Source organism: Sphingomonas sp. PWP1-2 (assembly GCF_049898305.1).
Lineage (GTDB): Bacteria > Pseudomonadota > Alphaproteobacteria > Sphingomonadales > Sphingomonadaceae > Sphingomonas > Sphingomonas glacialis.
In genome coordinates this window covers 1-112,395 of record NZ_JAFCXM010000005.1, presented here as the reverse complement: position 1 = coordinate 112,395, position 112,395 = coordinate 1, and the positions used below count along the sequence as shown (strand labels likewise).

Annotated in this window: 103 protein-coding genes, 3 tRNA genes and 1 pseudogene (1 of these 107 only partly in view); 52 read left to right on the top strand and 55 right to left on the bottom strand. The window is 67.0% G+C overall.

Annotated features, from left to right (window positions below; all coding sequences use genetic code 11):
* The 3 genes from ACP7C5_RS13825 to ACP7C5_RS13815 form a co-directional block, all read right to left on the bottom strand.
* Nucleotides 1–767: the 5' portion of a hypothetical protein gene (locus tag ACP7C5_RS13825; protein ID WP_426264700.1), read on the bottom strand. 196 nt of this gene lie to the left of the window's left edge; 767 of the gene's 963 nt are visible here — the first part of the coding sequence; its start codon is at nt 765–767; its stop codon lies off the left edge, out of view.
* 93 nt (nt 768–860) lie between these two features.
* Nucleotides 861–935: transfer RNA gene (locus ACP7C5_RS13820), tRNA-Gln, on the bottom strand.
* Between the two features lie 59 nt (nt 936–994).
* Nucleotides 995–2,128 (bottom strand): branched-chain amino acid aminotransferase, encoded by a 1,134-nt coding sequence (locus ACP7C5_RS13815; RefSeq protein WP_426264699.1) that lies wholly within the window; start codon nt 2,126–2,128, stop codon nt 995–997.
* A 68-nt stretch (nt 2,129–2,196) separates the two neighbouring features.
* Between ACP7C5_RS13815 and ACP7C5_RS13810 the strand changes: the two genes are divergently transcribed.
* Nucleotides 2,197–2,685 carry a MarR family winged helix-turn-helix transcriptional regulator gene (locus ACP7C5_RS13810; RefSeq protein ID WP_426264698.1) on the top strand — a complete coding sequence of 163 codons (489 nt, stop codon included), beginning with the start codon at nt 2,197–2,199 and terminating at the stop codon, nt 2,683–2,685.
* A 21-nt stretch (nt 2,686–2,706) separates the two neighbouring features.
* On the opposite strand, the gene proC is transcribed toward ACP7C5_RS13810, so the two are convergent.
* The 6 genes from proC to ACP7C5_RS13780 all read right to left on the bottom strand — a co-directional run bounded on the left by proC (nt 2,707) and on the right by ACP7C5_RS13780 (nt 6,767).
* A complete protein-coding gene (gene proC / locus ACP7C5_RS13805; RefSeq protein WP_426264843.1) occupies nt 2,707–3,486 on the bottom strand; it encodes a pyrroline-5-carboxylate reductase in 780 nt (259 codons plus the stop codon).
* A gap of 17 nt (nt 3,487–3,503) precedes the next feature.
* Nucleotides 3,504–4,004 (bottom strand): YbjN domain-containing protein, encoded by a 501-nt coding sequence (locus ACP7C5_RS13800; protein WP_133191897.1) that lies wholly within the window; start codon nt 4,002–4,004, stop codon nt 3,504–3,506.
* A 105-nt stretch (nt 4,005–4,109) separates the two neighbouring features.
* Nucleotides 4,110–4,376: an accessory factor UbiK family protein gene (locus ACP7C5_RS13795; protein ID WP_133187119.1), complete on the bottom strand. Its 267-nt coding sequence runs from the start codon at nt 4,374–4,376 to the stop codon at nt 4,110–4,112.
* A 20-nt stretch (nt 4,377–4,396) separates the two neighbouring features.
* Nucleotides 4,397–4,954 carry a TspO/MBR family protein gene (locus tag ACP7C5_RS13790; protein ID WP_189676771.1) on the bottom strand — a complete coding sequence of 186 codons (558 nt, stop codon included), beginning with the start codon at nt 4,952–4,954 and terminating at the stop codon, nt 4,397–4,399.
* Nucleotides 4,955–5,051: 97 nt separating this feature from the next.
* The gene (locus ACP7C5_RS13785; RefSeq protein ID WP_426264697.1) at nt 5,052–5,804 is read right to left on the bottom strand and encodes a TlyA family RNA methyltransferase; all 753 of its coding nucleotides are present in this window, start codon (nt 5,802–5,804) and stop codon (nt 5,052–5,054) included.
* A gap of 255 nt (nt 5,805–6,059) precedes the next feature.
* Nucleotides 6,060–6,767 carry a Crp/Fnr family transcriptional regulator gene (locus ACP7C5_RS13780; RefSeq protein WP_426264696.1) on the bottom strand — a complete coding sequence of 236 codons (708 nt, stop codon included), beginning with the start codon at nt 6,765–6,767 and terminating at the stop codon, nt 6,060–6,062.
* Between the two features lie 66 nt (nt 6,768–6,833).
* On the opposite strand from ACP7C5_RS13780, the gene ACP7C5_RS13775 reads away from it, so the two are divergent.
* Together ACP7C5_RS13775 and ACP7C5_RS13770 are read left to right on the top strand one after the other, a co-directional pair.
* Nucleotides 6,834–7,013, top strand: coding sequence for a hypothetical protein (locus ACP7C5_RS13775; RefSeq protein ID WP_426264695.1), 180 nt, complete (start codon nt 6,834–6,836; stop codon nt 7,011–7,013).
* A gap of 53 nt (nt 7,014–7,066) precedes the next feature.
* Nucleotides 7,067–7,273: a hypothetical protein gene (locus ACP7C5_RS13770; protein ID WP_133187109.1), complete on the top strand. Its 207-nt coding sequence runs from the start codon at nt 7,067–7,069 to the stop codon at nt 7,271–7,273.
* A gap of 23 nt (nt 7,274–7,296) precedes the next feature.
* Here ACP7C5_RS13770 and ACP7C5_RS13765 read toward each other — a convergent pair whose 3' ends face one another.
* The 3 genes from ACP7C5_RS13765 to ACP7C5_RS13755 all read right to left on the bottom strand — a co-directional run bounded on the left by ACP7C5_RS13765 (nt 7,297) and on the right by ACP7C5_RS13755 (nt 9,814).
* The gene (locus ACP7C5_RS13765) at nt 7,297–7,968 is read right to left on the bottom strand and encodes a hypothetical protein (RefSeq protein WP_426264694.1); all 672 of its coding nucleotides are present in this window, start codon (nt 7,966–7,968) and stop codon (nt 7,297–7,299) included.
* A 180-nt stretch (nt 7,969–8,148) separates the two neighbouring features.
* Nucleotides 8,149–8,490, bottom strand: a complete 342-nt coding sequence (locus tag ACP7C5_RS13760; protein ID WP_426264693.1) for a DNA primase — start codon at nt 8,488–8,490, stop codon at nt 8,149–8,151.
* Nucleotides 8,491–8,584: 94 nt separating this feature from the next.
* Nucleotides 8,585–9,814, bottom strand: coding sequence for a multidrug effflux MFS transporter (locus ACP7C5_RS13755; protein WP_426264692.1), 1,230 nt, complete (start codon nt 9,812–9,814; stop codon nt 8,585–8,587).
* Between the two features lie 135 nt (nt 9,815–9,949).
* On the opposite strand from ACP7C5_RS13755, the gene ACP7C5_RS13750 reads away from it, so the two are divergent.
* The 4 genes from ACP7C5_RS13750 to ACP7C5_RS13735 all read left to right on the top strand — a co-directional run bounded on the left by ACP7C5_RS13750 (nt 9,950) and on the right by ACP7C5_RS13735 (nt 13,331).
* A complete protein-coding gene (locus tag ACP7C5_RS13750) occupies nt 9,950–10,327 on the top strand; it encodes a DUF3597 domain-containing protein (protein ID WP_426264691.1) in 378 nt (125 codons plus the stop codon).
* A gap of 265 nt (nt 10,328–10,592) precedes the next feature.
* Nucleotides 10,593–10,865, top strand: coding sequence for an excalibur calcium-binding domain-containing protein (locus ACP7C5_RS13745; protein WP_354288810.1), 273 nt, complete (start codon nt 10,593–10,595; stop codon nt 10,863–10,865).
* Between the two features lie 111 nt (nt 10,866–10,976).
* Nucleotides 10,977–11,930, top strand: coding sequence for an isopenicillin N synthase family dioxygenase (locus tag ACP7C5_RS13740; protein WP_426264690.1), 954 nt, complete (start codon nt 10,977–10,979; stop codon nt 11,928–11,930).
* 114 nt (nt 11,931–12,044) lie between these two features.
* Nucleotides 12,045–13,331 (top strand): homoserine dehydrogenase, encoded by a 1,287-nt coding sequence (locus tag ACP7C5_RS13735; RefSeq protein ID WP_426264689.1) that lies wholly within the window; start codon nt 12,045–12,047, stop codon nt 13,329–13,331.
* Between the two features lie 145 nt (nt 13,332–13,476).
* Here ACP7C5_RS13735 and ACP7C5_RS13730 read toward each other — a convergent pair whose 3' ends face one another.
* Genes ACP7C5_RS13730 through ACP7C5_RS13720 form a run of 3 tightly spaced genes read right to left on the bottom strand, consistent with a single transcriptional unit; the run spans nt 13,477 to nt 15,449 of the window.
* Nucleotides 13,477–14,001, bottom strand: coding sequence for a hypothetical protein (locus tag ACP7C5_RS13730; RefSeq protein WP_189676763.1), 525 nt, complete (start codon nt 13,999–14,001; stop codon nt 13,477–13,479).
* A 33-nt stretch (nt 14,002–14,034) separates the two neighbouring features.
* The gene (locus tag ACP7C5_RS13725) at nt 14,035–14,463 is read right to left on the bottom strand and encodes a CoA-binding protein (protein ID WP_426264688.1); all 429 of its coding nucleotides are present in this window, start codon (nt 14,461–14,463) and stop codon (nt 14,035–14,037) included.
* Nucleotides 14,463–15,449: an Mrp/NBP35 family ATP-binding protein gene (locus tag ACP7C5_RS13720; protein WP_426264687.1), complete on the bottom strand. Its 987-nt coding sequence runs from the start codon at nt 15,447–15,449 to the stop codon at nt 14,463–14,465. The genes ACP7C5_RS13725 and ACP7C5_RS13720 overlap by 1 nt, the downstream gene beginning before the upstream one ends.
* A gap of 70 nt (nt 15,450–15,519) precedes the next feature.
* On the opposite strand from ACP7C5_RS13720, the gene hflK reads away from it, so the two are divergent.
* From hflK to ACP7C5_RS13700, 4 genes are all read left to right on the top strand, one after another.
* Nucleotides 15,520–16,659, top strand: coding sequence for a protease modulator HflK (gene hflK / locus ACP7C5_RS13715; RefSeq protein WP_133187087.1), 1,140 nt, complete (start codon nt 15,520–15,522; stop codon nt 16,657–16,659).
* A complete protein-coding gene (hflC, locus tag ACP7C5_RS13710; RefSeq protein ID WP_133187085.1) occupies nt 16,656–17,519 on the top strand; it encodes a protease modulator HflC in 864 nt (287 codons plus the stop codon). The genes hflK and hflC overlap by 4 nt, the downstream gene beginning before the upstream one ends.
* Nucleotides 17,520–17,631: 112 nt before the next feature.
* Nucleotides 17,632–19,170: a Do family serine endopeptidase gene (locus ACP7C5_RS13705; RefSeq protein ID WP_133187083.1), complete on the top strand. Its 1,539-nt coding sequence runs from the start codon at nt 17,632–17,634 to the stop codon at nt 19,168–19,170.
* 100 nt (nt 19,171–19,270) lie between these two features.
* The gene (locus ACP7C5_RS13700; RefSeq protein WP_426264686.1) at nt 19,271–20,938 is read left to right on the top strand and encodes a helicase HerA-like domain-containing protein; all 1,668 of its coding nucleotides are present in this window, start codon (nt 19,271–19,273) and stop codon (nt 20,936–20,938) included.
* A gap of 138 nt (nt 20,939–21,076) precedes the next feature.
* On the opposite strand, the gene ACP7C5_RS13695 is transcribed toward ACP7C5_RS13700, so the two are convergent.
* The 4 genes from ACP7C5_RS13695 to ACP7C5_RS13680 all read right to left on the bottom strand — a co-directional run bounded on the left by ACP7C5_RS13695 (nt 21,077) and on the right by ACP7C5_RS13680 (nt 26,393).
* Nucleotides 21,077–22,288: a CaiB/BaiF CoA transferase family protein gene (locus tag ACP7C5_RS13695; protein WP_426264685.1), complete on the bottom strand. Its 1,212-nt coding sequence runs from the start codon at nt 22,286–22,288 to the stop codon at nt 21,077–21,079.
* The gene (locus ACP7C5_RS13690; RefSeq protein WP_426264684.1) at nt 22,281–24,140 is read right to left on the bottom strand and encodes an acetyl/propionyl/methylcrotonyl-CoA carboxylase subunit alpha; all 1,860 of its coding nucleotides are present in this window, start codon (nt 24,138–24,140) and stop codon (nt 22,281–22,283) included. The genes ACP7C5_RS13695 and ACP7C5_RS13690 overlap by 8 nt, the downstream gene beginning before the upstream one ends.
* A 106-nt stretch (nt 24,141–24,246) precedes the next feature.
* On the bottom strand, nt 24,247–24,738 hold the full coding sequence (locus ACP7C5_RS13685) for a nuclear transport factor 2 family protein (protein ID WP_133187075.1): 492 nt from the start codon (nt 24,736–24,738) through the stop codon (nt 24,247–24,249).
* 53 nt (nt 24,739–24,791) lie between these two features.
* Nucleotides 24,792–26,393, bottom strand: coding sequence for a carboxyl transferase domain-containing protein (locus ACP7C5_RS13680; protein WP_426264683.1), 1,602 nt, complete (start codon nt 26,391–26,393; stop codon nt 24,792–24,794).
* A gap of 138 nt (nt 26,394–26,531) precedes the next feature.
* On the opposite strand from ACP7C5_RS13680, the gene ACP7C5_RS13675 reads away from it, so the two are divergent.
* Entirely contained in the window at nt 26,532–28,595 is a 2,064-nt protein-coding gene (locus tag ACP7C5_RS13675) for a M13 family metallopeptidase (protein WP_426264682.1), read from the top strand.
* Nucleotides 28,596–28,732: 137 nt separating this feature from the next.
* On the opposite strand, the gene ACP7C5_RS13670 is transcribed toward ACP7C5_RS13675, so the two are convergent.
* On the bottom strand, nt 28,733–29,896 hold the full coding sequence (locus ACP7C5_RS13670; protein WP_426264681.1) for an isovaleryl-CoA dehydrogenase: 1,164 nt from the start codon (nt 29,894–29,896) through the stop codon (nt 28,733–28,735).
* Between the two features lie 182 nt (nt 29,897–30,078).
* Between ACP7C5_RS13670 and ACP7C5_RS13665 the strand changes: the two genes are divergently transcribed.
* Nucleotides 30,079–30,960 (top strand): MBL fold metallo-hydrolase, encoded by an 882-nt coding sequence (locus ACP7C5_RS13665; protein ID WP_426264680.1) that lies wholly within the window; start codon nt 30,079–30,081, stop codon nt 30,958–30,960.
* Between the two features lie 308 nt (nt 30,961–31,268).
* On the opposite strand, the gene fghA is transcribed toward ACP7C5_RS13665, so the two are convergent.
* The 4 genes from fghA to ACP7C5_RS13645 form a co-directional block, all read right to left on the bottom strand.
* Complete coding sequence (fghA, locus tag ACP7C5_RS13660) at nt 31,269–32,114, bottom strand: S-formylglutathione hydrolase (protein WP_426264679.1); 846 nt, start codon at nt 32,112–32,114, stop codon at nt 31,269–31,271.
* A 117-nt stretch (nt 32,115–32,231) separates the two neighbouring features.
* A tRNA-Gly gene (locus tag ACP7C5_RS13655) sits at nt 32,232–32,305 on the bottom strand.
* 278 nt (nt 32,306–32,583) lie between these two features.
* Nucleotides 32,584–33,696 carry a glycoside hydrolase family 68 protein gene (locus ACP7C5_RS13650; RefSeq protein ID WP_426264678.1) on the bottom strand — a complete coding sequence of 371 codons (1,113 nt, stop codon included), beginning with the start codon at nt 33,694–33,696 and terminating at the stop codon, nt 32,584–32,586.
* Nucleotides 33,697–33,763: 67 nt separating this feature from the next.
* Nucleotides 33,764–36,232: a TonB-dependent receptor domain-containing protein gene (locus tag ACP7C5_RS13645; protein ID WP_426264677.1), complete on the bottom strand. Its 2,469-nt coding sequence runs from the start codon at nt 36,230–36,232 to the stop codon at nt 33,764–33,766.
* 152 nt (nt 36,233–36,384) lie between these two features.
* Between ACP7C5_RS13645 and ACP7C5_RS13640 the strand changes: the two genes are divergently transcribed.
* Complete coding sequence (locus ACP7C5_RS13640) at nt 36,385–37,710, top strand: MFS transporter (RefSeq protein ID WP_426264676.1); 1,326 nt, start codon at nt 36,385–36,387, stop codon at nt 37,708–37,710.
* Here the strand turns inward: ACP7C5_RS13640 and ACP7C5_RS13635 are convergent, their stop codons facing one another.
* On the bottom strand, nt 37,711–38,718 hold the full coding sequence (locus ACP7C5_RS13635) for a LacI family DNA-binding transcriptional regulator (RefSeq protein ID WP_426264675.1): 1,008 nt from the start codon (nt 38,716–38,718) through the stop codon (nt 37,711–37,713).
* A 244-nt stretch (nt 38,719–38,962) separates the two neighbouring features.
* Here ACP7C5_RS13635 and ACP7C5_RS13630 point away from each other — a divergent pair, with 244 nt between their 5' ends.
* Together ACP7C5_RS13630 and ACP7C5_RS13625 are read left to right on the top strand one after the other, a co-directional pair.
* Nucleotides 38,963–39,232: a hypothetical protein gene (locus ACP7C5_RS13630; RefSeq protein ID WP_133187055.1), complete on the top strand. Its 270-nt coding sequence runs from the start codon at nt 38,963–38,965 to the stop codon at nt 39,230–39,232.
* Nucleotides 39,233–39,491: 259 nt separating this feature from the next.
* Nucleotides 39,492–40,319, top strand: a complete 828-nt coding sequence (locus ACP7C5_RS13625) for a ferredoxin--NADP reductase (protein ID WP_426264674.1) — start codon at nt 39,492–39,494, stop codon at nt 40,317–40,319.
* Nucleotides 40,320–40,574: 255 nt separating this feature from the next.
* Here the strand turns inward: ACP7C5_RS13625 and ACP7C5_RS13620 are convergent, their stop codons facing one another.
* From ACP7C5_RS13620 to ACP7C5_RS13605, 4 genes are all read right to left on the bottom strand, one after another.
* Nucleotides 40,575–41,216, bottom strand: coding sequence for a hypothetical protein (locus tag ACP7C5_RS13620; protein WP_426264673.1), 642 nt, complete (start codon nt 41,214–41,216; stop codon nt 40,575–40,577).
* A 127-nt stretch (nt 41,217–41,343) separates the two neighbouring features.
* A complete protein-coding gene (locus tag ACP7C5_RS13615) occupies nt 41,344–42,846 on the bottom strand; it encodes an MFS transporter (protein WP_426264672.1) in 1,503 nt (500 codons plus the stop codon).
* Between the two features lie 516 nt (nt 42,847–43,362).
* Nucleotides 43,363–43,704, bottom strand: coding sequence for a hypothetical protein (locus tag ACP7C5_RS13610; protein WP_426264671.1), 342 nt, complete (start codon nt 43,702–43,704; stop codon nt 43,363–43,365).
* Between the two features lie 17 nt (nt 43,705–43,721).
* Nucleotides 43,722–44,477: a competence/damage-inducible protein A gene (locus ACP7C5_RS13605; RefSeq protein WP_426264670.1), complete on the bottom strand. Its 756-nt coding sequence runs from the start codon at nt 44,475–44,477 to the stop codon at nt 43,722–43,724.
* Nucleotides 44,478–44,543: 66 nt separating this feature from the next.
* On the opposite strand from ACP7C5_RS13605, the gene map reads away from it, so the two are divergent.
* Nucleotides 44,544–45,368, top strand: coding sequence for a type I methionyl aminopeptidase (map, locus tag ACP7C5_RS13600; protein ID WP_426264669.1), 825 nt, complete (start codon nt 44,544–44,546; stop codon nt 45,366–45,368).
* A gap of 11 nt (nt 45,369–45,379) precedes the next feature.
* Here the strand turns inward: map and ACP7C5_RS13595 are convergent, their stop codons facing one another.
* Both ACP7C5_RS13595 and ACP7C5_RS13590 read right to left on the bottom strand, forming a co-directional pair.
* Entirely contained in the window at nt 45,380–45,817 is a 438-nt protein-coding gene (locus ACP7C5_RS13595) for a TA system VapC family ribonuclease toxin (RefSeq protein WP_354289291.1), read from the bottom strand.
* Nucleotides 45,814–46,053 carry a hypothetical protein gene (locus ACP7C5_RS13590; protein WP_426264668.1) on the bottom strand — a complete coding sequence of 80 codons (240 nt, stop codon included), beginning with the start codon at nt 46,051–46,053 and terminating at the stop codon, nt 45,814–45,816. The genes ACP7C5_RS13595 and ACP7C5_RS13590 overlap by 4 nt, the downstream gene beginning before the upstream one ends.
* Nucleotides 46,054–46,249: 196 nt before the next feature.
* Here ACP7C5_RS13590 and ACP7C5_RS13585 point away from each other — a divergent pair, with 196 nt between their 5' ends.
* The 4 genes from ACP7C5_RS13585 to ACP7C5_RS13570 all read left to right on the top strand — a co-directional run bounded on the left by ACP7C5_RS13585 (nt 46,250) and on the right by ACP7C5_RS13570 (nt 50,817).
* Nucleotides 46,250–46,588 carry a P-II family nitrogen regulator gene (locus ACP7C5_RS13585; protein WP_010183375.1) on the top strand — a complete coding sequence of 113 codons (339 nt, stop codon included), beginning with the start codon at nt 46,250–46,252 and terminating at the stop codon, nt 46,586–46,588.
* 96 nt (nt 46,589–46,684) lie between these two features.
* The gene (gene glnA / locus ACP7C5_RS13580) at nt 46,685–48,106 is read left to right on the top strand and encodes a type I glutamate--ammonia ligase (RefSeq protein WP_133187035.1); all 1,422 of its coding nucleotides are present in this window, start codon (nt 46,685–46,687) and stop codon (nt 48,104–48,106) included.
* Nucleotides 48,107–48,417: 311 nt separating this feature from the next.
* Nucleotides 48,418–50,109, top strand: coding sequence for a DUF5597 domain-containing protein (locus ACP7C5_RS13575; RefSeq protein ID WP_426264667.1), 1,692 nt, complete (start codon nt 48,418–48,420; stop codon nt 50,107–50,109).
* 360 nt (nt 50,110–50,469) lie between these two features.
* Nucleotides 50,470–50,817, top strand: a complete 348-nt coding sequence (locus tag ACP7C5_RS13570) for a flavodoxin family protein (protein WP_426264666.1) — start codon at nt 50,470–50,472, stop codon at nt 50,815–50,817.
* A 24-nt stretch (nt 50,818–50,841) separates the two neighbouring features.
* Here ACP7C5_RS13570 and ACP7C5_RS13565 read toward each other — a convergent pair whose 3' ends face one another.
* On the bottom strand, nt 50,842–51,489 hold the full coding sequence (locus ACP7C5_RS13565) for a pseudouridine synthase (protein ID WP_426264665.1): 648 nt from the start codon (nt 51,487–51,489) through the stop codon (nt 50,842–50,844).
* 9 nt (nt 51,490–51,498) lie between these two features.
* On the opposite strand from ACP7C5_RS13565, the gene ACP7C5_RS13560 reads away from it, so the two are divergent.
* Complete coding sequence (locus ACP7C5_RS13560; protein ID WP_426264664.1) at nt 51,499–51,948, top strand: hypothetical protein; 450 nt, start codon at nt 51,499–51,501, stop codon at nt 51,946–51,948.
* Here the strand turns inward: ACP7C5_RS13560 and ACP7C5_RS13555 are convergent, their stop codons facing one another.
* The gene (locus ACP7C5_RS13555) at nt 51,949–52,923 is read right to left on the bottom strand and encodes a quinone oxidoreductase family protein (protein WP_426264663.1); all 975 of its coding nucleotides are present in this window, start codon (nt 52,921–52,923) and stop codon (nt 51,949–51,951) included.
* A 114-nt stretch (nt 52,924–53,037) separates the two neighbouring features.
* Here ACP7C5_RS13555 and ACP7C5_RS13550 point away from each other — a divergent pair, with 114 nt between their 5' ends.
* Together ACP7C5_RS13550 and ACP7C5_RS13545 are read left to right on the top strand one after the other, a co-directional pair.
* Nucleotides 53,038–54,462, top strand: a complete 1,425-nt coding sequence (locus tag ACP7C5_RS13550; protein WP_189676742.1) for an aldehyde dehydrogenase family protein — start codon at nt 53,038–53,040, stop codon at nt 54,460–54,462.
* 5 nt (nt 54,463–54,467) lie between these two features.
* Entirely contained in the window at nt 54,468–55,319 is an 852-nt protein-coding gene (locus ACP7C5_RS13545; protein ID WP_426264662.1) for an ATP-grasp domain-containing protein, read from the top strand.
* Here the strand turns inward: ACP7C5_RS13545 and ACP7C5_RS13540 are convergent.
* The 3 genes from ACP7C5_RS13540 to ACP7C5_RS13530 all read right to left on the bottom strand — a co-directional run bounded on the left by ACP7C5_RS13540 (nt 55,313) and on the right by ACP7C5_RS13530 (nt 61,751).
* Nucleotides 55,313–59,497 carry a translocation/assembly module TamB domain-containing protein gene (locus ACP7C5_RS13540; protein WP_426264661.1) on the bottom strand — a complete coding sequence of 1,395 codons (4,185 nt, stop codon included), beginning with the start codon at nt 59,495–59,497 and terminating at the stop codon, nt 55,313–55,315. The genes ACP7C5_RS13545 and ACP7C5_RS13540 overlap by 7 nt on opposite strands.
* Nucleotides 59,494–61,479, bottom strand: coding sequence for an autotransporter assembly complex protein TamA (locus ACP7C5_RS13535; protein WP_426264660.1), 1,986 nt, complete (start codon nt 61,477–61,479; stop codon nt 59,494–59,496). Before ACP7C5_RS13535 ends, ACP7C5_RS13540 begins: the two co-directional genes overlap by 4 nt.
* A 62-nt stretch (nt 61,480–61,541) precedes the next feature.
* The gene (locus tag ACP7C5_RS13530) at nt 61,542–61,751 is read right to left on the bottom strand and encodes a hypothetical protein (protein ID WP_133187019.1); all 210 of its coding nucleotides are present in this window, start codon (nt 61,749–61,751) and stop codon (nt 61,542–61,544) included.
* A 138-nt stretch (nt 61,752–61,889) separates the two neighbouring features.
* On the opposite strand from ACP7C5_RS13530, the gene ACP7C5_RS13525 reads away from it, so the two are divergent.
* Nucleotides 61,890–62,117 (top strand): hypothetical protein, encoded by a 228-nt coding sequence (locus tag ACP7C5_RS13525; protein WP_426264659.1) that lies wholly within the window; start codon nt 61,890–61,892, stop codon nt 62,115–62,117.
* Here the strand turns inward: ACP7C5_RS13525 and ACP7C5_RS13520 are convergent.
* On the bottom strand, nt 62,114–62,749 hold the full coding sequence (locus ACP7C5_RS13520; protein WP_426264658.1) for a S24 family peptidase: 636 nt from the start codon (nt 62,747–62,749) through the stop codon (nt 62,114–62,116). The two genes, ACP7C5_RS13525 and ACP7C5_RS13520, sit on opposite strands and share 4 nt — an antisense overlap.
* 84 nt (nt 62,750–62,833) lie before the next feature.
* Here ACP7C5_RS13520 and ACP7C5_RS13515 point away from each other — a divergent pair, with 84 nt between their 5' ends.
* Nucleotides 62,834–63,016 (top strand): hypothetical protein, encoded by a 183-nt coding sequence (locus ACP7C5_RS13515; protein ID WP_133187017.1) that lies wholly within the window; start codon nt 62,834–62,836, stop codon nt 63,014–63,016.
* A complete protein-coding gene (locus ACP7C5_RS13510) occupies nt 63,013–63,324 on the top strand; it encodes a hypothetical protein (protein WP_426264657.1) in 312 nt (103 codons plus the stop codon). The genes ACP7C5_RS13515 and ACP7C5_RS13510 overlap by 4 nt, the downstream gene beginning before the upstream one ends.
* Before the next feature lie 32 nt (nt 63,325–63,356).
* Here the strand turns inward: ACP7C5_RS13510 and ACP7C5_RS13505 are convergent, their stop codons facing one another.
* Entirely contained in the window at nt 63,357–64,220 is an 864-nt protein-coding gene (locus ACP7C5_RS13505; RefSeq protein WP_426264656.1) for a hypothetical protein, read from the bottom strand.
* Entirely contained in the window at nt 64,190–65,431 is a 1,242-nt protein-coding gene (locus ACP7C5_RS13500; protein ID WP_426264655.1) for a TIGR04063 family PEP-CTERM/XrtA system glycosyltransferase, read from the bottom strand. Before ACP7C5_RS13500 ends, ACP7C5_RS13505 begins: the two co-directional genes overlap by 31 nt.
* 122 nt (nt 65,432–65,553) lie before the next feature.
* On the opposite strand from ACP7C5_RS13500, the gene ACP7C5_RS13495 reads away from it, so the two are divergent.
* Genes ACP7C5_RS13495 through ACP7C5_RS13485 form a run of 3 tightly spaced genes read left to right on the top strand, consistent with a single transcriptional unit; the run spans nt 65,554 to nt 68,172 of the window.
* Nucleotides 65,554–65,697 carry a hypothetical protein gene (locus ACP7C5_RS13495; RefSeq protein ID WP_165954436.1) on the top strand — a complete coding sequence of 48 codons (144 nt, stop codon included), beginning with the start codon at nt 65,554–65,556 and terminating at the stop codon, nt 65,695–65,697.
* Complete coding sequence (locus tag ACP7C5_RS13490; RefSeq protein WP_426264654.1) at nt 65,690–67,051, top strand: putative O-glycosylation ligase, exosortase A system-associated; 1,362 nt, start codon at nt 65,690–65,692, stop codon at nt 67,049–67,051. Before ACP7C5_RS13495 ends, ACP7C5_RS13490 begins: the two co-directional genes overlap by 8 nt.
* Nucleotides 67,051–68,172, top strand: a complete 1,122-nt coding sequence (locus ACP7C5_RS13485; RefSeq protein ID WP_426264653.1) for an acyltransferase family protein — start codon at nt 67,051–67,053, stop codon at nt 68,170–68,172. Before ACP7C5_RS13490 ends, ACP7C5_RS13485 begins: the two co-directional genes overlap by 1 nt.
* On the opposite strand, the gene ACP7C5_RS13480 is transcribed toward ACP7C5_RS13485, so the two are convergent.
* Nucleotides 68,148–68,699, bottom strand: coding sequence for a type 1 glutamine amidotransferase domain-containing protein (locus ACP7C5_RS13480; RefSeq protein ID WP_189676735.1), 552 nt, complete (start codon nt 68,697–68,699; stop codon nt 68,148–68,150). The genes ACP7C5_RS13485 and ACP7C5_RS13480 overlap by 25 nt on opposite strands.
* A 93-nt stretch (nt 68,700–68,792) precedes the next feature.
* Here ACP7C5_RS13480 and ACP7C5_RS13475 point away from each other — a divergent pair.
* A pseudogene (locus tag ACP7C5_RS13475) lies at nt 68,793–69,797 on the top strand (DNA topoisomerase IB).
* Nucleotides 69,798–69,807: 10 nt separating this feature from the next.
* Entirely contained in the window at nt 69,808–71,070 is a 1,263-nt protein-coding gene (locus ACP7C5_RS13470; protein ID WP_426264652.1) for a mechanosensitive ion channel family protein, read from the top strand.
* 41 nt (nt 71,071–71,111) lie between these two features.
* Here ACP7C5_RS13470 and putA read toward each other — a convergent pair whose 3' ends face one another.
* The gene (gene putA, locus ACP7C5_RS13465; RefSeq protein WP_426264842.1) at nt 71,112–74,102 is read right to left on the bottom strand and encodes a bifunctional proline dehydrogenase/L-glutamate gamma-semialdehyde dehydrogenase PutA; all 2,991 of its coding nucleotides are present in this window, start codon (nt 74,100–74,102) and stop codon (nt 71,112–71,114) included.
* Nucleotides 74,103–74,264: 162 nt separating this feature from the next.
* Between putA and ACP7C5_RS13460 the strand changes: the two genes are divergently transcribed.
* The 3 genes from ACP7C5_RS13460 to ACP7C5_RS13450 all read left to right on the top strand — a co-directional run bounded on the left by ACP7C5_RS13460 (nt 74,265) and on the right by ACP7C5_RS13450 (nt 77,017).
* Nucleotides 74,265–74,699, top strand: a complete 435-nt coding sequence (locus ACP7C5_RS13460) for a MaoC family dehydratase (RefSeq protein ID WP_165954571.1) — start codon at nt 74,265–74,267, stop codon at nt 74,697–74,699.
* Between the two features lie 189 nt (nt 74,700–74,888).
* On the top strand, nt 74,889–76,067 hold the full coding sequence (locus tag ACP7C5_RS13455) for an acetyl-CoA C-acyltransferase (protein ID WP_189676732.1): 1,179 nt from the start codon (nt 74,889–74,891) through the stop codon (nt 76,065–76,067).
* Between the two features lie 470 nt (nt 76,068–76,537).
* A complete protein-coding gene (locus ACP7C5_RS13450) occupies nt 76,538–77,017 on the top strand; it encodes a pyridoxamine 5'-phosphate oxidase family protein (protein WP_426264651.1) in 480 nt (159 codons plus the stop codon).
* Nucleotides 77,018–77,086: 69 nt separating this feature from the next.
* Here ACP7C5_RS13450 and ACP7C5_RS13445 read toward each other — a convergent pair whose 3' ends face one another.
* Entirely contained in the window at nt 77,087–78,319 is a 1,233-nt protein-coding gene (locus tag ACP7C5_RS13445; RefSeq protein ID WP_426264650.1) for a polyhydroxyalkanoate depolymerase, read from the bottom strand.
* A gap of 132 nt (nt 78,320–78,451) precedes the next feature.
* Between ACP7C5_RS13445 and ACP7C5_RS13440 the strand changes: the two genes are divergently transcribed.
* Nucleotides 78,452–80,266, top strand: coding sequence for an ABC transporter transmembrane domain-containing protein (locus ACP7C5_RS13440; protein ID WP_426264649.1), 1,815 nt, complete (start codon nt 78,452–78,454; stop codon nt 80,264–80,266).
* A 117-nt stretch (nt 80,267–80,383) separates the two neighbouring features.
* A complete protein-coding gene (locus ACP7C5_RS13435) occupies nt 80,384–81,541 on the top strand; it encodes a saccharopine dehydrogenase family protein (protein WP_426264648.1) in 1,158 nt (385 codons plus the stop codon).
* A gap of 115 nt (nt 81,542–81,656) precedes the next feature.
* Here the strand turns inward: ACP7C5_RS13435 and ACP7C5_RS13430 are convergent, their stop codons facing one another.
* The 4 genes from ACP7C5_RS13430 to ACP7C5_RS13415 all read right to left on the bottom strand — a co-directional run bounded on the left by ACP7C5_RS13430 (nt 81,657) and on the right by ACP7C5_RS13415 (nt 89,851).
* Nucleotides 81,657–84,008: a ribonuclease R family protein gene (locus ACP7C5_RS13430; protein ID WP_426264647.1), complete on the bottom strand. Its 2,352-nt coding sequence runs from the start codon at nt 84,006–84,008 to the stop codon at nt 81,657–81,659.
* 81 nt (nt 84,009–84,089) lie between these two features.
* A complete protein-coding gene (locus ACP7C5_RS13425) occupies nt 84,090–87,131 on the bottom strand; it encodes a TonB-dependent receptor plug domain-containing protein (RefSeq protein WP_426264646.1) in 3,042 nt (1,013 codons plus the stop codon).
* Between the two features lie 325 nt (nt 87,132–87,456).
* On the bottom strand, nt 87,457–88,524 hold the full coding sequence (locus ACP7C5_RS13420; RefSeq protein WP_354289261.1) for an acyl-CoA dehydrogenase family protein: 1,068 nt from the start codon (nt 88,522–88,524) through the stop codon (nt 87,457–87,459).
* A 109-nt stretch (nt 88,525–88,633) separates the two neighbouring features.
* Entirely contained in the window at nt 88,634–89,851 is a 1,218-nt protein-coding gene (locus tag ACP7C5_RS13415) for an acyl-CoA dehydrogenase family protein (protein ID WP_426264645.1), read from the bottom strand.
* A gap of 339 nt (nt 89,852–90,190) precedes the next feature.
* Between ACP7C5_RS13415 and ACP7C5_RS13410 the strand changes: the two genes are divergently transcribed.
* Nucleotides 90,191–91,417: an MFS transporter gene (locus ACP7C5_RS13410; RefSeq protein ID WP_426264644.1), complete on the top strand. Its 1,227-nt coding sequence runs from the start codon at nt 90,191–90,193 to the stop codon at nt 91,415–91,417.
* Nucleotides 91,418–91,458: 41 nt separating this feature from the next.
* On the top strand, nt 91,459–92,154 hold the full coding sequence (locus tag ACP7C5_RS13405) for a glutathione binding-like protein (RefSeq protein WP_426264643.1): 696 nt from the start codon (nt 91,459–91,461) through the stop codon (nt 92,152–92,154).
* 40 nt (nt 92,155–92,194) lie between these two features.
* On the opposite strand, the gene ACP7C5_RS13400 is transcribed toward ACP7C5_RS13405, so the two are convergent.
* Nucleotides 92,195–92,809, bottom strand: coding sequence for a glutathione S-transferase family protein (locus ACP7C5_RS13400; RefSeq protein ID WP_426264642.1), 615 nt, complete (start codon nt 92,807–92,809; stop codon nt 92,195–92,197).
* A gap of 99 nt (nt 92,810–92,908) precedes the next feature.
* Here ACP7C5_RS13400 and ACP7C5_RS13395 point away from each other — a divergent pair, with 99 nt between their 5' ends.
* From ACP7C5_RS13395 to ACP7C5_RS13370, 6 genes are all read left to right on the top strand, one after another.
* Nucleotides 92,909–94,435, top strand: coding sequence for a class I adenylate-forming enzyme family protein (locus ACP7C5_RS13395; protein ID WP_426264641.1), 1,527 nt, complete (start codon nt 92,909–92,911; stop codon nt 94,433–94,435).
* Complete coding sequence (locus tag ACP7C5_RS13390; protein WP_426264640.1) at nt 94,432–95,208, top strand: thioesterase family protein; 777 nt, start codon at nt 94,432–94,434, stop codon at nt 95,206–95,208. The genes ACP7C5_RS13395 and ACP7C5_RS13390 overlap by 4 nt, the downstream gene beginning before the upstream one ends.
* Nucleotides 95,209–95,515: 307 nt before the next feature.
* Nucleotides 95,516–95,992 carry an EF-hand domain-containing protein gene (locus ACP7C5_RS13385; RefSeq protein ID WP_426264639.1) on the top strand — a complete coding sequence of 159 codons (477 nt, stop codon included), beginning with the start codon at nt 95,516–95,518 and terminating at the stop codon, nt 95,990–95,992.
* A gap of 99 nt (nt 95,993–96,091) precedes the next feature.
* Nucleotides 96,092–96,811, top strand: a complete 720-nt coding sequence (locus ACP7C5_RS13380) for a response regulator (protein ID WP_133186967.1) — start codon at nt 96,092–96,094, stop codon at nt 96,809–96,811.
* A gap of 44 nt (nt 96,812–96,855) precedes the next feature.
* Complete coding sequence (locus tag ACP7C5_RS13375) at nt 96,856–98,166, top strand: HAMP domain-containing sensor histidine kinase (protein ID WP_426264841.1); 1,311 nt, start codon at nt 96,856–96,858, stop codon at nt 98,164–98,166.
* A gap of 143 nt (nt 98,167–98,309) precedes the next feature.
* Nucleotides 98,310–99,572 (top strand): class I SAM-dependent methyltransferase, encoded by a 1,263-nt coding sequence (locus ACP7C5_RS13370; RefSeq protein WP_426264638.1) that lies wholly within the window; start codon nt 98,310–98,312, stop codon nt 99,570–99,572.
* Between the two features lie 155 nt (nt 99,573–99,727).
* Here ACP7C5_RS13370 and ACP7C5_RS13365 read toward each other — a convergent pair whose 3' ends face one another.
* The gene (locus ACP7C5_RS13365; RefSeq protein WP_426264637.1) at nt 99,728–100,195 is read right to left on the bottom strand and encodes a GreA/GreB family elongation factor; all 468 of its coding nucleotides are present in this window, start codon (nt 100,193–100,195) and stop codon (nt 99,728–99,730) included.
* A gap of 79 nt (nt 100,196–100,274) precedes the next feature.
* Between ACP7C5_RS13365 and ACP7C5_RS13360 the strand changes: the two genes are divergently transcribed.
* Together ACP7C5_RS13360 and ACP7C5_RS13355 are read left to right on the top strand one after the other, a co-directional pair.
* Nucleotides 100,275–102,134 carry an ABC-F family ATP-binding cassette domain-containing protein gene (locus tag ACP7C5_RS13360; RefSeq protein WP_426264636.1) on the top strand — a complete coding sequence of 620 codons (1,860 nt, stop codon included), beginning with the start codon at nt 100,275–100,277 and terminating at the stop codon, nt 102,132–102,134.
* A 116-nt stretch (nt 102,135–102,250) separates the two neighbouring features.
* Nucleotides 102,251–102,631, top strand: a complete 381-nt coding sequence (locus tag ACP7C5_RS13355) for a hypothetical protein (protein ID WP_189676717.1) — start codon at nt 102,251–102,253, stop codon at nt 102,629–102,631.
* Here the strand turns inward: ACP7C5_RS13355 and ACP7C5_RS13350 are convergent.
* Nucleotides 102,632–102,718, bottom strand: a tRNA-Leu gene (locus tag ACP7C5_RS13350).
* A gap of 187 nt (nt 102,719–102,905) precedes the next feature.
* Between ACP7C5_RS13350 and ACP7C5_RS13345 the strand changes: the two genes are divergently transcribed.
* A complete protein-coding gene (locus tag ACP7C5_RS13345) occupies nt 102,906–103,508 on the top strand; it encodes a DUF4337 family protein (protein WP_426264635.1) in 603 nt (200 codons plus the stop codon).
* On the opposite strand, the gene ACP7C5_RS13340 is transcribed toward ACP7C5_RS13345, so the two are convergent.
* Complete coding sequence (locus ACP7C5_RS13340; RefSeq protein WP_426264634.1) at nt 103,486–103,686, bottom strand: hypothetical protein; 201 nt, start codon at nt 103,684–103,686, stop codon at nt 103,486–103,488. The genes ACP7C5_RS13345 and ACP7C5_RS13340 overlap by 23 nt on opposite strands.
* Nucleotides 103,687–103,707: 21 nt before the next feature.
* Here ACP7C5_RS13340 and cobO point away from each other — a divergent pair, with 21 nt between their 5' ends.
* Complete coding sequence (cobO, locus tag ACP7C5_RS13335) at nt 103,708–104,316, top strand: cob(I)yrinic acid a,c-diamide adenosyltransferase (protein WP_133186949.1); 609 nt, start codon at nt 103,708–103,710, stop codon at nt 104,314–104,316.
* A 124-nt stretch (nt 104,317–104,440) separates the two neighbouring features.
* On the opposite strand, the gene ACP7C5_RS13330 is transcribed toward cobO, so the two are convergent.
* Nucleotides 104,441–105,292 (bottom strand): ABC transporter substrate-binding protein, encoded by an 852-nt coding sequence (locus tag ACP7C5_RS13330; RefSeq protein ID WP_426264633.1) that lies wholly within the window; start codon nt 105,290–105,292, stop codon nt 104,441–104,443.
* Nucleotides 105,293–105,391: 99 nt separating this feature from the next.
* Between ACP7C5_RS13330 and ACP7C5_RS13325 the strand changes: the two genes are divergently transcribed.
* Both ACP7C5_RS13325 and ACP7C5_RS13320 read left to right on the top strand, forming a co-directional pair.
* Nucleotides 105,392–106,399, top strand: coding sequence for a FecCD family ABC transporter permease (locus ACP7C5_RS13325; protein ID WP_426264632.1), 1,008 nt, complete (start codon nt 105,392–105,394; stop codon nt 106,397–106,399).
* Complete coding sequence (locus tag ACP7C5_RS13320; protein WP_426264631.1) at nt 106,393–107,187, top strand: ABC transporter ATP-binding protein; 795 nt, start codon at nt 106,393–106,395, stop codon at nt 107,185–107,187. The genes ACP7C5_RS13325 and ACP7C5_RS13320 overlap by 7 nt, the downstream gene beginning before the upstream one ends.
* 108 nt (nt 107,188–107,295) lie before the next feature.
* Here ACP7C5_RS13320 and ACP7C5_RS13315 read toward each other — a convergent pair whose 3' ends face one another.
* Entirely contained in the window at nt 107,296–108,303 is a 1,008-nt protein-coding gene (locus ACP7C5_RS13315) for a fumarylacetoacetate hydrolase family protein (protein ID WP_426264630.1), read from the bottom strand.
* A gap of 161 nt (nt 108,304–108,464) precedes the next feature.
* Here ACP7C5_RS13315 and ACP7C5_RS13310 point away from each other — a divergent pair, with 161 nt between their 5' ends.
* Nucleotides 108,465–109,622: an acyl-CoA dehydrogenase family protein gene (locus tag ACP7C5_RS13310; protein WP_133186941.1), complete on the top strand. Its 1,158-nt coding sequence runs from the start codon at nt 108,465–108,467 to the stop codon at nt 109,620–109,622.
* A 12-nt stretch (nt 109,623–109,634) separates the two neighbouring features.
* Here ACP7C5_RS13310 and ACP7C5_RS13305 read toward each other — a convergent pair whose 3' ends face one another.
* From ACP7C5_RS13305 to ACP7C5_RS13295, 3 genes are read right to left on the bottom strand one after another with little or no spacing between them, the layout of a single operon-like run.
* Complete coding sequence (locus ACP7C5_RS13305; protein ID WP_426264629.1) at nt 109,635–110,078, bottom strand: c-type cytochrome; 444 nt, start codon at nt 110,076–110,078, stop codon at nt 109,635–109,637.
* The gene (locus ACP7C5_RS13300) at nt 110,075–110,854 is read right to left on the bottom strand and encodes a 3'(2'),5'-bisphosphate nucleotidase CysQ (RefSeq protein WP_426264628.1); all 780 of its coding nucleotides are present in this window, start codon (nt 110,852–110,854) and stop codon (nt 110,075–110,077) included. Before ACP7C5_RS13300 ends, ACP7C5_RS13305 begins: the two co-directional genes overlap by 4 nt.
* Nucleotides 110,847–112,205 carry a TldD/PmbA family protein gene (locus tag ACP7C5_RS13295; RefSeq protein WP_426264627.1) on the bottom strand — a complete coding sequence of 453 codons (1,359 nt, stop codon included), beginning with the start codon at nt 112,203–112,205 and terminating at the stop codon, nt 110,847–110,849. Before ACP7C5_RS13295 ends, ACP7C5_RS13300 begins: the two co-directional genes overlap by 8 nt.
* Nucleotides 112,206–112,395 lie beyond the last annotated feature (190 nt).

The following is a 112,395-nucleotide window of genomic DNA, read 5'->3' as shown; positions in this document are numbered from 1 at the left end:
ATTTTCGGGCTGTCGGCGATGAAACGGGCCGCGGCCTGCGTCGGCGTCATCGATGCCCAGGGCTCAACGATCTCGACTGCCGCGGGGCCAGAGACGGTAGCCGCCCCTGTCGCGATCGGCGACACCTGCGACCACATCGCCATCGGATCGCGCATCCGACGCCGGAACTCCATCGCGGCCGCGAGCTTGCCTTCGAGCATGACCTTGCGGGCGATCGCCACCGTGTCGGGATCCTGTGCGACGCCGATCCGGTTGAGCGCCTCGACCGCGGCCTCGTCGTTCTCCTCGCGAAATTGGGGCCTCAGCTCGAACAGGCCCATGATCCCGTCCCGCTGGTCCTCGGAGAGGTCGGAAAAGCGCTCGTCGACATGGGCCCGCGTTCCCGCGTGCGGCGGGATGCCGTGCACGACGAAGTCGCGCAGCATCGCCTCGTAGATGTCGACCAGCCCCTCGATCATGAATGTGGCGTCATCGCGATCGGTGCGCTGAAACTGGACGTGGCTGCGGTCGAGCCCGTCCCGCATAGACGCCATCGCCTTGCGGAACATCTCCCCCTTTTGCTCGATCGTCAGGCCACCGCCCTGGCTCATCGTCATCCTCAGCGTCTCGCTCTTTGTCGTCATGGCGCAGGCCATGCGTCGCGCAACGGCCTGATCGGTCGTGCGCAGGCTGATTCTTAAGACGAGAGGCTTACTATCCTGAAAACGCATGGTTCGGCGCCAATAGTAAACCGCGCCACGGCGTTCGACGTTCTGGATGGACGGCATGCCAAGCTCCACATGGAGTCGTCACACCTACCGGCCCAATCCGATAGGCGAAACCTGAGATGCCGTTCCTTTGCAATAGCTTAGCCGGATTACTGGCTGGGGCGGCAGGGTTCGAACCTGCGAATGGCGGCATCAAAAGCCGCTGCCTTACCACTTGGCGACGCCCCAATCCGGGAGGGCGGTGCTTTAGGCGGTGAATCCGAGCTTGGAAAGCCCGGATTCGCACGTCACAGCACGCGCTCGAGCCAATTGTGCGGATCGGGCGCGGTGCCGCGCTGCAGATCGATCAGCGCCTGACGCAAACGCACCGTGGTTTGGCCCGGGCCACCGCTGCCGATCTGGAAATCGCCGTCGCGCATTTTCATCGTGCCGATCGGCGTAACGACCGCCGCGGTACCGCAAGCAAACGCCTCGACCAGCCGTCCACTCTCGGCATCCGCGCGGCACTGCTCGATCGCATACGGCGCCTCGCGCACTTCCAGCCCCATATCGCGCGCAAGGATCATCAGCGAATCGCGCGTGATGCCGGGCAGGATCGTACCGGTCAGCGGCGGCGTCGCGATGCTGCCGTCGTCGAACACGAAGAAGATGTTCATCCCCCCCAGTTCCTCGATCCAGCGCCGCTCGATCGCGTCGAGGAACAGCACTTGGTCGCAGCCGTGCCGCGTCGCCTCGGCCTGCGCGATCAGGCTGGAGGCATAGTTGCCGCCGCACTTCGCCGCGCCAGTTCCGCCGGGTGCAGCGCGCGTATAGTCCTGCGTCACCCACAGCGTGACCGCCGGCGCGCCGCCCTTGAAATAGGCACCGACCGACGAGGCGATCACGGCGTAGAGATATTCGGTCGATGGCTTCACGCCGAGGAACACCTCGCTCGCGATCATGAACGGCCGCAGGTACAGCGCGCCGCCGTCGATCTCGGGGATCCAGCCAGCTTCCTGGCGGACCAGCGCGCGGACCGATTCGACGAACAGCGCCTCGGGCAACGGGATCATCGCCATCCGCTCGGCCGAGCGGCGAAAGCGCGCGGCGTTCTCGAACGGGCGGAACAGCGCTGCACCACCGTCAGGCAAGCGATACGCCTTCATCCCCTCGAAAATCTCCTGCGCATAGTGCAGCACCGCCGATGCGCTATCCATCTGGAACGGCGCGCGCGCGACGATCTTGGCATCGTGCCAGCCGTCGCGCTCATTGTAGCGGATGGTGACCATGTGATCGGTAAAGACACGGCCGAAGCCGGGATCGACCAACATCGCACTGCGCTCGTCGAGCGGGATCGGCGTTGCATGCGGTTCGATCGCGAAGACGGGGGCCGAGGTTGCGTCCGAAGGAAGGCTGTGCGCGTCGAGACGATTTTGCTGCATGGAATGCGACATTCTGTTACAATTTGGGGATTGAAGGCGTGTACGGGGTGCGCCAAAGGCGGTCAACAATGGCCACCGCAATCGCCTCCGCCTCACCGCTATTCCTGCGCGAACCCGAAATCCGGCGCGGGATCGAGCTGATGTATTTCGCACAGAGCACGCTTGCGCGCACGACCGAAACCCGCCTTGCGGCGATCGGCCTCGGGCGGGCGCATCATCGCGCGATCTATTTCATCGCACGGCATCCCGATCTCACCGTCAGTGCGCTGCTCGGGCTGCTCGGGATCACCAAGCAATCGCTCGGCCGCGTGCTCAACGAACTGGTCGACCGCGCGATGGTCGAGACGCGCGTCGGCGAACGTGACCGCCGCCAACGGCTGTTGCGGCTCACCCCCGAAGGCGCCGCACTCGAGACCGAACTGTTCGAGACGGTACGCCAACATTGGGCCTCGGCCTATGCGCGCGCCGGGCAGCAATCGGTGACGGGGTTCTGGTCGGTGCTCGAGGGCATGATCGGCGAGGACGACCTGTCGCGCCTCTCCGGACTGCGCGGCTAAGCACCCCCAACGCGCCGTCGCTTATCCGCGCGCCGCGGCCGCCATTTCGGCGTTACGTCGCGTCGATGCCGCGATCGTTTCCGTAAGCAATACCTTCAGCGCGTCCCGATCATCGAGCACGTCGAGCCCACGACGAGTCGAGCCGCCCGGACTTGCGACTTGCTCGGCAAGCGCTCCCGGCGCGATCTCGGCCGCTGCGGCGAGCAGCGCCGACCCCTCGACGGTCGCGAGCGCGAGGCGCTCGGCCTGCGCCGCAGGCAAACCATTGGCGACGCCAGCCGCCGCAAGCGCATCGATGAAGCGGTAGAGAAACGCCGGCCCGCTGCCGGCAAGCGCCGTCACCGCGTCGAACTGCGCCGAATCGACCCATTCGACCAGCCCGAGCGGCGCCATCAGCGCGACCACGTCTGCTCGTACGGCATCGTCGCGGCTCGACGACTCGAGCGCGACCACGCCCTTGCCGATCGCGACGGGCAGATTGGGCATCGCGCGGACGATGGTCTGAGCCTTGAACCGCGCCGCCAGCGCCGATTCCTCGACCCCCGCTAGGATCGACACGAGCACCGGCACGCCAGCAAGACGCTCCGCGTAAAGGCTCACAACATCATCGATCTGCTGCGGCTTCATCGCGAGAATGACAGCGTCGGGCAATTCGCCTGAGGGAAGATTGCGCGATTGCCGCACGCCATCGGGCAAAGCGCGGTCAGCACGGTTGACGACATCGACCTGGTCGCCGGCGAGCACGCCGCTCGCAATCCAGCGGCGCAGCATCGCGCCGCCCATATTGCCGCACCCGATCATCCAAACGCGACCGAGCGTCACGCTTCGCCTTGCGTCTCGGTCATTGCCGCGGCGAGCGCTTCCTTGGGGGTCTTGCCGCCCCACAGGACGAACTGGAACACCGGATAGAAGCGTTCGCACTCGTCGATCGCGCTTTCGACCAGCAACTCGGCGGCGCCGAGCGACATCGTGCCGCCCTCGCCCTCGATCATCGCAGCGTGGCGATAGAGCAGGATCCCGCTCGACGACCACAATTCGAAATGCCCGACCCAGAGCTGTTCGTTGATCAGCCCGATCGCCTCGTAGATCGCACTGCGCCGGTCATCCGCGACGCGAATGTCGGGGAAAGCGAGGAACTGGATGACGCTGTCTTCTTCGCGCCACAGCGCGCGAAGCTCGTACTGCGTCCAGCTGCCCTTGACCTTGGCGATGACTTCGTCGTCCTGCCGCTCATGCTCCCAGCCGTGCGCTGCGAAATAGCTTTCGAGCATGTCGATCGGTGCGGCATCGTCGCGGTCGAAATCGGCTTCATCGAGCATCACAACACGTCTCCCGAACCCGCATTACAGGATGTAGGGGCCCCGCAACAGGCAACGCACTGGCCCGAGGGCCCAAGCGCCGAGAAATCTGTGGAAAAGATCAGTTCAGCCTTCCGCCTTTGGCGCCGTAGCGAGCTTGGCCTCGAGCGCATCGAGCCGGGCGCGCAAGGCATCGGCATCGTCGCGGGCTGCCGCCGCCATCGCCTTGACCGCGTCGAACTCGTCGCGCGAGACGAAATCGAGCCCGCCGATCCACTCCTTGGCGCGCGCGCGTGCGCCGGCTTCGGCTTCACGCCCCACGCCTGCCAGCGTCCCGGCTGCGCCGTTAAGGAGCTTGGCGAAGTCGTCGAAAATCTTGTTGTCGGATTGCATGAGACGAAAATCCAGTCGCGTTAGATCTTGATGATTTGGGTGGTGGACGACGACGGCGCAAGGGTTTCCGCGCCAGGATTCAAGTCCATGATCCCGTAATTGAGGTAGAAGGCAACGACCAGCCACGCAAGATAGGGCACCAGCAGGACCGCCGCGAGCGGGCGGATCCGAGCGAAGACGAACGCCATTGCGAGCGTCAATGCGAACATCGCGACGACGATGCCGAGCGCGACGGTCACTTGATGCATGCCGAAGAAGATCGGCGACCAAGTGAGGTTGACCGCCAGTTGCACCACGAACAGCAGGATGGCGAGCGTGCGCAGCCGCGCGCCGCGCGCATACAGGATCATCGCCAGCGCGAGCCCGAGCAGGATGTAGATCAGCGTCCAGGCGACCGGAAAGGCCCAGTCGGGCGGAGTCAGCCGTGGCTTCACCAACGCACCGTACCAGGCGTTCTGCGATCCGCCCGGCGCCAGTCGCGCGGCGGTGAAGCCAAGCAGCAGGACGAGCGGCACCGTCACCACTGCCCAGCGCAGGAACGCCAGCCGCAATTGTTGCTTCGATGCGATCTCTCTCAAGCCCTACGCCCTTCCCGCCTCGATTGCGCCGCGCCGATCCCCGACGTGACGGCCAATCCGGCCATATACGAGATTCTGCCGCATGTAGCTGCTAATTTCAGGGCATTGCGGGCGGAATGTCCCGCGTTGCAGCAATCAGGAATTCGACATTACCCTCGGGGCCAGTGATCGGGCTCTCGACGATCGTTGCGACCGACCACCCCTGCGCGACGACCCACGCCGCCACTTCGTCGCAGACGCGCGCATGGATCGCCGGGTCGCGGACCACCCCGCCCTTCCCGACCTCGCCACGCCCGGCCTCGAATTGCGGTTTGATCAGCGCGAGGAGCTTTGCCGCGGGCTTGGCGAAACACAACGGCGTTTCCAGCACCTTGGCGAGGCCGATAAAGCTCGCGTCGCAGACGATCAGGTCGACCGCCTCGGGGATGTGCGCCTCGGTCAGGATCCGCGCGCTGGTCTGTTCGTGCACCACCACGCGCGGGTCCTGCCGCAATTTCCAGGCGAGCTGGTTGGTACCGCTGTCGACCGCGTAGACCCGCATCGCACCGCGTTGCAGCAAGACGTCGGTAAAGCCACCCGTCGACGAGCCGACATCGATCGCCACCGCGCCCGTGACGTCCCAACCGACCGTATCGAGGCCATGCGCCAGCTTGATCCCGCCGCGCGAGACCCAGGGATGATCTCGCCCGCGCACGTCGAGCAGCACATCGTCGGCGATCGCCTGCCCCGGCTTTTCGATCTTGCGCTCGCCGGCAAAGACCAGGCCGGCCATGATCAGCGCCTGCGCGCGGGTCTTGCTCTCGGCGAGGCCGCGATCGACGAGGAGTTGGTCTGCACGAAGCTTGGGCATTCCCGCTTCCAACGCGAAGTCGCCGCCGACCGCAAGGGGCATCCGAGTCGGAGCGCGCCGGAGACGCGTGATCGCCGCCGCCCGATGCGCCCGATCCGGTCCATCGCAGGACGCCGTCGTTTCGGCGCAAGCCCATTGCCGATCGGATCAGTAGAGATAGCTTTTGCAACAGGGCGTGGCCGCGCGGCGTCCCCCTAGAGCACGGGCGGCCACGTCTCCGATCCTGATCGCTACCGTGCCGCTGCGACGCCCGATTTAATCGAAGAACAGATACGCGGGATCGAACTTCGCAAAGTCCCGCAACGCGTCCCAGTCGAGGATCTCGACCTCGCCCTGTCGGAACGCGAGCATCCCGCGTTCGCGTAACTGCCGCAGCATCCGGTTGGCATGGACTGCGGTCAGACCGGTCGCATCGGCCAGATCGACTTGCGTCAGCGGGAGCGGGAACGTCGTCGTCTCGGCCTGCCCGATCCGCTTGAGCCGCGTATACATCTCGCAGAACAGGTGCGCGAGCCGGATCGCCGCGCTGCGCGCGCCGATCGAGACGATCCATTCGCGGTTGATCGCCGCGTCGATCAGCGTCGATCGCCACAGCAATTCGGTGAGCGATGCCGATTCCTTGGTCAGCGCGCGGACGTCGGCATGCGGGAACAGCGCGACGCGCACATCGGTGAGGGCTGCGACCGAATGCTCGAGCCGCTTGAGCGGATACGAATGCAAGTCGACGAAATCGCCCGGAATGTGGATCGCCAGGATCTGTCGCCGCCCCTCGGGCGTGTCCTTGTAGCGTTCGACAAAGCCTTCGAGCAGCAGCGTGCATTGCGTCAGCGGGGCCTGCTGGCGCACGATGATCTGCTTGGGGCTATAGGTCGCGGTCCGCACGACCGCCTGCTCGAGTGCGGCGCGCTCTTCGGCGGTAATCGTTGGAACACGATGGGTTTTCAGAAACAGATCGGTATACATGGCCCCCTCCGCGGCGCGGGAACATGCGCTGGATGTTTGCGTTTTGTCCAGTCATGGAGACGCGATGTGGCCCGATTACCGTATGACGATCCGATCGAGGCCGCCGCCGAGCATGGCGAAGTGATCCTCGATGGCCCCGACGGGCTCGCAGCGTCGCTAACCCCCACCGCCGCGCGCCGATCGGCCAGAAAGCTCGCCAAGGCGGCCGACACCGCCGAACGCGACCCCGCCGCCGAAACGCCATAGCCGCGCGCCCGGGTTTTGCGGTGCGTTAACCCGACTGGCGTACACGTCCGGCGATGCCGTTCCGCAAAATCTTCCTGAGTCGATGGAGCGCCTTGTTGTGGGCGGCGGGTATCCTGTGGACCGCGATCGATACGGTCGGGTTCGGTCCTCCGGCAAACCGGGCGGCGACGATGGCGAACGCGTCGGACGATACCGATGCGGCAGGCGTAGCGGTGAACGCGGACGACCTGGCCACGCTGGCCAACGCCATGAAGTCCTGAGTGCGCGCAGACCTTGAACGCCGCTAGCGCTTCGGCGCCGGCTTCAAATCGATCGACTGGATCCGCCACGTGCGCTGCGCCGTGGTTGCGCCATCGATATCGCCGCTGCGATGCAACGTGGCCGAGCCGATCTCGTACACCGGGGCTCCACCGCGCTTCAGTCGCGCATAGACCTGGACAGGCACGGTGACATAGCGTTGACCGGCCCCCGCATCGATCGCGCCGGGCGCACCGACATTGGCGTGGTATTCGCTGTAGGCGGTAAAACCTTCCGCAAAGGCGGCCGCGTCTGCCTTCGGCTCGCGCAGCGCGAGCGCCTGCGCGTACTTCCGTTCGCCGAGGAACGCGTAATAGGTCTGCACGACGTTGGCCGCACCTTGCGCGCTGTCCAGGGTGAAGGGGGCTTCGGAAACCGGCGTCCGGTCGTCGGGCAGTCCGCCCGGCGTTCCCGGCGCGGGCGGATCGAGCGGCGTGCGCTCGGCGCTGTTGCTCCCGGTGGCGGCTGTCACATCGTTTTCGGTCACCGCGTCGGGTTCGGCGATCTCGACCGGCGCGTCCGCGTTATAGGCATCGACGCTTTGCTGCGCGCGGACAGCCGCCGCGTTGATGTCGATGCTGTTGGTCTGGCTGGGGGATGTCCCGGAACACGCCGCGACGAACACGAGCGGCAGAGATACGGTCAGCAAACGCTTCATGACTGATACTCGTCAAACACAAGAGGGTCGGGCCCGATAAACGGCGCACCCGCTTGCCCGTTCCTCCCGCCCCGTCGCAAAACGGCGAAGCGTGCCAGACACCGGGCATCAGACCCACCCGAGATACAGCCTGAAGAGGGCGCGGGCGGGGCCGCCGATCGGCCCGTCCGCGGCACCCCGTCACGGCCGCAAGGCGGCGTCGTCTCGATCGCTCACTTCGTCGTCATCGTCGGCCGTGTTGCCGTCGAGCTCGTCCTGGACGTCGTCTTCGTCCTCATCGTCGTCGCTCTCATCGGCATCGGGGTCTTCCTCGCCGACTTCATCGTCTTCCATTTCGAGATCGTCGTCATCGTCGTCGCGCGTCCCGATATCGGGGGCGATATCGGTCAGCAGCGTGCCGTCGCTCGGCCCGTCGCGGGTTACTTCGAGAATTTCCGCGCGCTGGCTCTCGTCATAGCCTTCTTCGTCGAAACCGTCGTCGCCCGTGCCCTCGCCGGGTACCTGATGTCCACCGATGCTCATCTTCGCTCTCCCGACGCTCCCGCAGGATGCGGGATCGTTTCATCAGCGAACCGTGCAAGCGGAGAACGGTTCCGGCTTTGCCGATTAAACTGCGTCAACTGGGGCGAAATAACCGCCCGCGCTCGACGATCGCTGCGATCACGATACCCGATACGCCCGCCACCAGAAACCCCAGATGGAGCGGCACCGTCGTCCCGTCGAAGCTGCGGCCGATCGCCCAGCCGACGATCGCGCCCATCGTGATGCCGAAGAACCCCTGCACGCTCGACGCGACACCGGCGATCGACCCCATATTCTCCATCGCCATCGCCGACATGTTCGAGGTGGCGAGGCCAAAGCATGCCATCGTGATCGCTTGCAGCAGCACGAAGACGAGCAGCGGTTCGTCCCCGAACCAGCCGACCACCGCGCCGGTGCCCGACGACACGATCATCACCACCAATGCGGATTGCGAGATGCGCCGCATCCCGAGCGTCATCACGATCCGCGAGTTGAGCAGATTGGCGACCGCCATCGTTCCCGCCGATGCCGCGAACACGCCGCCGAGCCATTCGGGGCGGTGGAACACGCGATCCATGATCGGCTGGATCGACCCGAGATAGCCGAAGATCGCGCCCTGCGCGATCAGTGCGGCGATCGTGTAGCCGACCGAATAGCGGTCCGACAGCGTCTGCCGCCAGCCCGCCAGCGTCGTCTTGATCGACAGCGGCGATCTGTTTTCGGGGCGCAGCGTCTCGGGCATGCGCAAGACGAACCAGATCAGGCACAGCAATGCCCCGCCTGCGATCACCTCGAAGATCAGCCGCCACGATCCGATCAGCAGGATCCCCTGCCCGATGCTCGGCGCGACGATCGGCACCGCCATGAACACCATGAAGGCAAGGCTCGTCACCTGCGCCATCGCACGGCCCGAGAAGCAATCGCGGATCAGCGCGATCGTCACCACGCGGCTCGCGGCAATCGCGAGCCCGCTGAGGAAGCGCACGGTGAGCAGCAGCGGGAAGCTGTTCGCCAGCCCGGCGCACAGATTGCCGATGATGAAGAGAATCAGCCCGACGATCAGCACCGGGCGCCGGCCATAGCGATCGGTCAGCGGACCGTGGATCAGCTGACCGATCCCGAGCCCGATCACGAACACCGTGATGATCAGCGGCGCATCGACGATCGCATCGACGCCGAGCCGGCGGGCGATGTCGGGCTGGGCGGGCAGCATCGTGTCGATACCGAGCGACGCAAGCGCGATCAGCGATGCGATCAGGGGGACGAACTCGACCAGCCGCAGCGGGGGCGAGTCCATCATCGGGCGTTGCGGGGACACAGACATGCCGCGCGCAATGCCCGAGTCGGCCGCGCTGGTCACCCCGCAAAGCGTGCAGCTGGTCCGCACGTCGTTGCAACCGTCGCGGAACGGACATCGAAGCGAGGCATTCTCCAGTCTCCACCTGAGAGGAGCAAGGCAATGAGCATTTTCGGTATGATCAAGGACGCGATCTGGGGCCACAAGCCGGCCCCGGTCGAAGCAGCCCCCACCCCGGCACCGCCTGCAGCTGCGCCTGCCCCCGCCCCTGCGGCTGCCCCGGCTGCGGCTCCCGCGCCCGCAGCGCCTGCTGCAAAGATCGACGTCAACGCCGTCCTGACGCAGAAGGCCGCCGAGAAGGGCCAGCCGCTCAACTGGCAGACCTCGATCGTCGATCTGATGAAGGTGCTCGATCTCGACCCGAGCCACGAAAACCGCGTCTCGCTCGCGCATGAGCTCGGCTATACCGGCGACATCAACGACAGCGCGACGATGAACGTCTGGCTGCACAAGAAGGTCATGGAGAACCTGGCCTCGTAAGACGCCTGATCTGACGAAACTGTGGCGGATCGCGGGGTTTCCTTTGTGAAATGCGCGGTCCGCCGCGGCCGACTTCCAGCGGTCAGCGACGTTTGCTTTGGGGCTTTTGTGCAATGCGCTTCGACACCATTCCCGTGTCCATCGAAACCGCTCCTTCACTCTTCGTCGCCACAAAGCTTTGATGAGCTTACACAAACCCGTTCGCACGCGATTCACACCGCTGAATACACCCGACCGGGATACGCAACGCGGCGGGGCACTCCCGATGTTGGGCGTTGCGGCAGCGCTTGGCGGAATTGTCGGCGCGGGCTCGCTCGCCTTCAGCGACGATGGGCGCGCCAGAATCGTCGGAGCGGTGAAACCCGTCGCGGTACAGGCCGGCCTCATGCGTGCCCGCGCGCCGCAGCCGGGCGACGCGTGGGGCGGTTGCAACGATGCGCGCGCTGCCGGCACCGCGCCGATCTATGAGGGCGAGCCGGGCTACCGCCCGGAGATGGACGGCGACTCCGATGGCATCGCCTGTGAGCCGATTCGCTAGAGCGGATCCGCGTTTTACGGCACGCAGGAGCGGCCCGCTGATCCCCGCGGGGCTGACGCGGCGGCAAATCGGCGCTATCTTCGCACTTTGCCAGTATCACGGACGCGTCTCATGCTCGACACCCCCACCGCCGAAGTCCCGCCGCTGTCGCTCGCCGACGAAGCCGCCGATCCTGCTGCCTTTGCCGCGGCGCTCGGCGATTCGTTCGAGCGGTTCGGCTTTGCGGTCGTGTCGGACCACGGCGTCCCCGCCGATCTGATCGCGCGCGCCTGGGCGATGACTGAGGCGTTCTTCGCGCTGCCCGAGGAAACCAAGCGCAGCTATTTCAGCGCGGGCGGCGGTGGTGCGCGCGGCTATACGCCGTTCAAGACCGAAATCGCCAAGGGCGCGACGCATGTCGACCTCAAGGAATTCTGGCATGTCGGCCGCGAACTGGCGAAAGGCCACCGCTTCGAGGCGCAGATGGCGCCGAACGTCTGGCCCGACCAGCCCGAGGGCTTCCGCGAGACCTTCATCGAACTGTTCGCCGCGCTCGACGTCGCGGGCGACCGGCTGCTGTCGGCGATCGCGCGGCATCTGGGGCTCGCGCCCGACTGGTTCGACCATGCGGTCAAGGACGGCAATTCGGTGCTCCGCCTGCTGCATTATCCGCCCGTCCCCGCCGATGCGGCCGAAGTCCGCGCTGGCGCGCATGAGGACATCAACTTGATCACGCTGCTGCTCGGCGCCGAGGAAGCCGGGCTGCAATTGCTGACCAAGGAAGGCGAATGGCTGCCGATCAAGCCGCCCGAGGGCGCGATGGTCGTCAATGTCGGCGACATGCTCCAGCGGCTCACCAACCACGTCATGCCCTCGACCACGCACCGTGTCGTCAACCCGGCGCCCGAGCGGCGCGGGCATTCGCGCTATTCGATGCCGTTCTTCCTCCACCCCGCCCCCGATTTCCTGATCGAGACACTGCCCTCGACGATCACGGCGGCACGGCCCGACCGCTATCCCACGCCGATCTCCGCGCATGACTATCTGCACGAGCGGCTGGTCGAGATCGGCCTGGTCAAGAAATAGTACGTCACCCCGGACTTGTTCCGGGGCCCACTCCTCCGCTAGCGCAATCGGCGATCGGCGCGCGCTGATCGGGGGATCCCGGAACGAGTCCGGGGAGACGAAGGTGTGACTGCTATGACCAAACCGCTCCGCATCGCGCTCGCCGGGCTCGGCACCGTCGGCGGCGGCGTGATCCGCTTGCTCGACACCAACGGCGCGTTGATCGCACGCCGCGCCGGGCGGCCGATCGAGATCGTCGCGGTTTCGGCACGCGATCGCAGCAAGGATCGCGGCGTCGACATGAGCCGCTTCGCATGGGTCGACGACACGACGGCGCTCGCGCATGCCGACGTCGACGTCGTGGTCGAGCTCGTCGGCGGGTCGGACGGCCCCGCGCTCACGCTCGCGCGCACCACGCTTGGCGCGGGCAAGAGCTTCGTCACCGCCAACAAGGCGATGCTCGCGCATCACGGGCTCGAGCTCGCGCGCGCTGCCGAAACGGCGGGCGTGGCGCTCAAGTTCGAGGCGGCGGTCGCGGGCGGCGTTCCGGTGATCAAGGGCTTGCGCGAAGGTGCCGCCGCCAACGAGATCGAGCGCGTCTACGGCATCCTCAACGGGACGTGCAATTTCATCCTGTCGAAGATGGAGGCCGAGGGGCGCGACTTCGCCGACGTGCTCGCCGAGGCGCAGGCGCTCGGGTTCGCCGAATCCGATCCGAGCTTCGACATCGACGGCGTCGACGCCGCGCACAAACTCTCGCTGCTCGCCAGCCTCGCCTTCGGCACGCAGCCGGCTTTCGGCGACGTCGCGGCGACCGGCATTCGCCACGTGCTCGCCGCCGACATCGCCGAGGCGGCGGCCCTCGGCTATCGCGTGCGGCTGCTCGGGCTCGCCGAGGCGGGGCCGGCCGGGCTGTTCCAGCGCGTCCATCCGCATCTCGTGCCGGTCAGCCATCCGCTCGCGCACGTTACCGGCGCGACCAATGCAGTGGTCGCCGAGGGCAATTTCGTCGGGCGGCTGCTGTTCCAAGGCGCGGGCGCGGGCGATGGGCCGACCGCAAGTGCCGTCGTCGCCGACCTGATCGACATCGCGCGTGGCGAATTCGGCCCCGCCTTCGCGATGCCCGCCGATGCCTTGACCGCGCAGGGCCCGGCCGATGCCGGCGAACGGCGCGGGCGCGCCTATGTCCGCTTCACCGTCGCCGATCGCGTCGGCGTGCTCGCCGAGATCGCCGCGGCGATGCGCGATGCGGGCGTTTCAATCGAGAGCTTGATGCAGCGCGGCGCTCATGCCGACGGATCGGTGCTGGTCGCGATCGTCACGCACGAAGGCCCAGAGCGCAGCGTGGCGCAAGCGCTCGAGCGGCTGCGCGGGTCGCAGAGCCTGGTCGGGCAGCCGTTGTGGATGCATATCCTGGGGTAAAATTCCTCCGGTCCCTGAGCAAGAGACCGTCACCACGGGCTTGTCCCGGGGTCCACCGTGACGCCAATGCTGTTCTCGTCGTCCGTGCGGCCCGGTGGACCCCGGGACAAGCCCGGGGTGACGACGATGGTGGGGGCCACTGCTCTCAGGGCAGAATCACCGACTTATGCGGCGTATCATCGAGCGCGATCGCGACGCGCCCCGATTTGTCGGGCTTCTTCTTGAACACCCGTCCGACCCCGTGCGCGACGTCGCCGGCGAGCATCATGAAATCCTTCGCCTCGCCCGGTCGCTCGCAGCAACTGTCGGGCGCGACGACCTTCTGGATCAGCCGCACGATTTGCGTCCCGCCCTCGAAGAACTGCACGCCGCCGGCACAGCCACGCTGCATCGTCGCGCACGGCGAACTGTCCTCGACCGCCATCGCGCCGATCCCGGTCATGTCGGGATTCGACGGCTTGGGCCGATTGAGGACGACTTCTTTGGGATAGGGCAACGTCTGCGACGGCAGCGGCTTGCCGCACACGACGATGTCGTTGGGATCGACCGCCTTGCCGCGCCGCGTGCACGGCTCGCTCGCAACGGGCTGCAGAATCGAGAACGCCGTCGGCGCCGCCGGGGCGGGCACGGCGGGGGTCGCGGCTTGCGCGGCGAGGAGCAGCAGCATCATGAACCCGATACTCCGCTGCAATCATGGCGAATTTCAGGCGATCTTGGCGACCCCCAAGCGCGGCAGCTCGATCGCGGGGCAGCGGTCCATCACGACCTTGAGCCCGGCCGCCTCGGCCCGCGCCGCGGCGGCTTCGTTGACCACGCCCAATTGCATCCACACCGCCTTGGCCCCCGCCGCAATCGCTTCGTCGCATGCGTCGCCCGCGGCGGCGGAATTGCGGAAGATGTCGACCAGATCGATCGGATCGCCGATCTGCGACAGGTCGCGAAACACGAACTCGCCGTGGAGATGCTCGCCGGTGATCTGCGGGTTGACCGGGATCACGCGATAGCCGTGCTCCTGGAGCGTGCGCATCACGCGGTAGGATGGGCGATCGGGCCGGTCCGACGCGCCGACCAGCGCGATCGTGCGGGTTTCTTCGAGCAGGGTGCGAAGCTCGCTATCGCTGGTGATCGGCATCAAGCATGTCCCCCTTGGGCGTTGGCAATCCAGCCGGCAACGTGGCCGGCAATCTGCTTGAACGCCACCGCCTCGGGGCCGTTCCCGGTGACTGGCGGCTGCCCAGCGTCGGAGGCAACGCGCACGCGGATGTCGAGCGGGATGCGCCCCAGGAAGGGCAGCCCCAATTCCTTCGCCGCCGCTTCCGCGCCGCCAGTGCCGAACGGATCGGACACGTCGCCGCACGACGGGCAGACATAGCCCGCCATATTCTCGATCAGGCCGATGATCGGCACGCCCGCCTTGACGAACAAATCGATCGCCCGCCGCGCGTCGATCAGCGCGAGATCCTGCGGGGTCGAGACGATCACCGCACCGGTCGGCCGGTATTTCTGGATCATCGTCAGCTGGACGTCGCCGGTGCCGGGCGGCAAATCCATCACCAGCGTGTCGGCCGCGCCCCAATTGGCGTCCATCATCTGCGTCAGCGCGCCCGCCGCCATCGGCCCGCGCCACGCGATCGCCTGATCGGCGGTGACGAGCATCCCCATCGACAGCATCGGCACGCCGAACGGCGTCTGCACCGGGTTGAGCACCTTGTTGTGCGCGGTCGGCTTGAGATCGGCGACGCCCATCAGCCGCGGCTGCGAAGGTCCGTAGATGTCGGCATCGACCAACCCGACGCGCCGCCCCGCCTGCTGCAAGGCAATCGCGAGGTTGGCAGAGACGGTCGACTTCCCGACCCCGCCCTTGCCGCTGCCGACCGCGATCGTCACGCGCTGCTGGCGCTGGCTGGTCAGCGCGACGCGGACCGTTTCGACCCCCGCCACCAAGCCCGCTGCGCGGCGCACCGCGTCTTCGAGCGGGCCGTGATCGGCGGCATCGAGTCCGCTCACATCGACGATCACGCTCGCACGGGCGTCCTCGATTCGGCCCGTCGCGCGGGTGCCAGCGACGAGCGAAAGGGCGGCGTTGAGTGCGGCATCGCGCGAAATCGGATCGGTCATGCGCGCCAGATAGGCGTCATGGACACGCTTGCCACTGTTTTTCGTCGCGAGCCGCCCCTATAAAGGTTGCATGACGATCCTATCGCGCTGGTTTTCACGCCCCTCCCTCCAATCCGCCGATGGCAAGGGCCCGTGGGGCAGCGGCGGCGCTGGTGGCGGCGATGACGACAAGAGCGGCGGCCCGCGCAATCCCTGGGCGCAGCCCCCCGGCGGCAAACCGCGCGGCACGACGGCTGCGCCAAGCGCGCTCGACGAATTCCTCAAGCGTGCGCGCGGCGGCGGCAACGGCCCCGGCGGCTTCGGCGGTGGTGGGCGTCCGCGCATCCCCGGCGCGCCGAGCGCGACCAATCTGTGGCTGATCGCAGTCGGCGTGATCGTCGTCGCTTGGATCATCCTCACAAGCTTCCATTCGATCGGGCCGCAACAGCGCGGCGTGGTGACCTTCCTCGGCCGCTATTCCGAGACGCTCGACCCCGGCATCCGCATGACGCTCCCCGCGCCGTTCGTCGATGTCGCCAAGGTCGATGTCGCGGCGATCAATACCGAGACCTTCCCCGATGAAGGCGATGGCGGCTCCGAAAGCGACAAATTGATGCTGACGAGCGACCAGAACATCGTCGATCTCGATTATTCGGTGCGCTGGCAGATCTCGAACCCGCAGGACTTCGCCTTCCAGATCGCCGATCCGCGCGGCACGCTGCGCGCGACCGCGATGAGTGCGATGCGGGCGGCGGTTGCCACCGCGACGCTCGACGACGCGATCGGCAGCGGGCGCAACGCGATCGAGGTCAAGGTCCAGCAATCGATGCAGGAGATTCTCGACGGCTATAACGCCGGCATCCGCATCCAGGGTGTCGCGATCCGCGGCGCGCAGGCGCCGGCGCAGGTGTCGGACGCGTTCAAAGAAGTCTCCGCCGCGCAGCAGCAGGCACAGAGCGATATCAGCAAAGCGCGTGGCTATGCCCAGCAGGTGCTCGCCAAGGCGCAGGGCGAGGCCGCGGCGTTCGACGTGATCTACGCCCAGTACAAGCTCGCCCCCGACGTGACGCGCAAGCGCATGTATTACGACACGATGGAGCAGGTTCTGTCCAAATCCGATAAGACGATCATCCAGGCCCCCGGCGTCGTGCCGTATCTGCCGCTGCCCGGGATCGCCAAGCGCCTGCCCGACGCCGTGCCCGCCGCGCCAGCCCAGGGAGCCGCACAGTGAGCCGCACTTTGCTCCGCAATCCGATCACGCTCGGCATCGTCGCGCTGCTGCTGCTGATCGTCGCCGCCAGCTCGGTCGCGATCGTTCCCGAGACGCGCCAGGCGGTGATCCTGCGCTTCCAGCAGCCGGTCGCGACGATCAACGAATACCGCCCGAACGAGGTGTTCGGTCGCACCGGCGCGGGGATCAACTTCCGCGTGCCGTTCATCGACCGGCTCGTCTGGGTCGACAAGCGCGTGCTCGACGTCGAGCTCGACAATCAACCCGTGCTCTCGACCGACCAGACCCGGCTCGAGGTCGATGCCTATGCGCGCTTCCGCATCGTCGATCCGCTCAAGGCGGTGATCTCGACCGGCAGCACCTCGGTCACCGAGCAGCGCATCAAGGATCAGCTCCAGCCGCTGTTCAGCTCCTCGCTGCGCAACGAGCTCGGCCGCCGGCCCTTCGCCGCGCTGCTCAGCCCCGAGCGCACGCAGGTGATGGGCAACATCCGTGCAGGGCTGCAGCGGCTCGCGTCGCAATATGGCGTGCAGATCGTCGACGTCCGCATCAAGCATGCCGATCTGCCGACCGGAACGCCGTTCGACAGCGCGCTCAACCGTATGCGTACCGCGCGCCACCAGCAGGCGCTGACGATCCAGGCCCAGGGCGCGCAGACCGCGCAGATCATCTCGGCGCAGGCCGATGCGCAGGCGGCGCAGATCTATGCGGCGGCGTTCAACAAGGATGCCGAGTTCTACGACTTCTACCGTGCGATGCAGTCGTATCGCTACACCTTCGCGCAGGACGGCAAGGGCTCGACGAGCTTGGTGCTGTCGCCCGACAATGCCTATTTGAAGGAATTCCAGGGTCGTCGGTGATTCGACGGCCCCGTAACGGCCCGCCAGCCGTTGATATTCAATCGCCGTTCAGCAACCATGGCTAACAGCTATCGCGTTGCTGCCAATTGGTAGACGAGAGGAAACGACCCTAGTGCGCTACGCCTACGCCATCACCGCCGCCCTGCTGCTCAGCGGGACCGCCACTGCCATCGCGTTGCCATCCGCCGGGGGCGCGCAGACCGCCCAGAACGAACCCGCCGTGATGGCCGCCGCCGCGCCCCGCCCCGGCGCGCCGATGAGCTTTGCCGATCTCGTCGCCAAGCTCCAGCCTGCGGTCGTCAACATCTCGACGAGCCAGCACATCACCCAGGCGCAGCCCGCCAATCCGTTCGCCGGCACCCCGTTCGAGGGTCTGTTCGGCCAGCAGCAGGGCCAGGGCGGCGCTGCTCCTACCACCCGTGAGGCGACTTCGCTCGGTTCGGGCTTCATCATCTCGCCCGACGGCTATGTCGTAACCAACAACCACGTCGTCGCTGCAGGCGCGAAGGGCGCGACGGTCGACTCGATCACCGTCACGATGACCGACCGCAAGGAATATGTCGCCAAGCTGATCGGCCGCGATCCAACTTCGGATCTGGCGCTGCTCAAGATCGACGCGAAGAACCTCCCGTTCGTCAAGTTCGGCGATTCGGATGCGGCCCGCGTCGGCGACTGGATTGTCGCGATCGGCAACCCGTTCGGCCTCGGCGGCACGGTGACCGCGGGGATCGTCTCGTCGCTCCACCGCGTGACTGGCGCGGGCGCCTATGACCGCTTCATCCAGACCGATGCGGCGATCAACCAGGGCAATTCGGGCGGCCCGATGTTCGATCTCAACGGCAACGTGATCGGCATCAACTCGCAGATCCTCGGCAGCACCGGCGGCGGCAATATCGGCATCGGCTTCGCGATCCCCGCGACCGACGCCAAGCCCGTCATCGAGAAACTGATGAAGGGCACCAAGATCGCGCGCGGCTATCTCGGCGTCGGCCCGCAGCCGATCGACGACGATCTCGCCTCCTCGTTCGGCCTCGCCAAGAACAAGGGCGAGCTGCTGCGCAGCATCGAGCCGGGCCAGCCGGCCGACAAGGCGGGCCTCAAGGTCGGCGACATCGTGCTGCGCGTCGGCGGCAAGGACGTGAACCCCGACCAGTCGCTCAGCTATCTCGTCGCCAACGTGACGCCGGGCACGCGCGTCCCGCTCGACATCGTGCGCCAGGGCCGCCCGCAGACGATCATCGCGACGATCGGCACGCGTCCTTCGGAGGATGCGCTGCTCGCCAAGGCGAATGCCGATGCCGATAGCGACATGTCGGACGACAGCGACACGCCGACCGCTGGCCAGGCGGCGTCGAACCCGCTCGGCGTGACGGTCGCGACGCTGACCCCGCAGATCGCGCGGACCTTCGGCATCGATTCGTCGGTGTCGGGCGTGGTGATCGGCATGGTCGATCCGGCAAGCGATGCCGGCGCCAAGGGCCTCAAGCGCGGCGACGTGATCGTCTCGGCCAACGGCGTGCCCGTCGCGACCCCGGCGGCGCTGGGGTCGATCGTGATGCAGGCCAAGGCCGCGGGCCGCTCGCAGGTGGCGCTCTATGTGGTGCGCGGGCGTCAGCCGGCATTCTTCATCGGCGTGAAGCTCAAGAAGTAAGGTAACGGGATGCGCCCCTCCCCTGATGGGGAGGGGCTAAAGGCGCTTCCGTTGGCCCGCTTTTCGCGCGATAGTTCGCGCCGAAACTTCGCGAGGCCGCATGACCGACACCACCAGCATCTTCATCGGCGCAGGCCCCGGCGGCGCGAACCCGCAGCAGCTCGAGTTCAAGCGCGCCAACCGCCACGGCCTGATCGCGGGCGCGACCGGCACCGGCAAGACCGTCACCGTCCAGGGCATCATCGAGGGCTTTTCACACGCCGGTGTCCCGTGCTTCGTTGCCGACGTGAAGGGCGACCTTTCGGGCCTCGCGATGGCGGGCTCGCCAACCGCCAAGAACCACGAGATTTTCGCCGCGCGCGCCAAGGAAATCGGCGACGACGCCTGGGCCTATGCCGACACGCCAGTGCAGTTCTGGGACCTGTACGGCGAACAGGGCCACCCGATCCGTACCACCATTTCCGAGATGGGTCCGCTGCTGCTATCGCGGCTGATGGACCTCAACGAAGTCCAGGAAGGCGTGCTGACGATCGCCTTCCACGTCGCCGACAAGGACGGGTTGCTGCTGATCGACTTGGACGATCTCCAGGCGATGCTGGTCGATTGCGCGGGGCGCGCCGACGAGCTCACCACCACCTACGGCAACGTGTCGAAGCAATCGATCGGCACGATTCAGCGCGCGCTGCTCCAGCTGCGCAGCCAGGGCGGCGAGCATTTCTTCGGCGAACCCGCGCTCGATCTCGACGATTTCATCGGGGTGGATGAAAAGGGCCGCGGCATCGTCAACGTGCTGGCCGCCGACAAATTGATGGCGAGCCCGAAGCTCTATTCGACCTTCCTGCTGTGGCTGATGAGCGAATTGTTCGAACACCTCCCCGAGGTCGGCGATCCCGGCAAGCCCAAGCTCTGCTTCTTCTTCGACGAAGCGCACCTCCTGTTCGACGCTGCCCCCAAGGCGCTGCTCGAGAAGATCGAGCAAGTCGTGCGGCTGATCCGGTCGAAGGGCGTCGGCATCTATTTCATCACGCAGAACCCGATCGACATTCCCGATACTGTCGCGGGCCAGCTCGGCAACCGCGTCCAGCACGCGCTGCGCGCCTTCACCCCACGCGACCAGGCCGCGGTGCGCTCGGCGGCGACGACCTTCCGCGCCAACCCCGGCGTCGATGTCGAGACCGCGATCACCGAGCTGAAGGTCGGCGAGGCGCTCGTCTCGCTGCTGCTCCCTGATGGATCCCCCTCCCCCGTCCAGCGCACGCTGATCGCCCCGCCCGCCTCACGCGTCGGGCCGGTCACCGCAGTCGAGCGCGGCGTGATGGTCTCGACCGATCCGGTCGGCAACAAATACGACACGCTGGTCGATCGCCAGTCGGCCGAGGAAATGCTCGGCGCCAAGGCACAGGAAGCCGCCGCGGCGGCCGCCGAAGCCAAGGCGAAGACCGAAGCCGACAGGGCGGCTGCAGCACAGGCCAAGGCCGACGCGGTCGCCGCCAAAGACGCTGAGCGTCAGCGCGTCGCCGATCAGCGCGAGGCGGATCGTCAGGCGCGGCTGCAGGCGCAGCAAGCCGCGGCGGAAGCCAAGGCCGCCGCCAACTCGCCGTGGAACCGCGCGATCACCTCGGCGACGCGCTCGGCAAGTTCGGCGGTCGGGCGGCAGGTCGCCAACGAAGTGTCGAAGGCGGTGTTCGGCTCCTCGCGCGGTGCCGCGGGCGGAATCGTTGGCAGCTTGGTGCGCGGCGTGCTCGGCGGGTTGTTCAAGGGCCGCTAAGCGCTGACCGACACCCCTCGTTCCCACCACCCCGGCGAAGGCCGGGGCCCAGGAGCGAGGCGCCGATACCGAAGTGCTGCGCGCGATCACTCCAACCTTCGCAACTGGGCCCCGGCCTTCGCCCGGGAACAGCGTCGGTTATGCGATGACGCCCGCTGCCGCCAACGCATCGAGCGTGTCCTCGGACAGCCCCAAAGCCCCCGCCAGCGCTTCGCGCGTATCCGCCCCGGCGCGCGGTGGCGCGCGGTCGTAACTGGCGGGCGTTTCCGACAGCTTCACCGGAAAGCCGACGACTTGCAGCGGCGTGCCATCGGCACGCGCCATCGCCTTGACGGTCTCGCGATGCGCGACCTGCGGATCGGCGAAGATCTCGGGCAACCCCGCGACCTTGCCCGCAGGGAGCTTGGCCGCCTCCATCGCCGCGATAAGATCGTCCGAGCCCCACTGCGCCACCGCCGGCGCGAGATGCGCGTGTAGCGCGTCGCGATGCTCGCTGCGCAACGCCACGCTGGCGAAGCGCGGATCGTCGCCCAGATCGCTCAACCCCAGCACGCGCAGGAAATCGCGGAACTGCCGGTCGTTCCCCAGCGCGACGACGATCGCGCCATCGGCGGTCTCGTAATCGCGATACGGCACGATGTTGGGATGATCGTTCCCACGCCGCACCGGCACCGTGCCGCCGTTGAGCCAGTTCGACGCCTGGTTCGACAGCATCGCCAGCTGCGTGTCGAGCAGCGCACAATCGACATGCTGCCCCTGACCCGTCGCATCGCGGTGGCGCAAGGCGGCGAGGATCGCGACGGTCGCATAGGTGCCGGTGAACAGGTCGACGATCGGCACGCCGACCTTCATCGGCGGGCCGTCGGCCTCGCCGGTGACGCTCATCAGCCCGCCCATCGCCTGGATCAGGAAGTCGTAGCCGCCTTTGTCCTTGTACGGCCCGTCCTGCCCGAAGCCGGTGATCGAGCAATAGACCAGCCGCGGATTGATCGCGGCGAGGCTCGCATAATCGAGCCCGTATTTGGCGAGCCCGCCGACGCGGAAATTCTCGACCAGCACGTCGCTCTGCGCGGCGAGCCGGCGGATCAGATCGGCGCCCGCGGGCTGCGCGAGATCGATCGCAAGCGAACGCTTGTTGCGATTGGCGCAGAGGTAATAGGCCGAATCGCCCGAATCATCGGCGAGCGCGGGCGGCCCCCAGCGGCGCGTATCGTCGCCTTGCCCGGGCTGCTCGATCTTGAGCACCTCGGCGCCGAGATCGCCCAGCATCTGCGTCGCCCACGGCCCGGCGAGCACGCGCGACAGATCGAGCACCTTGACCCCGGCGAGCGCGCCTTGCGTCTCAGGCATCGGCACGCGTCAACCGCGCGAGCACGACGCCTTCCTGCGTCTGTCCGCCGACCTCGACGTTGAGCTCGGCGACGGTGCCGTCGAACGGCGCGGTCAAGCTGTGCTCCATCTTCATCGCCTCGAGCGTGACGAGCTTCTGGCCCTTGGTAACGCTGTCCCCCGCCGCGACATCGACCGCGATGATGCGGCCGGGCATCGGTGAGAGGATCGCGCCGTCGGCAGCGGCGCCGGTCGCCGTGCCCCGCGGCTGGTCGAGGCGATAGCTGCGGCCCTCGCCGAGGTAGAAGCTGACGACCTCCTCCTGCGGCGGACCGTCATCGATCATCAGGTCGGCGACGACATGGACGCCCCCGGTATCATCGACGATCCGCGTCTCGGAGCGTGACGGCGCGTTGAGCCGCAGCCCGATCGCGTCGTCCCACACGCCGTGCGCGGGCCGCGCGGCAAGCGCCGCCGCCGCATCGCGCAGATGTGCCGGCTGCGGCGCGGGCGGGATCGTCAACGCGTCGCCGCGCCGCTCGATCAGCCCGGTGTCGATCGTGCCATCGCGGAAGTCCGCGTCCTGGCAGATGCGCGCAAGGAAACCCGCGTTGGTGCGGACCGGCCACACCTCGACATCGCTCGTCGCGTCCCACAAGGCGGCGATCGCTGCCGACCGATCTTCGGCATGGACGACGATCTTGGCAATCATTGGATCGTAGAAGGGCGACACCTCGCCCGCTTCCTCGACCCCTGTTTCAATCCGAGCAAAGCGCGGCAGCCGCAAATGCTCGAGCGTGCCCGTCGACGGCAGGAACCCGGTCGCCGGGTTCTCCGCATACAACCGCGCTTCCATCGCCCAGCCCTCGATACTGAGTTCCTCCTGCCGCTTGGGCAACGCCTCTCCGCTTGCGACGCGCAGCTGCCATTCGACCAGATCGACCCCGGTGATCTCCTCGGTCACCGGATGCTCGACCTGCAAACGCGTGTTCATTTCCATGAACCAGATGCGGTCGGCGCGCAGGCCCTCGCTCGCATCGGCGATGAACTCGATCGTGCCCGCGCCGACATAGTCGACCGCCTTGGCCGCCTTGACCGCCGCGGCGCAGATCGCCTCGCGCGTGATCGCGTCCATCCCCGGCGCAGGGGCTTCCTCGATCACCTTCTGGTGGCGGCGCTGAAGCGAGCAGTCGCGCTCGAACAGATGGACGACATTGCCGTGGATGTCGCCGAACACCTGCACCTCGATATGGCGCGGGCTCAGGATGTATTTCTCGATCAGCACGTCGGTGTTGCCGAACGACGACGCCGCCTCGCGCTGGCACGACACCAAGGCATCGGCGAAGTCGGCGGGATCGTCGACGCGCCGCATCCCCTTGCCACCGCCGCCCGCGACCGCCTTGATCAGCACGGGATAGCCGACCGCGGCCGCTTCCGCCGCCAGCCGATCGGGCGACTGGTCGGCGCCGAGATAGCCCGGCGTCACCGGCACGCCCGCCGCGATCATCCGCTCCTTGGCGGCGTCCTTGAGCCCCATCGCGCGGATACTGTCGGGGTTGGGGCCGACCCAGACGATCCCGGCGTCGATCACGTCTTGCGCGAAATCGGCATTTTCCGAGAGGAAGCCGTAGCCCGGGTGGATCGCCTCCGCCCCGCTCGCCTTCGCTGCGGCGATGATCTTCTCGCCCACCAGATAGCTTTCGCGCGCCGGCGACGCCCCGATATGCACCGCCTCATCGGCCTGCCGGACGTGGAGCGCCTTCGCGTCGGCATCCGAATAGACCGCGATCGTCCGCACCCCCATCGCGCGCGCGGTGCGGATGATGCGGCAGGCGATCTCGCCGCGATTGGCGATGAGCAAAGACTGGATCATGCGTGTCTATCCGTCGCCCCGGCGCAGGCCGGGGCCGTTACGATAAGAGAACCGCCGCGCGCCCACGCACAGCGGCCCCGGCCTGCGCCGGGGCGACGGAGGTAGGTCATCCTTCGCAGCCCGTCGTGCGCGACGACCAGGTCAGATTCTGGACCTTCCAGCTACCGCCCTCGCGCACCAGGTCGAAATGGTCGTAGCCGCAATGGTGGAGCTTGCCGTCGATGCGGAAGGTGTACGGGCTCCACACCATCGCGATATCGCCGTCGATCTCGACCGCGGGCGTGCCGAGCCGCTCGTCATAGCGCTCGGGCCCGGGGGCGAAGCGCGCGAGCAACTGCTCGCGGGTCGAATGCGTGATCTTGCGCGTGCCGTCGGCCTGCTCGGCGACCGCGGTTGCGGTGGCATCGCTGCGCAGCGCCTGGCCGATCGCCGCCGCATCGCGCGCGGCGATGCCGGCGAGCAGCGCGTTGACCGGCGCCATCACCTGCGCCTCCTCGGTGCCGGGGGGCGGCAGGCCGGTGCCCTTGACGATCGGCTGAACGGGGGTCGTCTGCGACCCCATCTGGGCGGCGAGCAGGAGAGCGAAGATCAGGGACATAAAGGTTCCTTAAGGTCTCGCGAAATGGGGAAGGATGAGGGTCGGATCGGCCATCACATCCGGAACACGCCGAACGCCGGGCGCTCGGGGATCGGCGCGTTGAGCGTCGCGGCGAAGGCGAGGCCGAGTACGTCGCGGGTCTGCGCCGGGTCGATGATGCCGTCGTCCCACAGCCGTGCGGTGGCATACCAGGGATTGCCTTCGTCCTCGTATTTCTGGCGGATCGGGGCCTTGAACGCCTCGGCCTGCTCGTCGCTCCAGCCATCGGCATCGCGGTGCACGGTCGCCAGCACCGACGCCGCCTGCTCGCCGCCCATCACCGAGATACGGCTGTTGGGCCAGGAGAACAGGAAGCGCGGCGAATAGGCACGCCCGCACATGCCGTAATTGCCCGCGCCGAAGCTACCGCCGATCAGCACGGTGATCTTCGGCACGCTCGCCGTCGCCACCGCGGTGACAAGCTTGGCGCCGTGCTTGGCGATCCCCTCGGCCTCATACTTGCCGCCGACCATGAAGCCCGAGATGTTCTGCAGGAACAGCAAGGGAATGCGCCGCTGGCACGCGAGCTCGATGAAATGCGCGCCCTTCTGCGCGCTCTCCGAGAAGAGCACGCCATTATTCGCGAGGATCGCAACCGGCATCCCCCAGATATGCGCGAAACCGCAGACCAGCGACGTGCCGTAGAGCGCCTTGAACTCGTGAAACTCGGACCCGTCGACCAACCGCGCGATAATCTCGTGCACGTCGTACGGCGCGCGCACGTCGCTCGGCACGATGCCGTACAACTCCTCGGCGTCGAACTTTGGCGGCCGCGGCTCCTTCAGGTTCACGGCAGCGCCAGACTGCGGCTGCAACGTCGAGACGATATCGCGCACGATCGTCAGCGCATGTTCGTCATTCTCGGCGACATGATCGACCACGCCCGAGCGCCGCCCATGCGTATCCGCACCGCCCAGCTCCTCAGCCGAGATCACCTCGCCCGTCGCCGCCTTCACCAAAGGTGGCCCGGCGAGAAAGATCGTCCCCTGCCCGCGCACGATGATCGTCTCGTCCGACATCGCCGGCACATAGGCGCCGCCTGCGGTGCACGAGCCCATCACGCAGGCGATCTGCGGAATGCCCTTGGCACTCATGTTCGCCTGGTTGAAGAAGATCCGCCCGAAATGGTCGCGGTCGGGGAAGACCTCGGCCTGGTGCGGCAAGTTCGCGCCGCCCGAATCGACGAGGTAGATGCACGGCAGCATGTTCGCCTCGGCAATCTCCTGCGCGCGCAGATGCTTCTTGACGGTCAGCGGGTAGTAGGTCCCGCCCTTCACCGTCGCATCGTTGCACACGATCATGCACTGCCGTCCCGAGACGCGCCCAATCCCGGCGATCACGCCAGCACCCGGCACCTCGTCGTCGTACAGCCCGTTGGCGACGAGCTGGCCGATCTCGAGGAAGGGCGAGCCAGGATCGAGCAACCGCTCGACGCGCTCGCGCGGGAGCAGCTTGCCGCGTGCGGTATGGCGCTCACGGCTCTTCTCGGTGCCGCCACGAGCCGCCTGCGCGACGTCGGCGCGCAAGCGCTCGACCAAGGCGCGATTGTGCGCCGCATTGGCGCGGAAGGTCTCGCCATCGGCGGTGAGCTTGGTGTCGAGGACGGGGGCGCTCAAAGCGGGCTTCCTGCTTGCGGTATCCGTTGCATATGAAACTGCCTAGCGATCCGCGCCGACGAAGGAAAGCCGATTGGCAGACGCGACGGAGCGCGTATACCGCGACGCAAAGCCGATAGTTGCAGAGGAAACATCCTGATGAAACGCTTCTCCGTCCTTTCGATCGCATTGCTCGCCAGCTCGGCGATCGCCACCGGCGTCGCGGCGCAGATGATCGGCACGCAATCGGGCGTCGACCCGGCGCTGATCGACAAGAGCGTCAAGCCGGGCGACAATTTCGACGATTACGCCAATGGCACGTGGCGCAAGACCGCCGAGATCGAGCCAGCCCGCTCGTCGACCGGTGTCGGCGTCGAGGTCTCCAAGGTGGCCGAAGCGCGCAACGCCGCGATCATCGAAGACGCCGCCAAGGGCAATGCTGCACCGGGCACCAGCCAGCGGCTGATCGCCGACTATTACGCCGCGTATAACGACACCGCTGCGATCGAAGCGCGCGGGGTCGCGCCGCTCAAGGCGCTCATCGCCCCATATTACGCGCTGCGCGACAAGGCGGCGCTGGCCAAGGTGATGGGCGCGCAGATGCGTGCCGATACCGACCCGTTCAACAACAACAATTACGCCAGCACGACCAATCTGTTCGGCCTGTTCGTCTCGCAGGATCTCAACCAGCCCAAGCGCAACACGCCCTATCTGATGCAGGGCGGCCTCGGCCTCGCCGATCGCGATTATTATCTGTCGCAGAGCCCGCAAATGGCCGAGCTGCGCGAGGGCTATAAGGCGTATCTCACGCAGATCTTCGGCCTGGCCGGCCTCAGCGATCCGGCGACCCGCGCCGCGCGCGTCTTCGCGCTCGAGATGAAGATCGCCGCCGCACAGACCGACATCGAGGCAAGCCAGGACGCGAGCAAGGGCGACAATCCCTGGACCCGCGCCGACTTTACGCGGAAAGCTCCGGGGCTCGACTGGGCAGCGTACTGGGCAGCGGCAGGCATCCCCGCCGGCCAGCAGGACTTCATCGCCTGGCAGCCCGACGCCATCACCAAGCTTTCGGGCCTCGTCGCAAGCGAGCCGCTCGCCGACTGGCAGGACTGGCTCACCGCGCACCGCATAACCGCGACAGCCTCGGTGCTCCCCAAGGCGTTCGACGATGCGCGCTTCGCCTTCTACGGCAAGCAGCTCAACGGCACCCCCGCGCAACAGACGCGCGACAAGCGCAGCATCGCGGCGGTCAATGCGGCACTCGGCGACGAGGTCGGCCGGCTCTACGCCGCGCGCTATTTCTCGGCGCAGTCGAAGGCCGAGATCCAGACGATGGTCAAGAACATCGTCGGCGCGTTCGACCAGCGCATCCAGAAGCTCGACTGGATGACCCCCGGCACCAAGGCCGAGGCGCGGCGCAAGCTGTCGGTGCTCTATGTCGGCGTCGGCTATCCCGACCATTGGCGCGCCTTCCCCAAATTCGCGGTCGACGCGAAGGACCCGATCGGCAATCTGGAGCGCGCCGATCTGGCGATCTATCGCTACCAGATCGGCAAGCTCGGCAAGGCGCCCGACCGCACCGAATGGTGGATGACGCCGCAGACGGTGAACGCGGTCAATCTACCGCTGCAGAACGCGCTCAACTTCCCTGCAGCGATCCTGCAGGCGCCGTATTTCGACGCGAAATACGATGCGGCGGCCAATTACGGCGCGATCGGCGCGGTGATCGGGCATGAGATCAGCCACAGCTTCGACAATCTCGGCGCCGATTTCGATTCGACCGGCAAGTATCGCAACTGGTGGACGCCGGCGGATCTCGCGCGCTTCGAACAGGCCGGCTCGGCGCTCGCGGCGCAATACGATGCCTATGAGGCGCTGCCCGGGCTCAAGCTCAAGGGCAAGCAGGAGCTCGGCGAGAACATCGCCGACACCGCCGGCCTTACCGCAGCGTACGAAGCGTATCGCGCGTCGTACGGCGGCAAGGAGCCGCCGGTGATCGACGGGATGACCGGCGACCAGCGCTTCTTCCTGGCGTTCGCGCAGAGCTGGCGGACCAAGATGCGCGACAAGGCGCTGCGCGCGCGGATCGCGACCGACGTCCATGCGCCGGCGATGTTCCGCGTGCTGACGGTGCGCAACCTCGACGCCTGGTACCCGGCGTACAAGGTGCAGCCGAGCGACAAGCTGTACCTCGCGCCGGGTGCGCGGGTTCACGTCTGGTAAAAGGGGGGGCTTCTCCCCCCCCCCCCCAAACCCTGTCATGCCGGGCTCGTCCCGGCATCCACCGTGCCGCATAGCTGGCGATTGTAACGCCAACGCCACGGTGGATCCCGGCACAAGGCCGGGATGACGGTTGTGGGTTACTGCGCGACGGGCGCGTCGTTGCCGATCAGCTCGCGGCCGATCAGCATCCGGCGGATCTCGTTGGTTCCCGCGCCGATATCGAGCAGCTTGGCGTCGCGATAATAGCGCTCGACCGGCCAGTCCTTGGTATAGCCCGCCCCGCCCAGCGCCTGCACCGCCTCGTTGGCGACCTTCACGGCATTCTCGCTCGCGAGCAGGATCGCGCCTGCCGCATCGAAGCGCGTCGTCCGCCCGTCATCGCAGCTGCGCGCCACCGCATAGACATAGGCGCGCGCCGAATTGAGCGCGACATACATGTCGGCGACCTTCGCCTGCATCAGCTGGAAACTGCCGATCGCCTTGCCGAACTGCCGCCGCTCGCGCACGTACGGCACGACCACGTCGAGGCACGCCTGCATGATTCCGAGCTGGATTCCCGCAAGCACGGTGCGCTCGTAATCAAGCCCCGACATCAGCACCCCGACGCCGCCATTCTCCGGGCCCATGATATTTTCTTCCGGAACCTCGCAATCGGTGAAGACGAGCTCAGCGGTCGGCGAACCGCGCATCCCCATCTTGTCGATCTTCTGCCCGATCGCGAAACCCGGCATGTCCTTCTCGATCAGGAACGTCGTGATCCCGCGCGAGCCCTCGCCCGTCTTGGCATAGACGACGAGCGTGTCGGCATAGGCCGCGTTGGTGATCCAGAATTTGGTGCCGTTGAGCACATAGCCGCCCTGCACCTTGTCGGCCTTGAGCTTCATCCCGACGACGTCCGATCCGGCGCCCGCCTCGGACATGGCAAGACTGCCGACATGCTCGCCCGAGATCAGCTTGGGGAGATATTTCGCCTTCTGCGCAGGGTTCGCCCAGCGCGCGATCTGGTTGACGCACAGGTTCGAATGCGCGCCGTAGCTGAGGCCGACCGACGCCGACGCGCGCGATACTTCCTCGCATGCGATGACATGCTCGAGATAGCCGAGCCCGAGCCCGCCATCTTCTTCGGCAACCGTCACGCCGTGCAACCCGAGCGCACCCATTTCGGGCCACAAGCTCCGCGGAAACCAGTCCTCGGCATCGACCTTTGCCGCGATCGGCGCGATCCGGTCGGTCGCGAAGCGCTGTGTCGTGTCGCGGATCATGTCCGCCGTCTCGCCCAGCGCGAAATCCATCTGGTTCATGATCGACCTCTCTTAGTTTCTCGTGTTACCACCGCGCATAGCGTGGCTCGTTAGAAAGCGGTAGCTGCGCGATTGTCCAATCGATGCCGATTGCCCCCTACCAAGCGGAACCAGCAAAACCCGCCACGGGTTACACCCGCGCCGATCCAGGATCGTTGCTCTTCTGTCACGAGGACTCCCGAATGCCCGTAAAATCGATTTTCGCTGCCGCGCTCGCCCTGCTCGGCGCCAGCTCCGCCCTTGCCGGCCCAGTCCCGATCGGCCCCGCGGCCACCGCGTTCAAGGTCGGCAGCATCCGAGTCGTCGCGCTGCGCGACATGATCAACGCCGTGCCCAACGATGCGAGCGTGTTCGGCCCGCAAGTCGGCGTCCCCGCCGTCTCGGCGGTGCTGCGCCAGGCGGGCGCCCCCACCGATGCGCTGCCGCTCGGTGTCGACGCGCTGCTCGTCGAGCTGCCGGGGCACACCGTGCTGATCGACACCGGGCTCGGACCCAAGGTCGGCGGAGCGCTGCCCAGGAGCTTTGCCGCGGCAGGCGTCGATCCCGCCAAGGTCACCGACGTGCTGATCACGCATTCGCACGGCGACCATGTCGGCGGCCTCCTCACCGCAGACGGCGGCCTTGCCTTCCCCAATGCGACGATCCGCATGGCCGCGGCCGAATGGGCGTTCCTCAAGAGCAAGCCCGACAATGCCGCGCTGGCTGCCGCGATCACGCCCAAGGTGCAGACCTTCACCCCCGGCGCGTCGGTCGTGCCCGGCATCCGCGCGATCCCGCTGCCCGGCCACACCCCCGGCCATTCGGGCTATGAGATCGTCTCGGGCAAGGAGCGCCTGCTCGACATCGGCGACAGCGCGCACAGCGCGATCGTCTCGCTCGCCAAGCCCGAATGGGTGATCGCGTACGACACCGACGCCAAGCAGGGCGTGATCCGCCGCGAAGCGACGCTCGCGCAGCTTGCCGCAAGCCATGAGCGCGTGTTCTCCCCGCACTTCCCCTTCCCCGGCGTCGGGCAGATCGTGAAGCGCGGCACCGGCTATGTCTGGCAGCCCGCGCGCCGCTGAGCCCTGCCCGGCTTGCGCAGACCGACCAAGTCCAAGACGACGCTCGCAGATCTTTTCGCCAAAACGCTCGAACTCGCCGGCGTCGAGCGGATCTGCGGCGTCGTCGGGGATAGCCTCCGCGGACTCACCACGCTCTGCGCGGCCGCGGCGAGATCGCGTCCTGCGCCGGAGGGTGCGGCCTACGCTACAGGCTCCCCATCAGCGGCCTGTACGATGACGGACTTCACGCTCAACATGGCGAAAGCGGCGATTCGGTGATCGACCTCGTCAAGACCAATGGCGGGCTGCCGAAGCGGCTGTCCTAGGCTTCAGCGCGCCAAATGGCGCGCGTGCCAGGCGACATGCTCGGCAAGGAAGGTCGAGATGAAGTAGTAACTGTGGTCATACCCCGGCTGCATCCGCAGCTCGAGCGGGATCCCGGCGGCAGCGCAGGCGGCCTCGAGCAATTCGGGCCGCAGCTGGTTCTCAAGAAACGCATCCGCATCGCCCTGATCGACAAGCAGCGCCGCCACGCGCGCGCCATCCTCGATCAGCGCGACCGCGTCATGCTTGCGCCACGCGGCGCGATCGTCGCCAAGATACCCCGCCAGCGCCTTCTGCCCCCACGGCACCTGGCTCGGCGCGACGATCGGCGCAAACGCCGAGACCGAGCGATACCGCCCCGGCCGCGCCAGCGCGAGCGTCAGCGCGCCATGCCCGCCCATCGAATGCCCGGTGATCGACTGCCGGTCGAGGTCGACCGGGAAATTGGCGGCAACGAGCGCTGGCAACTCGTCGGTAACATAGCTCGCCATGCGGTAATGCTGCGCGAACGGCGCCTGCGTCGCGTCGACATAGAAGCCCGCGCCGAGCCCGAAATCGTACGCCCCCTCGGCATCATCGGGAACGCCCTCCCCGCGCGGCGATGTATCGGGCGCGACGAAAATGATTCCCGCCTCGCGACAGGCCGCACGATACTCACCCTTTTCGGTGACGTTCGCCTGGGTGCAGGTCAGCCCCGAGAGATACCACAAGACCGCAAGCCGATCGCCCGGCGCGTGATCGGGAACGAACACGCTGAACGTCATCGGCGTCCCGGTCTGCGTCGAATCGTGCCGATAGACGCCCTGCGTCCCACCATGCGCGCGTGTTTCGGATACCGTCTCTAGGGGCATTTCGACCATCCCGTATGTGCTGCAAAACGGTCGTACCGACCGCGCGAGGGGACATAGCCGCGATCGACCCACGATGGAAAGCCGAGCCGCTACCGCGCATGACTGTCAGGAAATGCGTGGAGCGGGTGAAGGGAATCGAACCCTCGTCGTAAGCTTGGGAAGCTTCTGCTCTACCATTGAGCTACACCCGCAATGCAACACCGTTGCCGACGAAGCCGACGTGCCGCTGCACGTGGTCCTGAAGCAAGTCCGTTGATGGACGCGTCCCTGCCACATTACGAACCCGCTCGTCAACGGAACGATCCTCGCCGCCAGCGCTTGCGTCCCACGAAGTGGTGCGGCGACGCGATCGGTGCGGGCCGCGAGTCCGAAAACCTTGGTCACACGCCGGCAATGCCACCGCTTTTTGGGCGGAATCCTGGCCGCCACGTCGCCGCTGCCCGGCTCTACCCGCAGCGCTGTCACCCGCTCACGCCAGCGTCGCGCGATTGCCGTCGAGCACGATGCGGAACGGAGCTGCGGGCGTTCCGCCGAAGGCGCGGCGCGCTTCCGCCACATCGACCGGGTCGCCCGTCAGCCCCGGCCGATCGACGAAGCTGATCACGCTGAGGTCGCCCAGCACGAGCCAGCTATACGCCTGGATCGGCGCATCGGGCGGATTGCCGCAGACCAGCCCCGTTCCGTTGAGTGGCGTCCACGGCCCGGCAAGGTGCTCGGCGACCATGCCGTACAGCCCGGTCGGACCCGATGGGCCGCCATCCGCGAACACCTTACGCTGCGTCGACCAGAAGCAATAATAGCGCTGGTCGGAGTGGACGAGGTGCGGCCGTTCGAGCTCGTTATTCACTCCGTCGGCGGTGATCAGCGGGGGCTCGAGCGTCCACTGTCCGCCCCCGCCCCGCGCCACCCCGATCGCGCCATTCCATGGGGAGGAAGACTGCGCGAGCGAGGCGGCGAAGACGAGATATTCGGCACCATCGGCCGGATCGCAAAACCACGCCGGATCACGGAACGCCTTGATCGTGCCGATCGCGCCGCCGCCGGTCATGTCGCGCGAATAGATCTGCCCGTCGGCCGCGACCGATTCGACCGGAACCGACCAGTCCGCCAGCCGTGGCACACCGTCCGCAATCGACAGCGTCGCGCTGGTCTCGAACAAACGCTGGTCGAAGCTCGGCTCGGCCTCGCCGCGATGCCCGGCGGCGGTGAAATAGAGCGTCACGCGGTCATGCTGGGGCGTGACGATCGCCGAGCCCGACCATTCGCGGCTGCCCGGCGCAAAGCCGTCGGGCAGCAGATCGCCGAGATCGCGCCAGCCGTGCGGCGTCTCGTGCATCAACCGGATGCGCGCGAGCCCGTGGCGCGATTCGGGGTCGGGCAGAACGGGTGCGGACAGCAGCATCTGGAGCGCACCGCCGGCAATCTCGGCCGTCCGCCCGTCGCGCTCCTGCACCGGCCAGTAATCCCACAGGTCATGGCCCGGCAGCACCGGCGCCCTGCTCTGCGCCGCAATCCGCGGGACTTCGGGAATCGGGCGGTGCGCGATCGCCGCCACGGCATCGCGAGACCAGATCGTTGTCATACAGGGCTACCCATCAGGTCACTCAAAAAACGCCCCGGGCGCACGTCGCGCGCCCGGGGCGGTCGGTTCAGAAGTCGAGCTTGACCGCAGCCGAGATCGTACGGCCGTTGATCGAACGCGCCCGGACGATCCCGTTCGCGGGGATCGCGGCTTCCTCGGCCTCGGTGAAGCCCTTGGTGTTGAACACATTGTTGGCGTTGATCGAGACCTGCACGCGCGCGATCGGACGCACGCTGAAGAACGCGTTGACTTGCGTGAAGCCCGGCAGCTTCAGCTGGTTGGTGTCCTGCGCATAGCTCGACGTCGTCCCGATCGCGCTCGCGCCGAGCGTGAACAGCTCGGTCGTGTATTGCGGCGTGATCTTGTAGACGAACTCGGCCTGGCGGCGCGGACGGTTGCCGATGACCGCAGGCGTGACGTTGTCGCTGATGATCTTCGCCTTGGTGAAGGTCCCGTTCGCCGCGAGGCTGAATCCGCCGACGCGATAATTGCCCTCGAGCTCGAGGCCATAGGCGCGGTAGGTACGGTCGAAGAACTTCTGGCTGGTCGCTTCGAAATTCTGCTCGGCGGTCTTGGCCCAGAACGCCGTGCCGTACAGGTTCAACCCGCCATTGCTGTACTTCACGCCGGCTTCGGCCTGGCGGACGAAGTCGACCGGCCGTGCGCCTGGCTGGAGCAGACCCGAGGTCGGGCTGACGTTGTTCGAATTGAACAAGAAGCGATCCGCATTGGCGCGACCCCCGCGGCTGTAGCGCGCGAAGATCGAGAGATCGCTCGCCAGCCGGTAGTTCGCGCCGAACGAATAGGACGCATAGTGGAAGTTGTAGTTGACCGGCTGCGGACGGTTGACGGGGATCACCGTGGTCTGCGTCTCGGGGTAGGAAATCGTCCCGTTGCCGTCGACGTCGAAGCTCGTCGTCGGACCATCGCCGACGACGAAGCCGCGTGCGCTGCCGCTGTCATAGCGAATGCTCGCATCGATGTTCAAGCCGCCACCGGTATAGCCGATCGAGGCGAACGGCGCGTTGGTGTCGTAATCGACATTGTAGCTGCGGCGGCAGCAATTGCCGAAGTACGATGCGCCATAGGCGACGAGGCCATTGTCGGTGCGCGATGCGCCCGCCGCCGTGCGGACGTTGAGCAGCGCGGCGTTATCGCCCTTCGCGTCGAGCAGGTACGACGACCAGGTCCAGTCGACATTGATCGTCTGGCGCGACTTGTAGAAGCCGGCCGAGAAATCGATCGTCCCATCACCCGTGTTGAAGCGACGATTGACGCGCAGATCGTTGGTAATGTTGTTGAGGCTGTTGAGCTTGGTGTTGAACAGCACCACGCCGATCGCGTTCGACGTCGTCGGGTTGGCATAGAGCTGGCCGGCATTGGGGCCATTGGCATAGCTCACGATCGCCCCTGGGCCACCGATCGCGTTGGCGAGGTTCTGCGCCGTGTCGACGGTTGCCGGGAACGGCGAGATGAAGCGCCCGGAAATGTCCGAATAGCGGAACTTGTCGCTGACCTTCCAGCCGTCGGCGACTTCGAACTCGGTTTCGAACCCGATCGCCTTGACCACCGGATGCATGCCGTCGCGAATGTCGTCGACCTCGCGATTGTTGGCACCGTCGAGCGTCACTGCGCGCGTGAAGTAGATGCTGTGGATCGTGTCGTTGTTGGCGCTGAGACCGGGCAGCGAGCTATATTTCGGGTCGCTGTTGGTGCCGCTCACGCGGACCGGGCTCGGCAGATAGGCGATCGCGCGGTCGTCGAGATATTTGACGTTGAGGCGGAAGAAGCCGCGATCGAAGGTTTTGGTGATGTTGCCGCGGATCTGCCCGCCCTTGTTGCCGTCATAGCCGGCGCGACGCGGGCCTTCACCGACGCGGTAGAAGCCGCCGACGTTGAAGCGCAGCGTATCGCTCAGCTTGCCGCCATAATCGGCATCGAGGCGATATTCGCCGTAATCGAGCCCGACGGTGCCCTGGATCGAGCCGCCTTCCTGCTCGCCGGTCTTGGAGATGAGGTTGATGACGCCGCCGGGCGAGTTCGACGCGAAGGTCGAGGCCGAACCGCCGCGAACCGCCTCGACGCGCGCGACGTTGAAGTCGGTGCGCAGGAAGATGTCGGTGTTGGCAAAGGCGATGTCGCCATATTCGAGGATCGGCAGGCCGTCTTCCTGCAGCTGCAGGAACTTGGCGCCGCCCGATGCGACGGGCAGGCCGCGCACGGCGATGTTGGCATTGCCCTCGCCGCCCGACGATTCCGAGCGGATGCCCGGCAGGCTGCGGAACAGTTCGGCGGCGGAGCGCGGCGCGGCGTTGGCGATCGCGTCGGCATTGAGCGAGCTGACCGAGACCGAGCTGTTAAGGCGGTTCTGCCCGCGCGCCACGGCGGTGACGATGATGTCGTCCTTGTTCGACGCTTCGGCGTCGCTCTGGACGGGGGCCGGTGCATCGGCCGCTGGCGCCGCCTGCTGCGCGAATGCCGGGGTGCCGATCATCATTGCGGTGGTGGCGAGAAAAAGGGTGCGCCCTTTCAACATATCACTCTCCTGAAACGGTAAGGCCGTTTATTCGGCTCGCACCGGCCCTAAACTTTTCGCGCAAACGATTGCAAGCGGAAATTGCAAACGATTGCGCAAACAGCTACAGCGCGTTGCAGGGCGGCAACAGTCCGCCCACGGGGAGAGAGAATGTGACGAGAGGATCGGTCGGCAAGGTGCATTTGTCGTTCGCGCGGATCCTGCAGATGAACCTCGGGTTCCTCGGGCTGCAATTCAGTTTCGGGCTGCAACAAAGCAATATGGGGCCGATCTACAGCTATCTCGGCGCCGACGAGGGCAGCATGCCGCTGCTGTGGCTGGCGGGCCCGATGACCGGGCTCATCATCCAGCCGCTGATCGGATCGATGAGCGACCGCACGCGCACCCGGCTCGGGCGCCGCACCCCGTATTTCCTGATCGGCGCGATCCTGTGCAGCCTGTCGCTGTTCGCGATGCCGTACAGCCGCACGCTGTGGATGGCGGCGAGCCTGTTGTGGGTGCTCGATGCGGCCAACAACGTGACGATGGAGCCGTACCGCGCCTATGTCAGCGACCGGCTCGTCGAGCAGCAGCGCCCGCTCGGCTTCCTGACGCAGAGCGCGTTTACCGGGCTCGCACAGACGCTGTCGTATCTCGCCCCGTCATTGCTGGTGTGGTGGGGCATCAACAAGGATGCGCTCGACAGCAACGGCATTCCCGAAATCACGCGAATCAGCTTCCTAATCGGCGCGATCCTGTCGATCACCACGATCCTGTGGTCGGTGTGGCGCGTCCCCGAATTGCCGCTGACGCCCGAGGAAGACGCCGCGATCACCGCCGATCCGCTGTCGGTCCGCTCGACGATCACCGGGCTGGTCGACGCGATCCGCGACATGCCGCCGACGATGCGCCAGCTTGCGGTGGCGATGCTGTTCCAATGGTTCGGGATGTTCTGCTACTGGCAATATGTCGTGCTCGCGCTTGCCCGCGGGGTGTTCCACACCAGCGACCCGGCGAGCGTCGGCTTCCGCGATGCGGGGCTGCTCAACGGGCAGCTCGGCGCGTTCTACAATTTCGTCGCGTGCGTCTCGGCCTTTGCGATGGTGCCGTTCGCGCGGCGCTTCGGCGCCAAGCCGATCCATGCGGTCGCGATGGTGGCATCGGGCGCGGCCATGCTGACGATCGCGTCGACCGGGTCGATCCCGCTGCTGATCGTCGCGATGGTTGGCATCGGCATCGGCTGGGGCAGCTTGATGGGCAACCCCTATCTGATGCTCGCCAACGCGATCCCGCCCGAGCGGACCGGCGTCTATATGGGCATCTTCAACATGTTCATCGTCATCCCGATGATGGTCGAGATCCTGTTCGTGTGGCTCGCCTACCGCCCGCTGCTCGGCGGCGATCCGCGCCACGTGCTCATGCTGGGCGGCGCGATGATGCTTGCAGCCGCCGTGGCGACGTGGCGGATCCGCACGCCGGCCCGCCCCGCGGTCGGCTGATCAGGCCGAGCCGCGCAGGATCAGTTCGGGCGCCATCGTCACCGACTCGACGTCGGCGCCCTCGATCCGGCGGAACAGCAGATCGACGAGCATCCCCGCCCCGCGCGCCACATCCTGCCGCACCGTGGTGAGCGGCGGGGTCGTGTGCATCGCGATCACGACGTCGTCATAGCCGACCACGCTGACGTCCTGCGGCACGCGCTTGCCGTGCGCCGCGAGCGCGCGCAGCGCGCTCATCGCGATGACGTCCGACGCGGCGACGATGCCGTCGGGCGACGAATGCCCGGCGAGATAGGCTTCGATCGCGGCGTACGACGCCTCGCTCGTCAAATGCATCGGCAGCAGCGTCGCCTGCCCGCTCCCCGACGCGGCGAGCGCTTGCTGGAACCCGACATAGCGCGCGGCGAATTCGGGCACTTCGATATTGCCGAAGAACGCCAGCCGCCGGCGCCCCTGCGCGAGCAGATGCTCGGCGGCGAGCCGCCCGCCCGCGACATTGTCGGTCCCGACGGTGGTCTGCGTCTTGTCGGGCACGTCGGCGCCCCACACGACGATCGGGCGGTAGCGCGCGGCGACGCGCTCGATCGCGTCGATCTGGTTCGACTGGCCGACCACGACGACGCCGTCGACGCGCCCGGCGTCGACGATCGCATCGAGCCAGCGATCGTTCGCCGGGATCACACGCGACAGCAGCAGATCGTGCCCGCGATCGGCGATCGCGTCTGCCAGTGGCCCGAGCAAGCTCATGAAAAACGGATCCGACAGATGCTGCTCGGCTTCGTGCCCGAGCGGCAGCACCACGCCGATCGCCCCCGTCCGCCCGAGGCGGAGGTTGCGCGCGGCCTGGTTGACCTTGAAGCCATGCTCGCTCGCCAAGCCGACGATCCGATCGCGCGTCGCCTTGGCGATCACGGGGTTCCCCGCGAGCGATCGCGAAACCGTGGCGACGGAAACGCCCGCCAGTTCGGCAAGTTCGGCCAGGGTCGTCACGGTCGTGGTCACAGGCATCCCCGACCTTTGCCGTGTCCGGCGCGAAACGCCAACCGCTAACGCGAACCCCCGACGCGTTGCGCACGGCTGCACGCCGAACGCGATCGAATTTTCACGGAATATCCGCCGCTATGCGGTATCTTGCGCCTGCGCGCGCACCGCGATTTGCGGTCGCGCGGGCGCGTGCGGGGGAACATACCGGCGCCTCCCGACGCTGTACGTCTCGAGCCTGCGGGCATTCCTAGCGAAAAGGCGAACGATCATGGTTGAAGCGACCTGGGGCAAAGACACCAAGACGCCCCCCATCGAATGGCGGATGAGCGCGTCGCTCGAAGACGTGCCGCGCGGCGCCGAAGACGTGGCCGAAGTCACCAGCCTCGAAGGCGCGGTGCGCGCGTGGCGCGCGCTCGACCCCGCGCATCAATCCGCAGCGACGCTGACGCTCGAGCGCGCGATCCAGCTCGACGGCGTGTCGCTGACCACCTTTACCGGGAACAGCATCGCCGCCCTGGTCGAGAAGCTGCCCGACTGACCCGCCCGCGCGATCGCGGCAAAGTTACACGTTGAATTATGCCGCCCGACCGGAGTAACGGGTGCGCGATTATGTCGATCGCCCGGGCGCCGCGCTGTATGCGGCCCCATGTCGCGCTGGTCGGGCCCGCAACGGCACCGACTCGCGCGGTCAGGCGTTCATTCTGCAGGAAGAGGTGCGATGGGCAGCCGCGCCAAGATCGGGAGCATACCCGGTGGCATGGCGTGGCGGCGAACTTGCATTGAAGGACGATCTATCGATGAGTGATGTGGTGACGAGCATGCCCAGTAGCGAACCGACCTCGCTCGAACCGACTTCGGCGTTGAGCGTAGAGACCGTGCTCAGCGTGCGGATGTGGAACGAACATCTGTTCAGCTTCACGATCACGCGCCCCGCGAGCTTCCGCTTCCGCTCGGGCGAGTTCGTGATGCTCGGCCTCGCCGGCGAGCAGCGCCCGCTGCTGCGCGCTTACTCGATCGCGAGCCCGGCCTATGCCGAGGAATTGGAATTCCTCTCGATCCGCGTGCCCGACGGCCCACTCACCTCGCGCCTGTCGCAGATCCAGCCGGGCGACCAGGTCTATCTCGGCCGCAAGCCGACCGGCACGCTCGTCGCTGACGCGCTGCTGCCGGGCAAGCGGCTGTTCATGCTGTCGACCGGCACCGGTCTCGCGCCGTTCCTCAGCGTCGCGCGCGATCCTGAGATCTACGATCGCTTCGACCAGATCCAGATCGTCCACAGCGTGCGTCGCGTGACAGACCTCGCCTATCGCGAGCCGCTCGAGGCGAAGCTGGCGGACGATCCGCTGGTCGACGAGCAGGCGGCGACGCAATTTTCCTACGTGCCGACCGTGACGCGCGAGCCGTTCCACACCAGCGGGCGGATCGACAAACTGATCGACGACGGCACGCTGTTCGCCGACATGCCCGGCGAGAAGCAGCTCGACCCGGAGACCGACCGGATTATGCTGTGCGGCAGCATGGAGATGATCAAGGACCTCGCGGCGAAGCTCGAGGCGATGGGCTTCGTCGAGGGTTCGAACTCGCATCCCGGCCAATATGTGATCGAGCGCGCGTTCGTCGGCTGACGCGCCCTAAAAGCCCCTCCCCTTCAGGGGAGGGACGAACCTAGGTCATACTGCCCGTAAGGGGTGACCTAAACCCTGAAGTCTTGCGTCGCGCACGTCCGAATTTAGCGAAGTGCGGCCCACACCTATGCCCGTCGCCCCGGCGGAGGCCGGGGCCTCCCGTTTTGTGTCCGGCCGCTCGCCAAGCCACCCAGAGGCCCCGGCCTCCGCCGGGGCGACGGTATTGGCCATATCGGGCACTGGTGGAAGGCGGACCTAGGCTCGCCCTTGTGCCAGAATCGTTGAGAGCTCTTGCAAGCCGGCCGGCGCGGACTCCCAAAACCCCGACATCTCGGCTGGGAAGCGGTTTTTCATGTTGATCAGGACTGGCGCAGCGTCCGGTTCTAACAAGCGCAGGAGCCAGTGATGCAGCGGCATCTTCGCTCGCGCTGCGCCACAGAGCACGCTCTCCGCGTCCGTTCCGATCAAGCCTTCTTCCGCCTCGGCTATGTCACTTGCGAGCGCCCACTCGAACCAAGCGTCAACGAACGCTTCGACCACGTTCTGCTCAGTCGGAGCCCACGATCGCCAATGGGCGAGCGGAAGCTTGCCCAGCACAATCTCGGGATCGTTAGAGTTGCCCGGATCAAACACCGATATGTCGAGAATGCGAGGCAGCAGATAACGAAAATCTTGCTCGTCGCCAATCGTCAGGAAGGCGCCAGACACGTAACGCCAGAGCGCCTGATCAGACAGCTGTCGCAACGGGGTGGTGAGCAGAACATCGGTGCCGCGTGTCGATATGCAGCATGGGCACCCTTCGATCGCTCGGGGAGGCGGCAAGTCGAAAGTGCGGTACACAGCCTCCAGCGCCTCCCGGACGCGCTTCTCCGCTTGATATGAAGCTGTTCCGCTCATCAGCTATAACTGCCAAGCAAAGCGATCCTATGCAACTCGATCCATTGGACGTCCGCTATTGGTATTGCACTGAAGGATCCAAGCGAGGGGGTCTGGGCGAGAGCAGCCATCCGCCCTCAAGCCCCACCTATCCGCCCCGATGCCCGCTCATCCCCGCCCCCGCATCGGCCGCAAACCGCGCGTTCCAGATCGTCGCGCTCGCCGAGACCGCGGTCACCACCCAGAACGCCAGCGTGAAATCCCCCAGCCGCGGCAGCGCATGCCCGCCCCCCAGCATCCCGACATGCAGCGCCGCTGCCCCAACACAGATCCCGAGCGACAGCATCAATTGCTGGAAGGTCGCGTAGAAGCTCGTCGCCGAGCTCATCCGTTCGCTCGGAATCTCGTCATAGGCGATCGTGTTGTACGCCGAGAACTGGAACGACATGAAGAAGCCCGAAACCATCAGCACCCCGAAGATGACCGGCACCGGCCAGTCGGGCCGGAACAGCCCGCACACCGCATAGCCCGCGCTCGCGCCGAGCCCGCCGATGATCAGACTCCTCCGGAACCCCCAGCGCCGCAGGATGCGCGGCGCCAGCCCCTTCATCGCGAGCGACCCGATCGCCCCCGCAACGGTGATCGCCCCGCTCGCCGCCGCGGTCATGCCGAAGCCCAATTGCAGCATCATCGGCAGCAGGAAGGGCTGCGCGCCTTGCGTGATCCGCGTCAGCGATCCGCCGATCAGCGACAGGCGGAAGGTCGGCACGCGCATCAGCGACAGATCGAGGATCGGATCGGCACGGTGCCGCGCATGCCGGATATAGAGCGCACCCGCGACACAGCCGATCCCGATCAGGCCGAGCGCGAGCGGCAGTTCGCCCGTCCGACTCGTCATCTCGAACCCGAACAGCAAGCAGCCGAGCGCCACGCCCGACAGCACGAACCCCCACGGATCCGCCCGCACCGGCGTCTCGGCGCGCACCTCGCCGATATAGCGCGTCACCAGGAACACCCCGAGCAGCCCGATCGGCAAATTGAGATAGAAGATCCAGCGCCAGTCGAGATAGGTGACGATCGCCCCGCCGACCGGCGGCCCGAGGATCGGCCCGATCAGCGCGGGCATGATCAGCCACGACATCGCCGAGACCATGTCCTCCTTGGCGACGCTGCGCAGCAGGACGAGCCGCCCGATCGGGATCATCATCGCGCCCCCCAGCCCCTGCAGGAAGCGCGCGCCCATGATGAACGGCAGGCTCGGCGCGACCCCGCACAAGGCCGATCCCGCGACGAAAATCAGGATCGCCGCGCGGAACACGGTGCGCGATCCGAAGCGGTCCGCCAGCCGCCCGCTCGCCGGGATGAAGATCGCGAGCGCGAGCAAATAGGAGGTCAGCGCCGAGCTCATATTGGTCGCGGGAACGTGGAAATCGCGCGCCATCGTCGGCAGTGCGGTGGCGAGGATCGTCGCGTCCATCTGCTCCATGAACAAGGCGCAAGCGATGATCAGCGCGACCAGTCGATAATTCTTGGGCGTATGATCGACCGCGTGGTCCTCGCGCGCGACCTGCGCGATGTCGCCTGCGGCGGGCAGGATGCCGTCGCGGATTTCGCTGTTGATCGAGGCGAGACCCCGGCGGCGCACTCTCATGGGATGTCCGAAGGTTTTGGATCAGCACCGCTGCGGGGTGGCTGAACCGGATGGATGGGCGCTCCAATGCCAGCGCTTGATCGGCTGATCGGGTGATTGGCGGAAGCGGCTATGTGGGCTTCGCAGCGCATTGCTGCAACGGCGATGTGAGGCAGGGTCCTGTCCGCCCCGCCGCCCCAACGCCCAACGTGCTGGACTCGATCCGCTATCCTTACGCGGCGTCCGAGTCCTCCCGCCGTCACCCTCGCGAAGGCGAGGGTCCCGCTTCTTCTTCTCGCACCGGGCCAGGCAGCGGGATCCCCACCTTCGCGGGGATGACGGCGGGATAGGGAGAGCCGTGGACGGTGCCGATCCCCACCACGCGCTTGCCCTTGGTCCGGCTGGTCAGATGAAACTGCCGACACCGATCGCACCGATAGCTCCGCAACATGAGCCCCGACGCCGCGATCGCCTCCGCCGCCGCCGCCTCGTCCGCAAAGCGCCGCTTGCGCTGGCAGACGCTGAGCTTGGTCCGCGTCAGCGCGGCTTCTTCGGCTGCGGCACGCCGCTCACCCAGAAGATTCCGCCGGGCTGGAGCGTGATGACATATTGCCCCTTGTCGTCGCACTCGGCGATCCACACAGCCTTGCCCTCGATCGGCGCGTGCTTCTCCATCCGCACGATCTTCTGGCAGGTGTACCCCCCGTCCCGAATCGCGCGGAACATCGTCGTTTCCTGCAGCGACGGCGAGAGCGCGTCGATCTGGGCCTCCATCGGATCATGCGTCGCGACCGCGGCGGGCGCGCTGCTGCCCGTCGGACTGCCATCGCACGCCGCCAAGCTCACCGTGAGCAGTGCCGCCAGATAGATGCGCTTCATCGGTTCGCTCCCAACTTTCAAATCCCGCCGGCGACGACGCTGCGACCGGTCGCCTCCAACGCCTGCGTCAGATCGGCGATGCAGCGATCGGCGAGTGCCGCATCGGTCGCGCGCACGACGAAGTTCGCGCCGGTCCGCCCGTCGCGAAAGAAGGGGTAACTGCCGATCGCGACACCCTCATGGGCTTTCTCGGCTTGACGCAGCACGTCGGCGACCTCGCTCTCGGCAACCCAGCAGCCGATCGTGCGCGACAGCACCGGCAGCCCGCCCTCGAGCGTCCCCGTCAGCGCATCGAGCATCCCGGCGGTGATGTGCGGTACCCCCGCCATGATGAAGATATTGCCGACGCGGATCCCCGGCGCGCCCGACATGCGGTTCTCGATCAAATCGGCCCCCTCGGGCACGCGCGCCATCCGCTTGCGCGTCTCGGTCAGCCCGCCGCGGCTCGCGTAATACGCGTCGAGCACAGCGACGGCCTGCGGGTGGAACACCACCGGCACCCCGAGCGCCTCGGCAATCGCATCGACGGTGATGTCGTCATGCGTCGGCCCGATCCCGCCGGTCGTAAACAGATAATCGTTGCGTTCGCGCAAGATATTGACCGCCTCGACGATCGCCTCGGGCTTGTCCGCGACGATCCGCACCTCGGCGAGGCGGATCCCTTGGACGTTGAGCCAAGTCGCGATCTGCGCGACATTCTTGTCCTGCGTTCGGCCCGACAGGATTTCGTCGCCGATCACCGCGAGCGCGGCCGTCCAGATGCGTGTGGTCATGCCAACAGCCATAGCCCCGCCACCGCCCCCTCGCAAAGCGAAAGCGATTTCGCTATATAATCCGGCATGACCGATTATGTAACCGTAACCGCCGACGCCCCCACCGGCCGCACCGGCGCGATCAAGCTCTATGGCCGCGATGCGTTCGACGGAATGCACGCCGCGGGCAAGCTCGCCGCCGAAACGCTCGACATGATCGTGCCGCACATGGTGCCCGGCACCTCGACCGCCGAGATCGACGACATGGTCCGCCGCTTCATCGTTGAGCGCGGCGGGATCCCCGCGACGCTCGGCTATCGCGGCTATACGCATTCGAGCTGTATCTCGCTCAACCATGTCGTGTGCCACGGCATCCCGAGCGAGAAGACGCTGAAAAGCGGCGACATCGTCAATGTCGACGTAACGCCGATCCTCGGCGGCTGGCACGGCGACAGCAGCCGGATGTATCTGATCGGCGACGTGCCGATCAAGGCGAAGCGGCTCGTCGAAGTGACCTATGAATGCCTGATGCTCGGCATCGAGCAGGCAAAACCCGGCAACCATCTCGGCGACATCGGCCACGCGATCCAGCGCCATGCCGAAAAGCATCGCTACGGCATCGTCCGCGATTTCTGCGGGCATGGCCTGGGCCAGCTGTTCCACGACGCGCCCGAGGTCGTCCATGTCGGCAAGCCAGGCGCCGGGCCCGAGTTGAAGCCCGGCATGATCTTCACGATCGAGCCGATGATCAACACCGGCCGCGCTGACGTGAAGCTGCTCGACGACGGCTGGACCGCCGTCACGCGCGATCGCTCGCTCTCGGCGCAGTTCGAACATTCGATCGGCATTACCGAGACCGGCTGCGAGATCTTCACGCTCAGCCCGGGCGGGTTCGACAAACCGCCGTATTGAGGGGGGCCGCCCTATTGGGTAGCAATGACGTGGAGCGAGGCCTTGCCCCCCGGCACGGCCTGCACCGCGACCCGACTGTCCAGCGTTGCGAGCTTCCCATGTCGGCTCGCAGCCAAGGCAAGGAGATAGGTGTCGGTCAGCTGCGCCGAGGTGAAAAGCTTCGCGCCGGTGACGTGCCGCTCGTCCAGCAGGGAAATAGCATCCGGCCAGAACACATGGCCGGGTAGCGCACACAGACTCGCCAGCACCGGCACGACCGCCGCAGGCGAGCCCGGCGTATTCGCGTAGCGCGGATGACCGACGATCCGCAGCACGCCGTTTTCGGTCAGCGGACACGTTGCCCATGCGGCATGCCCGGTCTCCGAAAACCAGCGATGCGCCACGTCGTGGTTGACGTGGCGGCGGTCGATCAGCGCGATCAGGACATTGACGTCCAGCAGATAGGTCATTCGAGCTCGTCGCGGAGCGAATTGACCATCTCCATCGTGATGACCGCGTCGGGATTGTTCACCGGCAGCAAGACAAATCTGTTGCGCATCGTCTGCGACGATCCGTCCGAGCCCTCGGAGCGCAACGACCGCCGCGCTAAATCCGACACGACCTCCCCGACGCTCCGCCGCTGCTGCCGCGCGAGATCGCGCGCAACCAAGAGAACGTCGTCATCGATAGCCAGGGTAGTGCGCATTCCGCTTCGTACGCCACCGCGCATCACGCATCAAGCATCGCGCATCGGGTGCTGTAAAAACCGGCAGCCCAGCATCCCATGTACAGGCTTTGGGCAGCGACGAGCCGTTGTGCGGACTCCCTCCAGCATTTCCGCCCCTCGCGCGGCTGGCACGGTTGTTGTAAGGTCACCCGGCATAGCGGGAGGCGGAGCAAGCGTGAAAAAGATCGAGGCGATCATCAAGCCGTTCAAGCTCGATGAAGTGAAGGAAGCGCTGCACGAAGTCGGCGTCAGCGGCATCACCGTGACCGAGGCCAAGGGCTTCGGCCGCCAGAAGGGCCATACCGAACTCTATCGCGGCGCCGAATATGTCGTCGACTTCCTCCCCAAGGTGAAGCTCGAGGTCGTCGTCGAGGACGCGATGGCCGACCGCGTGGTCGAGGCGATCGCCGCCGCCGCGCAGACCGGCCGCATCGGCGACGGCAAGATTTTCGTCATCCCCGTCGAAACCGCGTTGCGAATCCGCACCGGCGAGCGCAACGAGGACGCGATTTGACGCAACGCAACATTCCGTGACAGCGTAAGCATCCGGGCGACACACGATTCCCGAACCACTCGGGCAGACTATTCGAAAACGAAAGGCGTGGGGACTATGGCTAAGGCAGCGAATACGGCCAGCGACGTACTGAAGATGATCAAGGAGCAGGAGATCGAGTGGATCGACCTGCGCTTCACCGACCCCAAGGGCAAATGGCAGCATCTGACGATGGTCGCCGGCGTCGTCGGCGAGGACGAGCTGACCGACGGCTTCATGTTCGACGGTTCTTCGATCGAGGGCTGGAAGGCGATCAACGAGTCCGACATGATCCTCATGCCCGATCTCGACGCGATCTGGACCGACCCGTTCTCGGCCACCCCGATGCTGATCCTGGTGTGCGACATCGTCGAACCCTCGACCGGCGAGCTCTACGCGCGCGATCCGCGCTCGACCGCCAAGCGCGCCGAGGCGTATCTCAAGACCACCGGCATCGGCGACACGATCTTCATCGGCCCCGAGGCCGAGTTCTTCATGTTCGACAACGTCCAGTTCGAGAACAGCTATTCGACGAGCTATTACAAGATCGACGATATCGAGCTGCCGACCAACACCGGCACCAGCTATGACGGCGGCAATCTCGGCCACCGTCCGCGCGCCAAGGGCGGCTATTTCCCGGTCGCGCCGGTCGACAGCGCGGTCGACATTCGCGGCGAGATGGTCTCGACCATGCTCGAAATGGGCCTGCCTTGCGACAAGCATCACCACGAAGTGGCGGCCGCGCAACACGAGCTCGGCCTGACCTTCGGCACGATGACCGTCACGGCTGACCGCATGCAGATCTACAAGTACGTCTGCCACAACGTCGCGCAGGCATACGGCAAGACCGTCACCTTCATGCCCAAGCCGATCAAGGAAGATAACGGCTCGGGGATGCACACGCATCTGTCGATCTGGGACAAGGGCAACCCGCTGTTCGCCGGCAACGGCTATGCGGGTCTGTCGGACATGTGCCTGTATTTCATCGGCGGCATCATCAAGCATGCCAAGGCGGTCAACGCCTTCACCAACCCGACGACCAACAGCTACAAGCGCCTGGTCCCGGGCTATGAAGCGCCGGTGCTGCTCGCTTACTCGGCGCGCAACCGCTCGGCGTCGTGCCGCATCCCGTACGGCACCGGCCCCAAGGCGAAGCGCGTCGAAGTGCGCTTCCCCGACGCGATGGCCAACCCGTATCTGTGCTACGCCGCGCTGTTCATGGCGGGCCTCGACGGCATCCAGAACCGCATCCACCCGGGTGAGGCGATGGACAAGAACCTCTACGACCTTCCGCCCGAAGAGCTCGCCGAGGTTCCGACCGTCTGCGGTTCGCTCCGCGAGGCGCTCGATTGCCTGGCCGCCGATCACGACTTCCTGCTGAAGGGCGACGTGTTCTCGAAGGACCAGATCGAATCGTATATCGAGCTGAAGATGGAAGACGTGAAGCGTTGGGAAATGACGCCGAGCCCCGTCGAGTTCGACATGTACTACAGCTACTGACGCGCGGCCACGACCGCCCCGGTGGGGACAAGGCGAAGCCGAAGTCCCCACAGGAGCTGTCGGCCGGCCTCGCCATAGCGAGGACCGACGACGTGGCTTTGCCACGGCGAGGATTATGGAGAGGGCGCTCGGAGCGATCCGGGCGCCCTTTTCGTTTTATTGCTGGCTCTCACCCACCAACATCGGAGGTTTACTCGAACAGCGCCGCACGTCGAAAACAGACCCCGCGACTACGATCGAAACCACGCGTTGCCAAAATAGATTACGCATTCTAGTTCAGCATTCCGCTAGGGTATCGGGGAGAGCTGATCGTGAAGCATCTGACGCTAGGCATGCTGGTGATGTGTGCTTCGACGGCCCTCGGGGCTTCCCCCGCCTGTGCCGACAGCCTGCCGGTAATCCACAACCGTCAATTACTGGTCGACGGGAAGCCGTATCTCGCGATCGGGGGCGAACTCCATAATTCGAGCGCATCGAGTCCGGAGTACATGCAGCCGATCTGGGACAAACTTCAGAAAATGCACGTCCGCACCGTCGTCGGCACGGTCAGCTGGGAAGACTTCGAGCCCGTCGAGGGTCAATACGATTACACGGCGGTGGATGCGCAGATCGCGCAGGCCCGTCGCCACGACATGCGACTCGTTTTGATCTGGTTCGGCGCGTTCAAGAACGCCAGTTCCACCTACGCGCCGACCTGGGTGCGTGGGAATGCCACCCGGTTCCCGCGCGCCGTCGCGCAGGGCGCGATGAAGGAGGCCTTCACCTATGCCGGCGCAATGCCGAAGCCCGTGCTGTCGGTCTTTTCGCCCGGTCTGGTCGATGCGGATCGCACGGCGTTCGTCGCCTTGATGAAGCACTTGGCTGCGGTCGACACCGATCACCGGGTCATCATGGTGCAGGTGAACAACGAAACCGGCCTGCTGCGCGACAGTCGCGATCGTTCCCCCTTGGCGCAAGCGGCGTGGAAGGAGCCGGTTCCCTCGGCGCTGATGCGGTATCTGGCAAGCCATCGCGGGGCGCTCAAGCCCGAGCTGGACGCCGTCTGGGCGCGCCAGAACCGACGCTCTGCCGGAACATGGGCAGACGTGTTCGGCAACGACTGGCAGGCTGACGAGATCTTCATGGCGTGGCATTTCGGCCAGTACGCGCAGACGCTCGCCGCAGCAGGGAAGCAGGCGCTGGCGCTGCCGATGTACGTCAACGGATGGCTGGGCCCGCAGGAAGGCCAGGCCACCGCCGGCCACTATCCGAGCGGCGGCCCCGCCAAGCGCGTTCTCGACGTCTGGAGAGCGGCGGCCCCGTCGCTCGATCTGCTGGCACCCGACATCTACGTTCCGGACGCCAAGGCGGTGCTCGCCGATTACGACCATGCCGGCAATCCGCTGTTCGTGCCGGAAGCGCAATTCAAGACCGGGGATCTGTTCTGGGCGCTCGGGGAGCATGGCGCGCTCGGCTATTCGGTGTTCGGGATCGAGGACGGCCGGGTCGACGGTCAACTGGCACAAGCGTACGGTATGCTCGGCCCGATGGCGGACGTGATAACGCGCGCCCAAGCCGAACATCGGATCGCGGGCGTTCTGCTAAACGATGACAAGGCGGCCGAGATCAAGCTCGGCGGCTACACCATCACACTTCAGGAAACCCAGTCGCTTCTGAAGCAGATGTTGCTGGATGTCGGTCTGCAAGCGCCACCGCAACCGCCGCCGCTGCCCAGCGAAACGGAAGGGCCGTCCAGCCGCCCGATCCCCGGAGACGCGCGCGCGTTCGGTCTGATCATCGCAGAAGGCGTCGACAGCTTCCTGATCGTTGGCAAAGGGTTCACTGCGGATTTTGCGGTCGGCTCCCGCATCGCCGAGGTCGATCGCGTCGAAGAAGGGCAGTACCACGAGGGTCGCTGGAAGACTGGTAGGATCATCAATGGGGATGAACGTCTGAGCATCATCCCAGTCGATCACATCGGGATGGTCCGCATCCGCCTTCTTCCTGCCGGACGTCGGCCTTAGCTGTCGGTCGAACGTCTGTTTTCGGGCATGATGAACCCGAATGCTGGCCTTCGCCTTTCCAAAGGCCGCGTCTCTGCGCTGTCCTACAAGCCGCAACTATGCCATCGTCTTTCTTGCTCTTTCGAATCGTCGACACCTGCCAAGCACCCGCAAGTCGGGAACGTCGGACATTGATGCGCGAAGCGCCGATCAGCGCAAAAAAGGAAACGATCGCCACGGTAAACACCACGTCCGGGGGTCAATCGAGTCAACCCCCCTCGGTTCGTCGCACAAACGCCCCCCTCACGGTCTCCCCCCCCCCCCGGCGGGAGAAAATCCCCCCGCCCCGCGTTCCTCCCCCAACCCCCGGGAGACCCGCACATGCCGCTCAAAGCCATCGCCCTCAACTGCACGCTCAAGGCCGACGCCAGCGAGGCCTCCTCGACCGACGTGATGATCGGCCTGCTCAAGACCGCTTTCGCCGAGCGCGACGTGACGCTCACCGAGACGATCCGCATCGCCGCGCACGACGTCAAGCCCGGCGTCAGCTCGGACGAAGGCGACGGCGACGCCTGGCCCGCGATCCGCGCGAAAATCCTCGCGGCCGACATCCTCGTCTTCGGCGGCCCCGTCTGGATGGGCCAGCTCGGCAGCGTCGCCAAGCGCGTGCTCGAGCGGATGGACGCCCATCTCGCCGGCCTGCTCAAGGCGACGCCCTACCCGGGCTGAGCGGCCGCGGCGTTGGCCCCCGATTCAGCCGGGGTATGGCAGGTCGCGCCATTCCCCCGGCGCGATGCCGTCGAGCGACCAGTCGCCGATCCGCCAGCGTACCAGCCGCAGCGTCGGATGGCCGACCGCCGCGGTCATCCGGCGGACCTGGCGGTTACGGCCCTCGGCGATCGTCAGCTCGATCCAGCAATCGGGCACGCTCTTGCGGAAGCGCACCGGCGGGTCGCGTGGCCACAAGGCGGGCGGGTCGATCCGCCGGGCCTCGGCGGGGCGCGTCATCCCGTCGGTGAGCTGCACGCCGCGGCGCAAATGGTCGAGCGCGGCGGCATCGGGTTCGCCCTCGACCTGGACGAGATAGGTCTTGGGCAGCTTGAAGCGCGGGTCGGCGATCCGCGCCTGCAACCGCCCGTCGTCGGTCAGCAGCAGCAGCCCCTCGCTGTCGCGGTCGAGTCGCCCCGCGGGATAAACATGCGGGACTGCGACGAAATCGGACAAGGTGCGCCGCGCGGCGGAAATATTTGCGTCGGTGAATTGCGACAGGACGTCATACGGTTTGTTGAGCGCGATCAAGCGCGTACCGACCGCGACCGACTTGCGGTCGGGGCGAGCCACGGTTCGCGGCGACGATCGCGCCCGCGCGCCGGTGGCAAATTTTTCAGACTTTCGCGGCACGTTGGCCTTATGAGGATCTACCCCCCGCTTGACCAGTTCCATCGGCTGCACGCCGACGTGCTGACGCTGCTCGATCGGGCAAAGCCGTATTTGAGCGGTCGCGAGGCCGGGGCCTGCGTTGTGCTCACGCCGTTCCGCACCGAACTCACCGCAGCGCTGCACGCGCTCGACGCCTATACTCAGCGCGCGCTGTTCAGCCCGATCCTGAGCGCGGGCGGGCCCGACGTCGCGACGGTGTGCACGCTCAAGGCCGAATATATCAAGCTCGGCTTCGACTATCAGGACTATCAGCGCAAATGGGCCGGCGTCGACACCGACGCGCACTGGGCCGAATATCGCCTCGCCGGGCTGGCGATGATGCGCCACATGCGCGAGCGGGTCGGCGCGCTCAACCAGGCGATCAGCGCGCTGTGCGAGCGACACTTCGATGCCGCGCGCGAACCCGCCACGGTCGACTGATCACACCGTCAGCACGCTCGCCCCGCGCGTCTCGCCCGCCTCGAGCGCGCGATGCGCCGCCGCCGCATCCTCGAGCGCGAAGGTCTGGCCGATCTCGGGCGTGATCGCCCCGCTGCGCAGCATCGCGAACAGCCGCTCGGTGCCCGCAAGCCGTTCCTCGCGGGTCGCATAGTAACTGAACAGCGTCGGGCGCGTGACGAACAGCGAGCCCCTGGCCGCAAGCACGCCGAGCTCGACCCCCGTCACCTTGCCGCCGGCATTGCCATAGCTGACGATCAGCCCGCGCGGCGCGACGCTCGCCAGCGACGACTCCCAGGTTGCCATCCCGACCCCGTCGAGGATGATCGGGACGCCCTTGCCTTGCGTGATCTCGCGCACGCGCGCGGCGATGTCCTCGTGCTTGTGGAGGATGACATGGTCCGCACCCGCGGCCTTGGCTTGCGCGGCTTTTGCCTCGCTTCCGGCAGTCCCGATCACGGTCGCGCCGATCGCTTTCAGCCAGCCGACGAGCAGATGCCCGACGCCGCCGGCTGCCGCATGGACGAGCACGGTCTGCCCCGCCTCGACCTTGGCGCAGCGCTCGACCAGGAATTCGGTGGTGCAGCCCTTGAGGAGCAGCGCGGCGGCCGTCCGCTCGTCGACATCGTCGGGCAAGCGCAACAGGCTGGCAGCGGTCACGTTGCGCGCCGTCGCATAGGCGCCGAGCGCGGGGCCGAAGGTGCCGACACGGTCGCCGGGCGCGAAGCCGGTGACGCCCTCGCCCACCGCCTCGACCACGCCCGCCGCTTCGGACCCGAGCCCGCTCGGCAGCGTGGCGGGATAGACGCCGGTACGATAATAGACGTCGATGTAGTTGAGGCCAACCACGGTGTTGCGCATCCGCACTTCGCCCGGGCCCGGATCGGGCAGATCGACATTCACCCACTCGATCACGTCGGGGCCACCAATTTGCTCGAATCTTGCGGCACGTGCCATGCGTCGTCTCCTCGCGGGAACAGCTCAACCGACGATCTGCGTTTCGGGTTGCAACCGATCTCGCAGCGCGCCATCTACCCCTCCTAGCAGAAACCAGAAACGTGGAGAGCGGCGATGAAGAGCTATCTCAAACAGTATATCAACGGTGCCTGGGTCGAGAGCCAGGGCGGCACGCGGCACGACGTGATCGACCCCGCGACCGAACAGCCCTGCACCGAGATCACGCTCGGCACCGCCGCCGACGTCGACGCCGCGGTCGCTGCCGCACGCACCGCGTTCGACAGCTATTCGCAGACGACCGTCGCCGAGCGCGCGGCGCTGCTCGAGCGGATCATTGAGGAATATAAGAAGCGCATCCCCGACCTCGCCTTCGCGGTGAGCAGCGAGATGGGCGCACCGATCGGCTTTGCGACCGCGGCGCAGGTGCCAGCCGGGCTCGGGCATTTCATCTCGACCTTGAAGGCGCTCAACAGCTTCGAGTTCGAGCAGAAGCTCGGCCGCGCCAAGGTGGTGCACGAGCCGCTCGGCGTCGTCGCGATGATCACGCCGTGGAACTGGCCGCTCAACCAGGTGACCGCCAAGGTCGCGCCGGCACTGGCGGCGGGCGACACGATGATCCTCAAGCCTTCGGAGGAATCGCCCGGCTGCGCGGTGATCCTCGCCGAGATCCTCGACGCGGCAGGCGTTCCCCCTGGCGTGTTCAACCTCGTCAACGGCGACGGCAAGGGCGTCGGTTCGGCGCTGTCGGCGCATCCCGATGTCGATATGGTGAGCTTCACCGGTTCGACCCGCGCGGGCATCGCGATCGCGCAGTCGGCCGCGGCGACGGTCAAGCGCGTCCATCAGGAGCTTGGCGGCAAGGCGGCCAATCTCGTGCTCGAAGGCGCAGATCTCGCCGCGGTGCTGCCGCCGACCGTCCAGGGCGTGCTCGCCAATTCGGGGCAGAGCTGCATCGCCCCGACGCGGCTGCTTGTCCACACCAGCCAGGTCGCCGAGGCGACGGGCATCGTCAAGGCGATGATGGAAGGCACCGCAGTCGGCGACCCGTCGGTGATGGGCGCGCATATCGGCCCGGTCGTCAACAAGGCGCAGTACGAGAAGATCCAGGGCCTGATCCAGTCTGCGATCGACGAGGGCGCGACGCTCGTCACCGGCGGCACGGGTCGGCCCGACGGACGCAATTCGGGATATTTCATCAAGCCGACGCTGTTCACCGACGTGACGCCCGAGATGCGCATCGCACAGGAGGAAGTGTTCGGCCCCGTCGCGACGATGATCGCCTACGACACCGAGGATGAGGCGGTGAAGATCGCCAACGGCACGCCCTACGGCCTGTCGGCGACGATCTCGGGCGATCCCGCCAAGGCCGCCAAGGTCGCGCCACGGCTGCGCGCCGGGCTCGTCACGATCAACTCGTGGAGCCCCGACGGCAACGCGCCGTTCGGTGGCTACAAGCAATCGGGCAACGGCCGCGAGAACGGCAAGTTCGGCCTCACCGACTTCATGGAAGTGAAGACGGTGATCGGCGAGCCGGCCTGACGCGCATGACACGCCGCATCGACGTGCTGATGCCGGTGAGCGGCAGTCCGTACGATGCGGCGGCGTCGGCGGCGCTCGCGCCATACCGTGCGGCGTTTGCCGCTGCGGGCATGGCGCTGGCACCGCGGCCGTGGGATTTGGGCCCCGGCGACGGCGATGCGGCGCTCGCGCTGTTCGCCTGGGGCTATCATTTCGACGTGGCGCGCTGGGACGCAATGCTGGCGGCGTGGCCCGACGAGCGGCCGCTGCTCAATCCGCCGGGCCTGCTCGCCTGGAACACGCGCAAGACGTATCTGCTCGCGCTCGAGGCGGCGGGGATACCGATCGTCCCTAGCCGCTTCGGCCGCGCGGACGAAGCGAGCGTCATCGCCGCGTTCGACGCGTTCGGGTGCGACGCGTTGGTGGTGAAACCGCAAATCTCGGCAGGGAGCCACGAGACCGTCCGCGTGAAGCGCGGTGATCGCGTCGCCCCGCTCGACGCCGCGATCATCCAGCCCTTCCTCCCCGCGATCGCCGAGGAAGGCGAACTCTCGCTCTTCGCGATCGACGGCACCTTCAGCCACGCTGCGCGAAAAGTCGCGAGCGGGGGCGACTTTCGGATCCAGCCGCAATTCGGCGGTCGCTTCAGCGGCTACGCGCCCGATGTCGAGGCGCGCGGCGTGTTCGACGCGGTGCTCGCGGCGCTACCCGTGCGGCCGCTCTACGCGCGTGTCGATCTGCTGCGCAGTGCTAACGGCAAGCTCGCGCTGATGGAGGTCGAGGCGATCGAACCCGATCTCTATCCCGACATCGCGCCCGAAGTGCCGGCCCTGCTCGCAGCTGCGCTCGCCCGCCGGATCGGGGCGCGCGCTCAATAATCCTTCGACACGCGCACGTTCGCGGTCTGCCGGCCAAGCGTCGAGACCGTCGACAGCAGCGACAGCCACCGCGTCACCTGGAACTCGACTCGCGTTGCGGAATAGCCCGCGCCGTCGGTGACGATCTCGGCATAGAAGCGCCGCGTGATGTACTTGCCCGCGGCGACCGAGGTCTTCTGTCCGGTCGTCGGATCGGCCGAGACGATCCGCAGCCGATCGAGGCCGGCAACACGCCGTACCGCGTTGATCGGATCGAGCCCACCCTTGCCGTTCTGCAACGCCGCCACTGCTGACGCCAGTTGCAGCGCCTCTGGGGCCGACAGATTGGTGATCGAGGTGCCGAACAACAGTCGCGAGAGCAATTCGTCCTGCGGCAGCGCAGGCACGCTCGAGAAGGTGATTTCGGGCTTGAGCGCGGGTCCGGTAACGTTGATCGACGCGGTCAGCCCGGTCGTGTTGGCATTGGCGACGATGTCGAGTGCGGGGTTGGCAGGCACTTCGCCCGCGAACAGGATCTTGCCGCGATCGAGCGCGAAGGTTCGCCCGGCAAAGTCGTAATTGCCGCGCACCAGATCGGCGCGCCCGGTGATCGCCGGATTGTCGGGCGCGCCACCGATCTGCAGATCGGCCGACCATTCGCTGCGCAAGCCGAGCCCGGTGACGAGCACCTGGTTCGGCGCGCGCGCGCGGATCGCGAGCGTCCACGGCATACGCGGCGCATCGTCGTCCTGCCCGCCATCGGGCAGATTGATCTCGCGGATGTTGAGCTGCGGCAAGGCGGTCGCCGCGCTCGCCTGGCCGAGCCGGTAGCGGCTCTTGTCGAGCCGGAGATTGCCCGAGATCGTCCCCCCCGCGCCGTCCGACTGGAAGCGCAGCGGCCCGGTGACGGTCGCGCCGATATCGTCGCGCGCGATCATCACGGCATGATCGGCCTCGACTTGAAGATCGAGCCCGAGCCCGTTCTTCGCCGCAAAATCGAACACGCCGGTGCCCGTGACATGCCCGCCCTTCCCCGCATCGGCGGCGAAGCGATCGAGCGTGAGGCGCGATCCGCCGAAGCGGCCCGTCGTCTGGACATTGGTCAGCACGGTGCCCGTCGTCGTGCTTTCGATCTTCGCGCCCTTGGCCTGGACGACGCCCTTGATCTGCGGATTGGCGACCGTCCCGCCGACATCGGCGCCGATCGCGACCGGCCCGGTCAAGTCGAACAGTTCGATCCCCGTCAGCCGCCAGACGGTGTCGGCGGGCCCGTCATAGCGCAGCTGCGCGAACAGACCGGCATTCTGCACGCGCTGCGCGAGGTCGTCGCCACCGGGCAGGGTCAGCAGCATCTGCGCGCGGCCGACCGACTTGCCCCCCGTCTCCGCCACCGCGCGTGCCGCGATCCGATCGCGCGACAACAGCCCCGAAATCCCGACATCGACCGGGCGCGACGAGACGATCAGCCCCGAGCGCGTCAGCCCGCGCACCGTCATGTCGATCTTGCCCGTCGGCGCCGCGCCACCCCCTTGCGTGTACGACAAGCTGCCCGAGGCGTTGCCGCCGAGCCCGAGCCCGGGATAGCCGATATCGAGGATCGACAGCGGCATCCGCGCAACTGTCGCGGCAAGCTCGCTCGAGGCCCGCGTAAAGCGTCCCGAGACCTTGGCATTGCCGCCCGAAAAGGTCAGATCGGTCGACGCGAGCCGCCAGCCGTCGCCGTCGCGAGTCACCACCGCGGGGGTGACGAGCGTCAGCGGGCGACGGTCGAGCGTTCCTTGCGCCGAGACGACATAGCGATCGGGCGCGACTTGCGTGACCGACTGGATATCGAACGCGCGCCCCTGCGACCCGGCGATCGACGCGGTGATCGTCCCCGTCCCGCCGCGCAGCTTCGCTCGCGCGGCAAACCGCCCGATCACCAGCGACCGCCGCCGCAACCCCGCCCCCGTCAGATTGGCGTCGATCGACGTGCCGGCCGGATCGAGCAACGCCACCAGATCGAGATGCCCACGCCGCAGCACGAAGGCATTGGCAAGTTTTGCCGCGGTCGCATCGAGATGCGCCTCGATCTGCTGATTGCCGCCGACCGGGCGGAACAGCAGCGCGCCCGCGAGCCCCCCACCGGCAACGTCGAGCTTGCCGTCGAACCCGCCGGGGACGATCCGCAGCGGCCCGCTGGCGTGCGTCCCGCTCACCGCCAGATCGGCGATCGCGATCGTCCCGTCGCCGCCCTTTGGCAGCAGGATCGCGCCGTTGCCGCTGAACGGCCCCAGCCGCGAATCGCCGCGCGCGGTAAACGCGAACCCCGCATCGGTCGGGTCGAGATGCGCGACGACGTTCGCCAGCCCCATCGTTTCGTTGGGCCGCGCGAACACCAGGTCGAGCGTCGGATGGTCGATCTTGCCGTCGAGCTTGAGCGTCAACGGCCCATAAGTCGTCTGCTGCCCCGCGCCCTCGAAATGGAAGGTGCCGTCGCGCCGCCGCACGCCGTTGCCAGTGACGCGGAGCTGCGGCGCGGTCAGCACAAGGCCGTTGAGGTGGAGCAGCCCGTCGGGCGTGCGCTCGAGCCCGGTGACGATCCGCGGCAACCCGCCGCCGAGCGAGCGGAAAAAGGCATTTTCGAGCGTGATCATCTGCGCGACGCCCTGCCCGACGACGCGCGTCCCGCGCCCGCCGGGCCCCGGGACCACCTTGAGCGTCGTCTGCACGTCAACCACGCCGAGGCCCGGGATGCGATAGCGCCCGAGCCCGCCATTGAGGCCGATGTCATACCGACCGTTGCGCAGATCGAGCAGCAGATTGATCCGCCCGTTGAGTTGGTCCGAGGTCAGCTTGAGATCGTCGCCGAGCACGAGCTGCGGCGTCACGCGCAGCACGCCGTCGATCGTCAGGTTGCGCAGGATCCCGCCGGCGACATCGCCGACGCCCGTGACGCGCGCCGCGCTCGCGCGGATCGGCACGAGCACGGGTTGTTTCGAGAAATGCCCACGCCCCGCCGCGCGGAAATCCTCGAACCCGGTATCGTCGAACGCGAAACGCTGCGCGGTCAGGCGATAGTCGAATGCCGCCGTCGCGAAGCGGCCGTCGAGGATCGCGCGCAGTTCGATCGCGCGGCCGGTCATGTTGGGAAAAAGCGCGTTCGGGCGCGTCAGCACGGCGTGGATGCGCAGGTTGCGGAACGCGCTTGCGGCCAAGTCGAGCGTGCCGTCGCCCGACACATCGAGCGAGTCCGAGCGCAGCGACAGAGTCCCCTTGAGCTGACGTTCGGCGAGCGTCGCGGCACCGTGGACGAGCACGCGAGGCACCGTCAGTCGCTGGAGCTTGCCGTGCGCCAGCGGCGCCGGGACGAGCACACCCGACACGGCATAGGTGCCCGCGCGATTGGTCAGCGCGAGATCGGCGAGGCGCGTTGTGCCGACGTCCGCCACCATGCTGCCGCGCCACGCCGCCCAGCTTCCCTTGCCGGCGAGGTCGAGCGCGATCGGCTTGCCGAACCCCGAAAGCTTGGCGAGCACCCCGCGCGCGGTCCCGCGCACGCGCGCCATCGCTTCGAGCCGGTTGCGATCGGGCTCGGCGTCGAGATGCAGCCGGATGTCGTCGCTCCCCGCCACCACCGCCGCGAGATCGATCAGCGCGCGACCGCGATGGACATCGGCGCGCGCGCGCAGTCGTGCGGTCCGCTCGACGCCTGCCAGCGCGGGTGCGACGACCAGCCGGTCGACCGCGAGGCGGCCGACATGGATATCAAAGCTTGGCAGGATTGGCCCGGTGTTGAGGGTTGGCCGCGTCTGCGGCAGCCGTGCGAGCGACGCCGAGGCAATCCGCAGGCTGGTGATGTCGAGCCGGTTGTCGAGCCAGTGGAGCGGCGACCAATCGAGCTCGGCGCGTGGCGCTGCAAAGAACACTCCGCGCACATCGCGCACGCGCACGTCGATCAGCGTCGCGCGGCCATAGATCGATCCCTCGATCCGCCCGATGCTGTAGCGCAACCCATTCGCCGGCCGCAGCGCACCGATCCGGTCGGTGACGAAGCGATGCCCCATGCCGGTGTCGATCAGCCCGAGAACAACGACGACGAGCACGACCAGCGCGGCGAGAAGCGCGAACACGACTCGCCCCAGCGCGCCGTGCGGCTTGACCGTCGCGATCGGTGCCGCGTCGGCAGCGTGTTCGACGGGCGGCGCGGCTTCGCTCAAAACGCCTGCCCCAGCGAGACATAGACCGCGACGCGCGGATCGCCCGGCGCGGGATTGACGGGCGTGCCGACATCGATGCGGATTGGCCCGAAATTGGAATAATAGCGCACGCCGAGCCCCGCGCCGTAGCGCAGCGCGCCGAAGCTCGGCAGCAGCCCGGTCGAGATATTGCCGCCATCGAAGAACGGCACGACCCCGAAATTGCCGAACGTCTTGACGCGCGCCTCGATCGAGAATTCGGCGAGGCTGCGCCCGCCGACGGGGTCGTTGTTGGGATCGCGCGGGCCGATGTCCTGATAACCATAGCCGCGCACCGACGCACCGCCGCCCGCATAGAAGCGCCGCGACGGCGCGATCGCATCGCGCGGCGCACCCGCGATCGTGCCGAGCCGGATCCGCCCCGCAAGCACGGTGCCCTTGGCGACGCTCTTGTAGGCGCTCGCATCGACTTGCATCCGCGCATAGCCAAAGGCTTTGCCCTCGAGCGAAATCTCGGGCGACAGGCGCCCGCTAAGGCGAAATCCGCGCGTCGGATCGAGCAAGTCGTTCGACCCGTCATAGCTCAGCACCGTGGGCAGCGCGCCGATGAAATAGGTTCGCCGCCGCGGCGCGCCGGTGTCGAGGATCACGTCGCGCTCGTCCGAGGCGACGAGTTCGGCGCCGAGCGACCACGTCCATTTCTTCTGGAAGAAGATGTTGGTCTGGCGCTCGAGGCTCCCCGACAGCGATACCGTGCGTGCTTGATAGGCGTTGCGCTTGACGTTCGAGGCGACCGTCTGGAAGGTCAGGATCCGGTCGCGCCCGTTGAAATTGTTGCGGCGGAAGGTGGCGCTGGCCGATTGCTCCTGCGTGCCGAGCACCCCCGCCAGCGTCAGCGCGCCTTCGGGCGGGAAGAGGTTGCGGTTGGTCCAGCTGAGTGCCGCGCGCGCGCCCTCGCCGGTGCCATAGCCGAGCTCGCCGGCGATGGTGTGCTTTGGCGCGGGCTCGAGCCCGACCGCGATGTCGACCGTGCCGGGTTCCTTGCCCTCTACGGGTGTGATCTTGACGCTCGACACCAGGCTGGTCTGGACAAGCGCACGGCGCAGATCGGCGAGCGCCGAGGCGTCGAACGGCTGGCCTGGCACGAAGCGCGCAATGTCCTGGACGTGGTCGGCATCGAAGATCGCGCTGCCCGACGTCATCGTGATCGCCCCGAAACGGCGCGCGCCGCCGGGGACGACGGTTAAGTCGAGCGTCGCGGTGTGCGCGGCCCGATCGACCACGATCTGCGGATCGCCAACGATCGCGAACGGAAAGCCGCGATCGCCGATCGTCGTGCGCAGGCTCGTCTCGGCCGCCAGCACCGCATCGACATTGACCGCGTCGCCCGGGTCGAGCCCGAACGCCTTGCGCAGCGCTGGCGCCTTCTCGCCTGCCGCATCGACCCCGGCGACCGTCACGCCGCCGAAGGTATACAGCGTGCCGGGTTCGGCATCGAGCACCACGAGCGGCCGCGCCGCAGGCTCGACACGCGTCCCGACTCGCGCGTCGTAATAGCCTTCGCCGCGCAGCAGCGTCGTCAGCAAGGTCGCATCCTCGCGCGCGCGGCGGTCGAGCTGCGCGGCGTTGGCGGGTTGCCCGTCATTGGCCTTCAACGTCGAGAGTTGGGCGAAGCGATCGCGCAGCAGCGTGCTCGCCACACTGTCGATCCCGTCGATGCGGTAGCTGTAGCGCGTCTCGCCGGTCATCGCGGTCGGGGTGTCGGCGACAACAGGTTCCTGCGGCGCTTTCGAGAGGTCGGGCCAGTCGACCCCGAGCCCCGGCAACGGTGCCATTGGCGATTGCGGATCTAGCGGGAGCGGCGTCTGCGGCCCCGGATCGGCGGGAGACGCGATCGGGCTCGCCGACGGCCGCGTCTGCGCCGCCGCCGCGCCGCACCCGACACACCAAAGAATTCCAGCGGCCGCCCGATACGCGCGCCGCCGCCCGACCGATAACGACATACGCCGTCCTAGCCCGGCTGCCGGGCGAACGACAGGGGTTTAGCGCGCGCCCGGCGGCGCAATCAGTGAATCGTGCCGATCGCGCGGTCGAACGAGAGCAAGGCGATCAAGCGCTCGATCTGCCGCCACCGGCAGAAGTGCAGATAGTTGCCGAGATCGCGGCTGCGGTTGGCGCGCGCGGCGGCCTCGAGCCCCGCGTCGCCGCCGAAGACGGTGATAAGATCGGTCGCGTGCGTCACTTCGGTGCAATCCGCGAGATAGGGAACAACCATGCACTCTCCGCACGTTACGCGACCGCGGGCCTGCGGACACGCGCTCGCTTCACGGTCCGTGCCAGTCCGCGACATCCCCCTAAGCCCGCGCCTGACAAAGGTTAACGCCTCCGCGCGCGCCGCCCCAAGGCTCCCAGCATGGGACGCTGGCGTCCTGCGGCGGGTCATGGCACAGCGCTCGACATGGTCCGCTCATCCCCTCCCCGCACCCCGCTTGCCGGCGGTGCGCTCATCGCGATCGGCGCGATCGCCGGAACCGGCATCGGCCTGTTCACGCCGCTCGGCCCGACGCGTGGCTTCCTGATCGGGCTCGGGGTCGGCGTGGCGATCTCGCTCGTCATGTGGTTGCGCGACCTGCGGCGCTAACGCAGCGCGCGCGACAGCCAGACGACGCGGCCGATGATCGCGGCGGCAGTCGTGGTGATCGGCGGATAGGCCGGATTGTCGCTTTCGATCAGCATGCCATCCCTGGCCTTCGACACGCGCTTGACGAGCACGACGCCGTCGAGCCGCAGCACGAAGATCGCCGGCACGGTGCCTAACCGCGTGTCGCGTTCGTCGATCACGATCTGGTCGCCATCGGCGATCGTTGGCAGCATCGAATCGCCGCGCGCGCGCAGCATCGCCGCATCCTTCGCGCTGAGCCGCAGCGACTCGAGCAAGCGCGGGTCGAGCAGCATCGCCCCCTCCCCCGGCGCGTCGCCGCTGAACGCACCCGGGCCGGCCGACGCCTCGACATCGAGCCGGCGGATCGGCGCCATACGCGGAGCCGCGACGCCGCCGAGTTCCGTCGCATCGACCCGGAAATAGGCAGCGAGCAAGGCGCGGTCGCGCTCGGCCAGATCGCGGGGCGTGCCGCGGCGGACATATTGCTGGAGATACGCCTCGTTGCGGCGAAGCATCCGCGACAGCGCGGCATAGCTGACGCCCTGCGCGTCGATTAGCGCGGCGAGCCGCGCGCGAGGATCGGAAGCGTCCATCGTCGCCATGATAGCCATAGGAATTTTCCTAGACAAGTTGGAAAATAGAACGGATCGTGAACACCAAGCCCATCGGCGCCGACGAATCGTGAGGAGACCGCCATGTCCGTGTTGCAGAAGATCGACCGTTATTTGAGGGCCAGCGCGATGCCGCCAACCACGTTCGGGCGGCTCGCGGTGCGTGACCCGCGTCTTGTGCGCGACTTGCGCCGCGGCCGCGAACCGGGCGCCCGCATGGTCCGCCGGATCGAGGCGTTCCTGGCCGACCAGCGGGTGTCGCGGTGAGCCGCGGCCCCGATGCCGCGACGCTGCTCCGGCGTGCGCTAGAACGCCATGCCGACGCGGCGGGATGTGATGTCAGCGTGTGCGTGCAGGATTCGACGCGCTGGGCGAGCGCGACCTTTGCCGGCGCGCGTCACACCGTGGCGCTAACGCTGCACGACGATCCCACGGGCGGACTATGGCTAAAGGCGCTCGCCGAGGCAGACCTGCCGATTCGCGGGCATCTCGTCGCCGACGTCGTCATCCTGTCGGCCACTCGGCATGACGAAGAGCTCGTGGTAACACTCGAAGCGCTGACCGTCGAAGTTTGACCGATGCGCCCCGTCGCAGGCGATTGCGCAGGTCAGCGCGGGTCGGTCGCCATTTGCCGCAAGCTGCCGAGCGTTCCTTCGATCGTCTCGGGCGAGGATGCGGCGGGGTCGCGGCGGCCGACGACGCGTTCGAGCCGGTCGAGCAAGGCGTGGATCGTTTCCGACGGATCACCCGCGCTCTCGGCAGGGCGAGCCGGACGCGATATCGGGCTGGGCGTGCGCCGCGCCGGGACAGGTGCGTCGATCGGGCCGAGCGGGAAGGTTTCGAAGCGTTCGCTCGGATCATAGGTCTGGCGACGTGGGAGCGGGAGCGGCAGCGGCGCGCTCGACGCCGACTCAGGCTTGGGCTGGTCGTCGGGATCGGACGTCGGCACCCCGGGCTCGCGCAGAAAGCTTGAATCATAGGCCGAAAGCGGCTCGTCGAGATCAACCGGCAGCGGCCGTTCGACCAGCGGCGCAACGTCGTCGGCATCGAGGTGCACCGGGCGCGCCCGGACTTCAAGGAACGGCGTGCCGAGATCGGTATTGGCAAACAGCGGACGGCGCGCCGGCGCATCGGGATGCGCGTCGGCGCGACGCAGCACGGGCGCGTTGTCGCCGTCCGAAACCGGGCGGCGCAGCGCGATCGTGCGGCCGCCGAAGGTCAGGAACAACGCGAACCATGCGAGCACGCCGACACCACCACCGCACAGCAGCACCAAGGCGGCGCGCGCGGTGAGCCCCAAGGGCGGTTCGGCTGCCGAGATCACCGCGGCGATGCCGCTATCGACCACCATCGATTCGAGCAGCGCTGTCGGGATCAGCGCAAACATCGCCGCGGTCAGCACCCCGATTATCCCCGCGACGAGCGGGGCCAGCGGGAGGGTCAGGCGTTGAGGATTGGAGGAGACGGCCATGCACTCTGCTCTGCCATACTATCAGTAAGTTTTTGGTAAACGGGAGCGTAACGCGCCACGTTAACGGCCCAGTTACGCTCTGCCTCGACAAAAGTACGCCCGCGCTCGCGGCGGCCTTCCCAGCTCCCACGATCCGCAAGCAGATCGGCGAGCGATTGCGCCATCGCGCTTGGGTCGCCGGGCGCGAACAGCGTGCCCGTCTCGGGATCGCTGATCAGCTCGCGGTGCCCGCCAACGTCCGACGCGGCGACGAGTCGGCGCTGCGCCATCGCCTCGAGCGGTTTGAGCGGCGTCACCAGATCGGTAAGGCGCATCTTCTTGCGCGGGTACGCCAGCACGTCGATCACGCTGTAATAGCGTTCGACCTCGCCGTGCGGCACACGCCCGACGAAATGGATCTGCGCCGCCACCGGCGATGTTGCGGCTTGCGCGCGCAGGGCGGCTTCCATCGGACCGCCGCCGACGAGCACGAGATGCGCTTGAGGGCGCGCGGCGACCAGGGCGGGCATCGCCGCGATCAGATCGTCGAGCCCTTCATAATCGTAGAAGCTGCCGATGAAGCCGATCACTTCCTTGCCCGTCACGCCGAGCGTTGCGGCCAGCGCGGCGTCGTGCGGCAGCGGGGTACCGAACATCGCGAGATCGACGCCGTTGGGCGAGACGATCAGCTTGCCCGGATCGATCCCGCGCGCGATCAGATCATCGCGCAATCCCTCGCAAATCACCGCGACCGCATCGGCCCGCTTGACCGCCCATGTCTCGAGCGCGCGAGTAGCACGATAGCGCAGCGATCCTTCGCGCCCCGTCCCGTTGCCGACCGACGCGTCTTCCCAGAAAGCGCGGATCTCGTAGACCAGCGGCAATTTGTATTTGCCCGCGACGCGCAAGCCGGCGAGCGCATCGAGCACGGGCGAATGCGCGTGGAGGATATCGGGCTTGAACTGCTCGACCACCTCGCCGATTCGCTTGGCGAAGGCCGCGATCTCGCGCAGTTCGCCGAACGGCGGGGGCAAGCGCTTGACCGCAGCGGTGCGGTAGAAGTCGATGCCATCGACGGTCTCCAGCCCCGCCGCTGGCGATGCATGCCGCGGCCCGGTGACTGCGGCGATCGTCCAGCCGCGTCGCATCTGGCTCTTGAGGATCGCGCGGGTGCGAAAGGTGTAACCGCTTTGCAACGGCAGGCCGTGATCCAGAAGATGAAGAATACGCATGCTATCGCCCTAACGCACGAGTGCTTAACGGAGCCTCAACTTGAACGCACGTAGAGCGGCTGTGCCCGTTCGGGCCGCCCGGCGATAGGGCGGATGTGAGCAGCGGAAAGGAGCGCGACGGCATGATCGACAATCTCGCGCTGGCGATCAGCCACGGCCTGATCGCGCTGACGATCTGGCGGCTTCTGCGCCGGCCCGATCTCGACCGCGAAAGCGTACCCGGCGAGGCCCCCGCCCGAAAGCGGAAGGGCCGCCCGCTTGCGTGATCTCGTCTTCGTCGCCTTCCTCGCCGCCTTCTTTGCGGCGGGGTTTCGCCGGCCGTTCATCTTTGTCCTTGCCTATGTCTATATCGACGTCGTCGCGCCGCAGCGGCTGACGTATTTCCTGCTCAACAGCATCCCGATCTCGCTCATCGCGGTGGTGCTTTCGGTTGGCGGATGGCTCGTGGCCGATGACAAGACCGGCACGCGCGTCGCGCCGCGGCAGGGCCTGATCGTCGTGCTGATGGTCTATTGCTACTGCACCACGCTCACCGCCGATTTCCCGGTCGAGGCGCTCGATAAATGGGGCTGGGTCTGGAAGTGCCTGGCGTTCGCCGCCTTCCTGCCCTTCACGCTACGCACCAAGCTCCGGATCGAAGCGCTGCTGCTCGTGATGGTCGCCTCGGCGGCATCGATCATCATCGTTGGCGGGATCAAGACGATTGCCAGCGGCGGCGGCGGCTATGGCTCGCTCAACTTGATGGTGTCGAACAATTCGGGGCTGTACGAAGGCTCGACCATCTCGACCGTCGCGGTCGCGATCATCCCGCTGATCCTGTGGTTCACGCGGCACGGCACGATCTTCCCGCCCGACTGGAAGGTGAAGGGCTTCTGCTACGCGCTGGTCTTTTCGTGCCTGCTGATCCCGGTCGGCACCTCGACGCGCACCGGATTGCTGTGCATCGGCCTCGTCGCGGTGCTGATGCTGCGCGATGCCAAGCGCAAGGTGCTGTATCTGTGTCTGCTCGCTACCGCGGGCATGATCGCAGTGCCCTTCCTGCCATCGTCGTTCACCAACCGGATGAGCACGATCAAGACCTACAAGGGCGACGAATCCGCCTCGACGCGGCTCGCGGTGTGGGGCTGGACCTGGGACTACGCCAAGGAGCATCCGATGGGCGGCGGCTTCGAAATGTACCGCCAGAACAAGATCCGCTACGATACCGAACGCGTCGAAGGGACCGCCGCGAACTCTACCGTCGACCGCCATTTGACGGTCGATCAGGCCCGCGCCTTCCATAGCGCCTATTTCGAGATGCTCGGCGAACAAGGCTTTCCCGGGCTGGTCCTCTGGCTTTCGATCAGCCTGATCGGCATTTTCCGGATGGAAGTGCTGCGCCACCGCTATCGCAAGGCGGCGGCGGATATGGCGTGGGTCACGCCGCTCGCCGGCGCGTTGCAATCGGCGCATATCGTCTATCTGCTCGGCGCGGCGTTCATCGGCATCGCCTTCCAGCCGTTCGTCTATATGCTGATCGGCGCGCAGATCGGGCTCGATACCTACCTCTCGCGCAAGCGCGCCGGCGCGCCGTGGCAGCCGCGCCGGGCGGTGCGAACGGTCGAACCCGCGTCCGCCTGATGTCGGCCCCCGTCCCCACCGCTGCCGTCCACCGCCGCGAACTGCGCGCACTGACCGGGATGCGCGGGATCGCCGCGTGGTTCGTCGTGCTCTATCATATTCGGCTGTCGCTCGACTGGCTGCCGCCAACGCTGCTGGCCGTCTTCGCCAAGGGGTATCTCGCGGTCGATTTCTTCTTCCTGCTTTCGGGCTTCGTGATCTGGCTGAGCTGGAGCGCGCGGCTGCGGCAAGGCGGGGTCCGCGCGGTGCCGGGCTTCCTGTGGCGCCGGCTTGCACGGATCTGGCCGTTGCACATCGTCGTGCTCGGCGCGACGCTCGCGCTGGTGCTCGCGCTTGCCGCGACCGGGCGGCACGATGCGGCGCATTACCCGTATGCCGAACTGCCGCTCCATGTCCTGCTGATGCAGACATGGGGGTTCACCGATCGCCTCGCATGGAACGACCCGAGCTGGTCGATCAGCACCGAATGGGCGGCGTATCTGCTGTTCCCGCTCGTCGCCTTCGCGCTCGACTGGCGGCGCATACCGAGCTTGGGCGTGGTCGCCGCGATCGTCGGCTTGCTCGTGCTGTTGCACGTCGCGATGGCGGGATCGCCGACGCTTGGCTTCGAGATCTGGACCTACGGGCTACGGCGCTGTCTGATCGAATTCGCGGTCGGCGGCGCGCTGTGCTCGCTATGGGAGCGGTGGCGCGATGCACCGATCGTGCCTGCGCTAGTGGCGATAGGCTGTACGGTGGTGGCGTATGCCGCAAAGCTATCGGGCCAGCCCGAGACGCTGACGGTGCCGGCCGCCTTTGCTGCCGCGCTGCTAGCGCTCGCCCTGACCTCGGGACTGCGCGGCAACCCGCTCGAAATCCCCGCGCTGCATTATCTCGGTGAGATCAGCTATGCGACGTATCTCAGCCACTTCCTGCTCTTCGTCATCTTCAAGCTCGCCTTGGTCGATGATGTCCACAGCATCGCCCCGGTCCTGGTCGCGCTGTATCTCGCGCTCGTCCTTGGCACGTCGGTGGCGCTCCACCACTTGGTCGAGCGCCCCGCGCAAAACGCGATGAACCGGCTCCCCTCCCGCCTGCGGCGAGCGGGGATCTCGGGTCAGGCGTCTTCGAGCTCTTCCTGAAGCGCGGCGAGGATCGCCTTGTTGAAGGCAGGAATATCCTCGGGCTTGCGGCTGGTGATGAACGATCCGTCGACGACGACTTCCTCGTCCACCACATCGGCGCCGGCATTGGCAAGATCGGTGCGTACCGACGGCCAGCTCGTCATGCGGCGACCGTCAACGACATCGGCCTCGATCAGCAGCCACGGCGCGTGGCAGATCGCGGCGATCAGCTTCTCGTCATCGGCGAATTCCTCGATGATCTCAATCGCGCGGTCGTTCATCCTCAGCGTGTCGGGATTGGCGACGCCACCCGGCAGCAGCAGCGCGGTGTAATCCTCGGTATCGACGTCGTCGAGCAGCATGTCGGGCGTGATCGTGTCGCCCTTCTCGTCATGGTTCATGCCCTGGATCGGGTCCATCTTTTCCGAGGCGAGCGTCACTTTGACGCCGGCGTCGAGCAGCGCCTGGCGCGGTTCGAAGAGTTCGACTTGCTCGAAACCATCGGTTGCGAGAATGAGCACGTGGACGTTTGAAAGATCGGCCATGGGGAGTCTCCGGCTAAGTGTTCCGGCGGCTTAACCATCGGGAGGGCCAGCCCGTTCCGGAACGTTGCGATGGCCCGTGCATTCATAAGGGCCATGACGAAGCTTTCTTACCACGACGACAGTGACCCTGGTATTACACGCAAGGCCGTGCGCCATGGCTGGGGCTATTATGATGTCGATGGTGCGCGCATCACCGAGCGCGACGAGATCGACCGGCTGAACGCGATCGGCCTGCCCCCCGCCTATCGCGATGCATGGTACTGCCCGAGCCCGACCGGCCATATCCAGGCGGTCGGCTGGGACGAGAAGGGTCGCAAGCAATATCGCTATCACGTCGATTTCCGCGAGACTTAGGAAGCGGCCAAGTACGAGTTGTGCGCGCCCTTCGGCCATGCGCTGCCCAAGCTGCGCGCACGCGTCGCCGCCGACCTCGCCAAGCGCGGGATCGGCAAGGATACCGCGGTCGCGGCGGTCGTCCGGCTGCTCGATCTCGGCAAGGTCCGCATCGGCAACGAAGGGTATGTGAAGGCGAACAAGAGCTTCGGCGCGACCACCTTGCGCAAACGGCACGCAGCGCTGAAGGGCCAGTCGCTGAAACTCCAGTTCAAGGCCAAGTCGGGCAAGCTGCGCGTGCTGACGATCACCGACGGATCGCTCAGCCGCTTCGTCAAGCGCTGCCAGGATCTCCCCGGGCAGCACCTGTTCCGCTGGGTCGACAGCGACGGCGAGGCGCATCCGGTCACCTCGTCCGACGTCAACGCCTATATCCGCGAGGCGATGGGCGCCGATTTCACCGCGAAGCATTTCCGCACATGGAGCGCGAGCGTGCTCGCGTTCGAGGCGCTCGCCGGCGCGACGCACGACATCAGCCTCAAGACGATGTTGCTCCCCGTCAGCGAAGCGCTCGGCAACACGCCCGCGATCGCGCGCAAATCCTACGTCCACCCCGCTTTGCTCGCGCTCGCCAAGGACGGACAGTCCGCGTTTCGTGAAACGCTCCGCCTGCCGCGCAGCACGCAGCACCTGAGCCGCGCCGAACGCGGCTTGCTCGCTTTCCTCGAACAGGGCACGCCGCCGTCTTCCGCGAAAGCCGCCTGAGAAGTTTTAAATGACCGTCAAGAATAGCACTTCGATCCTGCCGCCGATCCGCGTCCAGGATTTCGACGAACAACTCCGCAGCCTGATCGGCACGACCTATCGCTGGGCCGCGACACATTGGCTCCAGCTCATCATTGCTGTAGGGATGGCCAGTCTGCTCGTGTTCGCGATGCATTTCGTGCGGCGTATCGCGCGCAAATACTGTGCGCACCCCAAGCAATCGCGACGCTGGGGCGCGATCGTCGCGCGGGCGGTGCTTGCGACGGGCAACACCTTCATGGTGGTGGCGGCGGTCAAGCTCGTCAGCGCGGGCAATTTCGCCGGCACGCCGCAAGAGGTGCGCGCGACGATCAACTTCGTCTGGATCCTCACCGCCGGCTATCAAGGCGCGATCTGGGCGCGTGAGATCATCATCGGTGCGATCGAATATCGCACCGCCGACGAGCATTATTCGGGCGAGGCGATCGGCAGCGCGATGGGGATCATCCGCATCCTCGTCGGCTTTGCCGTGTTCGCGATCGCCGCGATCGTCGTGCTCGACAATCTGGGGGTCAACGTCACCGGCCTGATCGCGGGTCTCGGCGTCGGCGGCATCGCGATCGGTCTGGCAGCACAAGGCATCTTTGCCGATCTGTTCGCGGCGCTGGCGATCATCTTCGACCGCCCGTTCCGCCGCGGCGACGCGATCAGCTATGACAAATCGTCGGGTACGGTCGAGGCGATCGGCCTCAAGTCGACGCGCATCCGCGGCGTCACCGGCGAGGAGCGGATCGTCGCCAACAAGCAATTGCTCGAGAAGGAAATCATCAACAACACGCAGCGCGAATATCGCCGCGTGGTGTTCACGCTCGGGCTGGTGCAATGGACGCCGATCGAGACGCTCGAGGCGCTGCCGACGATGATCAAGGCGGTGGTCGAGGACAAGGGCATGAAGTTCGTCCGCGCGGGTTTCACCACCTTCGGCGCGAGCAGCTACGATTTCGACGTCGAATTCGATTCGCCGAGCGCTGCGTTCCAGGAATTCTACGACGCGCGCCATATGGTGGGGCTGGCAATCATCCGCTGCCTCAACGATGCGGGGATCAGCCTCGCTTATCCCACGCAGACGAGCTTCACCGCCGCGCCCGACCGCGAGATGGTGCTGCCTTATGCCGCGACCGACCCGCGCCCGGCTGCGGAGAAGGCCGAGCCGACGCCCGTCCCCGCCCACCGCCAGGGAACGGGCGCGACGCCGAGCGACTCGGCGGTCGATGGTGATTCAGGCCACAGCTAACCCGCCGTCACCCCGGCCTTGTGCCGGGGTGACGTAGCGGCTCAGATCCCGCCTTCGTCGAGGCTCAGCAACGTCGCATTGCCGCCCGCGCTGGTCGTATCGATCGACACCGCGCGCTCGACCACGAAGCGGTGGAGGTAATGCGGCCCGCCCGCCTTTGGCCCCGTCCCCGAAAGCCCCTCGCCGCCAAACGGCTGCGACCCGACCACCGCGCCGATCATCGAGCGGTTGACGTAGAGGTTGCCGACTTGCGCCAGCGCCTCGGTCTCGTCGGCAGCGCGCGCGATGCGGCTGTGGAGCCCCATCGTCAGGCCATAGCCCTTGGCGTTGACCGCCGCGATCGTCTCGGCAAGCTTGCCCGCCGGCCATGTCGCGACGTGCAGGATCGGCCCGAACCATTCCTGCGTCAGATCCTCGATCCGATCGAGCTGCACCAAAGTCGGCGGAACGAAGAGCCCGTCGGCGGGCGCATCCAGCGTCTTCACCACGCCGGCGCGCGCGCGATACGCCATCAGCTTGTCGTACGCCGCCTGGTCGATCACCGGGCCGACATCGGTCGCCGGATCGGCCGGATCGCCGAGCCGCAGCGTGTCCATCGCGCCCTTCAGCATCTCGATCGTCGTGCCCGCGATCTCCTCCTGCAACAGCAGGAGGCGGAGCGCCGAACAGCGTTGCCCGGCCGAGCGGAACGCCGATGTCACGACGTCCGCCACGACTTGCTCGGGAAGCGCGGTCGAATCGACGATCATCGCGTTGATCCCGCCGGTCTCGGCGATCAGCGGGACGATCGGACGGGTGTCGTCCTCGAGCAGCGACCGTGCGATTTTCCGCGCGGTGGCGGTGGAACCCGTAAAGGCGACACCCATCACGCGCGGATCGGCGGTGAGCGCGGCGCCGACTTCGGGGCCGCCTGGGAGCAGGATCAGCGCGTCCTGCGGCACACCCGCCTCATGCGCGAGCTCGACTGCGCGCGCGGCGATGCGCGGCGTCTGCGGCGCCGGCTTGGCGACGACGCTGTTGCCCGTAACGAGCGCGGCGACGGTCTGGCCGAGGAAGATTGCGAGCGGGAAGTTCCACGGCGCGATCGTCGCCCACACCCCGCGCCCGTCGAAGCGCAGCACGTTGCGCTCGCCGGTCGGCCCGGGGAGTTCGATCGGCTGGAGACCATCGCGCGCCTGCTGCGCGTAGTAGCGACAGAAGTCGACCGCCTCGCGCACTTCGCCGAGCGCATCGGGGATCGTCTTGAAGGCTTCCTGGACGCAGATCGCCATCAGTTCGTCGCGGTGCTGCTCGAGCAAATCGGCGAGCCGATCGAGGCAGGCGGCGCGCTGGGTGACGGGGGTGGCCGACCAGGCTGGGAACGCCGCATGCGCACGCGCGACCTCATCTCCCCTCCCGCTTGCGGGAGGGGTTGGGGGAGGGAAGTGCGAAACGGTCGGAGTCGCGCTGGAGGCACGCCCCTCCCCTAGCCCCTCCCGCAAGCGGGAGGGGGATTCGACCGCCGCAACCGTCTCGCGCAACACCACCCGGTCCGCCAGATCGAGCCCGGCGCTGTTCCGCCGCCCCGCCCCGAACAGATCGACCGGCAACGGAATGCTCGGATGCCGCGCGCCGCCGACTGCCGCAATCTTCGCCACCGGGTCCGCGAGGATCTCCGCCTCGGTCAGCCGCTCGTCCGCCAACTGATGCACGAACGACGAATTCGCCCCATTCTCGAGCAACCGTCGCACCAGATACGCCAGCAAATCGCGATGCCCGCCAACCGGCGCATAGACCCGGCAATGATAGCCATTCTCGCGCACCATCCGCTCGTACAGCCCGTCACCCATGCCGTGCAGCCGCTGGAACTCGAAATCGCGGCTGTTGCCCGCCCATTCCATGATCGTCGCAACGGTCAGCGCATTGTGGCTGGCAAACGCCGGGCGGATATTCGGCGCATCGAGCATGTCGCGCGCCACCGCCAGATACGACACGTCGGTCGCCGCCTTGCGCGTGAACAGCGGGTAATCCGCCAGCCCCTCGACCTGCGTGCGCTTGATCTCGCTGTCCCAATAGGCGCCCTTGACCAGCCGCACGTTCATGATGCGATCGAGCGCGCCCGCCCACGCAACCACCGGCCGCGCGCGCTTGCCGTACGCCTGAACCGCCATGCCGAACCCGTCCCAGCCCTTGAGGCTCGGCAGTGCGGCAACGGTGCCGATGATATCGAGGCTCATCTCGAGCCGCTCGCTCTCCTCGGCATCGACAGTGAGCGCGATGCCCTTGCTCGCCGCCTGCAGCGCAAGCGCCTCGAGCATCTCGGTCAGCGCCGGCACGCATTCGTCCCAGCGCGACACTTCATAGCGCGGGTGCAGCGCCGACAATTTGACCGAGATCGAATGCCCCGCCGCCGGATCGAGCCCGACCGCGTCGACCGCATCGGTGTAAGCGCGGAAATAGCGCTGGGCATCGTCATGCGTTCGCGCCGCCTCGCCGAGCATGTCGAAGCTTGCGGTAAAGTTCTTGTTCTCGGGCTTGCGCATCCGCTTCATCGCTTCGTCGATCGTGCGGCCCATCACGAAGATCTCGCCCATCATCCGCATCGCCGCGCCGACCGCCTGCCGCACGAACGGCTCGCCCGCGCGGCTGATGAGACGGCGGAGCGAACTCTGCGTCTGCCCGTCGCCAACGAGCGCACGGCCGACCACCAATCCCCAGGTCGCCGAATTGACGAGCGTCGAGTTCGACTTGCCCGTGTGCGCGCGCCAATCGGCATCGCCGAGCTTGTCGGCGATCAGCAGATCGGCGGTCTCGGGATCGGGCACGCGCAGGAACGCCTCGGCGAGCGACAGCAGCGCCACACCCTCGGACGAATTGAGCCGATATTCCTGCAGAAACTGGTTCACCCACCCTTTTCCCTGCGCCGCACGCAGGTCGGCGAGCAGGCCCAGCGCATGTCCCATTACCCGCTCGCGCGAATCGGGCGTGAGCGCGGCACGGTCCAGAAGCGACTTTAGAACATCGGGTTCGCTCGCCCGGTGCAAAGCGCCCATGGATTTGCGGGCTGTGGACGCTACGTCAAAGGTCATGTTCCGGTTTCCGGTCAGGGTGAGACTTGCGCGCGGCGTGCGTGAGTGCCATTTGCCGGCGCGACGTCGCCTATGCGACGAATTTGCTTTCAGGGGAATGCCGTGACGACTGTTACAGCTCAGGAAATGACCGGCCGGATCGGTACCGAACAGGTGTCCGACTGGGTCGAGGTCAGCCAGGAGATGATCGACAAGTTCGCAGACGCGACGGGCGATCATCAGTTCATCCACGTCAACCCGGCAATGGCCGCGATGACGCCGTTCGGCGGGACGATCGCGCACGGCTTCCTCACGCTGTCGCTGATGCCGCTGCTGTCGTCGAAGATCATCGATCCGGTGACCATCGAGGGCGTGAAGATGGGGATCAATTACGGCGGCAACAAAGTCCGGTTCCTCCAGCCGGTCCGCTCGGGCAAGCGCGTGCGCGGTCGCTTCAAGCTGCTGAGCTTCGACGAGAAGCGCCCGGGCCAGTGGCAGCAGACCAACGAATTCACGGTCGAGATCGAAGGCGAGGAAAAGCCCGCGATGATCGCCGAATGGATGTCGCAGATTTTCGTTTGAACGGTCGCGGCCTTTGGCCCTCTCCCGCTCTTCGCGGGAGAGGGTTGGGTGAGGGCCTTCTTCTCGTCGACGCCAGAAAGAGAAGAAGACCCTCACCGACTGCGACTAGGCCCGCCGGAAGACGGCGGACCAAGTCTCCGTAGCCTCTCCCGCGAAAGCGGGAGAGGCGTTGCAAGAAGGAAGAAACTCATGCGTTCCGCCGTCATCGTCTCCACCGCCCGCACCCCGATCGGCCGCGCGTACCGCGGTGCCTTCAACAACACCCCCGCCCCGACGCTCGCGTCGCATTCGATCCGCGCTGCGGTCGAGCGCGCCGGGATCGAGGGTGGCCTCGTTGACGACGTCGTATTCGGCTGCGCGCTCCAGCAGGGCCACCAGGCCGGCAACATCGCGCGCACATCGCTGCTGCGCGCCGGCCTTCCCGTCACCGTGCCGGGCATGTCGGTCGATCGCCAGTGCGCCTCGGGCCTGATGGCGATCGCCACCGCCGCCAAGCAGATCATCACCGACAACATGGACATCACCATCGGTGGCGGCGTCGAGAGCATCAGCCTCGTCCAGACCCCGCAGATGCGCGTCGCACCCGATCCCGAGCTGATCGCGATGCACAAGGACGTCTACATGTCGATGCTGGTCACCGCCGAGACGGTCGCCAAGCGCTACAATATCAGCCGCGAAGCGTGCGACGAATATGCGCTCGAATCGCAGCGCCGCACCGCCGTCGCGCAGGCCGCCGGCTATTTCAATGCTGAGATCGTCCCGACCAGCGCAAGCATGGCCGTCACCAACAAGGAGACCAAGGAGGTCACCTACAAGGACGTCACGCTGTCGAAGGACGAGGGCAATCGCCCCGAAACGACGCTCGAGGGCCTGCAGGCGCTGCAGCCGGTGATGGGCCCGGGCATGAACGTGACCGCGGGCAACGCCTCGCAGCTCTCGGACGGCTCGTCGGCGTCGGTGCTGATGGAAGAGAAGATCGCCTCGCAGCGTGGCCTCCAGCCGCTCGGCCGCTATGTCGGCATGGCGGTTGCCGGCACCGAGCCCGACGAAATGGGCATCGGCCCCGTCTTCGCGATCCCCAAGCTGCTCGAGCGCTTCAACCTCAAGATGGACGATATCGGCCTGTGGGAGCTCAACGAAGCCTTCGCCGTGCAGGTGCTCTATTGCCGTGACAAGCTCGGTATCCCGAACGAGCTGCTCAACGTTTCAGGCGGCGCGATCTCGATCGGCCATCCCTACGGCATGACCGGCGCACGTGCGACCGGCCACGCGCTGATCGAAGGCAAGCGTCGCGGCGCGAAGTATGTCGTCGTGACGATGTGCATCGGCGGCGGCCAGGGTGCGGCCGGGCTGTTCGAGGTCCTGTAATTGAAATAGGCGCCGGATTCGGCTATGACTGCGTTGGCGATGTCATAGGCGCCTCTCATAACGAGCCCCGGTCGTGCTAGCGGCCGGGGCTCAATACGTTTGGGGCTCGGCTGCTAGACCGAGCCCCGCCCGTGCACCCTAGTCTTTGCTGGCTACCTCGATGATCTTCAGGACTAACGTCCCGAAGGCGAAGAGCACGCCCAGGATCAGGCACAGATCGGCGACCGTCATAGGTACACCTCTCATCTAGGCGGCCGAATTGCCGCCAACGATGTGAATAATATCGATTTTTGCGGTCCGCAAATGTCGACAGAGCTAGCCGCAGTCAGCGGGGGAAGCAGCATGAGATAATCCTCTAATGCTCAGCCGCGCGCGACCGTCATTCACCGCCGTTCATTGCCTAAGATGCGCGGCAACCAACCGCGCGTTCCGTCGTTTCTCTCCCGAACCATCCTTCAGGAGAAACCCACATGGCCGACACGCACGAAATCACCCAGACGCTCTGGAAGAAGATGGCCGACAGCCCGTTCCTGATGGTCGGTCTGGCCGACGGATCATCGCACAGCGAGCCGCTCACCGCGCAGCTCGACAAGGATCTGGTCGACACGCTGTTCTTCTTCGTCGGCAAGGACAATCGCCTGATCGGCGGCGGCAAGGTCATGGCGCAGTTCGTGTCCAAGGGTCACGATTTCTTCGCCTGCATCGCCGGCACGATCGCGCAGGACAATGACCGCGCGATGATCGACAAGCTGTGGAACAAGCAGGTCGAGGCCTGGTTTCCGGGCGGCAAGGAAGATCCCAACGTCGCGCTGCTGCGCTTGAAGATCGACAATGCCGAGCTGTGGGAAACCGACATCTCGCTGTCGGGCCGCCTCAAGATGCTGTTCGGCGGCACGATCAAGTCCGACGAAAGTGGCAGCCACGCCGTCGTGAACACGACCGCAGCCTAACCAAAACATTTCGGCCCTGTCTTCACCGAAGACAGGGCCGATCCAGTACTTGCGATGAAGCGCGCGGCGTCAGCCGTGCGCTTTCATCCATTCCTCGACCACCGGCGCGACCTTGTTGCGCCACTTCGATCCGTTGAAGATGCCATAATGCCCGGCGCCCTCGGCCATGTAATAGCGCTTCTTCGCGTCGGGCAGGCTGGTCGCGATCGTCAGCGCAGCCTTGGTCTGGCCGAGCCCCGAAATATCGTCCTTCTCGCCCTCGATCGCCAGGATCGCGATGTCGGTGATCGCGGCAGGGTCGACCACACGCCCGCGGTGCGTCATCGTGCCCTTGGGCAGCGCATGATCTTGGAACACGACGTCGATCGTCTGTAGGTAGAATTCGGCGGTCATGTCGCAGACCGAGCGATATTCCTCGTAGAACGCCTTGGTCGAGTCGGCCTGGAGGTCCTCGCCCTGGACGAGATGTTTGAACAGCCCGTAATGCGACATCATGTGGTTGCCGAGGTTCATCGACATGAAGCCGGCAAGCTGCAGGAAGCCCGGATAGACGCGGCGACCCGCGCCCGGATAGTTGCCCGGGATCGTCGCGATCACATTCTGGCTGAACCAGCTGTGCGGCCGCTCGGTCGCCAGCGTGTTGACCGCAGTCGGCGCCTCGCGCGTATCGACCGGCCCGCCCATCATCGTCAGCGTCTTGGGGCGGCACGGGTTCTTGTCCGCGCTCATCACGCAGGCAGCGGCATAGCACGGCACCGACGGCTGGCAGACCGCGAGCATGTGCGTACCGCCCTGCCCTTCGTTCGGGCCAATCGCCTCGAGGAATTCGATCAGATAATCGACATAATCGTCGAGATCGAACTTGCCCTCGCTCAGCGGCACGAGCTTCGCATCGCGCCAATCGGTGATGTAGACGTCGGCAACAGGCAGCATCCGCTCGACTGTGCCGCGCAGCAGCGTCGCATAGTGTCCCGACATCGGCGCGACGATCAGCAGCTTAGGGCCGCCCTCGATGCCGACACGCCGGAAGCGTTTGAGTTGTCCGAAGGCTTTGCGCAATACCACGTCTTCGACAATCGCCACCTCGGCGCCGTCGATCGTCGTGCTGTCGAGCCCGAAGGCGGGCTTGCCGCGGGGCGCCGCGGCATGCGCGAACACCTCGAGCGCGGAGCCCAGCACCGCGCCGCCGCCAAAATAGGCGAAGGGATTGGCAGGGTTGCTGAGCAGTCCGGCACTGAAATCGGCCATGGCGCTGGCGCCTGCCAGCATCGACTTCTGCATTTCGTAAGCGTTGTAGAGCATACCGGACTTTCTAGCAGACAATCGTAAATGTCAAAATACTGTCTATGCTGCGCTGCGGCAAACAGCAATGCCGGGTTTGCCGCAATTCCGTAGCGGATTGAGGCAGGGTCTGGCGCCTGCTACGCACCGCAGATGGTCGAAACACAACCCGCCGCCGTCCCGATCGATCCTACCGTCGCGCAGCCCCGGCCGAGCGGGCGAAAGCTCGCCAGCCTAGCGATGGTGTGGCGCTACACCTCGCGCTATCCGCTCCAGCTCGCGATTGCGCTGGTGGCGTTGCTCGTCACGTCGACGACGACGCTCGCGACATCGTGGAGCATCAAGTCGGTGATCGACCGCGGCTTCACGCACGGCGCCGGCGACATCGCGCATATCGACCATGTCTTCTACGATCTGCTCGGCCTCGTCGTCGTCCTCGCGATCGCGACCGCGATCCGCTTCTACTTCGTGTCGTGGCTCGGCGAACGCACCGTGGCCGACATCCGCATCGCGGTGCAGGCCAACCTCTTGCGGCTCGCGCCGCGCTGGTTCGAGGAAAACCGTCCGTCCGAAGTCGCCTCGCGGCTGACCTCGGACACCGCGCTGATCGAAGGTGCGGTCGGCACGACGGTGTCGGTCGCGCTCCGCAATGGGCTGACCGGGATCGGCGGCGTGATCCTGCTGTTCGTCTTCGCGCCGAAAATGGCCTTGTCGATCGTGATCGGCGTGCCGCTGATCATCCTGCCGATCATGCTGCTCGGCCGCCGCGTGCGCAGCCAGTCGCGCGCGAGCCAGGACCGCATCGCCGATATCGGGTCGATGGCGGTCGAGACCTTCACCGCGATGAAGATCGTGCAAGCCTTCGGCCAGGAAGCACGCGAGGAGGCGCGCTTTGCCTCTGCGGTCGATCGCAGCCTCGATGCCGCCAAGCGCCGGATCGCGACGCGCGCGATCATGACCGCGCTGGTGATGGGGCTGCTGTTCGGCGCGGTCACGCTGCTGATGTGGTCGACCGTCGGCGACGTCGCCGCCGGGCGGCTGTCGGCCGGGTCGCTTGCGGGCTTCCTCGTCACAGCGACGCTGGTGACGGGCTCGTTCGGCTCGCTGACCGAAGTCTATGGCGATCTGCTCCGCGCCTCGGGCGCGGCCGAGCGGCTGTCCGAGTTGCTCGCCGAAGTCCCCGAGATCCGCGCGCCTGCGCAGCCGACGACGCTTCCCGTGCCCGCGCGCGGCACGCTCGAATTCGATCATGTCGAGTTCCGCTATCCGACGCGGCGCGATGTCGCCGCGCTGCACGATTTCTCGCTATCGGTGAGCCCCGGCGAAACCGTCGCGATCGTCGGCCCGTCGGGCGCTGGCAAGACCACTTTGTTCCAGCTGATCCAGCGCTTCTACGACCCCGAGGCGGGCAGCGTGCGCATCGACGGCGTCGACTTGCGCAGCGCCGACCCCGCCGAGGTCCGCGCCCGCATCGCGATGGTGCCGCAGGAGACGGTGATCTTCGGCGCGTCGGCGCGCGACAATCTGCGCTACGGTCGCTGGGACGCGCCCGACGACGCGCTGTGGGCGGCGGCCGAGGCGGCCAATGCTGCTGAATTCCTCCACAAGCTGCCCGAAGGGCTCGACACCTTCCTCGGCGAGGGCGGCGCGCGGCTGTCGGGTGGCCAGCGCCAGCGGGTCGCGATCGCACGCGCGCTGTTGCGCGACGCGCCGATCCTGCTGCTCGACGAAGCGACCAGCGCACTCGATGCCGAAAGCGAGCGACTCGTCCAGGAAGCGCTCGAACGCCTGATGGCAGAGCGCACCACGCTCGTCATCGCGCACCGCCTCGCAACGGTGCGCGCCGCCGAGCGGATCATCGTGATGCGCGAGGGCCGGATCGTCGAGCAAGGCAACCACGCCGCGCTGATTGGCGAGAGCGGCCTGTACGCGCGACTCGCGAGCTTGCAGTTCAGCGAAGCGGCGTAAGCCTTAACCGTCACCCCGGGCTTGTCCCGGGGTCCACCGTGCCGCACACTCCGGCCGTCGGGACATGCAGCCCGGTGGCCCCCGGGATGAACCCGGGGTGACGAGGGAGAGCGCACCATGGCCAGAGACTTCGACATCATCGTTTATGGGGCCACGGGTTTCACCGGCCGCCTCGTCGCCGAATATCTCACGCAGATCGGCGCGCAGCGCTGGGCGATGGCGGGTCGATCGCTGTCGAAGCTGCAGGAAGTCCGCGACCTGATCGGCGCCCCCGCCGACACCCCGCTCGTCACCGCCAATTCGGATGACGCCGCCAGCCTGCGCAGCTTGTGCGAACGCACCAAGGTCGTGCTCACCACCGTCGGCCCGTACCAGCTCTATGGCAACGACCTCGTCGCGGCCTGTGCCGAAACCGGCACCGCCTATGTCGATCTGTGCGGCGAACCAGCGTGGATGCGCCACATGATCGACGCGCATCACGAGACCGCCAAGCGCACCGGCGCGCGGATCGTCTTCTCGTGCGGGTTCGATTCGATCCCGTTCGATCTCGGCGTGCTCGCGCTGCAGGACGCTGCCAAGGCCAAGTTCGGGCATCCGATGCCGCGCGTGAAGGGCCGCGTGCGGAAGATGCAGGGTGGCGCGTCGGGCGGCACAGTCGCCAGCCTCAAGGCGACGCTCGCCGCCGCCGCCAAGCATCCCTCGATCCTCGGCCTGCTCATCAATCCGTTCGCGCTCACTCCCGGCTTCGAGGGGCCAGCACAGCCCAAGGGTCTGCTCCCCGAATATGACCGCGCGATCGAGGCATGGGTCGCGCCGTTCATCATGGCGCCGATCAACACCAAGAACGTCCACCGCACCAACTTCCTGCTCGGCGAGGCGTATGGCGCCGACTTCGTCTATGACGAGATGATGGTCGCGCCGGGGATCGGCGAGATGGGCAAGGCCGCCGCCGAGGCGATCGCGCGGATGAACCCGCTCAGCAGCGACAAGGGCCCCAAGCCCGGCGAGGGCCCCTCGCCCGAGGAACGCGACGCGGGCTTCTACGACCTGCTCTTCATCGGCGAAGGCGCGGGCGGCGAGCGGATCGACTGCGTCGTCACCGGCGACAAGGATCCGGGCTATGGCTCGACCAGCAAGATGATCGCCGAGACGGCGTTGTGCCTGATCGAAGATGTCGCGGGAGAAGGCGGCATCTGGACGCCGGGCGCGCTGATGGGGAAGGTGCTCGCCGACCGCTTGCAGGCGAAAGCGGGGCTGACCTTCCGCGCCGGATGAGCTCGCGCCGTCGCCCCGGCGCAGGCCGGGCCCGCTCGGATGCGCGCGCCCGGCCCGAGCACGCCCCATCGGGCCGGCCCCGGCCTTCGCCGGGGCGACGATGGTCGGTGGCCCCCTAGCGCTTCTTCCCCTGGTGCCGAATGTTCGTCGGGCGCCCGCGATGCTTGATCACGCGCTTGGGGCGGCGGTCGTCGCTTTCGACGCGCGCTCCCCTGCCCTCGACCATCTCGAAGCGCAAAGCCCCCGACACCGGGTTCGCCTCGGCCAGCCGTAGCTGGAGCTTCTGCCCGCTGGCATAGACCGTCCCGCTCTGGTCGCCGATCAGCGTGCGGCTGGCTTCATCGAAGCGGAAATATTCGCCGCCGATATCGCGCACCGGCATCAGCCCGTCGCCGCCAATCCCCTCGACCGTCGCGAAGAAACCGAAATTGGTCACGCCGGTGATCCGCGTCTCGAGCACCTCGCCGACCTTCTCCGACAGATACGCCGCGACATAGCGGTCGATCGTGTCGCGCTCGGCCTCCATCGCGCGACGTTCAAGCATCGAGATGCTCTCGCCGATCTTTTCCATCGCCGCGGCTTCGCCTTCGGTCAGCCCGCCCGGCCCGAGATCATAGGCCGCGACTAGCGCGCGGTGGACGAGCAGATCGGCATAGCGCCGGATCGGCGAGGTGAAGTGGCCGTAGCTGCCGAGCGCGAGCCCGAAATGGCCCATATTGGCGGGGCTATAATACGCCTGCGTCTGCGTGCGCAGCACTTGCTCCATGATCTGCGGGCGTTCGTCGCGGTCGATCACCTGGTCGAGGATGTGATTGAAGGTGCGCGGCTGGACGACCTGGCCGAGCGCAAACTCGATCCCGAAGGTCTTGAGATAGTCCTTCAACGCGACGAGCTTCTCGCGGCCGGGCTGTTCGTGGACGCGGTACATGACGGGGGCCTTCTTCGCCTCGAGCGCCTTGGCAGCGGCGACGTTGGCGGCGATCATGTAATCCTCGATCAATTTGTGCGCATCGAGCCGCTCGCGCGGTGCGACCGAGAGGATGCGGCCCTTCTCGTCGAGCATCACGCGGCGTTCGGGCAGGTCGAGATCGAGCGGCGCGCGCGCGGTGCGCGCTTTGTTGAGCGCGTGCCAGCACGACCAGAGGGGGAGGAGGGCGGCGAGAATTTCATCGCTGCCCGAATCCCCCTCCCGCTTGCGGGAGGGGCTAGGGGAGGGGCGTGCCTCAATCCCATCGTCCGTCGCGTGGACAGGCCCTCCCCCGACCCCTCCCGCAAGCGGGAGGGGAGCAGAAGGAGCAGAAGAAGCGTGATGCGCATCCACCATCGCCTGCGCATCCTCATACGCCAGGTTCGCCGCAATCCGCACCACGGCACGTGTAAAGCGCCAGCTCTTGAGCGCCCCATCCTTCCCAATCCGCAAATGGCACGCCAGCGCCGCGCGATCGACGCCCTCCTTCAGCGAACACATCTCCGCCGAAAGGCTCTCCGGCAGCATCGGCACGACGCGATCGGGAAAATACACGCTGTTCCCACGCCGCCGCGCCTCGCGATCGAGGCTAGCCCCCGGTCGCACGTAGAACGACACATCGGCAATCGCGACGATCGCCTTCCACCCGCCATCATTGGCGGGATCGTCATCGGGCGCCGCCCACACCGCATCGTCATGGTCACGCGCATCGGCCGGGTCGATCGCGACGATCGGCAGATGGCGCAGATCCTCGCGCTTGTCGCCGAGCGGCTGCGCGGCCACGCGCACCGCCTCGTCGAGCGTCTCGGACGAGAACACGTCGGGAATACCAAGCTTGTGGATCGCGATCAGCGAGAAGCTGCGCGGCGCGAACGGATCGCCGAGCACCTGCGTCACGCGCACCGTGATCCGCGGCGGCCGTCCCGCCATCTCGGCAAGCACCAGATCGCCGACCTGCGCCTCGCCCGCGTCGGACACCTGGAACTCGCGCCGCTCCTTCTTCTCGACGCCTTGCAGCCAGAGCGCCTTGCCCTCCTGGCGCAGCACGCCGAGCACCAGCTCCTCGCCCTTGGGCAAGGTCTTCATCGGATGCGCGATCAGGCCCTGTCCGGCCTCCTCGGTCCGCGCGAGCACGCGGTCGCCGACGCCGAGCGCGCCATTCTTCTTCTCGCGCACGCGCAGCTTCGGCGCGGGGGTGGCGGCTTCCCACCGCTCGGGCACCGCCCAGACGTTGCCGCTGTCATCGACATCGACGATCCGCAGCACCGTCACCTTGGGCACCCCGCCCATCTTGTGAAACGCGCGGCCGGGGGCGCTGTCGATCAGCCCCTCATCGGCCATGTCCTTCAACAGCGCTTTCAGCAAAATCTTGTCCTGCGCGGTCAGCCCGAAGGCGCGCGCGATCTCGCGCTTGCCCGCAGGCACGTCGCTCTCGGCGATGAAGGCGAGGATCTGGTCGCGGCTGGGCAGACCGGGGGTGCGCTTGGTTGGCTTGGGCATCGGATCAGCGATACGCCACCCAGCGCCAAACGGCAAAGGGCGCGGCGTCCGACCCGGACGCCGCGCCCTCCGCCCCCAGTCTCAGAACTTCTGCGAGAAGCCGACCTTGGCGGTGAAGCCGAGCGGGTTCGCCGTGAACGGATCGTAATTCTGGTCGAGCCGCGCAAACGGCGGCGCCTTGTCGAAGATGTTGAGCGCCGACAGCGTCAGCGTCGACCCCGTCCCGCGCAGCGACAAGCGATAGGTTGCATCGAAGGTCGCAAACGGCTTGATGTTCTTGCCGCCGGTGACCGACGCCCCCGCCAGCGCCCCGGCGTTGGGCCCGAAGATCGCGGTCCCGCGCTGGTCGGTATAGCCGTCGATATAATTGTACTGGACGCGCAGGCTGTGCCCGCCGACCGCTCCCTGGACATAGGCCGTGCCCTTGATCTGCGGGATCGGATACGCGGTCGTCTGATAGTTGAGCAGGCCGACGCCATCGAAGGTCGGCTGGACGACGACGCCCTCGACCGTGATGTCCTTGGTCTTGTACTCGATCACATAAGTCCCGCTGCCGCCGAACTCGAGATTGGCCGCGCCGAGCCCGAAGCGATACGCCGCCTGCAGATCGAGCCCCGAGGTCGTGACGTTGGCGCTGTTGATCGTCTGCGTGCGCAGCCGCTGGACGTTGCCGATGCCGCAGCCGGCCCCCGTGAAGGTGAAGCGCGCCTGCAACGCGGCAAAGGCCGCATTGCCGCAATTCGCGGTGCCGGTCGCACCGAACAGCGCATTGACCATGCCCTGGATCGGCTCGCCCTCGATCGGGCCCTTCAGCTTGTAGCGATAATAATCGAGGCTCGCGCTGAACCCGCCGCTGTGGAGCAGGATGCCTGCGCTGTAGGTCGTCGCCTTTTCGGGCGAGAGGTTGGGGTTGCCGTTGATGTCGACCGCACGGAACGACGTCCCGATGATCTGCAGCGCGGTCAGATTGCCCGACAACTGCTGCGCCGGAGGGCCGCGGAAGGTCGTCCCCGCGCCACCGCGCAGCGCGAGCCAGTCGGTGACTTGCAGCCGGATGCGGCCTTGCGGATTGAAGGTCGAGCCGACGCGCCCGCCATAATCCTCATACCGCGCCGAAAGCTGCAGGTTGAGCCGGTCGAGCAGCGGCACTTGCAACTCGCCGAACACCGCCTTGATGTCGTTGCTGGTCGACAAATTGGCGTTGGTACCGAGGAAGCCGAGCGCGCCGGTCTGCTGCGTGCACGTCGCCGCCGGGTTGAGCGGCGAGCCCGGGCACGGATTGACCGCGATGTTGCTGTCGTTGTTGTACAACACCGAATAGTCGTTGCGGCGATATTGCGCCCCGACCGCGAAGCTCAAATCGCCGCCCGGCAGCCGCAGACCTGTCTTGCCGCTGAGCACGAGATCCCCGACGAGCAGCCGCGTGGTGTAGCGCGTGTTGGTCGTACGGAAGAAATTGTCGAACGTCGGCAGATCGTTGATCAGGCCCGCGCCGGGGGTCAGGCTGAACCCGGTAGGATTGCGCGTTCCGGCATAATTGGGGTTCGCCGCATTGCTCACGCCGTTCGCCGCGACCGCGGTCGAGAACGGGTTGAAGAAGGTGCAGCCGTTGGTCCCGGCGAGTGCCGTGATCTGGGCCGTCGACAGGCCGGCGCGCGACTGCGGCGTGGCATAGGCGCAATTCGCGCCGCCAAAGCCCGCCAATGCGTTCTGCAGCAAGTCGCCGAACGTGTCGGTGCCTTCGCTTTCGCGATAATATTCGGAATAGGTGAAGCCACCGGTCAGATTGAGATCGGGCGTGACATCATAAGACAGGTCTGCGGTGAAGCGCATCTCTTCCGACACGCGCTTCGAGTATGCCGAGCCGCGGTCATCGCCATTCCGACCGCGAAACAGGGGGTTACCGCCGAGCAAGGCCGGCCGGAACAGCACCGGGAAAGCGATCGCCGGGGCAAGCGGCACGCCGCCCGCGGTGACGCAGCCCGATGCCGCCCCATAGAGCGTGCAATAATCGCGCAGCGCCGGGGCATAGGTCGGGATGACGAACAGCCCTCCCCCGCCGCTCGCCGCGTTCACCGACGGCGGCAAGGTCGGCAGATAGGTCGGCGAGGTGGTGATCCGCGTCGAGCTGTAGCCGTACAGCGCGCTTGCCGAGAATTTGAGCGTGTCGGCCAGCTGGATCGACGTGTCGACATAGGCCTGGAGGCGATCCTCGGGCTCGACCAGATTGCCGAACTGGCCGTAATTGTTGAAGCAGCGATCGGTCGTCGATCCGGCCTGGCTGCGGAACCCGCCAAGGCCCTCGCACCCGAGGTCGCGGACGAAATTGGCGGTCCCGCCGAACCCGAAATTGCCCGGATTGCCGCCGCCGGTGTAGCCGCCTTGCGGGTTATTCGCATAGGGTTGGACCGTGAAATCGCGATCGGTGGTGCGCAATTCCGAGCGGTGTTGATAGCCGACCGAGGCGAGCACATGCAGCGGGCCGCTATTGTGCCCGAAGCTCAGATTGGCGGTGTAGTCGCCCGACGATCCGCGGATGTAGCGATAATCGCCCGAGGCGAGGAAGCCCTTCTGGTCGGTGCGGGTAATGAAGTTGACGACGCCGGCGATGGCATCCGACCCATAGGTCGCCGCCGCGCCGTCCTTGAGCACTTCGACGCGGCCGATCGCACCCGACGGGATGAGGTTGACGTCGACGATCGGGATACCGCCGCCGACCGCGACGAGGCGCTTGCCGTTGAGCAGGACGAGTGTGCGCTGCGGGCCGAGGCCGCGCAGATTGACCGAGGCGACGCCTTCATTGCCCTGGCTGCGGCTGTCGAACTGGTTGGCATCGCCGATCACGCCGCTCGAGGTCGGCAGGTTCTTGAGCAAGTCGACCGCGCTCGGCGTGCCCTGGCGCGACAGTTCCTCGCTCGAAATGACATCGACGGGGATAGCGGCGTCCTCGGGGGTGCCGCGGATCAGCGATCCGGTGACGACGATATCGGGGCCGGTCTGTTCGTCGGCGGGCGCACTCGGTCGCGGCGGTGGCGGCGCCCCCTCCTGCGCCGCGACCGGCGAAGCAAGGCCGATCGACAAGGCAAAAAAGGCACACGACGTCAAATGCCGCGAACGAGGCATAGCATCTCTCCCCTAAAGGTCAGAGCACTGATCGGCTCCGTACCCGAAGCTCGAAGTGACTCCGAAACGGCCCTAATGTCAAGCCGGATATGCGCGCAAATCGCCGCATTAGCGCATAAGTACTATCCCCTAAGGGTCCCCGCTTGGGCCGCGACGGCCAGAACCGATTCTCGAAACACCCGCGCGGGAGACGATCCGAACCAGGGTCGCACCGCGCCGCATTGCAAAAGGGCGGCGCCGCACCCACGTCAGAAAGCCGGCCACCGCCCTTTATCGTTGCAGGTCTGATAGATGCGGACGCGACGCGGCGCGCCCGCGTTGCGGCTCAGTAGCCGTTCAACCGCGCGAAACGCTCGCGGTGGAACGCCGCATTGCCCCACATCGCTTCGAGCACGCGCGCACGCTTGATGTAGAAGCCGGCGTCGTAATCGTCGGTCATGCCGATCCCGCCGTGGAGCTGGATCATCTCGCGGCTGACCAGATGGAGCGTGTCGCTCGCCACCGCCTTGGCGAGGCTGACCGCCTGGTCGATGTCGGACCGCCCGGCATCGATCGCCTCGAGCGCGCCTTCGACCGCCGAGCGCATCAGCTCGAGCTCGGTGAACATCTTCGCCATGCGGTGCTGCAGCGCCTGGAAGGTCGAGAGCTGCTGCCCGAACTGGACGCGCGTCTTGAGATAATCGTTGGTAGTGTTGAACGCCTGCTCGGCCATGCCGAGCATCTCGGCGCACACCGCCGCGGTCGCGCGATCGATGACCTGCGCGGTCAGCGAGGCGTCGCCCAGTTTCTCGGCGGGCGCGGCGTCGAACGTCACCTGCGCGTGGCTGCGCGAGTCGGCCATATGGCGCGGCGAGCGTGTCACGCCAGCGTCACCCGCGACGAGATAGAGGCCATCGACCGCCGCGACGACGAACACGCCCGCGCTGTCACCCTCGGCGACGAACGCCTTGGTGCCGCTGAGCTTGCCGTCAACGACGCTGGTCGCGATCTTCGCGGGATCGTGGACGGGACCCTCGTCGATCGCGAGCGTCGCGACGACCGCGCCGCTGGCGATCTGCGGCAGCCACTGCGCCTTCAGCGCATCCGACCCGCCCATCAAAATCGCGGTCGCCGCCGCCGAGGTCGACGCCAAAGGCGACGCCGCGAGGTTGCGACCGAGCTGTTCGAGCACCAGCCCGAGCGAGAGATAGCCGAATGCCGTGCCGCCATGCGCTTCGGGGATGACGATGCCCGGCAGGCCCATCTCGCCAAGCGTCGCCCAGGCCGCGGGATCATACCCCTCGGCCGGCGCCGCCGCGCGCATCTTGCGGAACGCGCTGACGGGCGATTGCTCGTCGGACCATTCGCGCACCATGTCGCGGAGCATCGTCTGTTCGTCGTTGAGTACGGCCATCGCGCTATCCCCTCGTCTGAATGGAAAACGGGGGAGGATGGCTTCAGCCATCCTTCACCCCGCCCCTCTCCGGCCCGCCGCGCGTCACACGCGGCAGCCTATCCTTGCATTACTGGTGGTCGAGCATCCCGAGGATGCGCTTCGAAATCACGTTGTTCTGGATCTCGGTCGATCCGCCGTAGATCGACACGGCCTTGCCCCACAGCCAGGTGCGCGTCTGGGTCAGCTCGTCCTCGCTGAAGCCCTCGCCTTCCCAGCCGAGCCCGGCCATCCCCATGATCTCGATCGACAGTTCGGCACGATCCTGCGTGATGCGCGCGCCGACATTCTTCATGATCGAGGTGGCGGCCGACGGCCCCTGGTTCGATTTCGCCTCGAGCGCCGCACGGCGCAGCGTCAGCGCGAAGGCGCGGCTGTCCATCTCGTGCCGCACGATCCGCATCCGCAAATCGCTGTCGGGAACGCGGCCCTTATCATCCTCGCCGCGATATTCCTTGGCGAGCTTCCCCATCGGATTGCCGGCGAACAGCCGCGACGCGCTGCCGCCACCCGACAGGCTGCTGCGCTCGTGCTGGAGCAAGCGCGTGCCGATTTCCCAGCCCTGCCCTTCGCGTCCGACGAGGTTTTCCTTGGGCACCTTCACGTTGGTGAAGAAGGTCTCGCAGAACGGCGACTGGCCCGAGATCATCGCGATCGGCCGGACTTCGACGCCGGGCGCGGTCATGTCGAGCAGCAGGAAGCTGATGCCGCCATGCTTCTGCCTCTTGTCGGTGCGGACGAGCGCGAAGCACTTGTCGGCCCATTGCCCTCCGCTCGTCCAGGTCTTCTGGCCGTTGACGATATAATGGTCGCCGGCATCCTCGGCGAAGGTCTGGACGTTGGCGAGGTCCGAGCCGGCATTGGGTTCGCTATAACCCTGGCACCAGCGCACCAGCCCCTTGGCGATCGCGGGGATATGCTCCTGCTTCTGCGCCTCATTGCCATATTCGAGCAGCGTCGGCCCGAACATCATCACGCCCATCCCGCCGATCGGGTTCCAGGCGCCCGCGCGCGCCATTTCCTCGTTGAGGACACGGATCTGCGCCTTGTCGAGCCCGCCGCCGCCATACGCCTTGGGCCAGCTCGGCACGCCCCAGCCCTTCTCGCCCATCGCCGCCTGCCACGCAGCTTGGTCGGGCGAAAGATCGGTCGGGCCCTCGAGCACCGACAGGCTGATGTCGTGACCCTTCAGAGATGCCGGGAAATTGGCGGCGAGCCATTCGCGCACTTCGGCGCGGAACGCGTCGAGCGGGGCTACTGGAGCGTCGAGTTCGGGCGCGGTTGCCATGAAAGCTATCCTTTCAGAAAGAATCTGAAGATCGGGTATGGCGGCGCGATACGACAGAATGAAGCCGATGGGAAGAGCGATTGATGCGATCGGCATGCGCATATCCTCTCCCGCAAGCGGGAGAGGCAACGGAGACTTGGGTCGCGCTCCTTCAGCGTGGCCCTAGTCGCAGTCGGTGAGGGCCCTCGTTTCCGGTGCCGAAAACACGCAGGCAAAAGAAGCCCCTCACCCAACCCTCTCCCGCAAGCGGGAGAGGGCTAAAGCGACGACGACCGACGCGAGAAGCGGTGTTTACCCTGCTCCAAATCGCGGTAAGCTCGTCGCAGGGGGAGCCAAACCATGCCGTTCGCCAACCGCGCCGTGCCGATCGTGCTCGCTGCCGTGCTGATCGACACGATCGGCTTCGGCATCGTGCTCCCAGTGCTACCGGCGCTGATCACCCGGCTCGGCCATGTCGAAATCGACGATGCCACCCGCATCGCCGGCTATATGCTCGTCGCCTTCGCGCTCGCGCAGTTAGTCGCGGGGCCGGTGCTCGGCAATTTGAGCGACCGGTTTGGCCGCCGCCCGGTGCTGATCGCCTCGATGCTCGCCTTCGGTGCCGACTACGCGCTGATGGCGCTCGCCCCGACGCTCGCCTGGCTGTTCCTCGGCCGCGCGATCGCGGGGGTGGCGGGCGCGGTCTATGGCCCGGCGTCGTCGGTGATCGCCGACGTCACCCCACCCGAAAAGCGCAGCGCGGCGTTCGGCTATGTCAGTGCGGCGTTCGGCATCGGCTTCGTGATCGGCCCCGCGCTCGGCGGGCTGATCGCCGGACTCGGGCCGCGCGCACCGTTCATCGCCGCCGCGATGCTCGCCTTCGCCAACGCCGCGGCAATGGCGTTTGCGATGCCCGAATCGCTCGCGCGCGAGCATCGCCGCCCGTTCCGCTGGCGCGACGCGCATATCGTCGGCGCGTTCAAGCCGTTGTTCGAAAATCGCAGCGCGGTCCCGCTGCTGATCGTCTGCGTCCTGTGGCAGCTCGCGCACATGGTCTACCCCGCGACCTGGGCGTTCTGGGCGACGATCCGCTTCGCCTGGAGCCCCACCGCGATCGGGCTGAGCCTTGCCTATGTCGGGCTGGTGATGGCGCTGGTGCAGGGCCTGCTCGTCGCGCCGGTGATCGGGCGGATCGGCGACCGGCGCGCGCTGGTGATCGGCCTCGCGACAGGGGCGAGCGGTTTCCTCGCCTTCGCCTTCATCACCGCGGGATGGCAGGCCTATGCGATCATGCTGTTCGCCGCGCTGTCGGGCTTTATCGGCCCGGCGATCAACGGCCTGCTGTCGCGAATGGCGGGCCCCGATCGGCAGGGCGCGTTGCAGGGCGGGCTCGCGAGTCTGGGCAGCGTCGCCGCGATCGTCAGTCCGCTGCTAATGACGCAGACGCTCGCCGCCGGGGTCGAGCACGGCTTTCCCGGCGCCGCCTTCCTGCTCGCCGCAGCGCTTGCGGCATGCGCGCTCGGCGTCGTCGCGTGGAAAGTGACCAGCCGTGCGCCGGCTGCGACCGCGGCAGTTGCGGACGCGTAACGGCTCTCCCATCTGGAGCGCGACACCACAGGAGCAAGCGCATGATCGACCTGCATTATTGGCCCACCCCGAACGGCCACAAGATCACGCTGTTCCTCGAGGAAGCCGGGGTCGAGTATCGCATCGTGCCCGTCAACATCGGCGCGGGCGCGCAGTTTCAGCCCGATTTCCTCAAGATCGCCCCCAACAACCGCATGCCCGCGATCGTCGACCATGATCCCGCCGCTGGTGGCGAGCCGATCGCGATCTTCGAATCGGGCGCGATCCTGCTCTACCTCGCCGACAAATACGGCAAATTCATCGGCACCGACCTGCGCAGCCGCACCGAGACGGTGCAGTGGCTGATGTGGCAGATGGGTGGCCTCGGACCCATGCTCGGCCAGAACCACCATTTCAGCGGCTATGCGCCCGAGAAGATCCCCTACGCTATCGACCGCTACGTCAACGAGACCAACCGGCTGTACGGCGTGCTCGACCGCCGGCTCGCGGGCCGCGACTTCATCACCGGTGAATATTCGATCGCCGACATGGCCTGCTACCCGTGGATCGTGCCGTACGAGCGCCAGGGCCAGACGCTCGAGGATACGCCCAATCTCAAGCGCTGGTTCGACGCGATCGCCGCGCGGCCCGCGACCGTCGCCGCTTATGCCAAGGGCGCGGCGATCAGCGAGAACAAGCCGATGACCGAGGAAGCCAAGAAGGTGCTGTTCGGGCAGACCGCGAAGGTGCTCGGGTAAGACGCCTCCCCCCGGCCTCAAGCCGGGGGGACCGCAAGCCTTACGCGCTGGCGCTCGGGCGGGCACTCGCCCGGGCATGCCAGTCGCGCAACGCGCCCAGTTCCTCGGGCACCGCGATCCCCACGAACCCCGCGAAATCGATCGTCGTCAGCAGCACGATATCCGCGATCGAATAGTCCGCTCCGTCGAGCCACGCGCCCCCGGTCAGCGCAGCATCGAACTCGCGCATCGCCTCGAGCACGCGCGGCCGCTGCGTCTCGCCATAATCGGGGAATTGCGGCTTGACGACGCGCGCGGTGAACGGGTGGGTGTGCAGCCACACCTGCGTCAACGGCGACCCCATCCGCAATTCGACGCGCCGCAGCGCTTGCTCGACCGCAGCCGCGCCGCGCGCGCCTTGGCCGAACATGGCGGGCTCGGGATGAAGACATTCGAAGTAGCGACAGATCGCGATGCTCTCGGTGATCACGCTGCCGTCGTCGAGCTCCAGTGCAGGGATCTGCCCGAGCGGATTGACCTTGAGGAACGCCGCGCCCTTATGCTCCATGTCGCGGATCGACAGCGTCGTGCTCGGCACGCTCAAGCCCTTTTCGGCAAGATAGATCCGCACGCGCCGCGGATTGGGCGCTGGGTTGGCGGCGTCGTAGAACAGCATGATGGCATCCCCCCAAATCTATTTTCGAAGATCGCGTATGGCGTTTTTCCGTCAGCTAGACTAGCGAATCGAAGCCATGGACTTGCAAAAAGAGACACGATGACCGCTGCCGAGATGCTTGCCGGCGACTTCGCCGCGCTGCCCGACCTGATCCGCGCGCACGCGGCCGAGCAAGGCGACAAGGTCGCACTCGCCGAGGCCGACGGCGAGCTCGATTATGTCAGCCTCGACGCGCTGATGGACCGCATCGCCGCGGCGCTCCAGCGTGACGGCGTGGCACAGGGTCAGGCGGTCGCGATCGTCGCCTCGGCCAGCATCGATTATGCCGCGGTGTTTCTCGGCGCGCTCCGCGCCGGCTGCCTCGCAACGCCCCTCGCGCCTTCGGGCACGCCCGAAAGCATCGTCGCGATGATCGCCGATTGCGCCGCGCCGATCACCTTCGTCGATGCCGACGCGGCGACAGCGCTCGCCGACCAGCACATCCCCGGCAAGCTCGTCCGCCTCAAATCGCTCGGCAGCTGGCTCGCGCCCGAAGGCGCGCGCCCCGCGCCCGTCACGATCCGGCCCAAAGACGGCTTCAACATCATCTATTCGTCGGGCACCACCGGCACGCCGAAGGGCATCGTCCAGAGCCACGCGATGCGCTGGGCGCATATCAGCCGCAACGAAGCCGCGGGCTTTGCGAGTGCGGTGACGATGATCGCCACCCCGCTTTACTCGAATACCACGCTCGTCAGCTTACTGCCGACGCTCGGCTGGGGCGGCACCGTCGTGTTGATGAAGAAGTTCGACGCGCGCGGCTATCTCACGCTCGCCGAGCGCCACCGCGCGACGCACACCATGCTCGTGCCGGTCCAATATCAGCGGCTGATGGCGCTCCCCGATTTCGACAGCTTCGACCTCGCGAGCTTCCGCTTCAAGACCTGCACCTCGGCACCCTTCTCCGCCGCGCTGAAGGCCGACGTCCTCGCACGCTGGCCCGGGTTGCTCGTCGAATATTACGGGATGACCGAAGGCGGCGGGACGTGCCTGCTCGTCGCGAACGGCTTTCCCGACAAGCTCCACACCGTCGGTCGACCGATCGAGGGCCATGACATCCGCCTGATCGACGACGACGGCAACGAAGTCCCGCAAGGCGAGATGGGCGAAGTCGTCGGCCGCTCGCCGGCGATGATGACGGGCTATCACGGCCGCAGCGACGCCACCTCCGCCGCCGAATGGTACGACGCCGAGGGCAACCGCTACATCCGCCACGGCGATGTCGGGCGCTTCGATGCCGACGGCTTCCTCACCTTACTCGACCGCAAGAAAGACCTGATCATCTCGGGCGGCTTCAACATCTATCCGACCGATCTCGAAGCGGTGCTGCGCACGCATCCCGCGGTCGCCGATTGCAGCGTGATCGGCGTTCCGTCCGAGGCGTGGGGCGAAACGCCGGTCGGCTTCTACGTACCGCATACCGGGGTCGATGCGAGCATCACGGAGATCCTCGACTGGACCAACGCCCAGCTCGGCAAGACGCAGCGGCTGTCGGCGCTCCACGCGATCGACGAGTTGCCGCGCAGTGCGATCGGCAAGGTGCTCAAGCGCGACTTGCGCGATCGTCTGGCGGAGACCGCAGCATGACGCCGATCCGCGAAATCCTCGCCGCCGCGACGCCGATCGAGGGCGGCTTCAGCGCACAGATCCCGAGCGACTGGCTGCAGGGCCGCACCGCCTATGGCGGCCTGTCGAGCGCGCTCGCGCTCCACGCCGCGCAGGGGATCGAGCCCGATCTGCCACCGCTGCGCTCGGCGCAAGTGTCGTTCATCGGGCCGCTGTCGGGCGACGTGCGCGTCACCGCGACCAAGCTGCGCCGCGGCCGCACCGCCGCCTTCATCCAGGCCGATATCGTCTCCGACGCCGGGCTCGGCTATCGCGCGGTGTTCGTGTTCATGGCCGAACAGCCGTCGCGCGTCGCGCTCAGCGGCGGGCTCGCCGCCACGCTGCCGCCGCCTGCAGCGGATGCAAAACTCTATACCGGTCCCGACGAATTCTTCACCGGCAACTTCAACTTCCTCGATCTCAAGGCCGAAGCGCCGGGCGAGGCCGAATGGCTGCGCTGGGCGCGGCTGCGCGATTATGCGGGGATCGACCCGATGGTCGAAGTGCTCGCGCTCGCCGACGCGCTCCCGCCCGCGGCGTTCAAGCTGTTCGGCAAGGAGTTCGTGCCGTTGAGTTCGGTGACGTGGATCGTCAATCTCCTCACGCCGACGCCCGCGACGACCGACGGCTGGTGGCTGCTCTCGGCAGAGTCGCAGCATGCGGTCAATGGCGGATCGAGCCAGACGATGATGCTGTGGAACGCCGACGGCGTGCCGATCGCGCAAGGCATGCAGAGCGTCGCGATCTTCGGATAGGGCGCGCCGCACCGCCTTCTCCTCCCCTCCCTGGAAAGGAGGGGTTGGGGGTGGGTCGGCCTAATGCTGGCGTCGACTTCTCCACGGGCCGACCCACCCCCGGCCCAGCGTTGGGTCGGTCGTGCCCCCGGCACGACCTGAACAGTGCGGGGCACTGTTCACCCAACGCTCTTCCAGGGAGGGGAGAAGCGTTGCGACAAATTGCGACACTTTGCCGCATCTTCCGGCACAGCGACGCGACAGATCGCCGCGCATAACCGGCGTCAAGGAACGGCGCCCCGCCCAGCCAGCACAGGAGTTTACCGCCATGTCCCTCACGCGCTTCTTCGTCGCGACGACGGTCGCCGCGCTCGCCACCGCCGCTGCGGTGGCACAAGGCGGCGGCGGCATGTTCCGCACCGCCGACAGCAATGGCGACGGTGTGATCTCGCGCGCCGAGGCCACCGCCGAGGCGACCACGCGCTTCACCGCGATGGATGCCAACAAGGACGGCTTCCTCACCACCGACGAAATGAAGGGCCCGGGCGCCCGCATGATGACGCGCGGCGACACCGACGGCGACGGCAAGATCTCGCGCGCCGAATTCCTCGCGCAGGCCGACACGCGCTTCAACCGGATCGACGCCAACAAGGACGGCCAGATCTCGCGCGAAGAGCTCACCGCCTGGATGGACCGCGCGCGCGCGATGCGCCCCGGCGGTCCCGGTGGCCGCGCCGATCCCGCCGACGCGATCGCGCCGCCACCGGCGCCCCCTTCCCCCGCGCCAGCCGCGCCGGGCAACTGATCCGGGCCTTTTCCCCTTGGCCCGGACGCCGGGCGAGCCTCCCCCTGCTCGCCCGGCATCCCCTTTCAAGAGCGCCACACCATGCTAAGCAGCGAACCGATGGGAGACACGCCGCATCTGTTGCTCGTCGACGACGAACGCTCGATCCGTGAACCGCTCGCGCAATATCTGACGCGGCAGGGTTTCCGCGTGACACAAGCCGGCGACGCCGAGGGCGCGCGCGCGCGGATGACGGCCTATGCGATCGACCTCGTCATCCTCGACATCATGATGCCCGGCGAAGACGGCCTGTCGCTCACGCGCCACATCCGCGAGAGCGGCGAAGTCCCCGTCATCCTGCTCACCGCGCGGACCGAAGAGACCGACCGTATCGTCGGGCTCGAAATGGGCGCCGACGATTATGTCGTGAAGCCCTTCTCGCCGCGCGAGCTGGCGGCGCGCGTCAAGGTCATCCTGCGACGTGCGGCGGCGGGCGGAACGCGCCAGCATGCGCCCGAAAGCGGATCGTTCGCCTTTGCCGGCTGGGTGCTCAAGTCGGGCGAGCGCACGCTGGTCGACCGCGAGGGCGTTTCGGTGCCGCTCTCGACCGGCGAGTACAATCTGCTCCACGCGCTCGTCACGCGCCCGCGCCAGGTGCTGACGCGCGACCAGTTGCTCGATTTGACGCAAGGCCGCGAGGCCGCCGCGTTCGACCGTGCGATCGACAACCAGATCAGCCGGCTGCGCCGCAAGATCGAGGCCGACGCCAAGGCGCCCGAGCTGATCAAAACGGTGTGGGGCGGCGGCTATACGCTCGCCGCCGAAGTGACGCGCCTTTGAGGATCACGCGCCTGCGGGCGATCCCGCGCAGCCTCTCGGGGCAGATGGCGCTGCTCATCGCGATCGCGCTGTTCGTCGCGCAGGCGATCAATTTCACGCTCGCGCTGCAGGACCGCCGCCGCGCGCGGCTCGACCAGGCGACCGGTCCGGTGGTCACGCGAATCATCGATGCCGACGAGCGGATCGCCGCGGGGCGGCGCGTCGGCGGCGGTTCGGGCTGGAGCCGGATCCATCTCGCGCCGCGCTCGCCGATCCAGCCCGGCGGCGAGCATGTCGCCGAAGTCGAAACCGCGCTTCGCGCCGCGCTTGCCGAGGCCGGGGTCAAGGCGTCGCGCATCCAGACGCAAGTCCTGCCGATCCAGCGCAACGATCCGCGGCTGCGCTATGTCAGCGCACAGCGCGTCGATCGTCTGCTGCGCGGCGGCGCCGAGCTGCAAGTCGCGGTCGAGCGCCCGGGCGGACAGTGGTTCGTGCTCAACCTTCCGTGGACGCGCGACGATTCGGATATTTTCTGGCGGCTGATGGCGCAGACCGCGATCCTCTACATCGTCGTGCTGGTGCCGTTGCTGTGGGCCGGGCGGCGGATCTCGCGGCCGTTGCGCGGGCTTGCCGAGGCAGCGCGCAGCTTCCAGCCGGGTGCCAAGACCGACCCCGTCCCCGCCGCCGGGCCGCAGGACGTGCGCGACGTGATCGCAGCGTTCAACGCGCTCCGCTTGCGCGTCACTGCGATGCTCGACGAGAAGGACCGGATGCTCGGCGCGATCGGGCATGATCTGCGCACCCCGCTCGCCTCGCTGCGCGTCCGCGTCGAATCGGTCGATGACGATGCCGATCGCGCCAGGATGGCCGAGACGATCGCCGAGATGAACCGGATGCTCGACGACATCCTGTCGCTCGCGCGGCTCGGCCGCCCGAGCGAGCCGCCGACCGAAGTCGATCTCGCGGCTTTGGTCGATGCCGTCGTCGAGGATTTCCGCGAAATCGGCCACGAGGTCGTGTTCGAGGAAAGCGAGCGCATCCGCATGCGGCTGCGCCCCGGCCTGATGCGCCGCGCGCTGCGCAACCTGATCGAGAATGCGCTGAAATATGCCGGCGCGGTCGAAGTCAGCGTCACCGCGAGCGCGCAGTCGGTCGCGATCCTGGTGTGCGATCGTGGCCCCGGCATTCCCGCCGACCGCCTCGGCGACGTGTTCGAAGCGTTCACGCGGCTCGAGACGTCGCGCAACAAGGCGACCGGGGGCATCGGCCTCGGTCTCGCGCTCGCCCGGACGATCGTGCGCGATGCCGGCGGCGACATCACGCTCGCCAATCGCGACGGCGGCGGGCTGGTCGCCCGGATCACGCTCGCGCGGTGATCAGCGGCGTACGCCGCCTTGCGCGGGCCAGCCGAGACGGGCACGGTTGATCCAACCAGCCCGCGCCTGACCTTCGCCGCGCCGCCCGTCGGGTGCCGCGACGCGCCAGGCGACAAGGTGTCAGAGTATGGAGCGTATGTGCGATGTGGCTGTTCGACCGGTTCGCGAAAAATCTCGTCAAGCGCGGCGAACTGACGATCATCGATGCCGATGGCACGCGCTATCACTACGGCACGCCCGATCCCGCGTTCCGCCCCGTCACGCTGCGCTTCGCCGACAAGAACGTCGCGACCTATATCGCGCGCCATCCGCGGCTCGGTGCCGCGCTCGCCTGGATGGACGGGCGGCTGCTCGTCGATAACGACGACATCGCCGGGATGATCGACCTGATCCGCGGCAACGGCCGCTGGGAAGACGGCCGCAGCACGATCGGCACCAAGAACCCGGTCAAGCTCGCCTGGGCGGCAAGCACCGCGCGACTGCGCCAGCTCAATCGCATCGGCAAGTCGAAGCAGAACGTCGCGCATCATTACGATATCGGCGACCGGCTCTACGATCTCTTCCTCGACGCCGACCGGCAATATAGCTGCGCCTATTTCACCGACGAGGATAACACGCTCGAACAGGCGCAGCTCGACAAGAAGGCGCATATCGCCGCCAAGCTGCAGTTGCGGCCCGGCCAGCGCGTGCTCGATATCGGCTGCGGCTGGGGCGGGATGGCGCTGTATCTCAACCGCGTCGCCGACGTCGACGTGCTCGGCATCACGTTGTCGGAGGAACAGCTCAAGACCGCCCGCCGCCGCGCCGAGGAAGCCGGCGTCGCCGATCGGGTGAAGTTCGAGCTGATCGACTATCGCGAGTTGACCGGGCGGTTCGACCGGATCGTCTCGGTCGGGATGTTCGAGCATGTCGGCGTGCCCAACTACCGCACCTTCTTCCACAAATGCCGCGCGTTGCTCGAGGAGGACGGCGTGATGCTGCTCCACACGATCGGGCGGATGGGCGGCCCCGGCCAGACCGATCCGTTCACCGCCAAGTATATCTTCCCCGGCGGCTACAACCCGGCGCTGTCCGAGATCGTCGGCGCGAGCGAATCGGTGCGGCTGATCGCTGCCGATGTCGAGACGCTGCGCGTCCATTACGCGCTGACGATCCGCCACTGGTATGATCGCGCCGTCGCCAACCGCGACAAGATCGAGGCGATGTTCGATGCGCGCTTCTACCGGATGTGGGTGTTCTACCTCGCCGGGGCGATGGCGGCGTTCAAGCATGGCGTGATGTGCAACTACCAAGTGCAACTGATCCGCGACCGCCGCGCGCTGCCGCTGACGCGGGAGTATATGGCGGAGGCTGAGGCGGCGTTGCAGGCGGGTCAGGTGAAGGTCCCGGAGCCAGTTTTGCGCTGATCGGGAGACCACACGCCCCCTCCGCCGTCACCCCGGGCTTGTCCCGGGGTCCACTGGGATGCACCCATGGCCCCGGCATTTCACGCCGCATGGTGGACTCCGGGACAAGCCCGGGGTGACGGGTTTGGACTGCGCGAAAGGCTCGCGTCCGCCGACTAGGCTACGTCCGTCACCGCGACGGCAATCACCTCGATCGCCTCGTCCTTCCCCGCGAAATCGACCCGCTCGCCGACCTCCGCACCGATCAGCGCACGCGCGAGCGGGGCCTGATAGCCGATCTTGCCCGCCGCCGGATCGGCTTCGTCGCCGCCGACGATCTCGACGCTGCGCTCGACGCCGTTCAGCCGATAGGTCACGCGGCTTCCGATGCCGACCTCACCCTCTGCGGGCGCCGCGACCTCCTCGGCGGTCGTCTGGCGCGTGTGCCAGTAGCGGAGCTCGCGCAGCACCGCGTCGCGGTCCTCAGCCGACGCGCCCGCTACCGCCGCTTCGAGCTCCAAAACCTTCGCCCCGATCAGCGCCAACCCGCGCGGCGTCACCAGGTTCGGTCCCGGCGCGATCGGCCGTTCGAACTTGGGTTCCAGATGTTCTTCGTCGCTCTCGCGGCGGAAGGCGACGCTCATTCAGGCTCTCCACAGGCTTTGTTGCACAACGTCGTGGCGGACACTTGGGTGCAACGCAACAATCTGCTACGGGCCGCCGATGCTGAATATCAATGGTATCACGGTGCGCCTCGATGGGCGCGCGATCCTCGACGGTGCGAGCGCGGCGCTGCCGCCCAAGAGCCGCGTCGGGCTGATCGGGCGCAACGGCGCCGGCAAGTCGACGCTCATGAAGGTCATGATCGGCCAGCTCGAGCCCGATCTCGGCGAGATCGAGATGCCGCGCGGCACGCGCATCGGCTATATCGCGCAGGAAGCCCCCTCGGGAACGACCACCCCGGTCGAAGCCGTGCTCGCCGCCGACACCGAGCGCGCATCGCTGCTCGAAGAGGCCGAGACTTGCCAGGATCCCGACCGCATGGGCGTGATCTACGAGCGCCTCACCGCGATCGACGCCTATACCGCCCCTGCCCGCGCCGCGCGCATTCTGGTGGGCTTGGGCTTCGACGAGGAAATGCAGGGTCGCCCGCTCGATTCCTACTCGGGCGGCTGGAAGATGCGCGTCGCGCTTGCAGCGCTGCTGTTCTCCGAGCCTGACCTGCTGCTGCTCGACGAGCCATCGAACCATCTCGATCTCGAAGCGACGCTGTGGCTCGAGAACTTCCTCAAATCCTACCCGGCGATGATGGTCGTCATCAGCCACGAGCGCGATCTGCTCAACAATGTGGTCGACACGATCCTCCATCTCGAGGGCGGCAAGGTCCATCTCTACACCGGCGGTTACGACAGCTTCGAGCGCCAGCGCGCCGAACGCGTCGCGCAGCTCGCCGCCGCCAAGGCCGCGCAGGATACGCAAAGGGCAAAGCTCAGCGAATATATCGCCAAGAACTCGGCCCGCGCCTCGACCGCCAAGCAGGCGCAGAGCCGCCAGAAGATGCTCGCCAAGATGCAGCCGATCGCCTCGATGGCCGAGGATCCGACGCTGTCGTTCGAATTCCCGTCGCCAGAGGAACTCCGCCCGCCGTTGATCACGCTCGACATGGCGGCGGTCGGTTACGCGGAAAAGCCGATCCTCCAGCGGCTCAACCTGCGGCTCGATCCCGACGACCGCGTCGCGCTGTTGGGACGCAACGGCAACGGCAAGACCACGCTCGCGCGCCTGCTCGCGGCGCAGCTCCCGACGATGGACGGCGCGATGAACGCCAGCGGCAAGATGCGCGTCGGCTATTTCACGCAGTATCAGGTCGAGGAACTCGACGGCGACGACACCCCGCTCGAGCACATGACGCGGATGATGTCGGGCAAGACTCCCGGCGCGGTGCGCGCGCAGCTCGGCCGCTTCGGCTTCTCGGGCGTCAAGGCGACGCAGAAGGTCGGCAAGCTCTCGGGCGGCGAACGCGCGCGGCTCGCGCTCGCGCTCATCACGCGCGACGCGCCGCACATGCTGATCCTCGACGAGCCGACCAACCATCTCGACGTCGATGCACGCGAAGCGCTAGTCCAGGCGCTCAACGCCTATGACGGCGCCGTCATCCTCGTCAGCCACGACCGCCACATGGTCGAGCTCACCGCCGACCGGCTCGTGCTGGTCGATAACGGCACCGCCAAGGAATATGCCGGCAGCATGGAGGATTATATCGCCTTCGTGCTCTCGGGCGACGGCGGCGGCGAAGGTGCCAAGACCAAGGCCGCCAAGAAGGACGACAAGCCGCAACTGAGCGCCGCCGCGGTCGCGCTGCAGAAGAAGGCGCACGAGGCCGAGGCGCTCGTCGCCAAGCTGACCAAGCAGCGCGATGCGATCGACCGCGCAATGCTCGATCCGAGCACCGCCGAAGCCTGGCTCGCGCGACTGTCCCCCGCCGATCTGGTCAAGCAACACGCGCAGATTTCGAAGAAGCTCGACACTGCCGAAGCGGCTTGGTTCGAGATCAGCGAGTCGCTGGAGATGGCAGCCGCTTAACCTGGCTTGTTTACCTTTCTTTACGGAATGATAACGATCCTGCCTGCGAAAGGCGGGAATCTTCCTGTCGTGTCGTCTATCGATTGACGTAGATCATGTTCGGGGAGGCACCACCTATGAAACTCTCGCCACCACTGCGCGCGCGGCTCATCGCAGCCCGGCTCGATATCGCAGCACGCAGCGGCGCCAGCACGCGCGATTGGTCCGACGATCAGAGCCTCTCGGCGCTGAGCCTCGTCGCTGGCGGCCACAGTGTGGCGGATGCGGTGGCGATCGTGCTCGGCGATGCCGTGCTCGAGGATGGCCTGGTCGATTACAATCCGGGATGCGCGTGGATCGACTTTGCACTCGCCAAGCGCAAGCGCACCCCGGCCGAAGTCGAACGCATCGTTTCGCAATGGGAGAGCCAGAGCTTCGACCAGCCCGAAATCACCGCAGCGCACGTCGTCGATCTCGGACGTTCCACCGCAGCGCAGACCGGGCGCGCCTTGTTCTGATGGTGCGGGCGGTCGGGCTCGAACCGACACTCCGATTAAGGAACGGGATTTTGAGTCCCGCGCGTCTACCAATTTCACCACGCCCGCTTGGCCGATCGAGGCGGTGCACCCGCACCCGTTCGGCGAAGCGCAGGCCTATAAGCGACGCGTCCGGCGATTTCCAGCGCGATTGTTGCAGAATGTCGGCGCGCTCGATCATGACAGCGAATTCACGCGGGTCGCGCGGCGCATTGCTCGTAGAAGGCACGGCTTCGCTCTCACCCGGAACCGTCTCATGGTCGAAGCTGTCGACGCAAAAGAACTGATCGACGACGCCATCGAGCGCGCCGAGGCCGAACGCGATGCGGGCGAGCGGGTCGAGCGCGCCGCCGAGCGCAGCTTTCGCGACCGCGTGTCGCTGATGGTCGGCGGTTTCGCGGTAAGCTTGGCGGTGATCCACATGGCCGCGGCGGGCAGCGCGCGCGAAAGCCTGTTGAAGGGCATCGAGGCGTCGGACACCTTCGCCTATATGCAAGCCAAAATCGTGCGCGAGACGGTGCTCAAGACCGCCGCGCACGGCGGCGGTGGCGCTCCCGCCGATCGACGCGACTGGGCCGCCGAGGCCGCTCGCCTTCGGGCGCCCGACGCAGCGGGCCACGGCATCGGCCAACTCCAGGCCAAGGGCGATGCCTTGCGCGCGGAAGGCGCGCATGCCGCGCGCGCCGGCGAAGGCTATGAACTCGGCGAGACCGCACTCCAGCTCGCGATCGTCCTGCTGTCGATCGCGCTGATCGCGCGCTCGCGCCCGATCGTGTTCGGGGCGGCCTGCCTCGCGGCGATCGGCGTGGCGACGGCGATCGCGACAGCGTTCGGCGTCACCTTGCCGTGGGTCGCCTAGCCGCCCGGATGAAATCCGCGTCACGAAGCGCCCGGAAGGCTTTGGCGGCGGCGGCGAGGAGAATGTCGTGATCAACAATTGCGGCGATGACGACGACGATCGCGGCAGCTGGTGAACGCAACGGCGCGCACGCTTTGGCTTTGGCGTCGCGCGCCGCGATGCGGTACCCGATCCGCATCTCATCCCCCGGAGCACCCTGATGGCCGAACGGACCGACGCAGAGCACAATGCCAAGATGGCGCGGATCAAGGTCGCGCGCGACAAGCTCGTCGACAGCAAGACGCAGGAAAAGGGCCTGCTGATCGTCCACACCGGCAACGGCAAGGGCAAGACCTCGGCCGCGCTCGGCATGGTGGTCCGCGCGATCGGCCACGGGATGAAGGTCGGCGTCATCCAGTTCGTCAAGGGCGCGTGGGAGACGGGCGAGAAATCGGTGTTCGACCGCTTCCCCGACCTGATCGAATTCAAGCCGATGGGCGAAGGCTTCACCTGGGACACGCAGGACCGCGCGCGCGACATCGCGGTCGCGCGCGAAGGCTGGGACGAGGTCAAGCGGATGATCGCCGATCCGTCCTATGCGATGGTGGTGGCGGACGAGCTCAACATCATCCTGCGCTACGACTATCTGCCGGTCGAGGAAGTGCTCGAAGTGCTCGCGGCGAAGCCCGCCGACACGCACGTCGTCGTCACCGGCCGCAACGCGCCGCAAGCGCTGATCGACATGGCCGATCTCGTCACCGAGATGACGCTGGTGAAGCACCCTTTCCGCGAGCAGGGCGTGAAGGCGCAAAAGGGGATCGAGTTTTAGGAGTTACCCCTAACGTCACCCCGGCCCTGTGCCGGGGCCCACCGTGCCGCGATAGCTGCGGGAACAGGCTTGGCCTCCCGGTGGACCCCGGGACAAGCCCGGGGTGACAAGGCGCGGCGCAGCGTCAGCGCCGCCGCGCCACTGCCCGGTCCACCCCGCGCACCTGCGCGGCAAGCGAAGCGACCGCATCCGCAAACGCCGGGCTTCCACATACGGTTTGCGCCTGCTCGATATACAGATGCCGTGCCGCCGGCACCGCGGTATCGAGCAAGGGATGATGCAACGCCGCGGTCCCGCGATCGGCAACCGCGCGCGTCCCCGTCTCGAGGATCAGGAAATCGGGCCGCGCGAGCGCCATCTCCTCGAGCGACAGCTGCGACAGCGCCGGCCGCCCGAGCCGCCCCGCCAGATTGACCAGCCCGACCCGCGCGAACATCTCGTCGACGAGCGTTCCTGTCCCCGTCAGATACCCCTGCCGCTGATAATAGGCCGCGACGCGCCCGCGCCCCGGCGGCGGCCCGACCGCCGCGAGCGCGCGCCGCATCTGCGCGATCATCCGCGTGCCGCGCTCGGGATGGCCGACCGCCGCCGCAAGCGTGGTGATCGACGCCTCGATCGCCGCCACCCCCTCGCCGCGCGGCAGCTCGAGCAGCGTCAGCCCCTGCGCCTTGAGCGGCGCGAGCACCGCGCGCGTCTGGAACGGCGCGCCGATCACGAGGTCAGGCCGCAGCGCCATCACTTCCTCGGCGCTGCGATGCGTAAACGGCAGGTCGCGCGCTTGCCGGGCGATTGCCGAAAGCTCGGGATCGCGCGCCCATTCGGTCAGCGCGACGATCTGGTCCCGATCCGCCAACCCGACGAGCAATTGGTCGGCGCACAGATTAAGCGAGACGATCCGCCGCGGCACCGGTGCGGGACGCGCCGCGCCCAGCAGCACGAGGCTTGCGAGGGCCAGCACGATCCGAGAGCTCCGCACGTTCGATTTCCTTCGCTTTCGCTCGCCGCCCGGCTACGGCTGGGACGAGGCGCCCCGACCATGCGCGACGGGCCCGACCGATCCTGAGCGAGGTCTGCCGTGCCGAACCTTCTGCCCGCGCGCAATGCCGTGTGGCTTCTCCCGCTGCTGCTGGCGCTCGCGATCGTCGCGGGGATCGCCTCGCTGCTCGTCGGGCCGGCGCAGCTGTCGCTCGCCGCGCTGTGGGCCGCGCTGACCGGCCACGGCGATCCGATCGTCCGCGCGATCCTGTTCCAGCTCCGCTTGCCGCGCGCGCTGCTTGGGCTGCTGGTCGGCGCGATGCTCGGCATGGGGGGCGCGTCGATGCAGGGCTATCTGCGCAATCCGCTCGCCGATCCGGGGGTGCTCGGGGTGTCGGGTGTCGCCGCGCTCGGCGCGGTGATCGCGATCTACTGGCAATTGGCGACCGCGCATCCGTTCGTGCTGCCGCTGCTCGCGATCACCGGCGCCTTGCTGTCGCTGCTCCCACTGATGTGGCTGTCGCGGCGCGGCGAGAGCACGCTGAGCCTGATCCTCGCAGGCGTCGCGGTCGCGACAGTATCGGGTGCCGGGATCAATCTCGCGCTCAACCTCGCGCCCAATCCGTTCGCGGCGATGGAAATCACCACCTGGCTGCTCGGCAGTCTCGAGGATCGCAGCTTCGGCGATGTGTGGATCGCGCTGCCGTGCGTCGCGATCGGCATGACGCTGCTGTTGTGGGACGGGCGCGCGCTCGATGCGCTGTCGCTCGGCGAGGATGCGGCGCGCACGCTCGGCGTCGATCTCGCGCGTGTCCGGCTGCGGCTGATGCTCGGCATCGCGATCGGGATCGGCGGGGTAGTCGCCGTCGCGGGGAGCATCGGATTCGTCGGGCTGATCGTCCCGCACCTCGTCCGCCCGCGCACCGATCGCAGCCCGTCGGCGATCCTCATCCCCTCGGCACTCGCCGGCGCGGCGCTGTTGACGCTCGCCGATCTCGGCACGCGGCTCGTGCCGACGTCGGCGCCGCTCAAGCTCGGCGTGCTGACCGCGTTCCTCGGCGTGCCGGTGTTCCTCCATTATCTGCTGCGGGAGCGCCGCTTGTGGTGACGATCGCGACCCAGGCGCTGTCGGTCGAGCTCGGCGGACGCCGCGTGCTCGACGCGGTCGACGTAACGCTCGAGCAAGGCGCGCTGATCGGCGTGATCGGCCCCAACGGCGCGGGCAAATCGACGCTGGCGCGCGCGCTGCTCGGGCTGCTACCGCCCGCAGCGGGGCGCGTGACGATCGACGGCGCCGACGTGGCGACGCTCGGCAGCGCGCAGATCGCGCGCCACATCGCCTATCTGCCGCAAGCCTATGCGCTGCACTGGCCGCTCAGCGTCGCACGGCTCGTCGGGCTCGGGCGGTTGCCGCATCTCGGGCCGTTCTCGCGGATCGGTGCGCTCGATCAGGCCGCCATCGACGCCGCTTTGCGCGATACCGGCACCGCGCATCTCGCCGATCGCACCGCGACCGATCTGTCGGGCGGCGAGCGCGCGCGCGTCATGCTCGCGCGCGCGCTTGCGACCGGCGCGCCGGCGCTGATCGCCGACGAGCCGCTTACTGCGCTCGATCCCGGGCATCAGCTCGACGTGATGGCGCTGCTCCGCGCTCAGGCCCGCGGTGGCGCGCTGATCGTCGTGGTGCTGCACGATCTGTCGATCGCGGCGCGCTTCTGCGATCGCTTGCTCCTGCTGGACCGTGGGCGGCTCGTCGCCGACGGAACGCCCGATGCCGTTCTGACCGACGCAGCGCTCGCGAGCGTTTACGGTATCACCGCCTGGCGCGGGACGACGGGGGAGCAACCGCTGCTGCTCCCGTACGAGCGGATCGCGGCACCGACCCGCGCGCACTGATCTCGCGCAGCCTTTGCCAGGACGCCGCCCCTGCCCGTTCGGGCTGAGCCTGTCGAAGCCCCCCTCACCCACGCAAGCGGATGGGGGGTCGTCGCGACACCCTGCGCGTTACGCCGCGCCGACCGTCTGCTCGATCACACCGAAGATCGGATGATGCTTGTCGTCCTCGGCCCAGATCCGCACGGTGTCGCCGGCCTTGAGGAACCCCGTGCTCGGCGCGCCGCCGACGATCGTCTCGACCGTGCGCAGCTCGGCCAGACACGCATAGCCGACGCCGCCCGCGCTGATCGCCTTGCCCGGCCCGCCATCGGCGTCGCGGTTCGACACGGTGCCCGACCCGACGATCGTCCCCGCCCCCAGCGCGCGCGTCTTGGCGGCGTGGGCGATCAGCGTGCCGAAATCGAAGGTCATGTCCGCCCCCGCCGCGACGCGCCCGAACGGCTGCCCGTTGAGATCGACCATCAGCGTGCGGTGGAGCTTGCCCTCCTGCCACCAGTCGCCAAGCGAATCGGGCGTGACGAACACCGGCGAGAAGGCGCTCGCGGGCTTCGATTGAAAGAAGCCGAAACCCTTCGCCAGTTCACCCGGGATCAGGTTGCGAAGCGACACGTCGTTGGTCAACCCGACCAACCGAACCGCCGCCAGCGCGTCCTCGCGGCTTGCACCGAGCGCCACGTCGCCCGTCACGACGACGACTTCGCCCTCGAAATCGCAGCCCCAGCTTTCGTCGGCGAGCGGGATCGCGTCGCGCGGCCCCAGGAACCCGTCCGACCCGCCCTGGTACATCAGCGGATCGTGCCAGAAGGTCTCGGGCATTTCGGCACCACGCGCCTGCCGCACCAGCGCGACATGGTTCACATAGGCCGAGCCATCGGCCCATTGATACGCGCGCGGCAACGGCGCCGCCGCCTTGTGTTCGTGGAAGCGCTGCATCGGGATCGTCTCATGCTCGAGATCGATCGCGAGGTTCTGCAGATCGGGCAGCACGCGGTCCCAATCGTCGAGCGCCGCCTGCAGCGTCGGCGCGATGTGGCCGGCATCGGCGTACCAGGCGAGATCGTTCGATACGACGACGAGCTTGCCGTCACGCCCGGATTTGAGGCTGGCCAGTTTCACATGCGCTCTCCTACAATTTCGCCAACCATAGCCCCCTTCGTCATTCCCGCGAAAGCGGGAATCCCGCTTTCGTGCGGATGACGCGAGGGATTGACGCTCGCGTAAAGACACCGCACACCGTCAAAAAACGCGTTGCAACGTGAAACCTAGGAGAGTCCGAAATGTCCTCGCTCGACACCGTCGCCGGCCGCTTTGCCTATACCGAGGATCATGAGGCGTTCCGCCAGACCGTCCGCCAGTTCCTCCAGAAGGAGGGCGTTCCGCACGTGACGCAGTGGGAGGAGGACCGCCTCGTCCCCAAGGATTTCTGGCGCAAGGCGGGCGAGATCGGCATGCTCTGCCCGACCGCGCCCGAGGCGTATGGCGGGCTCGGGCTCGATTTCGGCTATAACGCCATCGTCGACGAGGAAATGGCGTATAACGGCGTCCCTGCGGGCTTCTCGCTCCAGTCGGACATCGTCGCTGGCTATATCGAGACCTATGGCTCCGAAGAGCAGAAGGCGCAGTGGCTCCCCAAGATGGTGTCGGGCGACGTGATCACCGCGATCGCGATGACCGAGCCGGGCACCGGCTCCGACCTCCAGGCGATCCGCACCACCGCGAAGAAGGACGGCAACCACTACGTCATCAACGGCTCGAAGACGTACATCACCAACGGCCAGAACACCGATTTGACGCTCGTCGTCGCCAAGACCGATCCCGACGCCAAGCCCGCTTGGAAGGGCATGTCGATCATCCTCGTCGAAAGCGACCGCGCAGGGTTCAGCAAGGGCCGCAAGCTCGACAAGATCGGGCAGGAAGCCGCCGACACGTCCGAGTTGTTCTTCGAAGACGTCCGCGTGCCGATGACCAATTGCCTCGGCGAAGAGGGCAAGGGCTTCATCTATCTGATGAGCCAGCTGCCGCAGGAACGCTTGTCGATCGCGGTGTCGGTCCAGGCGTCTGCGCAAAAGGCGTTCGACGAGACGGTCGAGTTCACCAAGACGCGCAAAGCGTTTGCCGGGATGGTGTTCGATTTCCAGAACACCCGCTTCGTGCTCGCCGATCTCAAGGCCAAGCTGCAGGTCGGCTGGGCGCATCTCGACTGGGCGATCGCGCGGCATTTGAAGGGCGAGCTGACCAACGAGGAAGGCGCTGCCGCCAAGCTGTGGCATACCGACCTGCAATGGGAAGTGATGGACGCTTGCCTCCAGCTCCACGGCGGCGCGGGCTATATGAACGAATATCCGATCGCGCGGGCCTGGCGCGCGGCGCGCGTCACGCGGATCTTCGGCGGCACCAACGAGATCATGAAGGAGTTGATCGGGCGCTCGCTATAGCGGGCGCCACCATCAGCGCTGCGTCTGCAGATAGGCGATCACGTCGGCGCGATCGAGCGGATCGGCCAGCCCGGCAAACCCCATCGCGGTGCCGGGCACCAGCCGCTTGGGGTTGGTGAGCCAGGCATCCATCCGCTCGGGCGTCCAGCGCCCGCCGAACGCCTGCAGCGCGCCGGTATAGGGAAAACGCGGCCGGCGGTTTGCGACTTCGGCGCCCATCACGCCGAACAGGTTCGGCCCGCTCCGGTCGGCGGCGTCGCGGCCGATCGAATGGCACGCGGTGCACTGGCCGAATACCGTCTCGCCCGCCGACGCGCTCGCGACGCGCAATAGCGCCGCGGGCGACGGTGAAGGCCCGGCGGAGCGGCGGCGCGCTTCCTTGTCGTCGCCCGACGAACAGGCTGTCAGCACGAGCGCGACGGCACCTACCAACAGCGCCGGGCCAAACCGCCTCACGCCGACAACCTCCGCGCGCGATCGCGCAACCGCGTGACCGCGGCGGCGTGGATCCCGGGGGTCGTCGCAAGCACGCCGAACGCCTGCGCACTCGGCGTGTTGAAGACGAGCGGCGCGCCGAACGCGTCGGTCACGCTGGCGCCCGCTTCGGCGGCGATCAGTGCCGCCGCCGCGATGTCCCATTCATAGCCCCAGCGCAGGGTGGCCACGAGATCGGCCTCGTCCGCCGCGACCATCGCGATCCGCAAAGCGATCGAATTGGGCTTGGCGACCACGACCAGATCGCTGTCCACCTTGGGCAAACCGTCGGTCGGCACGCGCGACCCGCTGAACTCGCGCCGGTCACCAACGCGGATCGGAACGCCGTTGCGTGTCGCGCCCTGCCCCAGCGCCGCGCGGAAAATGTCGCCGCGCGCGGGCGCATCGAGCACGCCGATTGTCACGCGGCCCTGCTCGACCAAGGCAACCGACACCGCCCAGCCATCGCGCCCGCGGATATAGTCGCGCGTGCCATCGATCGGATCAACCACCCACACCCGCCCGCAGGCCAGCCGGTCGGCATTGTCGGCGGTCTCCTCGGACAGCCATCCCGCATCGGGCAACAGCGCCGAGAGCCGCGCATGGAGCAGCGTGTTGACGTCGAGATCGACCTGGCTGACCGGATCGTTGGGCGCCTTTTCCCAGCGATGGAAATCGGTCCGCCAATGCCGCAGCGCGAGCGCGCCCGCCTCGGCCGCGACCGCTGCTACCGCATCGGCGAGTCCCGCCTCAGCCACTCGCCACCGTCATCCCGTCGATGCGGATCGTCGGCACGTTGATCCCGTAGCGGAACTCGAGATCGTTCGCGGGGGTCAGCTCGCGGAACATGTCCTTCAGATTGCCCGCGATGGTGAATTCGGCGACCGGCCCGGTGACCACGCCGTTCTCGATCCGGAAGCCCGCGGCACCCCGGCTGTAGTCGCCCGTCACGCCGTTGACGCCCATCCCGATCAGCTCGGTGACGAGCACGCCGCTCACGATGTCCGCAATCAGCGTCGCGGGCGGAAGGTCGCCCGCCGCCATGTGGAGGTTGCTCGTCGACACGCCCGGCGCACCGCCGACACCGCGCGCAGCGTGGCCCGTCGGCTCGAGCCCCAATTGCCGCGCCGATGCGCTGTCGAGCAGCCAATTCTCGAGCATCCCCGCCTCGATGATCGCCATCGGCGACACCGGCAGCCCCTCGCCATCGAACGGCCGCGAGCGCAGCCCGTGCGGCAGATGCGGATCGTCGAGCACCGTGACGCCGCTCGAAAACACTTGCGTGCCGAGCGCATCGAGCAGGAAGCTCGTCTTGCGCGTGATCGCCTGGCCCGCAATCGCGCCGATCAGATGCCCGAGCAAGCTCGACCCGACGCGTGGATCGAACACCACGCTCATCGGACCGCTCGCGAGCCGCCCGGGATTGACGCGCGCCACCGCACGGTTGCCCGCGCGCGTGCCGATCTCGGTCGGGTCCTCGAGCGCGCGGCGGTGGCGCTTCGAGCTATAGGCGTAATCGCGCACCATCGCGCCGCCCTCGCCGGCGAGTACGCTCGCCGACAGGCCATAGCCCGTCGTCGCATAGGCGGCGGCAAATCCGTGGCTGGTGGCGAGCGCCCAGATCGAGCGCGCCGCGCTCGCCGATCCGCCTTCGCTGTTGGTGACGCCCGGCACCGCACGCGCGGCATCCTCCGCCGCTTGCGCCGCATCGCGCAACGCGGTCGGCGAGGCTTCCTCGCCGCCGTGCGCGAGATCGTCGAGATCGAGCAGCGGCGGCGCGCCGTGCATCAGCCGGTCGGCGGGGGCAAGCCCGGCCCAGGCGTCCTCGGGCGCCTCGCCCGCCATCGCCACCGCGCGCTCGACCAGCGCGGCGAGCGCATCGGCCGACAGGTCCGAGGTCGAGACGCTCGCCGAGCGCTTGCCGACGAACACGCGCAGGCCGAGCTCGGCGCTTTCCGAGCGCCCGACATCCTCAAGCGCACCAAGCCGCACCGCGACATCGAGCGAGGTATCGGCGGCATAGACCGCATCGGCTGCATCGGCGCCCGCTGCCTTGGCACGAGTGACGATATCGGCGGCGCGATCGCGGGCTTGGTCTGGGGTCAACATGCCTGCGGACTTAGGTGCGGGCGGCCACGCGTGCAACCTTCGCTGCTCCCCTCCCCTTCAGGGGAGGGGCTGGGGGTGGGGCAGCGGCGGGGCGGGGGCGCATGCCCCGCCGGCGCGTCGGCCCCGGCGGACCCCCCGCCGCCCGACCCCCCCCCCCGCAGCCCCCCCCAAACGCGGGGGGGAGGAGGAG

Bases quoted from the DNA above. Each gene is read 5' to 3' on its own strand.
- ACP7C5_RS13815 (WP_426264699.1), bottom strand. From the start codon at position 2,128: ATGCAGCAAAATCGTCTCGACGCGCACAGCCTTCCTTCGGACGCAACC.
- ACP7C5_RS13765 (WP_426264694.1), bottom strand. From the start codon at position 7,968: ATGAAGCGTTTGCTGACCGTATCTCTGCCGCTCGTGTTCGTCGCGGCG.
- ACP7C5_RS13685 (WP_133187075.1), bottom strand. From the start codon at position 24,738: ATGTCCCTGATCTTCGCTCTCCTGCTCGCCGCCCAGATGGGGTCGCAG.
- ACP7C5_RS13535 (WP_426264660.1), bottom strand. From the start codon at position 61,479: ATGTCGTTATCGGTCGGGCGGCGGCGCGCGTATCGGGCGGCCGCTGGA.
- ACP7C5_RS13460 (WP_165954571.1), top strand. From the start codon at position 74,265: ATGACCGGCCGGATCGGTACCGAACAGGTGTCCGACTGGGTCGAGGTC.
- ACP7C5_RS13480 (WP_189676735.1), bottom strand. From the start codon at position 68,699: ATGGCCGATCTTTCAAACGTCCACGTGCTCATTCTCGCAACCGATGGT.
- ACP7C5_RS13645 (WP_426264677.1), bottom strand. From the start codon at position 36,232: ATGTTGAAAGGGCGCACCCTTTTTCTCGCCACCACCGCAATGATGATC.
- ACP7C5_RS13500 (WP_426264655.1), bottom strand. From the start codon at position 65,431: ATGCGTATTCTTCATCTTCTGGATCACGGCCTGCCGTTGCAAAGCGGT.
- glnA (WP_133187035.1), top strand. From the start codon at position 46,685: ATGGCTAAGGCAGCGAATACGGCCAGCGACGTACTGAAGATGATCAAG.
- ACP7C5_RS13400 (WP_426264642.1), bottom strand. From the start codon at position 92,809: ATGCTGTTCTACGACGCCGCCAACCCAGCGCCCAATCCGCGGCGCGTG.
- ACP7C5_RS13560 (WP_426264664.1), top strand. From the start codon at position 51,499: ATGAGGATCTACCCCCCGCTTGACCAGTTCCATCGGCTGCACGCCGAC.
- ACP7C5_RS13455 (WP_189676732.1), top strand. From the start codon at position 74,889: ATGCGTTCCGCCGTCATCGTCTCCACCGCCCGCACCCCGATCGGCCGC.
- ACP7C5_RS13610 (WP_426264671.1), bottom strand. From the start codon at position 43,704: ATGAAGCGCATCTATCTGGCGGCACTGCTCACGGTGAGCTTGGCGGCG.
- ACP7C5_RS13360 (WP_426264636.1), top strand. From the start codon at position 100,275: ATGCTGAATATCAATGGTATCACGGTGCGCCTCGATGGGCGCGCGATC.
- proC (WP_426264843.1), bottom strand. From the start codon at position 3,486: ATGATCGGGTGCGGCAATATGGGCGGCGCGATGCTGCGCCGCTGGATT.
- ACP7C5_RS13295 (WP_426264627.1), bottom strand. From the start codon at position 112,205: ATGTTGACCCCAGACCAAGCCCGCGATCGCGCCGCCGATATCGTCACT.
- fghA (WP_426264679.1), bottom strand. From the start codon at position 32,114: ATGCCCCTAGAGACGGTATCCGAAACACGCGCGCATGGTGGGACGCAG.
- ACP7C5_RS13365 (WP_426264637.1), bottom strand. From the start codon at position 100,195: ATGAGCGTCGCCTTCCGCCGCGAGAGCGACGAAGAACATCTGGAACCC.
- ACP7C5_RS13755 (WP_426264692.1), bottom strand. From the start codon at position 9,814: ATGTCTGTGTCCCCGCAACGCCCGATGATGGACTCGCCCCCGCTGCGG.
- ACP7C5_RS13675 (WP_426264682.1), top strand. From the start codon at position 26,532: ATGAAACGCTTCTCCGTCCTTTCGATCGCATTGCTCGCCAGCTCGGCG.
- ACP7C5_RS13420 (WP_354289261.1), bottom strand. From the start codon at position 88,524: ATGGCCGTACTCAACGACGAACAGACGATGCTCCGCGACATGGTGCGC.
- ACP7C5_RS13770 (WP_133187109.1), top strand. From the start codon at position 7,067: ATGCCGTTCCGCAAAATCTTCCTGAGTCGATGGAGCGCCTTGTTGTGG.
- ACP7C5_RS13590 (WP_426264668.1), bottom strand. From the start codon at position 46,053: ATGCGCACTACCCTGGCTATCGATGACGACGTTCTCTTGGTTGCGCGC.
- cobO (WP_133186949.1), top strand. From the start codon at position 103,708: ATGGCCGAACGGACCGACGCAGAGCACAATGCCAAGATGGCGCGGATC.
- ACP7C5_RS13445 (WP_426264650.1), bottom strand. From the start codon at position 78,319: ATGCTCTACAACGCTTACGAAATGCAGAAGTCGATGCTGGCAGGCGCC.
- ACP7C5_RS13665 (WP_426264680.1), top strand. From the start codon at position 30,079: ATGCCCGTAAAATCGATTTTCGCTGCCGCGCTCGCCCTGCTCGGCGCC.
- ACP7C5_RS13810 (WP_426264698.1), top strand. From the start codon at position 2,197: ATGGCCACCGCAATCGCCTCCGCCTCACCGCTATTCCTGCGCGAACCC.
- ACP7C5_RS13690 (WP_426264684.1), bottom strand. From the start codon at position 24,140: ATGATCCAGTCTTTGCTCATCGCCAATCGCGGCGAGATCGCCTGCCGC.
- ACP7C5_RS13495 (WP_165954436.1), top strand. From the start codon at position 65,554: ATGATCGACAATCTCGCGCTGGCGATCAGCCACGGCCTGATCGCGCTG.
- ACP7C5_RS13620 (WP_426264673.1), bottom strand. From the start codon at position 41,216: ATGAGCGGAACAGCTTCATATCAAGCGGAGAAGCGCGTCCGGGAGGCG.
- ACP7C5_RS13395 (WP_426264641.1), top strand. From the start codon at position 92,909: ATGACCGCTGCCGAGATGCTTGCCGGCGACTTCGCCGCGCTGCCCGAC.
- ACP7C5_RS13695 (WP_426264685.1), bottom strand. From the start codon at position 22,288: ATGCCTGAGACGCAAGGCGCGCTCGCCGGGGTCAAGGTGCTCGATCTG.
- ACP7C5_RS13405 (WP_426264643.1), top strand. From the start codon at position 91,459: ATGATCGACCTGCATTATTGGCCCACCCCGAACGGCCACAAGATCACG.
- ACP7C5_RS13650 (WP_426264678.1), bottom strand. From the start codon at position 33,696: ATGACAACGATCTGGTCTCGCGATGCCGTGGCGGCGATCGCGCACCGC.
- ACP7C5_RS13310 (WP_133186941.1), top strand. From the start codon at position 108,465: ATGTCCTCGCTCGACACCGTCGCCGGCCGCTTTGCCTATACCGAGGAT.
- ACP7C5_RS13485 (WP_426264653.1), top strand. From the start codon at position 67,051: ATGTCGGCCCCCGTCCCCACCGCTGCCGTCCACCGCCGCGAACTGCGC.
- ACP7C5_RS13435 (WP_426264648.1), top strand. From the start codon at position 80,384: ATGGCCAGAGACTTCGACATCATCGTTTATGGGGCCACGGGTTTCACC.
- ACP7C5_RS13430 (WP_426264647.1), bottom strand. From the start codon at position 84,008: ATGCCCAAGCCAACCAAGCGCACCCCCGGTCTGCCCAGCCGCGACCAG.
- ACP7C5_RS13345 (WP_426264635.1), top strand. From the start codon at position 102,906: ATGGTCGAAGCTGTCGACGCAAAAGAACTGATCGACGACGCCATCGAG.
- ACP7C5_RS13390 (WP_426264640.1), top strand. From the start codon at position 94,432: ATGACGCCGATCCGCGAAATCCTCGCCGCCGCGACGCCGATCGAGGGC.
- ACP7C5_RS13605 (WP_426264670.1), bottom strand. From the start codon at position 44,477: ATGACCACACGCATCTGGACGGCCGCGCTCGCGGTGATCGGCGACGAA.
- ACP7C5_RS13730 (WP_189676763.1), bottom strand. From the start codon at position 14,001: ATGATGCTGCTGCTCCTCGCCGCGCAAGCCGCGACCCCCGCCGTGCCC.
- ACP7C5_RS13425 (WP_426264646.1), bottom strand. From the start codon at position 87,131: ATGCCTCGTTCGCGGCATTTGACGTCGTGTGCCTTTTTTGCCTTGTCG.
- ACP7C5_RS13635 (WP_426264675.1), bottom strand. From the start codon at position 38,718: ATGCCTGTGACCACGACCGTGACGACCCTGGCCGAACTTGCCGAACTG.
- ACP7C5_RS13795 (WP_133187119.1), bottom strand. From the start codon at position 4,376: ATGCAATCCGACAACAAGATTTTCGACGACTTCGCCAAGCTCCTTAAC.
- ACP7C5_RS13340 (WP_426264634.1), bottom strand. From the start codon at position 103,686: ATGCGGATCGGGTACCGCATCGCGGCGCGCGACGCCAAAGCCAAAGCG.
- ACP7C5_RS13595 (WP_354289291.1), bottom strand. From the start codon at position 45,817: ATGACCTATCTGCTGGACGTCAATGTCCTGATCGCGCTGATCGACCGC.
- ACP7C5_RS13515 (WP_133187017.1), top strand. From the start codon at position 62,834: ATGTCCGTGTTGCAGAAGATCGACCGTTATTTGAGGGCCAGCGCGATG.
- ACP7C5_RS13720 (WP_426264687.1), bottom strand. From the start codon at position 15,449: ATGACCGATCCGATTTCGCGCGATGCCGCACTCAACGCCGCCCTTTCG.
- ACP7C5_RS13750 (WP_426264691.1), top strand. From the start codon at position 9,950: ATGAGCATTTTCGGTATGATCAAGGACGCGATCTGGGGCCACAAGCCG.
- ACP7C5_RS13625 (WP_426264674.1), top strand. From the start codon at position 39,492: ATGAGTGATGTGGTGACGAGCATGCCCAGTAGCGAACCGACCTCGCTC.
- ACP7C5_RS13410 (WP_426264644.1), top strand. From the start codon at position 90,191: ATGCCGTTCGCCAACCGCGCCGTGCCGATCGTGCTCGCTGCCGTGCTG.
- ACP7C5_RS13630 (WP_133187055.1), top strand. From the start codon at position 38,963: ATGGTTGAAGCGACCTGGGGCAAAGACACCAAGACGCCCCCCATCGAA.
- ACP7C5_RS13415 (WP_426264645.1), bottom strand. From the start codon at position 89,851: ATGGCAACCGCGCCCGAACTCGACGCTCCAGTAGCCCCGCTCGACGCG.
- ACP7C5_RS13355 (WP_189676717.1), top strand. From the start codon at position 102,251: ATGAAACTCTCGCCACCACTGCGCGCGCGGCTCATCGCAGCCCGGCTC.
- ACP7C5_RS13735 (WP_426264689.1), top strand. From the start codon at position 12,045: ATGACCAAACCGCTCCGCATCGCGCTCGCCGGGCTCGGCACCGTCGGC.
- ACP7C5_RS13505 (WP_426264656.1), bottom strand. From the start codon at position 64,220: ATGGCCGTCTCCTCCAATCCTCAACGCCTGACCCTCCCGCTGGCCCCG.
- ACP7C5_RS13375 (WP_426264841.1), top strand. From the start codon at position 96,856: ATGGCGCTGCTCATCGCGATCGCGCTGTTCGTCGCGCAGGCGATCAAT.
- ACP7C5_RS13530 (WP_133187019.1), bottom strand. From the start codon at position 61,751: ATGGTTGTTCCCTATCTCGCGGATTGCACCGAAGTGACGCACGCGACC.
- ACP7C5_RS13370 (WP_426264638.1), top strand. From the start codon at position 98,310: ATGTGGCTGTTCGACCGGTTCGCGAAAAATCTCGTCAAGCGCGGCGAA.
- ACP7C5_RS13800 (WP_133191897.1), bottom strand. From the start codon at position 4,004: ATGCTCGATGAAGCCGATTTCGACCGCGACGATGCCGCACCGATCGAC.
- ACP7C5_RS13670 (WP_426264681.1), bottom strand. From the start codon at position 29,896: ATGAACCAGATGGATTTCGCGCTGGGCGAGACGGCGGACATGATCCGC.
- ACP7C5_RS13525 (WP_426264659.1), top strand. From the start codon at position 61,890: ATGGGACGCTGGCGTCCTGCGGCGGGTCATGGCACAGCGCTCGACATG.
- ACP7C5_RS13555 (WP_426264663.1), bottom strand. From the start codon at position 52,923: ATGGCACGTGCCGCAAGATTCGAGCAAATTGGTGGCCCCGACGTGATC.
- ACP7C5_RS13785 (WP_426264697.1), bottom strand. From the start codon at position 5,804: ATGCCCAAGCTTCGTGCAGACCAACTCCTCGTCGATCGCGGCCTCGCC.
- ACP7C5_RS13520 (WP_426264658.1), bottom strand. From the start codon at position 62,749: ATGGCTATCATGGCGACGATGGACGCTTCCGATCCTCGCGCGCGGCTC.
- hflK (WP_133187087.1), top strand. From the start codon at position 15,520: ATGACGATCCTATCGCGCTGGTTTTCACGCCCCTCCCTCCAATCCGCC.
- ACP7C5_RS13725 (WP_426264688.1), bottom strand. From the start codon at position 14,463: ATGCCGATCACCAGCGATAGCGAGCTTCGCACCCTGCTCGAAGAAACC.
- ACP7C5_RS13545 (WP_426264662.1), top strand. From the start codon at position 54,468: ATGACACGCCGCATCGACGTGCTGATGCCGGTGAGCGGCAGTCCGTAC.
- ACP7C5_RS13470 (WP_426264652.1), top strand. From the start codon at position 69,808: ATGACCGTCAAGAATAGCACTTCGATCCTGCCGCCGATCCGCGTCCAG.
- ACP7C5_RS13760 (WP_426264693.1), bottom strand. From the start codon at position 8,490: ATGAGCATCGGTGGACATCAGGTACCCGGCGAGGGCACGGGCGACGAC.
- ACP7C5_RS13615 (WP_426264672.1), bottom strand. From the start codon at position 42,846: ATGAGAGTGCGCCGCCGGGGTCTCGCCTCGATCAACAGCGAAATCCGC.
- ACP7C5_RS13450 (WP_426264651.1), top strand. From the start codon at position 76,538: ATGGCCGACACGCACGAAATCACCCAGACGCTCTGGAAGAAGATGGCC.
- ACP7C5_RS13385 (WP_426264639.1), top strand. From the start codon at position 95,516: ATGTCCCTCACGCGCTTCTTCGTCGCGACGACGGTCGCCGCGCTCGCC.
- ACP7C5_RS13700 (WP_426264686.1), top strand. From the start codon at position 19,271: ATGACCGACACCACCAGCATCTTCATCGGCGCAGGCCCCGGCGGCGCG.
- ACP7C5_RS13745 (WP_354288810.1), top strand. From the start codon at position 10,593: ATGTTGGGCGTTGCGGCAGCGCTTGGCGGAATTGTCGGCGCGGGCTCG.
- ACP7C5_RS13570 (WP_426264666.1), top strand. From the start codon at position 50,470: ATGCCGCTCAAAGCCATCGCCCTCAACTGCACGCTCAAGGCCGACGCC.
- map (WP_426264669.1), top strand. From the start codon at position 44,544: ATGACCGATTATGTAACCGTAACCGCCGACGCCCCCACCGGCCGCACC.
- putA (WP_426264842.1), bottom strand. From the start codon at position 74,102: ATGGGCGCTTTGCACCGGGCGAGCGAACCCGATGTTCTAAAGTCGCTT.
- ACP7C5_RS13550 (WP_189676742.1), top strand. From the start codon at position 53,038: ATGAAGAGCTATCTCAAACAGTATATCAACGGTGCCTGGGTCGAGAGC.
- ACP7C5_RS13380 (WP_133186967.1), top strand. From the start codon at position 96,092: ATGGGAGACACGCCGCATCTGTTGCTCGTCGACGACGAACGCTCGATC.
- ACP7C5_RS13780 (WP_426264696.1), bottom strand. From the start codon at position 6,767: ATGTATACCGATCTGTTTCTGAAAACCCATCGTGTTCCAACGATTACC.
- ACP7C5_RS13740 (WP_426264690.1), top strand. From the start codon at position 10,977: ATGCTCGACACCCCCACCGCCGAAGTCCCGCCGCTGTCGCTCGCCGAC.
- ACP7C5_RS13440 (WP_426264649.1), top strand. From the start codon at position 78,452: ATGGTCGAAACACAACCCGCCGCCGTCCCGATCGATCCTACCGTCGCG.